The organism is Streptomyces sp. GQFP, from assembly GCF_021545335.1.
GTDB lineage: Bacteria > Actinomycetota > Actinomycetes > Streptomycetales > Streptomycetaceae > Streptomyces.
The window spans coordinates 7,083,139-7,198,481 of record NZ_CP089312.1 but is presented as its reverse complement, the minus strand read 5'-3'; the positions used below and the strand labels follow the sequence as shown (position 1 = coordinate 7,198,481).

The following is a 115,343-nucleotide window of genomic DNA, read 5'->3' as shown; positions in this document are numbered from 1 at the left end:
GGGACGCCGGCCCCGGCGGAGAGAGAGACCCACGGACCGCTCAGGACGACTACCTGCTGGTGGAGCTGCTGTGTGCCGCCTTGGCGAAAATCCGCCTCGAACGACAGCGGGCTGGCGTTCAAGCCCGCGGCACGGATGGGTCGGGACCATTGCCGCGTGCCTGGCGTGACGCACGGGGCCGCTTGTGGTGGAAGGCGCAGTCACTGGGCCTGGATGCGCCCGGCAATGACCTGGAACTGTTCGACTGGTGCCGTCGCCCGCTGGGATCGTGGCCCGTACCGCTGTCCCTCACCGAGGGCGATCTCGAAGCGGTGCTGCTGGAGGGTGATGACCTGTCTGAGTTCGCCGACCAGGCGGCAGACCTGATCCAGCACGCTGACGTCGAGGCGGAGCTCGTTCAGAATCAGGTTTTTGCCGCCTTGATGCTGTGTGCACGGATGAACGGTAAGGACGACGACGCTGTTCAGCGGGTCTACTGTCGCCTGCGGCGCCTGCTGATCGACCATCCGGTGCTCAGCGACCGCGAGGTCCAGGCGCTGGCGCGGGAACTCCCGGCAGCGGACTCCGACCATGACTCGTTCCTCGCGAAGTTCGTCCGCATCGCCTACGTCCACCACCCGGTTCAGGCACCGGGGAAAGTTCGCCTGCGGCGCTGTGCAGACTGCCGGAATCCGGTTGACGACGGGGCCGTTGACTGTGGGGCTGTCGGCTGTACAGGGGTGCCAGAGCGGTACGAGGTGGCGTGTCTGGGCGGGTATTGGACCCAGCACCGGGCAACCCGCCAGTTCTTCCACGACCCGGGACTGCTGGAGGGACGACTGCTGGACCACCTGGGCGAAATCGCCGACGGCACACTGTGCGTCGAGGACTGGCCGTGCCTGGACGCGTGGGATATGGCGTTGACGTTCAAGGCCCGGGAACCGGGTGCAGAGGCGGAGCGCTGGGCCGTCGACGCCAAGGACTGCTCAAGCCCAGCCCTACTCGCCCGGGGCTTTCGCTGCGATCCACGCGTGCCGGCGCGGCGACGCATCATCGTCATCCCCATGCACCGCCTCAGAACTCCCGGCTACGTCGCGGATCTGGAACGCGAACTGCAGGGCCGCGTTTCCGGCGTCGAAGTCCTCGACGAGAAGACGTTCCTGCGGCAGGCCACCATCCGTGCGCGTCAGGCAGGAGGAGCGCGATGAGGGACACCCGCGCCTGGAGCAAGTCACTGGTTAAGGAACTGGCGGACGACAGCGTACGGCCCCTGCTCGGACCCCTCAGGCCGTGGGAGATCTGCGCGTTGGAAGTGGGCCTGTCGTTCCTGGACGACCATCTGCCCGGCCAGGGCGTCGGCGCGCTGTGGCCGGTTCTGTCCGGGTACATGCGCCTGCAGGAGGACCTGGGCCCGCAGCTCCGGACCCTGCGGGAGGTGATGGGCCCGCTTGCCAAGACCGGGACCATGCGGGAGAAGCTCGATCAGTACGTGAAGCTGCCGGTACAGGTGCGGGGCTTCGAACCCTGCGACATGCTTGGCCACAAGCCGGAGTTGTCGACCGTGTTCACCCGGCGGTCCACCCCGTACGCCGCGGCCCGTCATGACCTCTACCGTCAGACGCTGCAGAAGATCGCCCCCTACCAGACGGCGTCCCCGTACCGGCCGGCGCCGCCGGGTTCGGTGTGTTCCTTCGAGCGGGCCGACGGCCGGCGGGAACAGATCCGCGTCCCCGAGACTCTCATCCCGGCGCCGGCGCCCGCTGTGCTGCCCGCAGCGGTCTCCCGAGTGCAGGAGCCCATCCCCCTCACGCAGGATGACTTCCAGTGGGCTGCCGAACAGATCGACAAACTCCTGGAAGCCCATCCGGAGATCGAAAACCGGGACTTCGTCAAACGGTTCAAGCAGATGGAAGCCCTGCTGGCCGACCACACCGAAGGTCATCTCCTCGATCAGCAGTGGCGGATGACCATTGACCGCCTGTGGCACGTGGTCGGCCTGATGAACAGCGGCAAGTCCACCCTGCTGGACCTGATCGCCTTCATCGTCGCCCGCCGCGGCGGCAAGGTCGGGTTCGTCCTCGCCTCCGGCAGCGACGTGTTCGCCAAAGTCAGCTTCCTGCAGGCCCTGGGCATCGATGCCGTGCCCATCTTCGGACGCACCCGGGAAGGCATCCACAAGGACCGGTTCTGGCGCTCGCTCCTCCACGACGGCGAGACGACCTTCCCCACGGATCTGGACCCTGCCGCGGCGTTCGCCGACGACCAGTGCTACCTGGAGGAGCTACGGCTGACCAGCAGGACCGACCGGGCCCCGCTGCCCCGCGAGGAGCGGCCCTGCACAGGCCGGCTCACCGTCGCCGGCGAGAGCGGGCGTCGAGACTGCCCGCTTCTGTCCCGGTGCCCGTCGCATACGGCGGCACGCAAGGTTGCCGAAGCACAGGTGTGGGTGACGACCTCGGCGGGCCTGGCCTCAACGAGGATGCCTCAGTCCCATATTGAGGTCCGCGTCGCCGAAGCGGCACAGCACCACCTGTCTGTCCTGCTCGTCGACGAAGCCGACACCGTGCAGCAGCAATTCGACGACCGGTTCCTGCTGCACGAAATCCTTTCCCAGCCCGGCAGGGGCTGGAGTCACCGGGTAGGCGACCGCATCGGGCAGCGGCTGGAGCACTCCTGGTTCCTCGATCTGCTCGACCCGGAGGTGACGGCCGGCGACAAACACTTCCGTCGGCACGATCAGGCACTGACCGAGCTGTACCGGCTGGTCATCGCCTCTGGTGCGGACGCACTGCACGACGTCATCGCCGAGGGACCGTTCACCGGCTACAGCCTCATGCGGCGCTTGGCCCGCAGCCTTCACGGCCTTGGTGAACGGACTGACTTCACGGACAAGGCGAAGCAGGAAGAAGCCGCCGACTACTACTTCGAAGAGCACTTCGCCTCGCTGCTCTCCGCCCCGTTCCAGGCTCCTGCGACGAACTGGGCCGAGCTGATCGAGGCGATGACGGCAGCCCACGACACTCGTGTCTCGGCCCAGGAGGCCGCAGAGGCATGGATCACGACGCACCAGCCCGCCATCGACGAGGCGAATGTCCGAGGCACGCTGGCGGAGTACGCACAACTGCTGCAGGCCGGGGTATGGGCCGCGCGAATCACGACCTCATTCTTCGAAGTTGCCCAACGGCTGCGCGCCATCGGCTCCTCCCCGATCGGCGACGGAGAGGACTTCTGGAGCCGGCAGCCGCCACGTGACCTGATGCCGTTCGTGCCCGAACAGGCTGCCGGGAACCTGATGGCGCTTCAGTGGCAGCCCAACCCCGGTGGTGACAGCGGATCGTTCAGCATCCTGTGGCTGCGCGGGGTCGGCCGCTGGCTGCTCTACCACCTCCATGATCTCCTGACAGCCGAGGGCATCGAGGGACCGCATGTCGTCCTGGCCTCGGCCACCAGCTGGATGCCCGCCTCGCCCCGCTTCCACCTGGACGTCGCCCCGAACCTGGTACTACGGGAGCCGGCAAAGGCCAGGGCGGCGCTGAAGGAGAGCAAGATGTTCTTCCGGCCGCCGCGCTACGCCGACGGCCGCCCCGTCTTTATCTCGGGTACCGGCGGCGACCCCGCTCGACATGCCCAGGCCCTGTGCACGGCCGCGGACTGGATCTGCAACCCGGCCCCCGGTGCGCGCGATTCCCTGCTCCAGCAGGCCCGTCTGCGGCTGGCCGACGACCGTCAGCAGGTCCTGTTCACCGTGCAGAGCACCCGCGATGCCCAGACGGTCGCCGACTACATCAACCACAAGACGCCCTACACGGCCCTGCACGTCATCCGCGACGACGATCCGCCCACTCGGCACAGCATCCCGAGGCGCCGCCTGCCCACCTTTGCCGCTTCCGGCGCCGACATCCTGGTTGCTGCCGAAGGCGCCGTCCAACGCGGCCACAACATCCTCAACGCCCGCCGCGTCGCAGCCCTCGGCGCGGTGTTCTACCTGGCCCGCATCCACCCACCCGCCGACGATGCCACCTTCCCGCTGTCCCTGCTCAGCCGTGAGGCGATGCGCCGCCTCCGCGACCCGATCGGGCTGGCCGACCCCTCGGTCGATCCCGTCGACCTCGCGCGCAAACTCCGCCACGGCGAACGCCGCCGCTGGCAGCAGCGGGTCGGAGAGCCGGTTCTGTTCTCCCGCCTGGCCGACCCGGTCGAACACGCGGCGTTCGTCGGCAACTTCCTCGTCCCGCTCCACCAGACGATCGGCCGAGGCATCCGCGGCAACGAACCGGTTCTGGTGTACCTCTGCGACGCCGCCTTCGCGCCCCGCACCGCCACGCTCGACGAAACCGCGGCCGACACTCCCCGCACGAGCGTGATCGTCGCCGCCCAGCAACTCCTGCACGGCTGGCTCACCGATCCAGGCCCGACCGCCACCGCGGCACAGCGCCTCGACCATGAACTCGCCCACGCCTGCTGGGGCCTGGCCTCCCATCTCCTCGACAACATCGACTGGGGTCACCGCTGATGCCCGCCTACCGCGCCACCCAGGCCACCGTGCTCACCTTCACCCCCGGGGCCAGCTGGTCCGTCACCGGCTACCGCGCGACCTGCCCACCCGGGATGCTCAACGTCCTCCAGGCCGCCTGGGAGGCCCGCCCCGGCCGCCGAAAGCGCAACGGACCCGACAACCTGCCCACCAAGTCACTGAAGGACTTGATCACCCTCATCGACCCGGAGATCACCTCCGTGCACTGGGACCCTCGCCATCCGGCGTGGCTGCGTGCGCGAACCGAGATCGACCCGGACCTGCTGCTGATCGCGCTGTCGGCATGGGCCTCCGCTCACGTGGCGCCCCACGTGCCGGACACCGACTGGTACTGCCGTCTCGAAGGCGCCGGCCAGTTCGAATGGATCCCCGAAGACCTCGACCTCGCCCAGCACGGCCGCCTCCATCCCAACGGCACCGCCAACCCTCCCGCGCACGTCTTCGACCTCCTGCCCAGCCTCGTCGCCGAACATCTCACCACCACCGACCTTCAGCTCATGGGCCACCACCGTGACCTGCGCCTCGGCCCCACCCGAGCCGACGGCCGCCGCACCCTGCACCTCGGCCAACCGGAGCCTCTCATCGATGAAGACGGCGCAGTCGGAGCCAGCGTGGACGTCCTCACCTTCCACCTGGAAACTGTGCCGGGCGTTCCCGAAGTCCACCTCCACGTCGACCTGGGTATGACCCGCTTCGCGACGAACGCGCTCGACTACATCCCCCGCCGCGGAAACGGCGACCCCACCGCCAGCGTCCTGCTCTCCGCCAAGGAAGGCTTCATCCACCGCCGCGAACGTCCCATGCTCCTGCAGAGCTCCGTCACCATCCGCCGACGCGGACAGGACACCTCCTGGACTTGGCAGCCGGGCGTCACCAGCGTCCTCGCCCGCCTCACCCACCACGAGCCACCCAGCCTCGACGATCTGCGCGCCGCCCCTGGCACCGCGGCGGGACAGCCCTTCGCCGCCCATCTCGTCCACAGCAGCGGCATGACCTACCGCCATCCGGACCAGGACGGCGCCCCGCCGGCTCGTGCCACCCACGACCACCCCGTCGGCCACGGCTACCAGCCCCGCGACCACATGGAGGCCCTCACTCAGGTCGCCCGACAGTTGGAGGACAAGGGGCTGGTCCCCCTGATGCCCAGCCCCAAGGCACGGACCCGTTCGAAGACACGCCTGCCGATGCAGCTGCCCGGCTCCCCCACGTACGAACTCGAAGTCTGGGCCTCCTCCGACCGCACGTGGCAAGGTCTACAGACAGCCGCCGCCGACAAACTCGGCCTGACTCCCGCCACCCCAACAGCGGCGTGCGCCAGCTTCACCGGACCGATCAACCTCACCCTCCACCGCCACGACCCGCAAGACCTGACCGCCGGTCTGCCGCGCTCCACCGAGTCAGACCCGGCAGCCCGGCGGGCCGCCTACGAAGCCAGCGAGGCCGAACGCACGGCGCGAATCACCCGTGCATTCCCCCGCCTCGCCCACCCCACCGCCTGCATCGTGGAGATGGAAGGCGCGGCCTACTTCTCCCGCACACACCAGCGCGACCCCAAAACCCTCTTCAAGAAAGTCCTCCCGAGCCTGCGTCGCAATGTCCAGGGCCTACGCCCCATCCCGCCGGCCAACACCAATCCCAGCAAAGCAGCCCTCGCTAAACGCTTCCCCGGCACCGACTTCGCGACCACCGACATCGAGCGCGCCACGTCCGCCCTCCGGGACGCCCTCCGCCAAGCCGGTCACCTGCCCAAACTCCCCGCCCCACCCGGAGTCGAAGGCCCCTTCGAGCTGATCACCGTCTGGCTCGCCCCCGCCGGCGAGCGGATGCTCGTGCCCATGCTGATCCGTCAGCACACCCACGAGGAGTCCACGGCACAGCTCATGACGACGACCGGCAGCCCCACCGAGCGCCCCATGCCACTGACCACCCTGCCGGAAGCACTCGTGGCCGGCCGCGGACGCGTGCCCCGTACCGCTCGCGCGGCCCTCGCCGAATTCCTCACCAATGCTCTGTCGCTCGACTCCACCGTCAACCGCCTGCTGCTCGTACGCCGCGCCCGGACGAGCGACAAGGACATCTGGCCCTGGCTACAGGACAGCCGGATCACCTTCGACCAGCTCGTGTTGCCGGGCATCGACATCACGGCCCCCAGCGCGGATCCAGACCGCCGTAAGCCCGGCGACCAGCCGGGCCTGCGCATCATCCGGCTACGCGAGCGCAGCGATCGCTCTGCAGTGCCCAGAGCTTTCGGTGTCACCCAGGAAATGGCCAGCGCCGGCGACGACACCGACGAACTGATCCCCGTCACCCGGCACGGGCGATTCTCCGGCCTGGTCGAAGTCGGGGAACGCTCCTTCTGGGGCATCAACCCGCGCCCCGATCAGAACCAGACCCCTCTCACGCTCACCAAGTTCGACCCGGCCCAGACCGCCAACCGGACCTGGACCTGCTCCAACCCCACCTCGCTGGAGATCGTGCCCGCCTTCCTCCAGGACGGCGACAACCCGGCCGACTGGGCCATGTACGTCCACGCCCAACGACGCTTCCACGCCCACACCAACATCGCCACCACCTGGCCCGCCATCGTCCACCTCGCCGAACTGATGGAGGAATACATCGTCTGATCGGCCAGCCCATGCCACTGCTGACTGGTCAGACCCCACGCGCTAGCCGGATGGGTCGGAGGCCAGACCTGAATCTCCGAAGATGTACGCGGGTCGGGTCAGCGCAGGACGATGGGACGCTCGGGCACGCCTTTGGCGAGTACCTCGGTGATGAGGTCGAGGAGACCAACGGGATAGATCGTCTCCGGGGTGTCCCTCAGCTCCTGAAGACTCCACCAGCGATGGGCCTGGATGTTGTCGGGCTGAGTGGCACGGGCGAGGTCGACATCCGTGGGCGCGAGTTGGGCGAGAAAGTACCGCTCGACCTGCCGGACTTCCCGCCCGCCGACTGCATGATCCGTGCTGCGCTCGGCGAGCTGCGTGCCCAGTACGACGTCCTTCTCGTCGACGCCGAGTTCTTCGCTCAGTTCGCGGAGCGCGGCGGCGGCGGCGTGGTCCTCCCCTGCCTCCAGGGAACCGCCGGGGGTGGCCCAGTAGCCTTCTCTGCACCAGTCAAGCCAGCCAGCGTACCGGTGACCTTGGGAGAGCGATGAGAAGCCGTGTCGCGTCCTCTTTGTGCAGGTCAGGGCGGCGAGGTGCGGCGGGGCTGACGACGGCACCGTTCGGAAGAGCGTCGTGACGGGAGCAAGTAGCCCCGCCGACAGGCGCGTCAGGTGTCGTCGCCGGGCTGCTCGTTGTCGTCCGCAGTGAAGATGTGCGGGTGCGTCTTCTGCAAGGCCGAGTACGTCCACTCGATGGTGCGGTTCACCAGGGCTTGCAGCTCGGCCGCGAGCGTCTCCAGGTCGGCCACGGCGAGCGGCCTCGTACGGAATCCGTTCTTCGGCCTGCGGTTCATCGCCAGCAGGTCACCGTCCACCTCACCCCACGCCCCGTGTATGTAGGTGTTCCTGCTCGCCAGGTGGGGCTCCGCATCCTTGACGATCTCGCCGAGATCGGTGAGCTCCCCCGGGGTGATCTCGGTCCGCTGGGCGGCGATCGCCTTGACGGTCGGCAGCAACCTGCCCGCCGTTTGGGACGCGAGTGCATCACGAGTTGCTTGCGCCGTGGCGAGCATCTCGCCCGCGAAACGCATCACCATCTCCAGGGACGCTGCCTGGTAGACCATGCGCCCGAGGGCGGCCTCGATGTCCGTCGTGTCGCGCGGTGCGCTCTGCTCAGCCGTCATGGACACACACTCTCACCAAACACCGGGACCGCCCGCAGCCGCAGGCGCGTCGGGATCCAACTCCCGTACGGCGGCGCCGGTATATAGGGTGTTCCACACCGCCGCGTTCAGCGCCATGCCCAGCGCGCCGAGCTGGCCCTCCATCCCGTCCCGGTAGGCCGGGCCGCAGCTCACCGACCCGCCCGAAGAAGAACCGTCGGGCCAGCGCGTGGCGGCCCTCGCCGATGTTCAGCTGGGCGCCGATCATCCTGCGGTACGCCTCGGAGTCGATGAATTGGGTGTGCAATAACCCGTGGGTTCGGCCGGGCTTCTTTCCTGCGGTACAGCAGGTCAACCGGGCAGGCGGGGCCGACGAGCCCGTGTGGATCATGATGGATCTTCGAAAATCCTGAAACTCCATCATGATCCACGTGCAGACGTGCGGGCCGATACCCGCGGACTACCTGATGAGACCCCGTGTCGAGGCGATGCTCCTACCTCGGACAGGAGACGAGTAGGAGCCGCCTGCTCGCTCGCCTGGTGACCGAACGAGCCCACTCACACCGACTCCTGAGTCAGCGGACGGTACCTGTCGCATCCGTACCCCATGGCCGGGCCACGTTCTATCGTCTGTCAGGTGTCTGAGACCCACGAACATCTCTTCAACTCGGCGCGGCGTTGGGCCGAAACAGCACTCGACTCCTACTCCGAATCCGCCGACCCAGACGACTCCGACTTCGCTATCCATCACATGGCAGTCGCCATCGAACACCTCTGCAAGTCATACCTGGCCTCCGTCGACGAAGCTCTCCTCACGCAGAAGGAACGGCTCACCGACGCCGACCGGCTTGCACTCAGCGACGACAAGACTCTCCACAAGCTGCGCACTGTCAGCGGCAAGATAGCCATGGAGCGCGCAGAGGAGCAGCTCAGCAAGCCATTCCAGAAGCGCGATGACTTGGACTCGCTCCGGGACAACCGCAACGGGCTCACGCATATGGGTTCGGCCACTCCCAGCGACTGTCGGCAGCTGCTGACCGCTGGGATCTTGTGCGTGGAACAGCTCCTTCCCGCGATATCCAGGACTCCTGAGTCCTTCTGGGAACGACACCACGGTCTTAGCAAGCAGATTGTGGAGATGTCAGTCGGAGAGCAGCAGCTCCGCTACGACATGAAGGTCCGAAAAGCCCGGAAGGCGGGGAGCGACTTCACTCACCGCCTCGGCAGCACGCCCGATCGCGAGGCCCTCAAGGCGAGCCTCGCTTCTGCGGAGATCTGGGGACTAAGTCTGCCCATGACCTGCCCCGCTTGCGAAAGCCAAGGCAGCGTCCGCGGCCGGGAGTGGACATCTGGCGACCCGTACGACGGGGAGTGGTTCCTCCCTCGCCAGTTCACCTGTCTGGTCTGTGGGCTTGACCTGTCACGAGACGAACTCGAATTGGCCGGAATGACCATGCAGCGTTTCAGCGACTATGAGGACGACCCTAGCTGGGAACCTGATACAGACCCCTTCGACGGCTAGGTCCCAGGGGCCTATCTCTGACACCCGGCACACAGTGGGCATGTATCCGCTGGTCAGCGGTACGGATGGACTTTGCAATATCCCGTGAGTTCGTCGTGACGCTCATCGCCTCGACACCGGGTCTGATCAGGTAATCCGCGGGTATCGGCCCGCACGTCTGCACGTGGATCATGATGGAGTTTCAGGATTTTCGAAGATCCATCATGATCCACACGGGCTCGTCGGCCCCGCCCGCCCGGTTGACCTGCTGTACCGCAGGAAAGAAGCCCGGCCGAACCCACGGGTTATTGCACACCCGAATTCCACCAGGTGAAGCGTCTTGAAGATACGGCCGTAGGTGGCGAAGGCGTCGCCCAGGCCGGTCATCCGGTCGCCGCAATAGCGCCAAGCTGAGTGATGAGCGCTACCCGGCCAGTTCGATCGGCGTGGTGGGCGGGCCGCTTCGGAGGTAGTCGATGATGAGTTTCGCGAGGCCGAGCGGATAGATCGTCTGAGCCGTCTCCTGCATCTCGTGCAGACTCCACCACTGCCAAGCGCGGATGTCGTCAGGCTGGCTGGCCCAGGCCGGGTCGATCTCTACAGCGTCCACGACGGCCACGAAGTATTTCTCTACCTGCCGGGCCGCCTCGCCTCCGACAAGGTGGTCCTTGGTCCGGACGGCCAACTCGGGCCCGACCTTCACGTCGATCACCCCGAGTTCTTCCTGCAGTTCCCGGTGGGCAGCGCCGAGGTGGGTCCCTCCATGTTCCAAGGACCCACCAGGAACCGCCCAAAAGCCCCCGTTCTCCTCGTATCGGAGGAGAAGGACACGGTCTTCACGATCCAGAACGATGACGCGGGCCACCTTTCGAAGGCGTGGTGTGGTCATGCCTCCAGCTTCACAGAGAGCGCTGCCGGCTGGGGTCAGTCTCGGCGAGCGGCCGCAGGGTTCGGTAGGCCGAGATCGACGTGCTGGCCGAGTCGCTGGGACCGCAGGGCCTCGATCCGTTTCGCCTGTAGAAACGACATGGTCAGATCGATGCCTTCGATCTCGCCGCGCCAGCCTTCGCGTTCGGCCCGCTCGCGACGCTGCTGGAGATCTATTTCTATTTCATCAAGCCGAGGAATCATTTTCGGGCCGATTTGCAACATCGGGCAACAAATACAAGCATGCTCATGCGCACACGGTGTCCCATATGGGCGGCCGCAGGATCCGAGCTCAACCTTTCTCTTGTCGAAATACTCTTCGAACTCGTCCCATTCCTCTCCCGTCGCGACTCGGTACTCTTCTTGAGGCCGAAGGGAACGGCGACGTAGGAGGAATTCCTGATAGTGCCGCACGACATCCTCGTTGAAGACGGTAACGTATCCGCGCGTCGTTTGAAGATTGAGATGTCCGAGTAGAGCCGCGCCGATGTGGATGGGCAGGCCGCTGTTCACGAGTTCCGTCGCGAACAGCCTCCGAAAGTCATGCGGCGTGAAGACCAGCCCTTGGAACCCGACATGCTGCTCAGCCAGGGCTTCGCACCGTCGGCTCAGGAGTTTGAGGACCCGCTGCGGGCTGATGACCGCCGTGGTGCCGCCCCTCTGCCGCTGGAACAGGAAGGGCATGGGCGCGGACCAGGTCTTTTCGTGCTGGTCGTAGCGGCTGAGTAGCGGGATTTTTCTGCCGTGGCGGGTGAGCCGCCGGATAATCGCGGCGATGACATGGAACAGCTCCGCTGACATCGGTATGACGCGTTCGCGATCCGTCTTGGAGGGGGCTATCACCAGGAGTGCGATGACCTCGCCATTAGGCCGTTGGTACTGGCGTACGCTCAATTGCGAGAGTTCGACGAGTTCTTCGATGCGAATCCCTGTATGGCGAAGGACCTCAACCGTCGCCCACTCCCAGAAGAGCGACTCTTCCGAGGCGGTGGCATCGATCAGCTCACTGGACTCGGTGTCGCGCACATGAATGATGGGATCGCCAGCGAAATCGCAAGGTCCCTCAAGCGTTCGGCAGTATTGCCGTCCCTTGTGGACGAAACAAGCACCGGGGGAGGCGGAGGATGCGACGGCCAAGAAGTCCTGAGCATCCTCGAACCGTGTCTCCACATGAGCAACGAGGATCGGCAGCAGGGGTTGGCGCTGCCGGGTCCGGTCATCAGTGCGTTCCTGGAGACGACGACGAGCGCCGAACCCGCGCAGGTCGCCGCGCGAGATGGGGCACGGGGCCGCCCAGGCGGCCCACCGCTCGGGCTCTTCCACCGCCCAACTGTGCAAGTCCAGGTAGAAGGAGCGGACCTGCAACAGGATGTGCTCGGCGTCGGTGCGGGGCTTACCGTTCTCACGGAGGCGCAGCTCGGCCTTCCACTGGGCGTAGACGGCCTGATCGATGTGAAGATCACGCTGGCCCGGGTTGATCGCTTCGATCTTCCGCCAGAAGGTGTGGGCGATGGTCCTGGCGAGGTTCTTCAAGGTGCTGTAGTCGACTTCGCTCGCCCGGCGAGTGAGGTAGTCGATGATCAGTTGCCGTACCGGCCCGCTGCCGATCGGCCGGAACGCCACCAGCTCTTCGATACTGCGCTGGCCAGGCAGGAGGAGCTCCTTCATCCTCGGAGGAGTGCCATCGGGGAAGTGCCCCATCCGGTGCAGCACCTGCCACGCCACTTGGCCCTGGTGGCGGCGTGGATCGCCGATGTTCGCAGTTGTGAGGCCGAGCCGGCGGCACTCCTGGGAGTGATACAGCAGCGCTTCGGGGCTCAGGTCGGCGAAGGAGAGCCCGTGGCAGGTCAGGGCGAAGGCCACGTCGAACAGGGCGTGGTCGCGGTGGACCTGGCTCACCTCGTGCCGGCTCACGGCAGCGACGAACTGGTCCACGAGCGGGTCGCCCTGAGCCGGGAGGAACATGCCCTGGTAGCCCATGAACTTGTTGGAGCGGAATGCTTCCAGCGAGGGCTGGATCAGTCGCAGGGCCAGGACCGTCTTGAGGCCCGTGGTGATGAACGCCCTGCGTTCCTTGGTGCTTTCCCGATCGCGGACTGGGGTCTTGGCGTCGTTCAGGCCGCTGGCCTCCCAGCGTTCTTGCCAGGTTCCACCGGGGAACTGATCGAGGTGGCGCAGCAGCATCCGGACGACCAGCAGCCGTCTCTCCCGGGTGGTCTCTGTGTGAACATCCGGCAGATCGCCGGCGAGCTTGCCGATGAGATCCATGTCCGCCTGCGAAAGATCCCCGAATGGCTGCGGACGTTGCCGAACGAGGGGCGGCTGGAGGATCCGGCCAGGAGGCTCGATCGGTGATTCACCAAGGGAGGCACTGCTGTCGGGGAAGCGACCTGCTCGGGTGGGGTTACTCACCGAAGACCGCCTTCATGTCGTCGGCCGAGTAGCCCGCGGCGTACGTCCGGACGGGCCGAGGGCGCGTGTAGTGCTCTTGGAGACGGTCGAACATATCCTCAATCCGGACAGTGAGGTACACACCGGTCGTGTTGATGTCTGCATGCCGGAGGATCGTCTGGTCCTCAGCCAGGGTCATCGTGCCGCCGTTGGCCATACGCGTCGAAGCCGTATGCCGGAGATCATGAAGAGTCCAGTTCGTCCCGAGCTGCTCATTCGCCCGCTGCAAGACCCGGCGCATGGCCCAGTAGGTCAAGGCCCGGGACTCGCCGCGGCGAGTTCTCCACAGCGGATCGCCGGGTGCGAGCGGCTCACCCTCTGCCAGGTAGGCAGCCAGATATCGGAGGCCCTGCGGCGACATGGGCACCCCCTGCCGAAGCCGGGTGCCCTTGGAGATCACATAGATCAGCTGCTCAGCCCAGCCGACGTCTTCGGCGAGAGCGCCGAGCAGCTCACTCGCCCGCGCACCGCTGGAAACGTAAATCTCCAGCAGCGCACGATCCCTGTCGCACCGCATCGCGGCGAACAACTCGTCCCAAAGGCGATCAGGAATCGCGCGGGGTGCTTGCTGAGGCACCTTCTGGCGAAGCCGGCCTCGACGCACGGTCGGCTTGGTCTCCAGCGGGCTCCGATGACTCAGCGCAGTCCGTTGCTGTCGGGACTCGGGAACCGGATTCACCACCGGTCCGCGGCCACCGATCGCGTGGAAGGCATAGAAGCCGTGGATGACCGTGAGGCAGTGATTGATCGTCCGAGGTGCGTAGCCCGCCTTCAACGAAGGCTTGCCCGTGAGCGGGTTGACGACTCCAGGCCGGGTACCACCTGCTGACCTGCGACGTTGAGGGTTGGGCGCGGACTTCATCCAGCCCACCAGAACATCGAGCTCAGACGGAGTCGCACGATCCCAGGCCACCTCCAGGACCGCCAGAAGACGAAGCCAACGGAGCAGGTCATAGCCATAGCTCCGAGGCGTCAGCACGCTCACGTCGCTGAGCGCGAGATCCTTCAAGTACTCCGTGACCGGTTCGACTTCGGAGCCATCACCCCCGAGGACGACGTAGGGCGGAAACAACCCGCCCGTCCGAGCCAGCCGGCCCGCTCGCGGGAGCTCGGACTTCCCCTCCAACATCCGCTGCCTGAGATCTGTCGCCACACCAAGCCCTCCGGTCAACGAGCCCGCTCGGCTCGTGGATGGATCTACTTGGTGCAGTCAACTGGACTCTGCCCTCGGGGTAGCGCAGCAGGAGGACCCGCTGGGCATCGTCAAGGGTGATGACGCGTGCGGCTTCCCGCAGGGGTGAGGTGGCCATGCCGCCCATTGTGATGGTTCAGGCACGTTCGACGAGGTGGCTCCGACCGAACGGTGTCCTGGTCTTAGGTCGTGTCCCGCTCCGTGGTGTAGGCGACCTTGCTCGACGTGTTCCGGCAAGCCGCGCGTCGGCCACCCCCTGGGACACGGCTCCTGGGTCGCGCGGCGGCTGACCTGCCGTCAGCACCGTGCGCGGCCCCGAACCGCGCCGGCACGGCGATGACCTGCGGATTCCGGCGCCTTGATCCGCTACACCACCTGGCGGCACCTGGCGGGACGCCACCTGGTCTTATGCCTGAGGGTGACGAGTAGGTGGGGTGGGGGTAGTCAGACCGGCCGTATGGCGGATGTCAACGGCCGGCGCCGCCGCACAGACCGAGGCGGCTGCCCATCTCGGGATTCGGCCCCTGCGGCTTGCTACGGTCCCGCATATGACGCTGCCTGTACCTCGTGCTGTTGATCTACGCCGGGAACCGCTTGACGGGGTGCTGGAGCGTGTGGAGCGGTCACTGCAGGTACGTCTCGACCGGGAGACAGTGGTGCGCAAGCGCCGGACTGTCGGGGCACGGACGGACCGCAATACATGGGTTCGCATTGAGCGGCGTGGGTTCGACCGGATCGGCGCCCAGGGGTGGAACGGCCCCGAATCGGCTGCTGTCCTGAGCGGGGTCGTCATGCCGCAGTGGTACACAGGGCTCGCTTGGCGCGAGCCCGGTGAGCCGGTGATGTGGCGGGCGGATGAGATGGAACTGGTCAATGCCGCGCCGGTCGGTCAAGCCGCTCTCGTGATCGAAGACCCTCGTCTCGCGGATGCGTGGTGGTCCTCTCTGAACGCCTCGCTGGACGCGCTCGCTGCCCAGTCGGCACCCCGCGTCGCCACGCCGGACACCGAAACCATCAGGCAGGAGCTGGTGACAGCTACCCTCGGGGAAGTCTTTCCCGAGGTGACCGACACCACGGTGGAGGAGTGGCTGCCGGCCCACGCCGACTTGACGTGGGCGAACGTCACCGGCCCGGAGTTCTGCATGATCGACTGGGAAGACTGGGGCATGGCGCCACGAGGGCTGGACGCGGCCACGCTATGGGGCCATGCCCTAGCTGTCCCTGCCTTGGCGGAACGTGTGTGGAGCGAGCGTCGGCCGGACCTGGAGAGCAGGTCTGGTCGGCTGATGGCACTGTTCATGTGCGCGAAGATCGCCGGTCCACACGCGCACCCCGAGGACCCCCGGCTAGAGACGGCCAGGAAAGAAGCCGCGCGGCTCATTGCTGAGCTTCACAACTTCGGGCGACGGCCCTGCGGCAGGTGCCCGGACTGACCGTCATCCGGCCTCCGGCCAGCCGTCGAACGAAAGGATCGGCCCCCCGTCCAGGTACCGCTTGAAGGCGACCAGGGTGGTGTGTGTGAACGGTTGCGGAAGGTGATCCGGCGGCACCCAGGCGATGGTGTCGTGCTTGTGCGGTTCCGCGTTGCGGGGAGTACCGCTCCACCGGTCGGTGTGGAAGACCAGGGCCATGAACATCCCCGGAACCTCCGCTCCCCAGGCGCCATGCACTACGTGGACGAGGCGCAGGTCTGCCTCGGCAGCCACGATGCCCGTCTCCTCCTTCAGTTCCCTGACGGCGGTCGCGGTGATCGGTTCTCGGGGCTCGCCTTTGCCACTGGGGACGTCCCACTCGCCGGGCGCGAAATCCAAGTGGCTGCTCCGCCGCAGGATGAGGAGTCTGCCGCTGTCTGGATCCGTGACGAGCACAGCGGCGATGAGTCGCGTCGTCATCGGTTCACTCTTCCACCGGGCCAGTGGCTGCTTGGACTCAGTCAATCGCCTTCCTTCCTCCAAACGATCTCGGGGTGCTGGAGCGATACACCCGGCGCAGGGGGATCAGTCAGTCTGCCGCAGAAGCCATTTGGTTCGCCTAGGGTTTTTCACCGCACCCGCGCTGGTCGAACTGGTACACCTTCCCCGGCGCTTGGTGGGGCTGTCAGTTGCGGCACTGGTTCAGCACGCGCACGTCATGCCCGAGCCACGGTCTGCTTCATGATCAGCCCGCCAAGCTGGAGATCCTTTCGCCGCAAGGCGGCACTCCGACTCGGCTTCTTGCCGTACCGCGACCAGAAGGAACCCCCGCCATGATCGACGTCGTCAAGCGCAGCTCCCGCGCCATCCTCCTCGACGGTGACGACCTTGTCCTGATCAAGCGCACCAAGCCAGGCCGTGAGCCGTATTGGGTGACGGTCGGCGGTGGTGTGGAAGCCGACGACAGAACCATCGAGGCGGCCCTGCACCGCGAGGTGTACGAGGAACTCGGCGGCACAGTGGGCCGCGCTGAACTCGTCTACCTGATCACCGACGAACTCGACGACGGCATCGGCATCCAGCACATCTTCGCCGCAAACCTGGTGTCGATGGACCTGACCGCGCGGACCGGCACGGAGTTCAGCAAGCCAGAGCGGGGAGGCTACGAGGTGTTCCGGGTGCCGTTCACAGCGGAAGCCGTCGCCGAACTCAACCTGATGCCACCGCAGTTGGCTGAGTTCATCACCGCCAACGTGGACGCACTCATCTCCGTGCTCGACACGCCGATCCGTGAGGCTTGAGACGGTCCCGTGTCCCCTGGTTTATCACGTCGTGCCGATGGCAAAGTTGATCGCTGAGGAGACGCCGCTGGCAACGTGGGTGGGCCGGTATGAGTCCTCGGGCCACGGCCTGCCGCCCGACACCCACACGCTTCGAAGACCGAGCCCGTTCGCGCCTGCGATGTCGGCATGCGGCGAATCGCCGATCATCCAGGCGCCGGAGAGGGGAACTCCGACGACTTGAGCCGCCGCGTGGAAGATTTCCGGGTCCGGCTTCCTATGACCAACGCGTTCGGAGATCACCCAGCCCTGTACGAGCCGTTCGAGCCCGGTATTGCGGATTTTCGCTTCTTGCTGCAGGGTACGGCCGTTGGTGACAATCACGCAGGTCCAGCCATCGGTGAGCGCCTTCGTGAGCGCCTCGCGGGTGGTCTTGGCCAAGACGACGCGATCAGCGGCGCCACGATCGAGAAGCGTTCGGATAGCGGTCTCAGGAAGCGCCGTCCCGTAGCGGTCCACCATGGCCTCTGCGACAGCCGGTTTGGGTGTGTAGCCGCTCGCGTCGAGGGTCATCAGCCATTCGATGTCGGTTTCGGGCAGTGCATGCTCCGCAAGGAGTGCGGTGGCCGCGGCCCGGAAGGCGGCGTCGCGGTCTACCAATGTGTTGTCGAGATCCAGCATCAGCAACGGCATGACCGGCAGTAGACCACGAGCCATAACCTCCGGGCAGGTGGGTTTCCCGGCCGCGATCCGCGTCATCTCAAGATGAACCAACGTAGGTGGTCGCGCCCGGACTGGCCTTCGAATCGGACCGACGTCAGTGCGAGAGCCGGGCATCCACGAGTTGGCGCACGATGAGCACTCCGTCCCGGGTGCCACTCGACGAGTTTGGCCGGGGCCTGCCTCCGGGCGCTTGGCCCTGCCCCGAGTACGACCTAGTCGACGCACCGTCGACTGACCCGCATCGGTCGGCGCGGTCAGTGACGGCTTCGGTCCCCCGATGGCTCAGGGACGGTGCGGACTGGCATTGCAGGCCGCCCGGCAGCCGAAGCACCGCTGACGAGTGCGGCGAGCTGATGACGGCTCGGGTAGGTGAACGCAGCCTGCTTCGAAGCGGGGCAACATAGCGCGGGATCGCCGGTTGGCCAAACCGGCGATCCCGCGCATCATTGATGGTCCACCGCCACTACCTGTCCCCTACGTCGGAAGGCACGATCGCCACCACATCCACAGCAGCCCCAGTCCCGTACCCGATGACGTCACAGACGCGATGGGCGGTTACGCCGCCGCCCAGCTCGCGCGGAAGAGGTCCACAGCCCGCTCCACGTCCCGCTCGGAGCGCAACTGCACCTCCAGGTCGCCCGTACCGTGGTGGCCGACCTCCGTCACATCCCGGGTGAAACCGGGAATGAGCTCGACCTCTTTGGGGTCGGCCTTGAGGTAGACGAGGAGCTTGGTCTTCTGTGGCGGGCAGACGCAGGCGAAGTTCCGCAGGCGCTGATACGCCCGGTACTGCTTGCGCTGCACCCGGCTGACGCCGTCCCCGAGGCCGAGCAGCACCTCATCGACCGCCTCAGCCAGCTTGGCCGGCGCCCCGCCCTGCGCGCGGACAGGCGGCAGCCCGGCCGCGCCCCGGCGCGGCCGTCTGACGGTCGGCGTCCGGCCGGTGACGGAAGCCACGGTCTCAAGGCCGATCAGGTCCTTGCCGAAGAACCGATAGCGGACCAGGTCGATGCTGCGTCTGTGCTCGCGTACGGCGTGCGCGTCGTAGCGGGTGAAGTCGCCGGCGACACAGACCAACCTCGGTGCGCTCCACAGCACCTGGGACGCGGCCGATACCCCGAGCCGGTCGCGGACCAGGTGCCGGAAGGCGTCCTTGTGCGCCATCAGCCACGCCATGTAATACAAGCCCTGATTGATCACGCCGGCCGCAGTACCGCGCTTGAACTCCACGACCACCGGCGCCCCGTTCTCATCGAGCCCCAGCGAATCGATCCGGCCGCCGTCAGCACAGTCGATGACGTACTCGCTCGCCAGGAACCGCACCCCCAGCATCGTCTCCATGTGCGCCTCGACGAGGCCCTGCACATCCGCCTCGACCTCGGCAAGACGCGGCGCGACCTCCGTCACGCCGCCATTCGTAGTGTGGAACAGCTTCAGGCCCGACACCTTCCCCTCCTCGGCTCAAAGATCGAGAACGCAGGAGAGGGGTAGATCTATTTCCGCGCGGGCGCACCGAACAGGTGAGGAGATGTGAGACGGTGACCACCTGGCACAGTCGGGAACCCCTACATCCCATCCGTCCCAGAGGTGCCCTCATCCCACATACGTCCCACAAAACCCCTGACAGCGTGTCAGCGAGGAAGAAAGTGGCAGGTCAAAGCACCTGCCGACGAGATGAGCCAGGCGCCTTCTAAGCGCTTGGCCGCAGGTTCGAGTCCTGCCGGGGGCGCCACACAGAAGGATGGCTGTGAGGGGTTCCTCTCCGCACTCATGCCTTCCTCCTTGCTCGCGCGGGACCGTCCTCGCCCCGAGTGGGGCAGAAGGTCCGCCATAGCGACTACTGCGGCAATCGTGTCACCGGTCAGCGTGACGCGACAGGCCGCCGTCTCAGCCCGATGGTCGTAGTTGATCTCAAGTCGGAGCACGTCGAAGAGACGCCGCGCGAGCGTCTCAGGCACTGCGGCGAGGTCGACCGGAACTACTGGCAGCTGACAGAGAAGCCCTCGGTTCGGCGTTTCCTGAATTTCGGCTTCCAGTCCGGCGAGCTGCCGTTCCAGATCCAACTGCTGGCCGCGCAGCTCGGCGCGCCGGTCGTTGATGTCGCGAACGAATTCCCGGCCAGGATCGTCGACGAGTTCCAGGTTCCGGATGAGGCGCTTGCTCCTGGTCTCGGCCTCCTCGATCGCCGCCCGCAGCGCCACTCCACGCTCCCGCCGTTCACGCTGCTGGTCCGTGTCCAGCTGGTCCAGACTCTCGGAGAGCAGATCCGACCGGTACTCGCCGAAGACCTGCGCGGCCAGGAATTCGTTGATGCCGTCGAGCAGGCCCGGTTCCGGCACCCAAATGCTCGCCGGATGCTCCGGCGGGCGGTACGCCCTTTTCGGGGCGCAGACGTAGTAGCTAACCCCTTTGCTCGGCTTGCCGTAGAAGCGTCGGCCGCACTGCACACAGAACACGTAGCTGCGCAGCCGGTAGCTGCGCTGCGCCTGCGGATGCCGGCTCAATCCCCCGGAGGTTCGCGAGCGCTCGCGATGGCCAGCGATCTGCTGGGCCTGCACGAACGTCTCCAGGCTCACCAGCGCCTCGTGGGTCGGCTCGGGGGACCACACCCACTCCTCCACCGGGTTGGGGCGGTTGCGACCCGCACCCTTGCGGGCGCGACGGTTCCACACCATGTGGCCGGTGTGCTTCGGGTTGGTCAGGATGTCGCGGACGTTGGAGTACGTCCAGTGCCCGACTGCCGTATCGGCCAGGATGGGCGACGGTGGCGGGTTGGTCACCAGATCCAGGTTGAGCCGATCCGCGATCGCCTCGTAACTCAGGCGCTCCACGACCCGCCACTGGAACACCTTCTGCACGACCAGGCCTTCGACCAGGTGGACTACCAGCAGAGTCTTCTTGACGCCCTTGGCCCTCTTCGCGGGCACGGGATGCGGGATGGGCTGCCCCCGGTACCCGTAACACGCCTTTCCGACGTTGTAGCCGTGCTCGGTGTGCATCTCGAAGCCTGCCCACGACTTCTCCAGCAGCTCAGTGACGTACCACTCGGCCACTCCCTGCTTGACCCGTCGCGTCAGGACCTGGGTGGCCGCCTTGGTCTTCCTGAGATTGCCTCCGAGGTCGATCGGCTCGTCGGAGGCGAGCAGAGGCAGACCGGCCTGCTCCAGCTGATATTCGATCTTGGTGCTGAAGTACGTGTTGCGTGCGATTCTGTCGATCGCCTCGCAGATCACCGCGTCGAATCGGCGGTCCGGACGTTCCGCCTCCTCCAGGAGGTCCTGGATGCCGCCATCCCTCGGGATCGGGATCTCGAATTGTTCGTGCGCGGTGCCACGTCCGCGAGTGTCCAGGGCCATCCGTCCGGACTCCACGTCGTAGAAGTGCGCGACGATCATGGCGTTCTCGGGCAAGGCGATCTGGCTGTGGCGCAGTTGGCGCGGCAACGAGAGCGTGGGGTCCTGCAGATCACGGGTGGAGGTCCTGCCCACCCAGGCCACCCTGATCAGTTGCGGTGCCGTACCTACCGGGGGTTCCGCGGCTCTGGCGCGCTGCTCGATCCAGGATCTGACCGCTGCCGGGCCACCCATTCGACCACCTCCCGTATCACCCGCGCCTGTTCGCGGCGCAGTTGAGCTCCTTCTGGGCCGTCCAGGACCTGGATCTCGAACGTCATCCGGACCTTCTTCTTCGCCCGGAACTGACCACGGCGTTCGTCTGACGTCTCAGCCATGGCGGCGGTATCCGCTCAGACGGTCATCGGCCCCGCGATTGCGGAGTGCAGGACACGGGTGATCGCCGGGAACGCCGTTCAAGGGAAGAGGGACGTCACGGCGGCTCGTTTCCGCCCGACCGTGCTGAGGTCGGCCGTGCTCAGCCTTCACGGCGAGCACCACTCGATTCCGCTGTCCACTACCAAGCTGCTGGACGGGAATACTCAGCGTAACGCCGAAATGGCTTCGGCGGAACCGAAGTCGCATACGAGCCATGTATCCGGATTGCAGTGTCCTCAGAGCGTGCTCCCCATTTCCGGGAGCGGCCGGCTGAAGCTGCTGTTGGGCTCTACGCCCAGGCGGCGCGGGGGGTGGAACCTGGAGATCGAATTGGATGAGAGACGCGGGAAGGGCCGTGCGCATCCACGCGCCGTGAGGACTCACCATGTCGCCGGAATCGTCGCTGTAGGTGACGGAGTCGAGAATTCCGACGGTCCCCGCAAAGACGGCCAAAGGGGCGCCACGAGCCCAGTCGTCTGCGCACGAATCCACGTACGCAAGCACACTGTTGAAGCTGCCTGGGATCTTCACGCCCGAGCTTTCCCGCACGGGAGTCTGTCGTACGTCCGTCTCCGGACCGAGCGATGGTTTCGCCAGTCCGTATGGCGACTCAACCCTCGTGCAATGACCAATGGTTGAAAGGCTCCCGGACGGCACCGACAGGGCCTCCCGGGGCGCGAGGGCCACGTCCCGCCGGTGTGGGTCAACGACGGTCGGTCCGCAGCAGTACCCGAGTCGTCGGGAATCGATCGGTAAGCGAGAGATGGACTCGCCAAGGAGTCCGGGTACCAACTGGGCCGGGAACAGCGGGACGCTCTCATCAACTCGACGGGCCACGTCCGGGGTGGTCCTGAGCACCTCGATCGTGCGGCCGAGTTGGCCTGCGGTCTTGACTGCTTCGATCAAGGCGGGCAACCGACCCTCATCGGGCCGGTCTCGCGAGGGCGGGGCCATGAGCAGCGCGCGGTGGCTGGGGCGAGCGCAGTTGGCGACGACCCGGACGATCGTCTCCATCAGCCGCGGTTCGATCAGTCGGGCGTCAGGGTGGTCGGAGTGTCGGGCGATCACCCACGCAGAGCCCGAGCGGTGGGGGCGCCGGGGCGCCCGGGACCGTTCGCGGCGCGCGGGTCGTCGGTGCGGTCGTGGTGTCATGCCCACTCCCCTGGATGCGATGGGCTATCTGATGCGCTGTCACCGCAAAAGGCCGGGATACGGGGTTGTTTTGGACACCGTGCTGAGGTGTCTGCTGCTTCGTCGAGCTCGCACCGGTCTCGGTCCCCGGCCGGACCGACCAAAGGAAATCCGCTGGCGGCCCTCTGTGGATTTTCCGCCATGACGCGGGATACACGATTAAACCTGCCCTATGGCAGTTCTTTTAGAGCGAGAACCGTGATACCGACAGGTCGCGTGACCGGCTACTGCGACACCAAGAGGCCACTAAATATACAGGTCAGGAGCCACTGAAGCCCTACTAAGACCGAAATTAGCCCACACCAGGCCAGCACGACCACCTCCACAGAAAAGGAGAATAATTAAGGCAGCTTTAGTAGAAAATTAGCTTTCTCAGCGAATCACCCTGTTGCCGTCTTGTCCTTTTCTTGTCGGCCGCCTGGATTCCTTGAGGCGTCATCCTCCCGCCTTGTGAAGGAGTCCTCTGATATGGCCGACAGGCATCATGCCCGACACGCCCGCGCCATCAGCCAGCCGTTGCCGCTGGATACGGCGAGGGAATGCTTCACGCTGTTGGTGACCGGCCCTCAGCCGTTGTCCTTGGACGGGCGACGCTACGCGGGACTACCCAACCGGCTTGTCCCGCTCAATGAGTTGCGGGACCGGATGCTGCGTCGGAGCTGTCCGCGGCGCACCCGGGACGAGATCTGGGCGCACCTGGTGCGGCAGTCGAGGGAGCACGGGGCGACGTGGACGCTGGCGTGCACCGGTATGGCGCTGCCGGCGCTGGCCGGGGTGGCTCGCTGGCTGGCGGCCCGGTTCCCCGATGACGTGTTCGATGTACATGCCGAGGTGCTCTCCGGGTTCCTCGGCGCACTCGCGACGATCGATGTCGACCGGCCGCGTGTCCTGGTGCGACTGCGGTGGGCCGCTTACCGCTCCGGGTTCGCGGCACTGTGTGAGGCGTTGGACGCACCGATGCCCGTGGCCGGTGCGTTCCGGTCGGCGCCTCCGAAGGCGCCGTGGGGTCACCCGGACCTGGTGTTGGCGGAGGCAGTCCGGCAGTCGGTCCTGAACCGGACCGAGGCGGACCTGATCGGTGCCACCCGACTGGAAGAAACCCTCGTCACCGACTGGGCCAGTCGCAATCACATGACCACGGAAGCCGCCTACAAGGCGCGCTGGCGCGCCGAGCGGCGCCTAGTCGCGTTCCTGCGCGAGCAGGCCGACTCCGCCGACCCGGACGACCCTGTCGCTTCCCATGTCGTCAGCAGCCTGACTCCTGCGGCCTCTACCAGCCACAGCCCCTTAAGGTCACGCAGCGTCACTCCTGAGTCCCCGGGCGGCCCGGCTCGACCGGGTCGGAAATCCGCGGCGGCAGTGTCCAAAACGGGCTCCGATTCCGGCCTTCTCGCGTGCGGGGAATCCACACCCGCCCGCACGCCCCATGTGTCTTCGGAGGTGCCAGGATGCGTCTGATCTTTCTACGCTCCGATCGTGCCCGTATGGCCAAAAGCGCAGCAGAACACGAGCCGCGGCAGAGGCCCCACAGTGCTGGGCTGCGTCGAGGGCTGTGGCTGGCTGGCTTGACGGTGCTGGTACTCGCCGTCGTAGTCACCCGGGCGCACGGCGCCGCCGAGACGGTCGAGGTTTTGGCACTGGAGGCATCGGTCAACGCCGTGCTGGAAAACATCCGTGCCTGGATCATGGGAATTCTGGCTGGCCTGGCCACGGTGTTCCTGTCCGTCGGCGGCGTGCGCTACATCATGGCCGGGGACGAACCTGGCGAGGTGGAGAAGGCCAAGACCGCGTTCAAGAGCGCCGGTTGGGGCTACGGGCTGGCCGCCCTGGCCCCGCTGGTGGTCGAGATCCTCAAGGGGATCGTGGGGGCCTGATGACCACCACCGAGGCCACCGCCGCCCTTGACCGCCGGTTCCCCGGAGCAACTGGTGCCTTCCAGTCTGCGGCCGTACGTCCGGCACCATCTCGCCGGTCTCGTGCGGCCGGCCACTCCCGGCGGCGTCGTTGGCATCATGTTGTGGTGCTCGGCCTCGTGGTCTTGGCCGTGCTCGCGTCGGTGTTCTCTGCCTCTGCCGATCCAAGTCCGAGCCCCGGCCCGCAGCCGACCACGACCGCTTCCTCCGCGCCCCTGCCGGCACCGTCCGGTACAGCGTCCCCGTGCTCGGGGGCGGACTGTATCCCTCAGCCCAACACGTCGGCCGAGGCGGTGCCGACGGCGGGCCTCACTCCCCCGGCCCAGGTCTCCGACGGTGGCGGCGTCGGTGGTGTGGCCGGGTGGATCGCCAAGGGGATCAGCAGTGCGATCACGGGCTTTTTCAAGTCGGTGATCAAGTTCGCGCTCAACCCGCTTCTGGATCTGCTCAGCGGCACGCTGCTGGCCACGCCGAGTCTGTCGTCGATGCCGCGGGTCGGGGAATTGTGGGCGAGTTCCTGGCAGATCGCTGTCGCCTGCTACGCGCTGCTCATTGCCCTCGCCGGGATCGTGGTGATGAGCCATGAGACGGTGCAGACCCGCTACTCGGTCAAGGAGATCGCGCCGCGGATTCCCTTGGGATTCCTCGCTGCCGCGCTGTCGCTGTTCTTTGCGGGCAAGGCAGTCGAGCTGGCCAACGGCCTCTCCCGCGCCACTACGGGCGGCGGCGTCAACGCCGACACCGCGGGCCTGGCTCTGCGCGACTTCGTCCTGAGCTCCTTCAACTCCGCCGACGGCAGCATCTTCATGGTCCTGATGTGGCTCGTGGTCGTCGGGGTCCTGGTCGCTCTGCTGCTGACGTACGTCGTCCGCGTAGCTCTGACGGTCATTCTGATCGTCGCAGCTCCCCTGGCTCTGATCTGTCACGCTCTGCCGCAGACCGATGGCATCGCCCGCTGGTGGTGGAAGGTCTTCACCGGCGTGCTGGCCATCCAGGTCGCTCAGTCCCTGGCGCTGATCACTGGGGTGCGGGTGTTTTTGACGCCCGGGGGGTTCGGCCCCGGCGGACTGTTCGGGCTCACTGGTGACGGGCTGGTCAACGTGCTGGTCACGCTGGCGTTGATGTACATCGTCTTCAAGATCCCGTTCTGGATCCTGGGGTCGATCCGCTCCGGGCACGGCCGCTCGTTCGTCGGCAGGGTGGCCCGCGCCTACATCATGTACAAAACCTTCGGGTTGCTACGCGGCGGCGGTGCGCGCCGGACACCTCCCTCCGGAGGCTCCGGCGGGGCAGCCAACTCTCCGCCGCCGTCCGGGCCAGGGCCGTCTGCGGGCGGTCCGAGCCGACGGAGCGGCGGCGGGAGCCCCTCCACCGGCGGGTCAAGCCAGCCGGGCGGCAGCCCGCGTCGGCGGCCGGGACCTCCGTTGTTCCTCCAGCCGATTCCCATGGTCCCCGAGCGGGACCAGCCGATCGGCCCCGCCAGCGGCCCGCCCCCGATGCCCGAATTCCGGGCTCCCGCCGGCCCGGAATCTGGCACATCCCCTGCCCGGCCGACCCCGCGGCCGACTCGCCCTCCCGGCTTGCCGATGTTCCAGGCACCCGGCCGCACTGGCCCCGCCCCTGCGACCAGGGCGACCGGTCGGCCTCCAGTACCAGCCCGGCCACGCTTCCAACAGCCCGCTCCACAGCCCCGCATCCCGCCCCGGCACTCCACCCGGCCGCCCGCAACCGCCGCCTTCCGGCCACCGGTAACCGAGCCCCGAACTCCTGCCATGCGGCACCCGCGCACCAGTGCTCCGCCCCCGGCCGTCTTCAGCTCCCCACCACCCACCAGCGCCCCGCCCGCGAGGCGCACCTCTCCCCCACTTCCGCGCCGTACCGGCGGCACCCGCTCGGGAGGTGACCGGTCATGACCCAGCCCGTGCGTATCCCCTCCGATGTCGACCGCGAGGACACCGTCCTGGCCAACTTGACTGCCCGTCAACTGATGATCCTGGCCGTCACCGGCATCGTGCTGTACGGAGCCTGGTCCATCACGCGCATCTTCGTGCCGCTGCCGGTTTTCCTGATCCCTGCTGTCCCCGTCGCTTTCGCCGCTGCCTTCCTGGTCCTGGGCAAGCACGATGGGTTGGCGCTGGACCGGCTGGTGCTTGCGGCCCTGCGTCAGCGACTGGGCCCCCGCTACCGCGTGAGCGCCCCGGAGGGCATCCACCCCGCGCCGGCCTGGCTGTCCCAGCAGGTCACGGTGGGTGAAGAGGAGGACGCCGCTACGGTCGCTCCGGCCGTACTGCGGCTGCCTGCCCAAGGTGTCACGGAAACCGGCGTGATCGACCTCGGCACTGACGGGGTGGCGGTGGTGGCGGTGTGCAGCACCGTCAACTTCGCGCTGCGCACCCCGGCCGAACAGGACTCCTTGGTCGCCGCGTTCGGCCGGTACCTGCACTCGCTAACCGCCCCCGTCCAGATCCTCATCCGAGCCGAACGCCTGGATCTGTCGGATCAGATCGCCGAGTTGCACGCGCACGCGCCCTCCCTGCCGCACCCAGCGCTGGAGGCCGCTGCCCGCGAGCACGCCGATTACCTCGCCCAGCTCGGCCGCACGACGGATCTGCTCCGCAGCCAAGTGCTCCTTGTCCTGCGCGAACCCCTTGGCAAAGCCGCCCCGGTCGACGGGCTCGGCGGAACCTCGCCCCTGGCCGCGCTCACCCGCCGCAAGGCCGCCCCGCAGCCGACTCCAGACGACGGTACGGCGCGGCGTGCGGCTGAGGCGCGTCTGGTGCGCAGGCTCGGCGAGGCGGTCGAACTCCTGGGCCCCATCGGCGTCTTCGTGACCCCGCTCGATCCTGGGCAGGCCACCGCGGTCCTGGCTGCCGCGTGCGATCCCGACAGTCTGCTGGCACCGTCCTCGGCGCTCGCCGGAGCCGACGACGTCATCACCACGGTCACCGCCGACGAGGAAAACCGGTTCTCGACAAACGCCGGTTCACCGGCGGAGCAGCCCGCCACCCGAGTTCGCGGCTGGACCGATGAAGAGGGTGCAGCGGGCTCTGGGCGCGCTCGCTTCAAAACAGGGGGCGTTGCGTGAAGCGATCCGGAAGCCGCCTGCGGCAGCGGGCACAGGCGGGGGCGGCCCCGGGTGGGGCCGGGGCATTCAGTCCTGATGCCCTGGCTATCACACCCCGGTATCTGCAGGTCGGGAGCGAATGGGTGGCCTCCTTCGCCGTCACCGGCTTTCCCCGTGAGGTGCATCCGGGCTGGCTCCAGCCTCTGCTGGCCTACCCCGGCCGGGTGGACGTCAGCCTGCACATCGAGCCGATCGACCCCATCACCGCCGCCCAACGGCTCAAGCGGCAGCTGGCCAAGATGGAGTCCGGCCGCCGCTACACCCAGGACCACGGACGACTCCCCGATCCGCAAATCGAGGCCGCCACCGAAGACGCCTACGAGCTCTCCGCCCGGGTCGCCCGCGGAGAGGGCAAACTGTTCCGGCTCGGCCTGTACCTGACCGTCCACTCCACCAGCCACGACACCCTGATCGCCGAAACAGCGGCCGTGCGGGCACTGGCCGCCAGCATGCTGCTGGACGCCAAGCCCACCACGTACCGCACTCTCCAAGGCTGGGTGACGTGCCTGCCGATGGGCCTGGACCTGGTGCGGATGCGCCGTACCTTCGACACCGCGGCGCTGTCGGCGGCGTTCCCGTTCACCAGCCCCGACCTGCCCCCGCCGGATCCCACATCGGTCGCCGCCCCCTCGGGCGTGCTGTACGGCTACAACATCGGCTCCCAAGGGCTGGTCCACTGGGACCGTTTCGCCCTGGACAACCACAACAGCGTGATCCTCGGCCGCTCCGGCTCGGGCAAGAGCTACCTGGTCAAGCTGGAGCTGCTGCGCTCCCTCTACCGCGGCGTCGAGATCCACGTCATCGACCCCGAGGACGAGTACACCCGCCTCGCCAACTCCGTCGGCGGCACCTGCATCCGCCTCGGCACCGACGACGCCCACCTCAACCCGTTCGACCTGCCCATCCACACACGCCCCGACGGACGCCGCACCGCGCCCAAAGACGCCCTGATACGCCGCGCACTCTTCCTGCACACAGTCCTGGCCGTGCTCCTCGGTGTCGAACTGGCGCCCACCGAGCGGTCCGTGTTCGACCAAGCGATCGCCACGACCTACCAGCAGGCGGGCATCACCTCAGACGCTCGTACCTGGACGCGGCCCGCACCGCTGCTGGCCGATCTGGTCGCCACCCTCCACCGCTCCAAGGACCGCACGGCCAGCGAACTGGCGGCCCGGCTGCACCCGTTCGTCGACGGCGCGTTCTCCGGCCTGTTCGCCGGACCCACCACCACCCGGCCCGACGGTCACCTCGTGGTGTTCTCGCTGCGCGATCTGGCGGACGAACTCAAGCCCATCGGCACGCTACTGATCCTGGACGCCATCTGGCGCCAGGTGTCCAACCCCACGGTGCGCCGACCACGATTGGTGACCGTCGACGAGGCCTGGTTGCTGATGAACCAAACAGCCGGAGCCGCGTTCCTGTTCCGGATGGCCAAGGCGTCCCGCAAGCACTGGGCCGGTCTGACCGTGGCCACCCAGGACACCGCCGACCTACTCGGCTCCGACCTGGGGAAGGCGGTCGTAACCAACGCCGCCACCCAGATCCTGCTGCGCCAGGCCCCGCAAGTCATCGACGAAATCAGCCGGACGTTCGATCTGTCCGAGGGCGAACGGCAGTTCCTACTGTCGGCCGACCGCGGCCAAGGGCTGCTGTCCACCGGAACCCAACGGGTCGCCTTCCATGCCATCGCCTCGCCCACCGAGCACTACCTGGTGACCACCGACCCGGCCGAACTCGCCGCCTACGCCGAATCGAACGCCTCCACGACGGCCGACGACTCCTTCCTGGATCTGGAAGCCGCCGATCCCGACACGGAGGCGTTCGAGGCCGATTCAGGTGTCCAGATCGATCTGGACACCTGACCGAATCCGCTTCCCAGCCCAGGCGATCCGGGCTCGCTCTCAACACCCGACCTGGATGCCTGGGCTGTCCCGCACCACGTCCGCGTCCCCCATCCGAGGGGAGTCTTCATGTCGTCTCCCGAATCGACGCCCTCCCTCAACGCTCCTCGTCCCGCGCGGTTGCTGACCCAGAACCGTGAGTTGCGCGCGATCGGCGTATGGAACTGGTCCCTGCCCGCGTGGGCGGGCCGGCTTCCCGATGGCCGTACCTACAACACCTGTCCCTCGGCGGGCATCTGTCGGCATGTCTGTTATGCACGCCACGGCACCTACACGTGGCCGGTCGTGCGGGCCAAGCACCAGGCAAACCTGCGGTTCGTGCTCGATGACCTGCCTGGCTGGCAGCGGGCAATGATCGCGGAACTCGGTGCGGACAAGTTCCGCGGTACCTGGATCAGGATTCATGACAGCGGTGACTTCTTCTCCGACGGCTACGTGATCGCCTGGTTGCACGTCATCCGTGCCCGCCCGACAACGAACTTCTACGCGTACACCAAGGAGATCAGCAGGTTCCGCGCCCTGGTGGAGCCCGACGCGCCAACCAACTTCCTGTGGGTCTACAGCTTCGGCGGCACCCAGGACTCCGCGCTCGATGAGGCGATCGACCGGGTGGCGGATGTCTTCCCCGACGAAGAGGCGATCGCCGCCGCTGGATGGCACTCGCAGGAGGCCAACGACCTGCTCGCCGTGCTCGGTCCTCACTTGGTCGGCATCCCGGCCAACCGGATCCCCCACTTCCTCAAACTCCTCGGGGGCCGCACCTTCCGCTCCTGGCAGGCCGAAGTCGACGCCGAACGCCAGGCCGCCCGCCGCAAGCGCGGCGGTTCGCAGGTGGCGGCCAGCCCAGCGCCGGACGCTCCCGGCCGTCCCTCGGCGGGGCAACGCGACCGCGCCGCCTGACGGTTCGGCGCCGTCGTCGGCGTTCCTCTCTACTCACCGGAGGCTCCTCGACATGCTGATCGGCCCTGCCCTCGCCGCATCGCGGTTCTCTGCTCCCGCCAGTCCCGACTCCCCATTGGGGAACTATCTGCGCGACCCGGCAGACGCCGTTCACACCCTCCTCGATCACGCGACGCGCGGGGCCATCACCTGGGGACCGATCGCCGGTCCGGCCGTGGCAATCGCTACCACCGCGCTTGGCTGGGCGCGCTGGTGGTGGCGCCGCCGCTGCCGCCAGACCCTCGCACTGGACGCACGGCTGGTCAGGGTACTGCCCCCGCCCACTGCCGACCCGGCAGGCGCCGAAGCCCTCTGGACGAACCTGCTGGGGCTGCTGCGGCCCGCCTGGCGCCGCCGAGTGACCGGTCAACCGCACCTGGCCTGGGAGTACGTTTTCGACCGCGAGACCGTCCACCTCCGCTTGTGGGTGCCCGGCGTGATCCCGCCCGGGATGGTGGAGCGGGCCGTCGAGGCCGCTTGGCCCGGAGCCCGCACTCGCACCACACCCGCGCCTACCCAGATCGCGGCCCCGAGCCAGGAGATCGAGGCCGCGGGCGGCGACATGCGGCTCGCCCGCAGCGAGGCCCTGCCCCTCCGCACTGTCTTCCCGGCCGACCCGATCCGCGCTCTGCTCGGCGCACCCGTCGGCCTCGGCCCTCACGAGCAGGCCGTCGTGCAGATCATGGCCCGGCCCGTCACCGGACGCCGTGTGAAGAAAGCCCGCCGAGTCGCCCGGCACACCCGTGCCGGCCGCTCCGCCCGTCCCGTCGGCCGCCTGCTCGACCTGATCACCCCCGGTCAGCGCACCCGCTCCCGTGCCCGCCACTCTGCCCCGGTCGTGGACCGGCAGACCGCGCTGACCACCGCCGCCGAAGACAAGGTCATCGTCGCCAAGCAGCGCGGCGCCTCCTACGAGACCCGCGTCCGCTACGTCGTCACCGCGACCGTTCCCGAAACCCTGAACGCCGAACAGCGAGCTGCGACGCGTGACCGGCTGCGCGGACGGGGCCACGCCATCGCCTCGGCGTTCGCGGCCTTCACCGAGCACAACTACTACCGCCGCGCCCGGCTCCGCCGCCCGTTGCCACATTTAGCTGAACGCCGTCTCGACGGCGGCGACTTGCTGTCCATTCCGGAGCTGGCCGCGGTCGCCCATCTGCCGTGGGACGAAGCCATCCCTGCCCTGGAACGGGTCGGCGCCCGCGCCGTGCCGCCCCCGCCCGGGATCGCCACCGTCGGCCCAGCCGTCAGGCCTATCGGCCTGAGCGACTCCGGCCACTCCCGCCCGGTGGGCCTGCGGGTGCCGGATGCCCGCCATCACCTGCACATCCTCGGTGCCACCGGCTCCGGCAAGTCCGAGCTGATGGCCCGCATGATCCTGGCCGACTCCGACGCGGGGCGCGGCCTGGTGGTGGTCGACCCCAAGGGCGACCTGATCACCGATGTCCTGATGCGCCTGCCCGAGGAACTGGGCGAGAAGGTGGTGCTCTTCGATGCCGACAGCAAGAGCCGCCCGCCCGTCCTCAACCCGCTCGAAGGCGCCGACGCTGCCCGGACGGTCGACAATCTGGTGTCGATCTTCTCCCGCGTCTACGCCTCCTCCTGGGGACCGCGCACCGACGACATCCTGCGCGCCGGCCTGCTCACCCTGCGCCATCTCCCTGGTATCCCCGTCCTCACCGACCTGCCCAAGCTGCTATCGGTGCCTGCCTTTCGACAACGCGCCGTCGACCAGATCCACGACGACGTGCTGAAAGGGTTCTGGTCCTGGTACGACGCTCTGTCCGACCCTGCCCGCGCCCAGGTCACCGCCCCGCTGATGAACAAGCTTCGTGGCTTCCTGCTGCGCCCCTTCGTCCGCGCCGCCCTCGCCGGAGGAGCCTCCACCATCGACATGGACCAGGTGCTCAACGGCGGGATCTGCCTGGTCCGTATCGCCAAGGACGCCCTGGGTACCGAGACCGCCCACCTGATGGGCTCCATCGTGGTCGCCCGCACCTGGCAGGCCGCCACCCGCCGCGCCCGCATCCCCCAAGGCCAGCGGCAGGACGCCGGACTGTATCTCGACGAGGCGCACAACTTCCTCAATCTGCCCTACGCGTTGGAGGACATGCTCGCCGAGGCCCGCGGCTACCGGCTGTCGATGACACTGGCCCACCAGTACCTGCGGCAACTGCCCAAGGAACTGGAGGAGGGCATCAGCACCAACGCCCGCACCAAGATCTTCTTCAACGCGTCACCGGAGGACGCCCGCCACCTCGCTCGGCATACCGAACCGCGGCTGACCCCACACGACCTCTCCCACCTCGACGCCTTCCACGCCGCCGTACGACCGGTCGTCAACGGAGCCGAAGCCCCCGCCTTCACCGCAGTCACCGAACAGCTCCCGTCGGCGATCCCAGGCCGGGCCAAGCGGATCCGCGCCGCCGCGCGCCGCAACGCCCGCCCTCAGCCGGTCTCGACCCGCAAGGGGACCGGCGGGCAGACGGCGGATCCGCGCCGCCCCGCCTGAGCGCTCGGGCTCCCGCCCGGCACCCACCATGTGCGGCGGCCAGCCGTATCGCCGCTCCACGCCCCGATCCCCTCTCTCTACGGAGGTGCACCGCCTTGATCACCAATCCCACGCCCCAGCGCTCCCTGCGCGGGCACCAGCCCCAGCGTCCCAGCCAGCGCACCGCCGTCACCAGCGGCTACGTCGCCCAACTCGCCACCCGCATGACCGAGCGGGACCGGTGGCTGGCGCGCGTGCTCTATGAACACCGGGTCCTGACCACCCACCAGATCGTCGAGATGGCCTGGCCGTCCGTTCGGGCGGCCAACATGCGGCTGCTGCGGCTGTACCGGTGGCGGCTGATCGACCGGTTCCAACCCTTCGTCACGTACGGCACCGCCCCCATGCACTACGTACTCGACCTCGCCGGGGCCTCCCTGCTCGCCCGCGAGGACGGTCTAGACCTGCGCGACCTGGACTACCAGCACGACCGGGCGATCGGCGTCGCCTACTCCCTGCACCTGGCCCACACCGTCGGTACCAACGGCTTCTTCAGCGCCCTCGTCGCACATTCCCGCCGCCCGGACACCTCCGGCCGACTCACCACCTGGTGGTCCGAGACACGCTGCGCCAGGCACTTCGGCGACATCGTCCGCCCCGACGCCTATGGCCTCTGGCACGAGCACAGCCCCGTGCCGACGGCGTTCGAGTGGTTCCTGGAGTTCGACTTCGGCACCGAGCGCCCGGACCGCGTCGGCCGCAAACTCGCCGGATACGCCAAGCTGGCCGCCACCACCGGGATCATCACCCCGGTCCTGATCTGGGTGCCAACTGCCCGCCGGGAAGCCCGCGTCCGCCAAGCCCTGGCAGCCGCCTTGGCCGACCTCGATGATCCATCGCTGGTACCCGTGGCCACGTCCAGCGCGGACTTCCTCAGCGGCCACGACAACGACCCCACGGCGGCCCGCTGGCAGCCCCTGGACGTCCGGCAACCCCTCACCCGGCGTCTACGCCTCGCCGAACTGACCCACGCCTGGCCACATCTGCCGCCGTTGAACAGTTCTTCGAGTGACCCTGCACAGGCCAGCGGCGACGTGACCAGCGGCCCCCTGCCGCCCTCCCCAGTGCCGCCCGGCCCGTCGGACCGCCGCCCACAGCGGTGATCGCTCATGGGAAAGATCGCTGCCGCGGCCCTGGGACTGCTGATGCTGGTCGCTGTCCTCGGCGGCGCCGGAGCAGGCGGCATGCTGTCCGGCTTCGGCAGCAGCGGCACCCATCCCAGCGCCAGCGCCCTCACCGACATCCCGTCCGACTACCTCGCCCTGTACATGGGCGCCGCCACCACCTGTCCCGGGCTGGACTGGTCCGTCCTGGCGGCCGTCGGCAAGACCGAGTCCGACCACGGCCGCTCCGCCCTCCCAGGTGTGCACAGCGGCACCAACGACGCCGGCGCCCGCGGCCCCATGCAGTTCCTGCTCCCCACGTTTCAGAGCGTCATCGCCAAACACCCGCCGCCGCAGGGCGGAGCCACTCCGCCCTCGCCGTACAACGCGCACGACGCGATCTACACCGCAGCCGCGTACCTGTGCGACTCCGGCGCCCGCGACGGCCGCAACCTCACCGACGCCATCTACGCCTACAACCACGCCGACTGGTACGTCTCAGACGTCCTCACCCAAGCCCAGGCGTACGCCAGCGGCGCAGGTTTCGGCGCCGACGCCACTCCGACCGCCGCCGCCCTGCAGGCAATCAACTACGCCCAAGGACAGCTCGGACTCCCCTACGAATGGGGCGGCAACGGCCCCAGCACCGGCGACGCGGGATTCGACTGCTCCGGCCTGACCAGAGCCGCCTATACAGCCGCCGGAATCTCCCTGCCCCGTACCGCCCAGGCGCAATACGATGCCGGCCCCCGCATCCCCGCAGGACAGCAACTCAAGCCGGGAGACCTGGTGTTCTACGGCAACCCCGGCGGCGTCATCCACCACGTCGGCCTCTACACCGGAGGCGGACAGATGATCGATGCCCCTCGCCCGGGAAAAACGATCAGGATCGAGCCGTACCGGTACCAGGGAGACGACTACGCGGGTGCCACCAGGCCCTTCAAACTGACCACACGTTCGATTGGTTGAATGTTCGATTCCCGGACCGTATGCGTCGTTCTGCCAGCAAGTATGAGAAAACGCCGACCAAGAACAGGAAGAATTCTCCACGCGAGCAGAGCGGGAAGGGGCCGCATGACGCCGCCGGTGAGTGTGGCGCCTCGGGCGGGCTAACAGGGCCTGGGGCACGCAACCAGACTCACGTCAGGGCTTGCGTTGCGTGGGCAATCCAGGAGCTGCCTCGGTGTGGTCGGTGAGCAGTTGACGCATGGCCTCCTCGGCCGCCGCGCCATTGCCGGTAACGAGGGCATCCACAATTTGAGCGTGGTGCGCCAGCAGGGCCTTGTTGCCAGGGCTGCAGCCGCCGAGCACGTCATCGGGATCTTGGGGAGCCGCTGCCACGATCCTGGAGAGGTGCTCCAGCACGCGGTTGTCCGCGATCTGGACAAGCAGGGCGTGGAACTCCGCATCGGCGCGAGAGAAGGCGATCCCGTCGCCTTGCTCAACGGCGTGCCCCATGCCCGCGACCATGGCCGCGAGTTGAACTTGTTCCTCGTCGGTTCCGTGCCCGGCGGCGAGACGGGCGGCGAGCGGTTCGATCGTCCAGCGCAGCTCGCTCAGCTCGCGGCGCTGATCGTCGCGCTGCGGCCCGAAGGCACGCCACTCGATGATGTCGGGGTCGAGGAGGTTCCAGTCGCTGACGGGACGCACGCGCGTGCCCACGTTCGGCCGGGCGCTCACCAGGCCCTTGGCCTCCAGGACACGGAGCGACTCACGGACGACGGTGCGGGAGACCTCGAAGCGCTGGCCGATCTCCTCGGGCACGAGCAGGCGGTCCGCGCCCAGGTCGCCGGAGACGATCATCTGGCCCAGCTGCTGGACGAGTTGACCGTGCAATCCACGGCCTCGGCGACCGTTGATGCTGGGGGTGCTCACGGCTGGCCCTCCTCGCTCGCGGTCGGTCGCCACGTGTCGTTCTCGCCCTTAATGAACCAGCGCTTGCTCTTCATAGCCACTCCTTGATCTCTCCGAAAAAAATTCCTTCATAGAAATACGGGGCCTGGGACTCCCCGAATACCGATCTTGGGAAGGTGGTCGTCTCGTCCACGCTCGGCACCGGTGGCGCCCACTGACACCTACCGCGAGCACTGGGCGCCCTCAGCGGGGCGCACCCGTCTCATGGACTGTCGTCGCGAGAGCTGCCCTCGCACCGTTCAAAGTCGTCGTCCGCCGGGACGAACACGGAGGTGGCGCCTGCAAGGGATCGATCCTCAAGTGCGGTGCCGCAGTCAGACTCAGCCCGGTATTGACACTGGGACCGACTCGCGGATGACATGGCGGGGCCGCCTTGAGCCGTAGATGGCCGACGGGCGGTGCCCGGCCAGCGACAGCACCCTTACCCATGGCACACCAATGGCGACGCGGACACGAGGAAGTCGACTCGCAACTCGTCGGACGGTCCGCCGGACCAGGTTCTGCGAGGTCGCGAACGAAGAGGTGCCCATCGAGTACTGCGCCCTGCGGCAGGACTACGGTCCCGTAGCAGGGAAGGGCCGAACGACTACAACGTGTCGGTCGGCTCGGTGCCGTCCTCCATGAGGGCACGCAGCAGGGTCCAGCCAGGCGCCTGCTCACGGGGGCGGACAAGGGCTGTGAAGACTTCAGGGTCGGCGAAAATCGGCTCCCCATTTGGCCGGCGGACATACGGCACGAATCCGTAGTCCACCCCGTCGTGGGCGTCGTAACTCATCCAGGCGATAACTTCACGTTCGTCCTCGCGCAGCGGGTGGTTGGACACTGCTCGCGCCTGGACCGTGTCGTCGGTGTCGACCCAGACTTGCGGGACGGCGAAGACGAAGCGGGAGGTGTGGATCTCCCGGGCTCTCTCCGCCGCGCGATGCTCGAACGCCGCGGCAGTGGGCTCGTCGCGCAGATAGTCGTAGTCGGACAGCACGAGAGTACGGTCGCCCTGCAACGCCACCATCGCCGGACAGTCCCGGTCGATGATGGCCCGCTCCAGTCGGCCGGCAACGTCGAACAGCAAGCTCTCGGTGTCCTGGTTCACGTCAGCGATCACCTGCCTGCGGCGGATCGTCCCGGCGCTTGAAGTCGTGGTACACGCCCATAATCTCCACGGAGACGCGGTCACCGAGGTGGGACAGGCGCAGCAGCGTGCGGCTGGTGTGGCTGTTCTGGAGACGTGCCGCGCGGCTCGGCCTATCAATCACTTCCGTCCCGTCCAGCGCTTCAAGCTCTTCGGCCAGTTCTTTGACTGTGGCTCGGGCTTGAGCCAAATCGATCTTCACTGTCCCTACCTCCAGGCTCCCCCGGCAGTCTCCCGCATTCGGGACGCCTGCGGAGCCCGGCGCTGCAGGTCAGTTGCCGCCCCGGTCGATGCCGGCCTCGACGTAGTCCAACACTTGTGGACGAGGAGCTTGGCTGCCTGGACGGCTTCTGCAGGATCGCGACGGCGGCCTCGGTCCCCACCCGGTGAAGATCGGGTTCTCCCAACAGCACCATCACCTCGCTCAGTGTCACGCCGGCAGCCTGAGCAGCTTGACCAGGAGGGACATGCCGTTCTCCTTCCCCGGTTGCCTAAGGTCCCAGGCCATCCCGAGCGGTGAGATGCCGTTGACCCATCAATCACGAGGGCAATCCGGTCGAATCGGATATCTGAACGGTGCATCGAGGCGGGGGGCGTCGTCGGTGAGGAGGTCGCCGACTGCTGCAGCGATGCGCGCGCACGCGACGCGGGCCAGGCGGAGTTCGGCACGATGGACGCGGTCACGGCCTGTGTCATGGCCAGCGCGAGGCTCTGGGGTCGAAGCGGTACGCGGTTTCTTCTTCCAGTTGTCGGGGTCGAATGGGCCGGGGTATGTGGGAAGTTGAGGCCCATACGAACCTCCTGGTGACTTGATCGAGGGTGGTTGCGGCGGGACTCGAACCCGCGACCTCAACGACTTATAAGATCGGCGCTCTACCAACTGAGCTACGCAACCAGGTAGATGGGCCACGCTCCGCGGAACAGGGTTCGGAGCGCGGCCCTGGAAGCGGCCAGAACCGGACATGCGAGTTCGGGCCGCTGGTCTCAGGGGTGCGCTTATTCCGCGGCGCTGGACCCGCGGGGCGACGGGGAAAAAAGGGGGGCGGCGGGTCCGCGTGGGTGGCACCCGAACGTGGCGCACCTCACCCAATTACGTCGCCCGGATCCGGCCGATTCCCGATCATGCAGAGGTTCCCGCCGAGTCCCGTTTGGGCCAGTCCTCGAACTCTCAACTGGCCCACGCGAAGGCCATTCCACGACCACCGCGGTCGAGTTCGATCTCGGGCTTTTCGGCTCTGGTCTGCTTCGCGGAGGCTCCGGGGCCAGGTCTCACGCCGCCGAGGCGCTCTGCAAGGCTTGCTGGCGTTCGCGGAATTCGGTCAGCGTCAGCGGGCGGGACCAGCCGCCGGATCGGTCGCGCAAGATCGCCACGTCGCCCAGTTCAGCTCGTAGCTGTTGCTCTTGGCGTTCGGCTTCCGCGTACCGCTCGGGGAAGACCTCCAGTACGTGTGCCCAGCGCCGGTGACCGCCACGGACGCACAGCGAGCCGCAGTTGTTGTGCCCGAAGCCGAGCTCTGGCGTAGCCACTGCTCACGACTGCTCTTCGCCTACGTGTCGGCTTGGTAGCGAGCCGCACGGAAGTCGATCAGAGCCGCGCCCCAGGCACCGTCGGTCCCGATGACGCCTCCGCCAAGCGGCCCGACCAGCCCTGCAAGTGCTGCGTCCATGAGGGGAATTGTGGCTGCTGGACCGACTTCGATCGTGTCGGGTGTGGGCCGACCCCCGTCGACTTGTCGAACTAAAGTTCTAAAATAGCCGGTTTAGCCGTTTCTGGCCATGCTGGACGGTGCGGCTGCTATTCTCCTGAACCCCGGCCGCATCGGTAGGTATGTATGACAACTGCCGCCACTGCTATGCGCTTTGGGCTCGCCAAAACGTCGGGTGATCATAAAGTGGAACATATGTAACCCGGGGGAAGTGTGCTCACCAAGATCGTCATCAAGAATTATCGGACGTTTCGAGACTTCACTCTCGAATTTGACCCGCAGATGAACATCTTGGTTGGCGACAACGACCGGGGGAAGTCCACACTCCTCGAAGCGATCGGCCTGGCCCTGACGGGTCGGATCCGGGGCCGACTCCTGGCGCAGGAGCTGTCGCCGTACCTGTTCAACAAGGAAGTCGTCGACGAGTACATCGAGGCCTTGCGTGACGGCCTTGAGGCCAAGCCGCCCGAGATCATCATCGACCTGTTCCTCGATGGGAAGGCAGCGCCTGCCACCTTGAAGGGGACGAACAACCTCCTCAAGAGCGACGAATCCGGTGTCCGTATCCGGGCCACGCTGAACCCGGACTACGAGGCGGAATACCGGGAGTTCATCAAGGACCCGTTGCAGGTCCGTCTGGTGCCGACGGAGTACTACAAGGTCGACTGGCTCGACTTCGCGGGCAACGGCATCACCTTCCACCGGATCCCGGCCACGGCATCCCTGATCGACGCCACCAACATCCACCTCCAGAGCGGCGTCGACTACTACCTCAACGGCATCATCAGCTCGCACCTGGAGGCCGGCGAGCGCGTCGAGCTGGCCCGCGCGTACCGCAGCTTGCGGGAGAACTTTGCCGATGATGACTCCATCGTCAAGATCAATCGGAAGTTGCGCGGTGCTCCGCGGGAGGTCAGCGATCGAGAGCTGACCTTGGCCATCGACGTCTCCCAGAAGTCCAACTGGGAGAGCAACATCGTGCCCCACCTCGACGATCTGCCGTTCCAGTTCGTCGGCAAGGGCGAGCAGAGCACCTTGAAGATCCTCTTGGCGCTGAACAAGCAGGTGGAGGACGCGCACATCGTCCTGGTCGAGGAGCCCGAGAACCACCTGTCGTTCCCGAACCTGGGCAAGCTGATCCGCAAGATCAGCACCAAGTGCGAGGACAAGCAGGTCTTCATCACCACCCACAGCTCGTACGTGCTTAACAAGCTGGGTCTGGAGAACCTCGTCCTGCTGTCCGCCCAGCAAGGCTTCCGCCTGAGCAGCCTGCCGGCCGACACCCAGGACTACTTCCGCAAGCTGTCCGGCTACGACACGCTGCGCGTCGTCCTGGCCCGCCGCTCGATTCTTGTTGAGGGCCCCTCCGACGAGCTGGTCATCCAGCGCGCCTACAGTGATGTGCACGGCTGCTTGCCGGTCGAAGACGGTGTCGACGTGATCAACATCCGCGGGCTGTCTTTCAAGCGGTTCCTCGACATCGCGTCGCTGCTGGAGCAGAACCAGGTCTCGGTCGTCACCGACAACGACGGCAAGAATGTCGCGGATGTGAAGGCGCGGTACGCGAGCTTCGGCGGCTTCCTCAACATCTCGGTGCATGTGGGCGAGGACGCGAACTTCCCGACGCTGGAACCGCAGCTGCTCAAGGCGAACGGCCGGGACAAGCTCAACAGCATCTTCGGAACGACCTTCGCCACGGATGATGATCTGCTCGCGTACATGAAGGCGCGCAAGACCACCGTCGCGCTGGCCATCTTCGAGGCCGAGGAGGCCGTGACCATGCCGGGGTACATCGCCGATGCCGTCGTATAACAACCTGGCCGTCCTGGCCGCGGCCGGCTCCCGCAAGACCCAGCACATCGTGGATTGCGTTCTCAGCGACCCGAGCCAACGTGTGCTCGTAACCACCTACACCACCGAGAACATGAACCAGCTGGTTGATCGGCTGAGCGCCGGCACGGGGCTGTTGCCGAAGCACGTCACGGTCATGACCTGGTTCACGTTCCTGCTGAACCAGTGCGCTCGCCCGTACCAGAGCGCCGTGCTCGACGACGTGGGAGTGATGCGCGGACTGAACTTCGTAGGGGAGCGCAACAAGTTCATCCCCAAGACGAACGTCAAGAAGTACTACCTCGACACCAACGGCGACATGTTCCGTGACGCTGTGGCCGCTTTCGCCTACGAGGCCGATCAGCGGAGCGGTGGCAAGGTCGTAGGCCGGCTGACCGAGATCTACGACCAGATCTACATCGACGAGGTCCAGGACCTCGCCGGCTACGACCTCGAAATCCTCGACCTGTTGCTGAAATCGTCTGCCGCGATCACGGTCGTCGGGGACCCGAGACAAGCCACCTTCGCTACGAACAACTCGACCAAGAACAAGCGGTACAAGGGCAGCGGCATCGCGGACTGGCTGGACGAGCGCAAGGACATCTGCGAGATCGAGCACCGGCTTGAAAGCTATCGATGCAACCAGGCGATCTGCGACTTTGCTGACGGCCTCTTCCCGGACCTGCCGCGAACGATCTCCAAAAACACCGAGATCACAGGCCACGACGGTGTCTCTGCGATCACGCCGGCCGAGGTGGAGGGGTACGTCGAGCAGTACGAGCCGGTCGTGCTGAGGTGGGACAAGCGGACCAGGACTCAGGGACTCGATGCCATGAACTTCGGCCAGTCGAAGGGGTGCACCTTCGACCGGGTACTGATCTTCCCGACTCAGCCGATCACCAAGTACTACCGGAACCGGGAGTCCGAGCTGGCTGATGGCGGTCGCTTCAAGCTGTACGTCGCGGTGACACGAGCCCGGTACAGCGTGACCTTCGTGATCCCGTAGAGCCCGCTTACATGGGTTATTTCCTCCGAAGCCTGGAAAAACCGGAGCAGGATAGCCAGCTGATCGTCACACTGGCCGGATGAGCCTGTTCGACGCCGACTACTACGACCCCGACGACATGCTGGCGCACCCGCGGCACCAGGAGATGCAGCCCGTCCTGGCCGCGCTCATCCAGCAGCTGCGGGACTGTACGACGGAGGAGGCTGGCGTTGCCTTCCAGCGGGACCTGTGAGGGGTCTCGCGTTTTCCGGACAGGTGTCTGACCGTCTGTTTCACGCGGTAATTCGCAACTTCTCGTATTCGGCGTGGACTTCGCGCGGAGGGCGGTAACCCACTGCCGAGTGGAGGCGTTTGCGATTGTACCAGAATTCGATGTAGCGAGTGATGTCCTGCCGGGCGGCCTCGCGGGTCAGGTAAGTCACCCTTGATGCACGCTCGTTCTTCAGGGCGCCGAAGAATGATTCGGCCATGGCATTGTCGAAACAGATCCCGGTGCGGCCGGAAGATCTGCGGAGTCCGTACCGGTCGAGCGTCTTCCCGAACTCGGCTGACATGTAGTTGCTTCCGCGGTCGGAGTGAAATATCGCGCCGGCCGAGAGGTTCCTGTTGCGTGCCGCGTTGTGGATCGCCCTGGATATCAGTGGGGTTTGGTAGTGGTCGTCCATTGCGTAACCGATGACTTCCTTCGTGCAGCAGTCGATGACCGTTGCGAGGTACAGCCAGCCTTCCCCGGTCGAGATGTAGGTGATGTCGCCGACGAGTTTTTCGCCGGGCGCATCCGCGGTGAAGTTGCGCCCGACGAGGTCCGGCACCTGGCCGGCCGCGGCCTTGGTGAGGCTGAACCTCTTCGGCTGCGGCTGGCAGGGCTCAAGGCCCAGCTCGCGCATGAGCCGGCGGACGAGCTCCAGTCCCGCGGTGACGCCCCAGCGGTGCAGCTGGGCCTGGATGCGCCGGTGTCCGTAGGTGCCGTCGGACATGTCGAAGGCTTTCTCGACGAGCAGTTTCAATTCTTCGCGCCGCTGGGTCGTCGCGGATTCCGGGCGGGATCGCCAGTCGTAGTAGCCGGATCTAGATACGCCGAGTTGGCCGCACATGAACTCGACGCTGTATGCGTACTCCTCGGTGTCGAGCCGCATCTCGTCGATGAACTCGTACTTGCTTGCTACCGGGGATCCTTCGCGAAGTACGCTGCGGCTTTTTTCAGGAAGGTAACTTCCATCTCCAGCTCGCGGTTGCGTCGTTCGAGTTCCTTCAGGCGCGCCCGCTCGGTTACCGTCAGTTCGGCGTCGGGAGCCGGTTCCTGCTGCTTCTGGTGCTTCTTGACCCAGCCGCGTAGTGTCTCCGGGTTCAGCTCAAGCTCCCGGGCGACTTCGGAGATCGTCTTGCTTGACCTCAACGCGATCTGGACGGCTTCCTCGCGGAACTCCGGCGAGTACTTACTGGGTGGCGCCACTTCTTCCTCGTTTCCTGTTCAGGACAACCCTATTGGGTCCCCGTCCGGAAACTTCGTGGCCCCTCACTGATCACCAGGCTGCTGGAGGTGGAGAAGGCCCGCAGGGAGCTCAAGCGTGCCGCGGACCGGGTGCGTAAGGGGAAGCCGCCCCAGCCGGAGGCCCCCGAGCCGCAGTCAGGTCGCGACTTTGGTGACGTGGCGACCTGGCGGTTCGAGCATGATGTGTACGAGCGGCTGGCTCGCCAACTGCGTTCCGTGGGCGACGGGTTGGCCTGGCGGGCCTTCGGCTTCCACCGCCCGTTCATCCTCGCCTTGTGCCGCAACGACTCACCCGGACCGATGTACGGCAAAGCAGGACTGCAGGCAGAACTCGATCGCGTCGAGAGAGTCTTCAAGGAGAGCGGCTGCTTCGCCCTCCTGCATGACCTGACGAACTGCCTGCGCATCGGCGACATCACGGTGTGGGACCGCGTTCGTCCTCCTCAAACCGAAGAGATCAAGACCAATCCGAAGAACCGCAAGAGCGCCCAGATCCGGCGGATCAACCAGGCCAGGGCCTCGGTGCTGGAGGGCGGTCCGCTGCCGGGTGAGAACACTGCAGAGCTCCTCCACGACCTGAACCTGCCACTGCGCACGCACCTGGACATGTTGCGCTCGGCCTTTGAGCGAGCCGCGGCCGAGGGCGTCTACGCCACCGCCGTACCCGGCAGCCGGGCCCTGTACGTCATTGACCAATTCGGATGTGCCCAGCAGGGTCTTCCCTCCACGCGGTTCAACGAGCGACTTCAGCAGACCATGGGTGCCGCGCTGGAGCGCGCTGGTATCGCGGCGGGCCGCGAGGTTCACAACATCCACTTCACCAGCACGGACAGCACAGCTCGTGATCCGCTGCGGGTACCGTGGGCGAACTATCCCTTGCATCCTGTGGCCTGCGCTCGGCTGATCGGCGACTACGCTGCGATGGTCGTGGAAACCTCTGGGCCTGCGCTGGCCGGTCTTCTCCAGGTGGCCGGCCTGGATGCCCACTGGGTCCTCCCATCGGGGAAGGCAAGCCTGAAGCCAGGCCAGGTCGTCATGGAGATCCACCAGCAGGAACAGTTGCGAGCCGTGCCACTGCCGGGGGGCCTGACGATGACCCCGGGCTGGACTCTGCAAATGGGCCGCTCCGAACTGGACCGCTACATGATCGAACTCGTCCAGCCAGGCTCATGGATCGCAGGCATCAAACATGTGCTCGCCGCACGGCAGGCTGGGAGGCCCTGGCCGCACTACCGCAACGAGCACGAGATCTGGGTCTAGCAGTGGAGCGTAAGGCAGGCCAAGCCCGTGGACCGGGACCGATCCGGCACCCAACGGCCGTTTAACTGGCCTCCCCTGCAGTTGAGTTACCGGCCCTGGCGGAACCGCCCGTCCGGTTACACGTCCCGGACGGGCGCTGCGGTCTGGGTCAGCGCGCCAGGAACAGCAGCTTTCGGTGTGCCTTGGACTTCAGGTCGTCGTTCGTCCCCTCCAGCGACCGCTGGGCGCGCGCCAGGTCCTCGCCGAGGTTGCGGGGCACGACCCCCATCCGGTGGTCCAGGTAGTCGGTGATGGTGCGCTCTGCGGCGTACGCGGTGCGTCCCAGCCTCCGGGCCTCGTCGTGGAACATGCCCTCCAGCTCGTCGTGCCGTTGCTGGGCGAAGGACCTGGCCCGGTCCTTGGCGTCCTCGTCGACCGTCCACAGGCCGTCAATCAGCTTGTGGAAGTCGTCGATCAGCAGGTCGGTGCGGACGAGCGTGTTCTCCTCGGCCTCGAAGGCCTTCGCGTAGTCGAGCGTCAGGCCGAGCGTGCGGCGGGCCTCTTCCAGGGCTGTCAGGCCGCCCTTCGTGTGCCGGATGCCCCAGCGGTGTACGGCGTCCCGGGTCGCGAAACGCTCAGTGTTGCCGCACGCGATCCGCCAGGGCGTGACGACGGACTCGGCCGAGGACGTCCCGTCGTGCGAGTTGATCGCGGCGAGGTAGAGGACGATCTCGTCGTCCAGGCCGCCGCGGTCGATCACGAGCGAGTGGGGGATGCGCATGGTCACGAAGACCTTCCGGCCCTCGCGCAGGGCGCCGGCCGATTCCCAGACCACGTCGTAGCGCTGCGCCAGGTCCTGAAGGAACTCGAAGACACGCCGATTCTGGAAGACCTCGTATCTATCGCCCACAGTGCCGAGGGCGGCGCCTCCGTCGGTGCGGACGGTGACGTAGCGGTCGACGGCGTCGCGGATGCCGCCATCCCACTCGTACAGCACAGGCCGCTTACTGACCTCCCAGTCGATCCGAGCCAGCTTCAGCACCTCGTCGATGTCCGTGATCCCGCCGGGGATCACGGCGCCCAGACCGTGCCAGGCCGGGGTGGTGGTGTAGAGGGCGGCCCCGCCGGTGGTGGTGTCCAGCCCGTGCTGGGCGAGGATCTGCTCGATCCGCCCCTCGGTGTTGCGCTGCACGGAGAAGGTCTCACCCGCGTCCCAGCCGGTGAGGACGCGGTAGCGGTCGTCGCCGATCGGTGCGATCTCGCCCCGGTCGATGCGCTCCTGGAACGCGCGCGCCTCCTCGCGCACGGCTTCGATCTGGTCTTCCTTCTCCTGCGTGAACGCGGCGTTGACGTCAGTCGTCATGGTTCGACTCCTTCGTGATCTGCTTGTGGATGTGGTTTCCGAGGGCCTCCTGAGCGCCGTTCGTCAGACGGATATGGCAAGGGCACGGCACGTGACATCCCACGGGTAGACCAGAAACTGAGATATCCGCAGGCACCGTCAACGCCTCCCGTCTGCCGGGCCGTTGTGCTCCTTGGCCGGGGCCGATGGCAGATCGGTGGGCACTGTGCGGACCTGGTCGGGGAAGGTGGCGGTGCACGCACGTCCGGTCAGCCGGAAGTCCTGGCCGAGGTTGGGTTCGTGGAGCACCCAGGGGCGGGGATCGTGGGTGCTCCGGGGCACATGGCGCACAGGAGTGTTCGAAACGGTTTCTCGGATCATGGCGCCGAGCTGTTGTGCCTCCCGGAGCAGCGCGGTCGCGCTTTTAGCCATGTGTGGTGGCCTCCTCTCCACAGACTCGCAAGGGCCAGGGCGGGCCCGTAGGGCCGCAGACCCGCACGCCTGGCTCCGTCCGATCTGGGGAGAGCACGGGGCAGGCGTGCGGGCGTGGGGCGCTACGGGACAAACGGTCGGCCCCCCTTTCCTGAGCGCGCCCAGCACCCGGGGAAGGGAGGCCGGGATCCCCCGCCCGACCAGGGCGGGAAACCGGCGGCGGGGAATGCAGACCAAGCCGCCGCCGGGTCTTGGCCAAGGCCGCCGTCACCGCGAAGGCCCACCGTGCGAGTGGCGGGTCGACGGGGCCTTGCGTTCGGGGTCGCTTGAATACGGTGACGGAAGTCGCCCGAATACCGACCTTGGGCAAAATTGGTCCGCCCTGCTTTCCGACGCCATCGGGACCGGATTCGGAGCAGAGGTCCGCACCGGTCACAGGGACCCTGACAGATCTGGCTCAGGGTTCCGGATCGGAGCACCGGTCGCGGAGGTCGTCACGCGGCGCGGCGAGAGCTGCGGGTTCCGGTACCTGCGATGCGTTCGGTGTGGGCGACCCAGGTGACTGCCTGGACCGTGCTGGGCAGCTCATCCAGTCGCAGGGCGGCTTCGCGGAAGCAGTGGGCCAGCAGGGCGTAGCGTCCGGCGCTGGACAGGCCGCGGTCGCGGTTCCCGTACGTCTCGCCCACGGCGATGTCGTGCGCGTGGCGGTCGATCACAACGGCGTCCGGGTCGTCCGGGTTGGCGATGAGACGGAAGAACTGCCCGGTCTTCCGTTCCATGGGGAGTACGTCAGCCGGATCTGCTCCGGCCATGATCTGGGCGGCCTTGTGCAGGGCGTCGGTGAAGTGCCCGGAGCTAAGGCCGGTTTCACACGCCTGGCGGGCTAAACGAAGGTTCTCCGGCCAGGACTTGTTCGCCGACAGGGCGGCGATGACGCCGGCACCCGCTCGCGGATTGCCGTCGGTCATCATCGCGGCGAGTTCGTGGGCGGTGCGGTACCAGGTACGCCCGCATTGCTGCTGCTCCGAAGTGGCGGAATGCCATGCGGTGATGATGTTGCGGACGAACTGCTCGCGTGTCTCGGGAGACACGTTTATGGGGATCAAAGCTTCCTCCCTCCGGGAGTTGGGCGGGCATGGCTGGGCCGGTCCCAAGGCGTCCGGCGCTGATCGCCGGTGCTTGGCCCGGGCGCTGGGGTTGCACGGGTGCGGTGCGCCGTACACTCGTGTGGCAGCCGGCGTCGCTCGCTCAGCAGTCGCCTTCGCGGTAGGGGCACTTGGATGTGTGGGCCGGGTCCCGGTCAAACTCATCGGGGTAGCTCCCGGGCAGAATCCCGTTGTCCCGGAGGGGCGCTGGCCCGTTGGCCAGGAAGGCCCCAAGGTCCGCCAGACTGCGGATCTCGGCGAGCGGCACCGTGGCCTCGCAGAGCGGGCACGGGCCGAGCAGGAAGAACGGCTCGTCGTCGTAGAGCGGATCGCGGTAGGAGAAGGTGTAGACCCGCTCCGGGTCATCCGGATCGCTCGCGTGCAGAGTAAGCGGAGTCAGCGGCAACGCCAGGTAGTCCCAGTTGTGGTTCGGCTGCACCTGGGCGGGATCGACGCCCAGCAGCGCGGCCAGGCGAACGACGGTCCGGGCGATGTCAGCGACGCGGTGCTCAGAGATCACCGGATGGGTGGAGTATTGCTGGAGCAGCTCATAGACGGATGCGGCACGGTCAGCGATGCTCATGGCGGAACACCTCCGGGTAGTTGGCGGAATCGGTGAGGGATGGGCGACGTATGACCGCCACACGCCCTGGTTGGCGGCCGACAGGGCGGTGTGCTGACACGGAATCGCCAACCATCGCGGGCTGCACTGGCACCGCGCACGGGTCCTGTTGTCCGGGCATGTGAAGTGAGCGGGGTGCGGAGTGTCGTCGCCGAGTTAGTCCTGACTGCTACTCGCGGCGGAGCTGGACGGAGGTTCGGCGCCGGTGACCCGTGGTCGCGAACGCTCAAGCCGCCATGTCAGGCTGCTGACCAGGTCTATGGCTTCCTCGCCGAAGTCGGCTCGGGTTTCGTCGTACGAGCCGTACTGCTCCGGGTCGATGTCCTCGCCGTCCTCGGCGCGGAAACCGGCGATAGCCGCTTCGTACCGTGCGATCAGGTCCCGGGCCTGCGCGATGGTCCTCTTCATCGCGGCCGACTGACTTTCCGGTCGCAGGTCGTTCCAGTGGTACCCGGCGTCGGCGGGCGGGAGCCCCACGTGCGACTCGGACGCGATCACGTGAGCGTCCAGGGTTTCGTTCTCGCGCATGTGCCAGGTCAGGGCCTGGATCCAGGCCGCTTCCACGGTGTGGTCGCGCACCACGTATGTGTAGGGTTCCTCCCCGTCGAACCTCTCGGGTCCGGCCACGGTGACGGTGAAGTCCCGGGGCTCCTCGGACCACTCCTCCTGCGGCAGCTCGTACAGCGGCGCGTCAAAGCGCTCGGGCGTCAACGGGGCGAACGGGCTCACGGTGAGCACGCCGCCTCAGTGGATGGCAGGAGCTTGACGTCCTCCACATCACGCTCATTCACCGAGAGCGAGCCTCTGCTCGCATCGATCGGCAGGTCGTCGAGCCACAAGTCTTCGTTCTCGGCGAAATAGTCCGTCACGGCCTCCGGGTCGTCGGCTACTTCGGCGGGGATTTCCACGGTGACCGGGAAGTCGTAGGTCACCTCTTCGGTCACTGTCATCTCGACCCTGACCTCGGTCATCTCCTCTGTACTCACAATCTCGTCCTCTCCTTCAGATCACGAGATGGGCCAGGAGCGCCGCGCCGCATGGCGGCACCCCTGGCCTGGCCCCGCACCCCCTCCGGGGTGGGGGGAGTTGAGGGGGTGCGGGAGTCTGTGTCGGGCAGCGCGTCACGCGCGTTGTTCCGGGGCAAGCGGAAGGCGGGTCAGATGCTGCTCACGGCGCGGAAGACATCCGTACGCTGCTGCGGGGACCAGTCGCCGGTGAGTCGTACGGAGGTTTCGGTGACCTTGTTGTCGCCCTCGTACGGGTCCTCGCGCCGGCCGCTGAGCCAGGCGGGCTCGGGTGCGAAATCGCCGACGGGGTAGGCGGACGTTTCGGTCGCCCCGGTCTGGTCGATCTTGTCTACGGCCCAGGCGACCACGTCGCCCTCCCACCATTCCGCGTCGTACTCGTCGTACGTCTCGCAGGTCGTGAACGGAGGCTCGATCGTGTGGGAATCACCGTCCATCCACACACCGCCGTACCGCCCCCTGCCCCCCGTTCGGAGTGACTCCGGCCCGGGTGCGGTAACTCACGACGTGGCGGGTGATTTCGATCGTGTAGCTCATGGTCACGCCGCCTGTTCCACGCCGGACGCGGGACCGACGTCGTACGACGTGGCCCAGCCCTGACGGACGCTGTAGCTCTCGCTGTACTCCATCCGCACCGGCGCGAAGTCCACGTGAACGGGTTCCTCCGGCCGGTCGAGGCGCGAGCTCCAGCCGCGCCCGTTCCGGCCCTCTCCGCCCACGGGGTAGCCGTCGGCGCGTGGCCAGTCCCAGCTTCCGGGCGCCGGAGTGGGCGCGAACGCGGGCTCTCGCGGAGTGTCCTGCGGAAAGGTGTCGCGGGCCTTGTCCAGGGCGTACAGCAGCCCCTGATGACTGCTGGTAGTAGGCGAGTAGCGCACCTGCGGCATGACGACCGTGTCGTCATCCAGCACCCACGCGATGGGGGTGCTGTAGCTGTAGACCTGATAGACGATGCGCCCGGCCTCCGCGTCCGACCTGTACCAGTCGGCCCACGGCTCCGGCAGACGCCCTACGCAGTAACTGCACTCGTCGGTGGCTCGGAAGGCACCGTAGGTGTCGAACGGCTCGCGCGCAGCCAGTGCCCTCCGCACCGACCACGATTGGGTCGCAAGTTTGGGCATGGTCCTTTCCTCTCCAAGACCGGGACGGTGAAGGCCGCCAAGACGCCAGACACCGTGTCCGAGACACGGAAGAAACGGGGTGGCATCCCCGTCGGCGGTACTTGGGGCCCTCATCCAAGGGATGAGCGGCCGGAGGCGGTGCCTCTCGCCTGGCCCGCACCCCCTCCGGGTGGGGGGAGTTGAGGGGGTGCGGGGGTCCGTGTGGGCAGCGCGTCGAACGCGCTGCGTCAGGGTCCGGTGCAAGACGGTTCACCCTGCGGAAGGGGTCCGCCCGCTACTGCGGGGACCGGTCGCCGGTGAGCCACCCTCACGTTTCGGTGACCGTGAAGGAATCCGCAGGCGGGAGCACGGATCATGTCCCCCGGAGTACTGAGCAGCGTGCAGAGGTGGTTCGCCGCTCGCTCACTCTGTAGAGACTTCCGCGATGCCCAGCCGGACCGTAGAGAATGCAACCCGGGGCAGGTCCCGCAGCTCTCGGCTTCCGGTACACCGGGAATCGGGCAGCACGGAACTCTGTCACCGACAAACTCTCATCCACCGTCCGCACTGGCCTACGGCGCGAGCGGCGCCAGTTGGCCCCGGTGAACTTGCCCGCCGCCGCATGCCCTCGACGTGGATCACGCTGTGCCCACCATGGAGCGGGGGCGGGGAGCAGAGCGACGGGCTCAGTGGATGCCGAACAGCCCGGGGGCCACGTTCAGCAGCACAAGACAGCTGAGGGCGAGCCAACCGATCAGGTGCCACGCGCGATCGCGGCTCATGCCCCGGCATCCTCGGCGACCGGTTCGCGCACGATCGCGTCCCACGCACTCTGCCCCTCCGGGCGGTGGGGGTGGAAGGGCGCGTCCTTGTCCGGGCCGACCCGGAAGAATTCACGGCACTCGTGGATCTCCAGATCGATGATCCACTGGAAGATGGCCGTGTACAGATCGTCAGCGATCACGTACTCAGCTGCGTCGATGATCGCCTCGGGCACGAGGAGGATCTTCTCCGGGTAGCCCCTGAGTGCCTGGTCGCGGTCGGAGTTGACGGTCTCGACGAGCGCCTGAACGATCACGAGCGGCGCTCCGTCAGCCATCACGTCTGCCCGGAACTCCCACCCTGGGCGGAAACTGACCTGGTTGATCAGGTCGGCAACTTGCTGGGCTTCCATGGCCTTTCTCCTCGGTCCCTGGGTCACGCATCCGCAACCGGTCCGACCGGCACGGATGTGCTCTCGTCTGTAAGAGCAAGGGGGCGCACTCCGATGGAGCGCGCCCGATACTCCGGCAGATCAGTGACCGCCGAACCCCAAGGCCGACGTGATCGATTCGGCCCATTGGTAGTGCTCGAAGAATGCGAGGGGGACCAGGGCGAACACCCCCGCCATCAGGTAGTCGTCAGCCTTGGTCCACGCATGCCGTACCGTATTGCGGATGTTCTGGCGCCACGTGATGTCCACCGCGATCTCGCAGCCGAACAGGACCGGGTGGTACTGCCCCGGCACACGCCCCAACTTCCCGCTGGCACGCGTGACGTGCACGTGGTGACTGCCGTCCGGCCGCTCGACGATGTGCTCAAAGCGCCACGCCCGTCCCGCCGTTGGGCCGGACTGCATGTGTAGCGTCGCGCCGGGGGTTATCTCCTGGCCGGTGGTGCATGAGACAAGTTTCATGATCGCCTCCCCAGATCGGTTCTGGTCCTGCCCGCGAACAGCGGCCCCTGCAAGGACCGTTGATCACGGGCAGGCTCAGAGCCTGATCTCTTCGGAGGCGGACAGGTCATAGATCGCGATCTGATTCCGCAGACGGCCGAGGGACTCCGCCTTGGACCGGTCGTCGATGATCTCGACCGGGTCCAGGTACAACCACTGGCCGTCCACCCATCCCCCAACGGCGTTCGCGGTGGGGTATAGGGTGCGCAGCCGTTCAACGACCGATGCGAAGTCCGCAAACGGTACGTCGACCGGGACAGACCGTCGTTCGTCAGTCGCGGACACGGCAAACCCGGTTGCCGCCGGGGTTATAGTTCCGTCCGCGTTGAGCCGGACCGTGAAGCCGCCGCACAGAAGCGCAGCGTCATACAGGTTGATTAAGTCGCTGGTAACCAGCGTGCTGTCACTCATGATCAGCTCCCCACCTGACCAGAAATAGGGACACTTGATCGAGTTGCGCAGCGACCGCCACCCTTTCGCCGTGGCGAGTCACGGTTCCTCGATCATGCGACTACAGCAGGCAGGTGACAGCCCGGGCAGGAGCCGGACTGTCACCCATACCACGCAGTAATTCACTTCGACCCGAACACCAATGCGAGCAGCATTCCGCCGAGATAAGCGAAGAACGGCAAGCTCCTGCCGACGAAATAGCCGATCTTGGTTCGTGTACGCGTAGCGCCATCAAACAAAATCACGCTTTCCTCCGTCCATGAAAGCGCAATACGCTCTCACTCAAATACGACTCCCCAGACGGCCCAATTACCGCTCAAGCGAGAATTTCCGCAAGATTCTTTACCGTCCGGAAAATCAGAGGCGAACGGATGCGCCACCTGTAGGCTGCGGCGCCCGTATCGCATGCACACTTAAATACAGATCCCCAAACCCCCAATTACCGATCAAGGGGATTGGTCATCGAAGATCTTTTTGGGCATGCGAAGGCGCACCCAATTGCATCCAGGCACACGCATTGGCTGCCCGGCCGGCCGAGAACCATTAACGTCTACCGATTCCCGTCCAGCAATGGACAGGAAACGGCAGACTGGCATTCACGCGTTCGACTGCTGCCGTTACGCGCTCTCACCTATATACGGGGCGTCGGACCGTCCAAATACCGATCATTGAAAATGATTTCAAGAATCTTCCGGCGCGCAAAGATACGGCCGAACAGCTGATTCTGCCGCGCGTCCGGCATTCAAGGAATCACGCGAGTGTTGCGGCGATCGGTTGCTGCCATAGGTCGTTCCCACCCATGCCCGGGACCGCCAAACGCCATCGAATCCCGCCCATGGTGCAGACGCATACATCGCCGCTTGGGACAACGCGAAGGGTCCCTGGGATTCAACCTCAGGGACCCTTACAGCTGCCCGTTATCAGGCCGTGTGCGGCGGCTCGGTGCTGCGGTAGACCAGTTCGTCGCGCACAGAGTCAAGGGACGCGGTCAACGCTCGCCATTCCTTGACCGCAGCGTCACGCGTGCGCTGTACTTTGGATGACGAGTGACGCGGTCCGCCGTACAGATCTTGCGCGGTCCGTCCGAGCACACTGGTACGACCGAGATCATCCGCCTGCTTCGCGATGTCCAGGATCGTGCTCAAAACCGGGAATTCGCGTCCGTCGCCCCAGGCAGACCGAAAAATCGTTTCGCTCTGCCCCGACAGATACGGCGTTACCGCCAGGGTGGACAGTTTGTCCGCGTGCGGGATTCCGCGCGTGATCTGTGCGCCCGGAATAACGTCCATTGGCTCCGGTTTGACGTCCAGTCGGTACCCGTTGCGTGCGGCAGCATCTCGCACCGCCCAATAATGGAGCTTTCCACGGGTCACGATGATCGTTTCCCCGTCCCTGCGAATGTACTGCCATGCGCACACTTCGCGGGTTTCCACCCAAACCGCCGAAACCTCGCAGGTTGCGATGACTTCGCGCAGCCGCTTCGTGAAGATCAAAACGGCATCCTGAGTGACGTCGTCGCTCACGTCATCCGTCCCGTACCGTGCGGACCCACTACGCACCACGGTCGCGCTTCCGTCCATCCGCTTACGGGACCGCGTGGAATCGACCGTGCGGCAGTATCCGCGCGCGATCCTTTGCAGTTCCGTAAAGTCCTCCGACGTCACTCGTTTCATGTCCTCTGCCGTGACTTCTCCCACAGGCTTATTCGCCTGTATCCCATTTGCGGGAAGATCGCTCACGATCCTCTCCGATCATTCGTGACGCGTACCCTCTGTACAGCGTCCCTTCCCTTCCATTCTCGCGCTTTCTCGCTTTAATTCAAGAGCCGCCACCAACATTTCCCTATTCTTTACAGAAATACAGAACCAACAGATAAGTCAGCATCACCAAAAAAGGTGACCCTTGAAGGCGAATGGCAGCACGGTCGGAAATTCAATTCAAAGCAAGCAAAGGAGGAGGGTGCGGAATCGAATCAAGCATTTTAAAGACGCCAAAGCGGAATCAATCCAAAAACCGAAAATAAAACAACACCATTCACATATCACCCATCTCAACCCCGCCCCGTCTGTTGATGCGCCTACCGGCACCACAGTTGCGCACAGCCTTGGAAGTGGCCGTGGCGGCAACCACCTGCGCCAAGGATTGCCACGGAGGCTGCCGACCTAGCAGGCAGACGCATTGGAAGATGAATTAGCATCGAAATTGGAATCCTTGCTGGCAGACCACTGTTCATTTTCCGCGAGGCGTAACTAACCTGCGAATTTTCCAGGCGCAGAGAGGTCGATAAATCCGCGGCGCTTGCGGGTGGTCACCGTGAGGTGTTCCTCGTGGCCGGTTGCCCAGGTGCCGATGGGTGAAAGGGCTCCGAGGAGAGAGTAGCCACGCGCTGTCAGGGTGCATTGTGCAGTTGAAGCGAACTGACCGGCTCGCGGTTGATGGTTGACAAGTCCAGCATCGATCAGTCGATGCAGGGTGTCCCAGAGGACCTTTGCCGACAGGGTACGGTTTCCCATAATGTCGCGGTTCTTATCGACTCTGGCGTTGATCGCGGCAGCTACTCCGGTGGGGTGCTGAGGTCCATGACTGAGTTGATGGATTACTGAGAAGCTCCACCGCAAACGCAGGATTGTCAACGCAACTCCAATACTCCGCCAGGAGCTCTTTTCCGGTGTCAGCGAAGATGGTCCTGCGACTCCAGAGTTTGCAAGGCTTGGGTTTCTCTGTAAAGGTTCTTCATGCTCCCGCACAGTGATGGTGAGTTGATCGCGGTAGTCACTGGCCCACTCCGCCATGCGATGCATAGAGATCAGCAGTTCCCGGCTCATGGAGGTCAACTCCCGTTGAGTGGCGCTTCCGGGTCTGCCTGCTATGTTCTTACGGGCGATGAGCCCTTGCGACTCCATCCGGCGCAGTGTCGCGAAGAGTGTTTTCTCGTGGAGGGTTCGCGTGCTCGCCAAGTCCACATAGCTCGCGTTTTCCTTGTTGATCCGTGCGATCAATTGTGCAGGGTGGAGCGGTTCACTGCTGAGCGCGGTCAGGACAGGGTACGTCCAGCGATTTCTGAATAGGTCGAGGGCCATATCAATCCCTCGTAGCCGTCGTGAGTCCTCGTCCATCAACTGGCTCACGATCCGCCTTCCCGAAATTGGTGTTTCATTCAGAACAAGCCGATGGAAGCGGAGGCCGACTCCGGCGTCGGGTCGAGCTGGAGCGGGAAGGGGTATCACGACCCGGCAAGCTCGATCTGATCGCTGATCAACAGGCCTTCGTCAGTCGAGGGCAGGACCACCCGGGGCACACGACGCAACGCACGCAGGCATGACGCGCAGCCAAGTGACCCTGTTCGGTGGGATGTTGGGCACGTCGACCCCCAAGGCTCTTTCACTCTTGTCCCTCGGCCATCGGAAGCGTCGCCCAGACGACTCGGCCCACCCCCCAGCGTTCGGTCATGCTCTTGACAAGCATCAGTCCGCGGCCCCCCTCGTCACGGAGGCCGGCCTTCTGGAAGTTGGGGGCGGAGTGACCGCTGCCGTCGTCGAGGACCTGGATCAGCAGTTGGTCTGACGTGGCTCCCAGGCTGCACGTGACGGTCTTGCTGCTCGTGTGGATCACGGCGTTGGTGAACAACTCACTCACGACGAGGACAGCCGTGTCGCAGCCGTCGGAACCGATACCCCAGCTTCTGAGGTGTGCCAGGGCGAGGTGACGGGCCTCTCCGACGGCCTGGCCGTCAGCGGGGAGGTCGAAGACAACTCGGTGTGCGGTGCCCTCAAGTGCAGGAGGTGGGGCTCCCGTTGTGGTGGCGTCGGACAAGGCCACGACTGATTCCTAACGTGGGGCGGATGCCTGGCGAGACCATGCGCTGCGAGGACCGTGACGGCCTCGCGGTCCCGGGGAAGTCAATGAGGGCCACCAGCCTGCGAGTTCGGGCTTGTGACGCGATCCCCCGCCATGAGTCTTGCGGGCAGGGGGACATGGTGCATCTGAGGCGCACGGTGCACAGCATCCAGGGCGGGCCACCCGCGGCGCGGTGCACCGCTTACGCGCGGTCGGCACCTGCCGTTGGACACGGGTGAACTTGGTCACCTCGTCACTATGCTCGCCTCGCAAGTAACTTGGCAACCCATCAGTCTGCACAGTGCACATCTCATGTGTGCACCCTGTCCCGTGCCGTGTGTGGCGTGGCACACTGCTGACGACCGGGCGTCAAGGAGGCATACGGCGTGAGCGCACCGCGTTCTGCCCCGACCGTTCTGCAGATGGTCCTGGGCAGACGGCTACAGGAGTTGCGGCGGACAACAGGCCTTTCCGCACAGGACGTCGGCGGGAGACTGCACGTTGCCCACACGACGGTCACCAGGATGGAACAGGCCAGAGTCACCCTGAAGTGGGCGACGGTCAAGGCGATGCTGGAGCTTTACGAGGTTAGCCAAGCCGAGATGGAAGAGTTCCTCACCCTCACGGTGAAAGCCAACGAGCACGGCTGGTGGCAGAGTTACCGTGATGCCCTTCCGAGCTGGTTTGCGGTCCACGTCAGTCTGGAGACCTCGGCCACCCAAATCCGGGGCTACGAACCCCACGTCGTTCCGGGCCTCCTCCAGACCGAGGGCTACGCCCGCGATGTTCTGCGGCTGAACCGTCCCCGCCCGACGCCGGACGAACTGAAACGGCGCGTAGCGCTTCGCATGGAGCGCCAGGCACTGCTCACCCGTCAGGATCCGCCTCCGCCCCAGTTGTGGATCATCATGGACGAGACCGTGTTGCGGCGTCCGGCCGGCGAGCCTGAGGTCATGAAGGCCCAAGTCGATCATCTGATCGAGGTGATGGACCTTCCGCACGTGACACTTCAGGTGCTGGCGTTCGCGGCCGGGCTGCACCCAGGCGCGTTCGGGCCTTTCACTCTTTTCCGTCTCCCGATGCCGGATTTCCCGGACATCGTCGGTACGGACAACCTCAGCAGCGCCCGGTACAGCGAGGAGCGGGAGGAAGTTGCGCTGCACCGTGAGGTGTTCGACCGGATGAGTACCCAAGCAATGTCCAAGGGACGTACCAAGGGATTCCTCTCGGACGTCCGCAAGGAGCTAGAACGATGAAGCACGCCATGAACGCCGCAAGGGATTTGGGGACTGAAGGGTGGCAGAAGCCGTGGAGCGGCAGTAACAACGGCAACTGTGTCGAAGCGAAAAAACTTGACGGTGGGCACGTGGCGATCAGGCAGTCGACAGACCCGGAGGGCCCAGCTCTCATCTGGACCTCCTCTGCGATTTCCGCCTTCGTTGGGGCAGCCAAATCCGGAATGGCGGACTTCCTTGTCGCTTGAGGCAGCAGCTCGCAAGAACATCGTCCAGCCACAAATAACCGAAACCTTAGAATCACACCGATGCAGCATCGGAGGATCGAAGTGACAGATTCAGGAATCAGTGCGGATGCTATCGATACGAGCAAACCCCACTCGGCCCGCATGTACGACTACTACCTCGGTGGCAAAGACAACTATCCCGTCGACTGGGAAGCCGCAGAAAAGGTGAAATCCCACTTCCCCGCCATCGAAGAGGGCGCACGAGTCAACCGCGACTTCATGCACCGGGCCTCCCGATTACTGGCCGAACGAGGAATCCGTCAATTCCTCGATATCGGTACCGGAATACCGACCGAGCCGAACCTGCATCAGGTCGTCCAAGCAATCGCGCCCAGCACCCGCGTGGTCTACGCAGACAACGACCCGATCGTCCTCAGGCATGCCGAGGCACTTCTTCACAGCACGCCAGAGGGACGTACTGCATACATTCATGCCGATGTGAAGGATCCGGGAAGGATCCTCGCAGCGGCAAAGGAGGTTCTGGACTTCGAGCAGCCGATCGCTCTCTCGTTGGTTGCCCTCCTGCACTTCGTGACCGACGAGGATGATCCCTACCGAATCGTAGGTGAGCTGCTAAAGCCACTGGCGCCTGGGAGCTATTTGGCGCTCTCCCACACGACAGGAGATTTTGATCCCGAGACCTGGGAACGCGTTGTCGAGGTCTACCGTAAGGGAGGAACTCCCGCGCAAGTACGGTCGCGCAGTGAATTTGCGAGGTTCTTTGAGGGCCTTGAGCTTGTCGACCCTGGCATAGAGCTCGCCACCCTCTGGCACCCGGGGCCAGGGGAACAGCACAGCGAGGGTGAGCAGATCCCGTTGTATGTGGGGGTTGCCCGCAAACGGTGATGCCTGGGCTGGCGTTGCGGACTTGAGCGTCGTGTCTGCTTCAAACGAAAGGTACCCGTTCACGGCCAACGCCTCTGCACTGCAGCTCCGCGCACTGACCTTGAAGTTACGTCAGTGCCTTGGTGTATGCCAGAGGCAGCAACTGTTATCCCCCGGCCCACCGCCGTGCCTACTACCCATCAGCCGGCCAGCGGCACCACCGCTCCGCCGACCGGGAACCAGGCCCGGGGCCTTCCTTCGCACAAGAGGAGCTTTTCGTGACAGGGTCTCGGCACCCGCCATCGCCGGGCACGTCTACCGCTAGTGCCCGATGCACAGGCTGATCGTCCGTGTGGCAGGTGTCGCCTTCCAAGACTCCTATGCGGTGTTCTGTCTCATCCCCGCGGGCGGCGCCCTCGCCTCCTGCCTTCGAAACGAAATGAAGAGGCACAGTGACGACCGGTTCGGCAAGATCGCGTTACGGCTATCCCAGAGGGAGGATTTCGTGCCCGATCGCATAGGCCGCTGGCGGAGACGCGGCTCAGACGGCGATCAAGGACGGCAGCGTGACGGAAGCAGCGAGTATCTTCAGCGAAACCCGGAGAAATTCCCGACGGCAGATAGCGATCGATTTCTGCAGGGAATTCACGACGTCCGGCATCTGATAAGTGGCGAATGGACGTGGGACGTCCTCGTGACTCTTCATGGCGGACCCCTGCACTACACGATTCTTCTCGATGCCATTCAGTCGAAGCAGAACGGCAGTGGCTGGCCCGGTAAAAAGCACAACTACCTTCGCGACGGCACGTTGAACCGGACCCTTCGACGCCTGGAACAGGGCGACCTCGTCAAGCATAACCGGGAAACCGAATTCCCTTACCGTTCAGCGTACGAGTTGACTCCTCCGGCAAAAGAGTTACTCACCGCGATGGTGCCAGTTGTCGTATGGGCGGAGTCGAACGCAGATCTCGTGGAACATGCTCGGCAGCGGCGACGCGCTGAGAAATCAGGGGGCGACTGAGCACAGTGTCGGGGTTGTTCGGCATCGAGCGCTGTCTTGCTGATTCGCGCTGTGCGATTCTGCACCGACCGCTACGGCATCACGAGCAGCGTGCCCGCATCGAAGCTGTGAGGAGGCGGCTCAGGTCGTCGGAATCGTCAGCCGGCTGTTCTGCCGCCCGTAATGCGTTTGGCCGACCGGGAACGCTGGAGGAAGTCGCACAGGTCCACGGTTTCCTGACTCGGCGCGTCATCGATTTCGGCGAGCGTTGTGGTGAGCAGGGTGAGGGTGCGGGGAATCGCTTCTTGCTGGCCGAGGTGAGCCTGGAACCGCGCGATGTCGCGGTAGATGGCTTCGTTGTAGCGATCCAGGGTGCGAGCCCTTTCCAGGAGGGCCAGTGCCTGCTCGGGCTCGTCGTCGCGCAGGATGCGAACCAGAGCGCTGACAGCGTCCAGCACATCGCGTCTGAGAGCTTCGCGGGGAGCTTCGATCCATTCCGCGGACAGATCGCCGGCAAGGTCGCCGCCGTAGAGCTCGACAACGTGTTCCAGGGCAGTGCGGTGGTAGTGCTCGCTGGTGTTGTGTCGGCTGTTCTCCAGAGCGTCCTGCAGGTGCCACAGGTCAACCGTGACCTGGTCGCGGTCCAGGCCGTAGTGACCGTCGGAATGGACGGTGACGTCGCTGAGCACGTCGTGGGTCGCGGTGCGCAGTGCCCGCCGTAGCTGGCTCAGCGTCGCGTGGAAGCTGTTGTAGGGGCGGTCTCGCGGCGCATCCGGCCATATAGCGGTGGTCAGGGCCTCACGGCGGGTTCCGTCGCGGTGGAGCGCAAGGTAGGCGAGGACTTCACGCTGCTTGGGGGCGAGAGCGGGGCTCAGATCGGCGTGTTCGTCACCGCCGGGTTGATAATGCGTCAGCCGTATGCGGCCGAGGACGGCCAGCTGCAGCGGCCGTGGGGCCGAGGGAGCTCGCTCGGTATGGCGGCCTTCGGCGGTCAGCCGCGTGTAAAGGCCGGATCCGTCGTCAGTCTTACGAAACGTGTGTTCACGGTCTGGTACGTGGACAGCCGAGGATCTTACGTTTGCTGGTGGTGGATCGCCATAACATGTTGTCGCGGATGCTTCTTCCCGTTGCGCATCGTCAGGGCCAACTGGGTGCCCGCGATCCTCCGAGGGCGGCGGTTGCTGGGCCCGGGGGCGAGAAGCAGGTCCGTAGGCGAGGCCACGGCGGGGCCTCGCAGGCGCAGGCCGGGGAGTGTGCGCTTCGGTATCGAGGTCGTGCCGGTCGGATGCAAGTGGTGGCATGGGCGGGGCGGCCGGAGGCCGCTGGGCTTTGGGGTGTTGCGCTGGTTGCGCATCGTGGAGGAGATCGAGCAGTGCTTGGGCGTCGTTGGTGGGCAGAGTGAATAACCGGGCGCCTGTGAGTAGGTCGGCGACGGAGGAGCTGGTTGCGGCGACGGTGCCGTCGGGCCGGATGCGGGCGGTGCCTCCGGGGCGCCATTGTCCGTAGAGAACGCCAGCCAGCCCGAGTGTGGATCCGTTGTCGAGGACGGCTTGCAGACGGCGGTCGGCGTGCGGAGCCGGGGTAGCGACGAGCACGAGGTCTCCGACGGGCGGGCCGGCCTCGTCTGGGACGGTGCCGGGGCCAGCGTCCGTGGGCGTGCGGGCGAGGAGTTCGGCCTCCATCGTGTCCAGCGCCGCGTCGAGGTCGTCGACAACGCGTAGTCGGGCAAGGTGGCTGGGGTGTTCGCCGAGAAGCGTGCGAGCGTCGGAGGCTGGGATGAGGATCTCGACAGCGCTGGTAGTGGAGCAACGGGGTTCGGCGAGCAGGGCAACGAGCAGGGCGCGGATGGCGTCGAGGGCTCCTGGGCCGATGAGGCCGAGTCCGCGGGCTCGGGCAATGTTCCACGCGACTGCCTGACCGTCGTTGACTCCGATGACCCGTTCGTTCGTAGGTAGGGGCGCGGCCGGCACAACGTTCTCGTCGGTCGGTTGCGGGGTCCGGGGAAGGGCTTGGCGGGGATGTGCGGGCCGGTCGGCGTCGGCAGGTGCGTCGTCGGGGTCGTCGGTGCGGGTTGAGTCGTCGTGGGCGAGGCGCAGGGCGCGTACGACGGGGGCGATGGTCAGGTCGTCGCGTTCGCCGCTGCCGGGACGGTAGCGCACCCGGTGGCGGCGTCGGACAGTGAGCAGGACGGCGGTGATCAGCGCGGCGAGGCCGATGCCGACGAACGCTCCCGTGGGCAGGCTGATGCCGGGCTGTCGGGGGGACTCATGAGAAGGCAGGGGCGGCAATGAGTCGTTGGGGGCAGAGGGCGGTGCCGAAGGTGTGGCGCCGGGTGGCTCTGTGCTGGTGGGCGGCGAGGTGTCCGGTGATTCTGCGGGGTTCGGTGTGGTGGGGGCACTGGTGTGCGGTGGGCGGGGAGATTCCGGTGCCGGGGTGGCAGACTCTCGGTGTCCGGGATCGCGGGTGCCGGGGGCGCGCGGATGGTCGGGCAGGCGCAGTATCCAGCCGGGGCGGATCAGGTTCGGGGTGGTCAGGGTACGTCCGTCAGGCTGGGGGCGGCCGCGGTTGAGTGCGTAGATCTGGGGCCAGCGGTTCCCGTCGCCGAGGGCTCGGTCGGCGATGCGCCACAGGCTGTCGTAGATGCCGGCGTGGGGCGACTCGACTTCGACAGTCCCGGTGGCGTGGCTGCGGCCTTGCGTCTGTGCGGTGACGGGCCGGGCGATGGCAACCAGCCTGGTCGGCAGGAGCGTTGAGCTGCTCTCCGTGATGACGGTGCTCGTCGCGGCAGAGGCTGGAGCGGCGGCTGCGGGGGTGGTGGGCCGCTGGGGGAGCATAGCCATGATGATGGTTCCGACGAGCACGGTGGCCAGGGCGTTCAGCGGGCCAGCGTGCGATATGGCGGGGCGGGGAAGGTACCGGATCTCGTCGGCGGTTGCGCGGGCGACGTCGAAGACGAATGCGCTCCAGACCGGCCAGAGAATGCATGCCAGGGTGCGGAGAAGGAAGTTTGTGCTCATCGGGGCGAGCAGGGCCGCTTCGAACTCGGGCCAGGTGGGGACGTGGTGCGGGAGCGGCCAGCCGATGTAGCAGGCCAGGCCCCAGGGAATCCCGGCGGCGAGGGCGGTGAGTACCCCGGTGGCGAGCAGGCCGCGCAGCAGGTGGGCGCTGCGCCACACCAGGTCGGCGCCGCGTCGGGCTGGCCCGGGGCGGGGAGGGTGTCGGCGTGCGGGCATGGCCGGGCCTCGTCAGGGTTCGGGGGTGGTGATACCGCGGGCTGGGTGGGCGGAGCCGGTGCCGGTCACAGTGAGGGAGTCAAGGCCGAGCAGGCCGAGGAGTTGGGTGTTCTGGTGGGCGGTGACGGTCACCGTGACCGTGTCCCCGGCGACGGTGACCGTTCCGGTGTCGCCGGTGGTAGCGAGGTAGGTCTGGGCCAGGGTGCGGGCCTGGCCGGGGACGAGGCGCACGGTGCTGGAGTCGCGGTACGCGGCCAGGTCCAGTGCCTGGGCGCCGGAGCGGGCGGCTTCCTGGGCTTCGCCCATAGCTCGGACCTTGGCGGCCAGGGCGAGGCCGCCGTCCAGGACGAGGCCGGCGAACATCACGATCGCGAGCGCGAGGATGACGACGAACGGGGTTACCTGGCCGTTCTCGTCATGGGCAAGGCCTCGCAGGCGGGGCGACAGACCGTACGGCGTTCTCACGATGTGCCGCCTCCTGCGGTCGTCGTGGTCGAGCGGTAGACGTCGACCGGTGATGCGAACTCGGCAGTGAGCGTGGTGGTGCCCGGTACCTGGAGCAGAGCCAAGTCGTGCAAGCCGACGGTGCACGAGACAGTGACGGTGGCGGTGGACCCGGCTTGAAGGGTTCCTCGGGTGGTGACGGACAGGCTCTGGCACGTGACGCCAGCGTCACTCAAGGCGGAGGCCGCGGTCGAGCGGGCGTCGGCCGCGGCGGCTGACCGGGTGCGGTCCAGGGTGGCAGCGCGGGCGGCCTGGTGGGCGGCGTCCTCGATCTGCAGCCGGGTGTCGGACAACCTCCCGCAGTAGACCAGGAACCACAGCATCAGCAGCAGGACGGGGATGGTCAGTACCAGTTCGACCGTCACCGATCCGCGCGCGTCATGCTGCACTCGGGCGCCTCGGCCGTCGGCGTGCTGCCACCGGCGCTCGACCGCGCCTGGATCAGCGGTGCGCGGAGGGCGTCTCACGGCGCCCCCTGGGCAGGCGGGCGGAACTGTTCGACGGGGCCGGACGCATGAGTGCGCACCGGCAGGTGCAGGAACGGAACGACACTGGTGGCGATTCCAGTGACCTGGACCTCGGCACGGTCGGTTGTCCGGGTAACGGTGACGTCCGTGCCCTGCAGCGGTCCGTGGCCGAGCTGGTCGAGGACCCGCCGGGCCTCGACCTGGCCGTCGGCGGCGGTGCCGTCCTGAACGCGGGTGACGGCCAGGGCGTGGGCGGAGGTGGCCTGGGCGATGTGGACGGCGTGCCACCAGACAGTGGCCTGCGCGAGCAGCAGCACCATGGTGAGCAGTGCCGGCATGATGATCACCATCTCGGTGGTGACCGCTCCCCGCTCGTCCCGCAGGAGTCCCGTGCGACGGCAAGTTCCGGCGCAGGCTGCTCGACAGCCACGCTGTTGCTGTCCGGGTTCAGTGAACAACTTCATGTCAGCACGGCCTACTTGAACACCACGTTCTTCGCCGCGGCGGTGATCTCCGGGCCGAAGATGCCGACGATGGTGAGGGCGAGAGCGGAGAGGCCCGCGATCCAGATGACGTGCTCCGTGGTGACCCCGCGGTCGTCGTCGGCAAGGCGATGGATCAGGGATCGGGTGTGGGCTGCGAGCGAATGTGGCAGGGACATCAGTGCTTCCCTTCGGGCGGTCGGCGGCTGGTCACAGTGAGTTCGTGATCTGAGTCAGGGCGGGATAGAAGACGAAGAGGATGAAGCCGAAGGCCATGAGGATGCCGGGCAGGGCCATCCGCTCGGTGGCGGCGTTGGCTTTACCTTCGGCCTCGGCGCCGCTGCGTTGGCGCATGGCAGCGGCCTTGGCGGCCAGTGAGGCGCGTACTTTGGCGCCCTCGGTGCCCGCCAGGGACAGTGCGGCGGCGAGTTCGGTCAGTTCGCTGATCTGGAGCTCCTCGCCGAGTTGCCCGAGCGTCACCCAGGGGGAAGTGCGGGTGAGGCGGGCGGTGTTCAGGGCGCGGCGCAGTTGCCGAAAGGACCAGTCGTGTCCGATGCCGGCCGCATCGGTGAGGGCGCCGTCGACTCCGGCGCCTCCCGCGAGCAGGATGTGGATGAGGTTCAGGTAGGCGCCCAGGGCGTGGCGGAAGGCTTCCCGGCGCCGTTCAGCCTCGGCGCGTACCGTCGCGTCCGGCAGGAGGAAGCCGCCGGCCGCCAGGGCCAGTGAGCCGGCCAGCGGGATGGGCCAGGGCAGCGGGCGGCCTCCCAGAGTCAGCAGCACGCCGACCGTGGCGGGCAGCAGGAGCCCGGTCAGGGCGAGTGCGGCCTTCTCCGCCAGATGCGTTTCGGGGGAGCGTTCGGCGATGGCGAGGTCCTGGCTGACCGTGTGGCCGGGCAGGCCGACGGCGCGCAGCAGGCTGGTGAACGGGCTGCCAAGCCGTACGGCCCAGCCACCGCTGTCGGCGGTGAGGATCGGCGGAGGCTCGGGCGTGGTGTTCAGCCGGGTGAGCAGCGCGGCCAGGGGCGGTCGGGGCGGGACGAGCCACACCATCAGCGACCACAGGCCCAGACCAACGCCGGCGGCCAGCAGCACAAGGACGGTCATTCAGATCACCTCCTGCTGCGCGGTCGCACCAGCATCGGATGCCGGGCTGGTGGGTTCGAGCCCGGCGAAGAACCGTTCCGGCTCCTCGATGCGGGCCATGCGGCGCAGCCAGACGAAGGCGATGGTGAACAGGCCGCCGATCAGAAGCAGGATCAATTGCCCGGCCACGGAGTCGTAGGGGGTGAGGAATTGGGGGTTGAAGAGGATGAGGGCGCCCGCGAAGGTCAGGGTGGTGATCACGACTACGCGCTGGGTGGTGCGGGTACGGGTGCGGCTGGCCTCGACCCGATGGCGCATCTCCACCTGCGCGCGGGCCGTGGCCGCGAGTTCGCCCAGCAGCGCCGCGAGTTGCCTCGACTGGTGCTCCGAGGCCAAGGTCAGCGCGGCGATCACGAGGTCGGCGGTCGGGTCGGCCAGGTCGTCCGCCAGGTGTCGCAGGGCGGTGCTCAGACTCTCCCCGCGCTCCAGCCGGGTGGCCAGGTCCGCGATCTGGGGTCGGATGGCCTTTGGTACGGCGGGGGCGGTGGCCAGAATGGTCTGTTCCAGTCCGGCTGCGGCGGCGAGGGTGTCGCGGAGCATTTCCGTCCATCCGGCGATGCCTTCGATCCGGGCGGTCTGATCGCGTTCGGCCGGGCTGGAACCGAGGATCCGTGGCAGGCTCCAGGCGCCCATCGCCGCCAGCAATGCGCCGACCACCCAGCCGGTGACGGCCCCGACCAGCAGCCCCGCTCCGGCTGCGGCTGCCAGCCAGCGCCCAGCGTGACGCCGTGGCTCGCGCCGCCGCGGGCGAGCCGGACCGGCAGCCGTGGCGGGTTCCCGCCACACACGGATCAGGAGCACGAGGCCGCCACCGGCGCCGAGTCCCAGCAGGCCCATCACGAGCACGTAGCCGTTCACGATGGCCGCCGCTGCCACTCGGGCCGGCTGGTCGCCTCGGGGTTGAAGCCGACGGCGACCAGGTCCTCCAGGGTCTCGGTGCGCAGCGGTGCGCCCGGTACGGCCCGCAGATCGGGGCCGGGGCGGAAAACTTCGTTGGAGACGATCTGCTTGTCGTCGGCGTCGACGATCTCCCGGATGGAGGACACCACGCGCCGTCCATCGTGGCCGCGAGGTTTGTCCAGGTGGACGACGAAGTCGAGCGCGTTGGCCACCAGGAGGTTGGTGGCCTCCAGCGGCAGCCGCTCCGGGCCCTGGACGGCGTAGGCGGCCAGCTTGGTGAACGCCCCCCGGCTGGTGGAGGAGTGCAAGGTGCCCATGGAGCCGTCGTTGCCCTGGGACATCGCGTTGCACATCGGGATGACCTCGGGCCCGCGGACCTCACCGACGATCACCCGATCCGGGGACATCCGCAGCGCCCAGCGCACCAACTCGGCCTGGCTCACCGCGCCCTGACCCTCAATGTTCGCTTCACGCGACTGCATGGCCACCACATCCGGGTGGGCCTGAGCATCGGCGTCCAGGCCGAGTTCGAAGACGTCCTCGATGGTGACCAGCCGCTCCCAGGACGGGATCTCGGCGGCCAGGGCGCGCAGCATCGTGGTCTTCCCGATCGCGGTCCCGCCGGTGATCAGGATGTTCTTGCGCGCGCGGACCATCGCCGCCAGCAAGGACTCCAGACCCCGGTCCACGGTGCCACCGGCACGCAACTGGGCCAGGGTCGCGTGCTGGAAGCGGTGCCGGCGGATCGACAGCGACGGCCGGGCGGTGACCGCCATCACGGCGAACGCCCGCTCCCCTCCGGGCAGTTGGAAGTTCACGCCGGGGCTGCCCCGGTCGAAGCGGCGTTCCTCCAGCCCGCTGCGGGCCGCCAGGTCCCGGATGAGCTGCACCAACTCCCTGTCCGATCCGACGACCGGCGGCAGGCGGTCGCGGCGGCCGTCGGCGTACCGGACGAAGACGCGGTCACCGGTGACGTTGATGTTCTCGATCTGCGGGTCGTTGAGCAGCGGCTCCAGGCCGGCCAGGCCGAACACCTCGTTCAGGACGGTGGTGATGACCATCTGCTCGACGTCCGGCGCCACCACCTCCCCTCCGCCGGACAGCATCCTCTGGGTGTATTCCTCGGCGGCGTCGTTAAGGATCTTCCCCGCCAGGGCCAGGCGGTCGGCATCGCTCATCGTGGGCCGGCCGGCCGCGTCGTCGTCGCGGATCTGCTGCGACATCCGCACCGAGAGCTGCTGCCGCAAGTGGATGCGCAGCCGCTCGGCAGGCGGCCCGACCTGCACCCGGCGCGCCCCAAGGCCGCTCACCATTGCCGGGCGGGTGGGCGGCTGCCCAGGTCCGTCCGGCGACGGGGTCCCTCCCCCGTACGGCAAGGCCACGTACGTCTTGTCCGGTCCGGTCATCTCGGCGCCTCACTCCCTGCCTGCCTCCAGTCGTCGGCCTGGCGTTTCAGCGTGTCGACGGACTGTCGCCGGGGGTCGAGGCCAGCAGCCTGCGCCCGCTGGACCCAGGCGGGAGGGGTAAAGGCGCGGGACTCGGTCAACGCAGCGAGGCGGGCCATGGCCTGACCCAGTGGCGAACGGGCCGGTGCCGCGCGCCGCCCGGGTTGTCCGCCCAGTGCGGCAGCGCCTTTCGAGTCGTCAGGGATGCGAGCCATCACCTCGACGTCCAGCTCCCGCGCGATCTCGTCGGTCGGATAGCCATCGCCGACCAGCACGAAACAGGGGCGCTGTGACCAGCGTTCCGCCGTGTGCCACTGCGTGGCCACATGGGCCAGGGCGTCGTCACGGGCACGGGCCAGCAGTAGCGTGACGTCGGCCTCGCGCACCACCTCCAGCGCCGGAGAGTCCGGAGCGAGGCGCCCGCAGTCGGCGATCACCACCGTGCCGGCGCGGTCAGCGGCCCGCCGCAGCACCCTCGTTCCACTCTGGACGAGCTGGGCGAGCGACGCACCCGCCTGGATCGCACCGGTCGGGCCCACGATCACCGGCAGTCCGCCCGGCAGCCGCTGGGTGTGCTGCCAGATCAGCCCCGTCTCCGTGCTGTGCCGGGCGGCCGCCGCCAGGCTCATCAGCCCCGGAGCCGTCTCCAGCCGGAAACGGGCCACCAGATCGCCGCCCGCCGGATCGCACTCGACAACCACCGGCTGCCCGGCGGACGGCCACCCCGCTGCCAATCCCAGAGCACTCGTCGTCACGCCCGGGGAGCCCTTCAGACTGCACAACGCCACCAGCATCACGGGGCGCCTCCAGGCACCACGACCACGCTGATCTGGCCCGCCGGTGCCGCGGCCAGGCGGCGGGCATCCTCCTGGGCCATCTGCAGCGAGATCACCGTCGTCTGATCCGCGCTGTCACCGCGCACGTCGGTCACCGAAGCACCCCACACCGACGTCGGCGGCGAGGCCGAGCCGGCAGTGCTATCACCAGAGGGAGCCACCACCACCGCCACGCGATTGCCGGGCTGTACACCCGGCGGGAACTGACCCGCCTTCAACCCCACGGCGGCCACCGCCCGCCCGGCCGGTGGGACACGGGCCTCCCCCAGCACGTTCTCAGTCAGCGGGGTTCCCGCCGGCAGGCTGTAGGCGACAGGCCGTCCCTCCACCCTGGCCCGCGACCGCGCCGGGACGAACGCCACCCCGCTGTCGGCCGACAGGCTCTCCTCCCGCAAGTCCTGCTCGGACAGCGCCTGCCCGACCGCGACCGCGCGGGCCAGCACCAGCACCGGTTCCTGATGGCCGGCTCTCATCGCCACCACGACACCGCCTGCCGTGCACCCCAGGACCAGCAGTACTCCCACCAACAGGTACGGAAGCCGACGCGGCCTCGGCACACCAGCCATCCGCGCCGGAGGCTTCCCACTACCGCGACCTGCCCAACCCGCGGGAGACGTGCTCCCCGGACTGGACGAATCCGAATACGTAGACGTACGGGTACTCACCAACTGCCACCTTCCGGCACAGGACTTCACCTCACCGCGCCGCCGACGCGGTGAACAAGATCACGAATAGGGGTTGTCGCTCCCCGCCGTCAGCCGACAGGGCGGAGGCTCAATTCGGCGTCAGCCGCCGTTGTTCAGGGCCTGGCTCTCCGCGACGCGGAAGTCCGCGTCCGACGTGGTCGTCATACCGGGAAAGACGCCGCTCTGACCGGCACCAGCCCAGGTCACCGTCCAGTGCACAGTCGCCGAGACCGCGAAGGCGCTGTCCGGCCGACCCGCGGAAGTGGTGCGGTAGGTGTAACCGCAGTCCGGGGACGGGCTCTTCGGACTCGCGCTCGCCCCGTACGGCGTCCCAGGTCCGGTGCATGTCACCGAGTGGCCGTCGCCCATCGTCCAGTCCACGGATGTCGGCCGCGCCACGGCCGTCACCGACACCCCGGGCACCGACGCCGTCGCCGACACCGCTCCCCAGCCGCCGCGCTCCAGCCACAACCAGGTCGGCAGGTTCACCAACTGCTCATCCGCCGGACTCGCCTGGATCCGCGGAGACGGCAACCGCAACTGCTCGCGTGCCGCCTGCGCCAACTGTGCCGGCGTCGGCAGTGGATCCCCGCCGCCCTCCTGAGGGGCATCCGGAATCCAGACCGGCGGCCGGTACACCGCATCGCGTACCCCGCCCGCCTCGCACCGGTACACGTACCACGCCCCCGACTCCCCCGGCTTCGGGTCAGCCACCGGCACCACTGCGGACGGCGTGGCCGGGGAGTACGCCGCGGACACCGCCACCACCGCCCCACCACCGCCCGACCCGACCTCGTACGCGGCCAGGGCCACCCCGGGCGGAGGCTCGTAGTCACTGCGCTGGTACGAACAATCGGCCAAGTTCAAATCCGGGTTCGAGAACTCCGGCTCCTCCTGGCCACCGGATCCGCTGTTCCCTCCGACACTGGATGTACCTCCCGAGCCGGAGGAACCTTCGCGGGCCTGTGGAGGCGCGCCGTCCGGGCCGCCCGATCCCGCACCGAGCTCACATCCGGGATGCGGGTTCTGGTCACACTCCACCGAACCCCACCCGCTGTCGCCGAACGCGGGCGCCACAGCGGCCATCACGACGATCAGGGACAGGCCCGCGGCGAAAGCTGCTCGCCTCAACACGAGCCCACCGCCTCGACCGCAAAGCGCGTGACCTTCCAGGCGCCGTTGACGTTCTTCACCTCGGCCGTGATCGCCTGTCGCCCACCGGGCTTGCCGTCCGCGAGCTTGCCGTTGTCCTTCCGGTACTTCAGCCAGCGCGTCGAATCACCACAGTCGGAGATCATGACCGTCGTCGGGTTCGCTGCGGGCGCCGACGAACTCACCTTCGGATCGTTCTTCGGTACACCCTTCGTCACCAAGCCATTGAGGTGATCTGCGTACATCCCGCGCGAGATCGCCGACAGCGCGGTACCTGTCGCGTACTGCGCCAGCTTCGGCGAGTTCCAGTCTGACGTCGTCCCCGCCTGCGCCATGTCCCGCCACATCCCCAAGTACGCCGCCTTCGCCTGCGAGCGCGCGATCGCCACGGAGGAGGCTGAAGGCGAGGACCCGGACGCCGACTCGTTCGCCGAGCCAGCGGGCGTCCTGTTCCCTCCCTGCGATTTCGGACCAGTCGACCCCGTCGCACTACAGCCAGCGATCAGCAACGTCAGGACCGCCGTGCCCAACCTCCGGGCGATCAGCCCGGCAACCGTACGTACTCCTAAGACATCCACAGTCACATCACCCCGCGAACGATGCAGATCCCGTCATCCGGCACATGAACAGCTTCCACATCTATCGCTTTGCCCCGTTCCCACTGCAAGGTGCGAACGCCGCCTCACGTGCTCCAACTTCAAAGCGGGAACGGATCACTGGCGAATTCTTTACCTTATCGGGAAGCGCGCATTGCGATTTGATCGACAGAAGGGCAGGCAACTTCAGCCTCACCGGCACGCAGCGCCACGTTGCTGCAGGAACTTCAGACGACCGCTCACCATCCTCCCTTTGCGCCACTTTGCCAGGTTGATGCGCTATTTCCGGTTCAGGATTAACACAGAGCTTCGGGATCGCTCCCAGGTGCTCCGGGCCCATCGCGGTCGCGAGTCGGGGGTTTCCCAGGCGTCACACCTCTTGCTGGCGGAATTGAGCAGGCTGTGGAACCGACGATTGTGAGAGGGCCATGCGGAGCAGCGCGTGGGCGTATTGCTCGACAGGCATGTTCGCGGCTGCGGCGTTCGCGGTCAGGGTGCGGTGTTCCTGTGGGTCCAAGAGGACGAGCAGACTACGAGCTGGGCCGATGCCGAGGCTCTGTTCTTGAAGGCTGCCTCGGCGTAGGCGTGGCCGTCGGTGTGCTGGCCGGTCAGGGCGAGGAACAGTGAACCGGGCACAGCGTCGCGGGAGTCGAACCCAGCGGGCTGCGTGACCAGGGCGTCGGGGTCGAAGACATCGGCGAGCCGGCCGCCGACGACGTTGGCGATATGGGTCAAGGACATCGGGTACAACGTGGTTCTCCCTGCTCAGGTGGTTGATCGGGACGCTACCGGGCCGGACACAGAGGTCCGGGCAGGCGGGTTCTGTACGGTGCGGCGGACATCGAGCGAGATGCCGCGGCCTGCGAAGAAGTCGCCGAAGCGGTCCATGGGCATGACCGGGGCCAGGGCCTGGGGGGTGTGTCCGCTCGGGTTCCGGAAGACGATCTGGCCCTGCGTGCGGCCGATGGCCAGGACGAGGTGTCCTCCGCGCCGCTCGGGGTCGTGCTCGGGCCGGCGGATCTCCTTGGAGACAGAGGCCATCACCATGTGCCCGTCGTCCAGGAGCGCGGCGAGGCCGTCGAGGTCCAGCTCAGGGTGGACGGCGGCCGGGATGCGGTACGTGTGCTCCACGTACTCGGCGAACGGCCGGTAGATCAGGCCCTTGATCCCGTCGGTCTCCCGGACGTAGGCGCCGAAGTGGCGGGCCCCGGCGAGGAGTTCGAACAGATCGGGGGCGTGGCCGTCGCGGTGCAGGAGCGCAGGCAGGCCATGCCGCACATGTTCCGACACCATCGGCCGTAGATGGTCCGGGACGGTGCTCCGGTGCTCTGCCAGGCGGGGTCGTGCCCGTCGTACGCGATGGGGCCGCATCCGCACCGGGCTCCACTACACGGCCCACCCCCGTCTCGTCGCCGGACGGCGCTTCGCCCGCGCCAGACCCAGCGCCTTCTTGGCCAGAAGGAAGAACTGCTCCAGTTCCCCGGGGCGGCTCGGTGGCGAACCGGCCCTAGCGGGCCTCTTACTCGGCAGACAGGTACTCAACAGGCATGCCGAGGACCGTAGAGCCCGAACCGGAATGGAGATCGTCACGCTACCCCTAATTCCCGATACTCACCCGGGGCTTACAGCCGCAGGACGGTGCCCTTGCGGGACGACGGCCCGCCAGCCTGTGCTTCCTGGGCGCCACCCGCGTCGGCTCCGCCGCCTGATCCCGGAGGCGCGGCGAGCAATTGGCTCAGGGCCTTCTTCAGCTTGCCGTTGGCCTCGTCGGTGAGATCCCTGCCGTCCGCGGTCACCACGCGGATCGGGTCGGTTCCGGCGGGTTTGGCACCCTTGCGGCCGTGTCGCCGCTGGGTCTCGAAAACCATGTGCACGGTTGCGTTCGGGGAGGCCATCACGAGTATGTACCTGCCCTTGTCGTCCTGACCGACGTGGACGGCTACGTCACTTCTCCCGCACAGGCGTTGGCGGAGGAGGGCAAGGCTGTGCTGAATCTCTGTCGGGAACTCGTCCTCGCCGAGCGGGGGCAGGACGGGGAGTTGGGCGGGCCCGTCGGCGGTCGGTGGCAAACTCTCCGCCAATTCGTTGTATCTGGCCCAGACGTCCATGCACTCCTGAGGTTTCCCGTCCTTGAGGAGTCGGCCGCCGGACTGTTGCCATCCTCGGCTGCCCCGTCGGAATGCGACCTCGACCCGTAGCCGGCCGTTCGTGTGGCTGACATGGATGACGCTTGTCGACTTGTGCTCGATGAAGGGCTCGGCGCCGGTGCGCTCGGCCATGGCGGCGGCTTCGCGCTGCACCGGTATCGGGACGAACTCGTGTGCCCCGGAGGGGACTTCGAGTACAGACGGGGCCACGCGGTATTTCCCTTTTCGTTGCGGTGTTCGGAGGTGGACGGGGCGGGTGTTCGGCAGGTGCGCTGTGTGGCAGGGCAGTAATCTTGCACCTAGATCACCGACAGATATGGAAAGTGACGAACTGTGACCACTGCTGCTGTGGCCCCCGCCAAGGTCTCGGATTTCTACTGCCACCAGGCCATTCCCGGCCTCGTGGAGATCGAGCGGGTTATGGAGACGGACCGGGTGCTGGCGTTTCACCACACCCGGCCGTCACACCCGGTGCACATCGTGGTGGTGCCCAAGGAGCACATTCCGTCGCTGGTGGACCTTGGGGACGGCGGCCCGGAGCTGCTGGCGGAGGTCATGGACGTGGCGGCCAAGGTGGCGGCTCAGGTCACCGAGCAGCACGGTGCCGCCTCGGTGATCACGAACGTGGGCAAGTACCAGGAGTCCAAGCACCTGCATGTGCACGTCGTCCACCGTGGCGAGACCGACGAGGAGATCCTCGGGATGTACGGCCACGGCGACGACTGACGCCTACAGACCGGGGCGTTGGCGCCGCGGACGCGCGGCGGCGAGGGTCTCTTGCGCGATGCGGCCAGCCGCCTCGTGGGTCGCGTTCGGATCCGGCCGGCGGGACTCCACAGGGGCGTCGGCCAGGTGGAATACGGCGTCGGTGAGCACGGCGCCGCCGGTCAGTGCCTGGTCGTCGTGGACGACGAGACACCTCCCTTCCTGACGGCGTGCGTACGCCTCGACGTTGACGAGTTGGTCGCCGCGGCTGACGCTCGCCGGCAGAGGGATGAGGACGGCGCGTGTGCCGAGCGTCTCTAGTTCGGCCAGGGTCGTTGCCCCGGCCCTGCCGATGACCAGGTCGGCCAGCCACAGTGCGTCGGGCATCTCCTCGTGCAGGTACTCGAACTGCCAGTAGCCGGACGCATTGTCGAGGGACGGGTCGCGTTTGCCCTGGCCGCATAGGTGAATCACTGCGAACCGGCTGCGGAGCTTGTCCAGTTGGCTGCGTACGGCGTCGTTGATGCGGTCGGAGCCGCTGCTGCCGCCGAAGACCAGCAGCACCTCTGCGCCGGCCGCGATCCCGAGCCGGCTGCGCAGCCGGTCCGGGTTGCCCTCGGCGAGGTCGTGCCGCAGAGGCAGGCCGGTGACGACCGTCTTCCTGGCGAGCCAGCGCGGCGTCGTCTGGCCGGCCGGTTCGGAGAGACAGACACGGGTCGCCATGCGTGCGAGGATCCGGTTCGCGAGTCCGAGTGAGTGGTCGGACTCGTGGATCACGACAGGGACCCGGCGCAGCCAGGCGGCGATGCCCACAGGGACGGTGACGTAGCCGCCCTTGGAGAACACCACGTCGGGGCGCTCGCGCCCCATGGCCCGCCATGCGGCGCCGATGCCGCGCAGGACGGTAAAGGGCATCCGCAGGTTGCCCAACGAGCGGTAGCGCGTCAATCCGGCGGACGGCACGGAACAGAAACGGATATGGGCCTTGTCCGCGTACTCGTTCTCGATGCTTCCCTTGCGCCCGAAGTACACGAGTTCGTTCGCGCCCTGTGCGGTGAGCTGGGCGGCGACGGAAAGAGCGGGAACGACGTGACCGGCGCTGCCGCCGCCGGTGATTGCAATTATCATCAATACCGTTTCCGGGTTTGCGTGATCTTGTTGTGCTGGCGGTCGGTGTTTTCTTCAGTGCTATCGCGTGCCCGGTGCCTGTCGAGGATCGCATCGGGCGCGGAGCGGCGACTGGGCTGGTCGGGTCGGCCGGACTTGAACCAGGCTCCTTGGCAATGCTTTTGCCGTGCTCCACCGTTGAGCTACGACCCGTTTGCTGTGATGGGTATCAAGCTAGGGGTCGCCGCGTCGGGGCGTCAACCGATCGCCGGAATCTCGTCAGGGTTTTCGCCATCGCTCACTTGCTTGAATTGGCGGGCGAGTCTCTGCGTGCGAGCATGCCGAATAGCGCCGCCAAGACGGGGTATTCCGACGACGCTATTTCCAGATGACTGGTTGCGGGCTCCTGGTCTTATCCGCCGGTGATGATCGGGGGAATGTGGCTGGATTCAGTAACGGTGGTAGTGCGTCCAGTCCAGCGGCTGATGACCTCGATCTCCTGGGCGGGGCGGTCGGGGGAGAGCACGGCGGTGTACGGCAGCCCCAGCAGGCGGGCGTAGCGGAGCTTCTCTCCGGCGTGCAGGGGCCGGTCGTCGACGAAGCAACTCAGGCCCCGGGTTGCGAGGTCTTTCACGAGCCGGTCGGCATGTTCGCGCATGTGCGGCTGGTCGGCGCGGAGCACGGCGAGGTGGATGTCGGCCGGCCCGGTTCCGTGCTTCCAGCGCAGGCCGTGCTGGTCTCGGTGCAGGTCGGCGACGGTCTGCATGCAGCGTGTGATGCCGATGCCGGAGCAGGCCATCCACGGGGTGGCGTGGTGTCCGGTGCGGTCGGTGAAGGTGAGTTTCAGGGGCTGGGAGTACTGGGTGCCCAGCTCGAAGACATGGGCGACTTCGACGGCGCGTACGGCGCGGTGAGTGCCGGGGCACAGGGTGCATCGGCTGCCGTCCGCGGCGTCGGCGAGATCGTGGCCGAGGGGCTGCAGGGCGCGCAAGTGCTGATCTCCTCCCCAGTTCATGCCCGTACGCAGACCCTCGGCTCCGTCCGAGATCGCGAACTCGTCCAGGTCGGCGGCGGAGTGGTCGAACAGCAGGAAGGTGTCGGGACTGGCGGCATCCCACGGGGTGAGGGTTCCGGCCTCCTTGCCGAAGAAGCCGGGAAGGTCCTGCGGCTTGAGAAGGACGACGCGCGAGGCGCCGGTGGCGGCGGCGACTTTGCGGGCACTGACCTGAAGGTCGGAGCGGACGGCTACGGCGGCCGGCTGGATGCGGCCGTCGGGGAAGGTGAGGATGAAGCCGATGACGTTGACGACCGGAGCAGCAGGGGCCGGCGCGGGACGCGCGGGCGTGACGGCTCCGTCGCCGCGGTTGCCACAGTGGTTGCAGGCCACGATGGTGCTCTGCCCGGCACCGGACAGGACGAGGTGTTCGGTGCTGGGCCCGGCGGAGATGGCGCCTCCGTCGGCCGGCGCCTGGAACACGCCGCTCAGTCCCATGCCGGTCAGGGCGGCGGTGCAGGCGTTGTTGAGGAAGTCCACCGACTCGCGCATCGTGTCGGCTGACGTGTCGACCGTGTAGGCGTCGGCCATGGTGAACTCGCGGCCTCGCATGAGTCCGCCGCGGGGGGCGAGTTCGTCCCGGAATTTTCTCGTGTTCAGGAAGAGCCGTACGGGCAGGTCCCGGAAGGAGCGCAGGTGCTCGCGGACCGTAGCGGCCGTGATCTCCTCCGAGGTCGGCGCGAGGCACATTTCCTCGCCGCTGGAGCTGCGCACGGTCAGCAGGGCGCCTTCTCGCTGGTAGGCGTCCCACCGTCCGGTCTCCTCCCACAACCGACGGCTCTGCAGGGTGGGGGCGGCGAAGGTGTGCGCGCCGAGGTCCTCGAAAGCCTGCCGGGTGATCGCCGACAGCCGGTCGTGGACGCGCAGCCCGAGCGGCAGGAGGGTGTGGACGCCTGTCGCGCCGGTGCGGGCCATCAGGCCCAGGCCGTACATCAGGTCAAGCGTTCCAGCAGTGCCGTCGATGGCCCGGGGTCGGACCGGGGGCCAGATTCGGCTGGCATACAGGGCAGTGATGGTCATCGGCGCCCCTCGATCACGGAACGGGACAGGCGGGTCAGCTCTGCGACGGTGTTGGCGAGGTCGTGCCGACGGGCGTTGGCCGCAGCCGCGCTGTGCAGGTCCTGGCGCAGCGCCTCGTCGGCTGCCACGCGGTCGATGAGTGCGGCGAGCGCCGGTGCGTCGCCGGGTTGGTAGGCCATGCCGCCGTCGCCGAGGGTGTGGTCCAGGCCGGGCAGGTCGCCGTAGAGGACGGGCAGTCCGTGAGCCTGGGCTTCGACGGCGACCAGTCCGAAGGCCTCCAGCTGGCGAGTGGTGAACACGAACGCGTCGAATCCGGCGAACCTCTCCCACAGCTCCTCGCGCGGCAGGAACGGCTCGAAGGTGACCCGCTCGCCCAGGCGGAGGGTGCGGGTGCGGTTTTGCAGTCCGGGCAGCTCGCTGCCGCTGCCGATCACGGTGAGGTGATGCCGTTCTCGGGTGAGGGCGAGGGCCTCGATCCCGATGGCGGTGGCTTTGTTGGCGTCGAGACGGCCGGCGTGGAGCAGGTTCAGCCGGTGCCCCGATGTCGGTGCTGCGGTGGGCGCGGGCGGGAGCGGGACACCCCAGGGGACGATTGTCAGCCGGTCGGTGTAGGCGTGGCGGGTGAGCCGGTCCACCTCGAAGCCCATGGCCGTGGTCGGGACGATCACCTTAGTGCTGGCGGCCACGACCTCGGTGAACACGTCGAGGGCCTGCGCGCTTTCGGCGGCGGCGATGACGTCGGTGCCGTGCGCGACGGACACCACCGGGGTGGTGCCGGCCGCGCGGGCGAAGGCGAGTGCGAGGCCGAACCCGAGGTGCTGGGCGTGGATGAGGTCCGGCCGGTGGGCGCCGATCAGGTCGGCGACCTCGTCGGTCAGCTGGGCCGCGTAGGCGTCGAAGGCCGGGCCGTAGGGCTGTTTGCCGGCGGCGAGCAGGGCGGTCTCGAGGAAGTGGTGCTTCCAGGTGCCGCTGCCGGGCAGGCCCAGGTACAGCACCCGGAAGTCGGCGGTGAGCCGCTGGTAGACGTCGCTGCACCAGATGGTCGACCCGCACGAGGGCTCTAACGGCAGGTCGATCCCGGTCATGATCAGCGGACGGTTCATGCCGCGCTTCCCTTCTCGGCGTGCGGGAGGTAGGCCTCGAACGAGGTGCGCAACAGCGCGGCGGTGCCTGCCCACCCCAGGGCGCACACCGCGTCGATGACGGACAGGCCCGGCACGAACCCCTGGCGGGGCCACGCTTGGACGTACTGCGGGTGCCGGTCGGCGAACTCGTTCCACCGCACAGACACCCGGTGGCGTCCCAGCTCGCCTGTGTCGAGGTAGCCGCGGGTGCCGGATCCGGCCCACAGCACGCGCTCCCCGGCAACCGCGCAGATCTGGGCCAGCCGCTCGGTCTTGCCGTCGGCGGTGACCTTCATCTGGGACGTGCGCAGCAGACGCGCCGGGGAGCCGAGCGCGGTGGCAAGGGCAGTGATCAAGTCGATGTTCAGGTCCGCCAGGTACTCATGGCCAGCCGTCAGCGCCGGCCGCAGCACGTTCAGAGCCTCCTCGACGTGGGCGGTGCGGGCGTAGGCGAGGCGGATCTGGCGCAGCAGCCAGTCGGGGTCGAAGGCGGGCGCGATCCGGGTGTCCTTGATGAGCTGGCCCGTCTCCCGGACGACCGGCACGGTCAACCAGGTAATCTTGTCGGCGGTCTTGATGCGGTTGCGGTTCTGCCACCCGCCCCGGGTGTACTGCACGTCGTCGTAGAAGGCGACCGTGTCGCAGCCGAGCAGGGCCTCGCAGAACCCCAACCACGGGGCGAACGGCGGCTGTTCGATGTAGATCAAGGCCGGGCGTCCTCTCGCGAGGGAGCGAAGGTGAGGGTGAGCAGGGTGGTTTCGAAAGCCTCGAAGGCGCGCCCTGCAGCCGCGGCTGAGGGGCGGAGTGACCATCCGGCCTGGGCGGCGCGGTGGCGGGTGTACTCCTCGGTCAGGTACCAGCGCCCGCCCTGGCTGTGGTGCGCGTTCAGGGCACAGACCTTGTCGTCGACGACGTCGGTGATGTCGACGAGGACGGTGGGGCTGAAGCCGGAGCGGGGGGCGTGGGGTTCGCCGTGGAGCACGGTGTGACAGGTCGGCACGCGGGCGCCGGCGTTCGCGGCGGCTGTGGCGACGGCAAGGTGATCCTGATGGTCGTTGGCCGCTCGCGGGCTGTGGGTGATAAGGAGCGTGCACTGAAGCCGGTTCAACTCGGCCTCCACCAGGGAGATCAGGTGGAGGTCGGCGACCAGCGTGCCATCGGTGAGGTGGAGGAAGACCACGTCGACGCCGGTGTCGTGCCAGGCGGCGGTGACCTCCTTCTCCCGCTCGTCCTCGGTGAGTTGACGTCCGGTGACGGCGTCGGCGACCGATACGCCGTTCACGCCGTGGGTGACGACGACGACTGACACCTCTGCACCGGCCTCGCGGGCCGTGCGTAGCGTGCCGTAGCACAGCAACTCGGCGTCGTCCGGGTGGGCGACCACGGCGACCACCCGCTCCGCCGAGGCGCTGGAGGAGGTAGTGGACACGGGCGTCACCGGGCCTCGAAGTCGCGATGGACCAGTGACGGCCGCGGCCCCTCGGACCCTTGGTACTTCCCGTCGTAGAGGACGATCTCCCCTAGAGGGACCCAGAAGGTCACCTGTCCGATGAGAAGCCCCGGGTAGATCTTTACGCGCTGCACGGCGTGCAGTTGCAGGGTGAGCTGCCCGTAGGAGCCGATGTCGATGAGGTCGGCGGTGCAGTGCACGAAAAGACCCAGTCTCGCGACCGACGAGCGGGCGCGGATGATCGGCACATAGGAGTCGCTGCCGATCTCCTCGCGGGTGGAGGCCAGGTAGATGCGGTCCGGCTCCAGCACCATGCCCTCGCCGGGGATGGTGTGCGCCTCGAACGGGTTCTCGCGGGCGCAGTCGAGGACCTCGCAGGTGTACCAGCCGATGCGCTCGCCCAGGTGGAAGTTGTAGGAGTTCGGCTGGAGCAGCCCGGCGTCGAAGGGATTGATGCGGATGGCCTCGGTCTTCACCTGTGCCTCGATCTCGGGACCGGTGAGGATCATGCAGCCACCTCCTGCCGCACCAGTGCCGCGCCGACCCCGGCCGCCACGGCCGGGGAACACGGGGCGGGCTCGCTGATGTGGGCGTAGTGCCCGGTGTAGAGCAGACGGCCCCCGACCGGCGCCCAGAAGCTGACTTGCCCGATCCTCATCTCCGGGTAGACCCGCAGCGGCTGAACCACCTTGATCTCCAGCGTCCACCGGTGAGCGGGGCCAAGCTGACCGAGGTCGGCGGAGATCTGCAAGAACATGCCCAGCCGACCGAGCGAGGAACGGCCGATCAGGCTCGTCACAAACTCGGCACTGCCGAGGGTTTCAACAGTCGCGCCCAGGTACACGACGCCCGGACGCAGGACATACCCCTCTTCGGGCAGCTCGATGACGGCCGTCTCGGCCGGGCGCGTCGGGTCGGTCGGATCGCTGATGATCTGCTTGAGCGTCCTGCCGAGGCGGTAGTTGTAGCTGTTGGGGTTCAGCAGATCCGCGTCGAACGGGGCGATCGTGATGCGCCCGGCCTCGACCGACTCGCGGATCGCGGGGCCTGTGAGGATCATCGCGTGCCTCCGACTGCTCCCGCACCGACGTACGTCTGCCGCAGCAGCCTCCGCTCGTCGGCGCCATAGCGGTCCTGGCCGTCGCCGAGCGGCATCCGGCCGTGCGCGTAGCGGTGCTGGTCGACGACGAGCAGGTCGCCCGGCTGCAGACGGATGGTCGAGCGGCAGGCATAGACGGTGTCGACGAACCGGCCGAACGCGGCTGCGACCGCTTGGGGCTCCTCGGCGTCGAGGAGTTCGCCGAGATCGAGGTGCGGGCCCATTTTGGCGGTGAACCGGATTGGCTCATTGCCGTCGATCCGGGGCGGCAGGACGGGGAACCGGTCCAGGCTCTCGCCGACGCCGTGCACGTCAGCGTCGGCATAGTAAGAGAAGGCCGACTCGGTCAGGAGCGCACGGTCGGCGTTCGACAGCGCGTCGGCGGCCTGCCAGAGGTCGGCGAGCGCCGATGCCCCGCCACCCAGCGGGTCGGCGCGGACGCAATACAGGGCGATGTAGCGAGGGAGCCGGTCACGGTCGACGAGGTCGACGTGCAGCCGGTTCTCCCCGATGCCATGCGTGCGCCCGGGGTCGGCGGCCAGGCTGACCGCCAGGTCGCTCCAGCAGCCGTCGCCCGGATACACGGACACGACGGGGCCGAGGCTGGAGAGCAGACTCAAGCTGAGCTCCAGGTTCAGCGGGTGGTCCCGTCCCTCGAACTGGACCAGGGCTCGGCCCGCGCCCGGACCGGTGACGGCGTCGGCGAATTGGCCAGGTGCGTGCGGGCCGCTGGTCAGTTCGCGGCCTTTCAAGGTCAGCACATCACTCATGAGGACTCCGAACGAGATCGGTGAGGGTGTCGCGCAGGGTGCGCGGGGGATGGACAGGGTGGGCGGGCAAGCCGAGGCGGTCGGCGACATAGCCGGTGGTCACGACCGGGCTCGGACCTTGAGCAGAGTCGGAGGTGGCGGTGAGGAGTTCTTCGCCGACGGCGTGAGAACGGGCCGTCAGGACGTCGAGCGGGCATGGGGCGTCCAGGACGACGAGGTCACTGTCGAATGGGGCGCAGGCCATCAGGTCCCGGCGCGTCACGGTCTGCGGCAGACCGCTGCGTAGGGTGTAGAGGTTGAGCACGAACGTCTGCGCACCGAGGATGCGGCGGGCATGGTCGGCGAGACGGCGGGCGACGTCGCGGCGGTCCGCCAGCGGTGCCTCCAGAGTGCCGAGAAGTTCTTGACCCCACGCCTCGTACGCCTCCAGGTCGGCCTCCAGGCCGTCGCCGGACGACGCGGAGGGAGGGCAGGTCTCCTGGGTGACCCGGTGGGAACCGGACGGACTGAGGACCATGCGCAGCAGGCCCGTTCCGGCGGCCGGGGGCTTCGCGACGTGCCGGCCGGTCTCCGTCCAGTGCGACCACGGCGAGTGGCAGTGGGAAGCCACCACCACAGGCAGCGGCCAGCCGGTCTCCTGGTCGGCGACGTCGGCGAGGAAACCCGTGTGGCTGACCCCGATGACGATGTCGGCGCCGGCCTCCCGCAGCCGGGCCGCCTCCGCGCCGATCAGCTCTGCGGTCGGGTCGCAGTACGTGAAATCGGCCCGCTCATGGGCGGGGATCGTCTCGAAGGCCTGCCGCCCCAGATAGCCGACGACGCCCAGACGATGCGCGCCACGCTCCAGCATCAGGCCGCTGACCCAGCGGCCCGCAAACGCGGGCGGAGGGCGGAGGTTGGCACAGACCACCGGCGGGAAGCGATCCGGATCCCGCAGCCGCATCAGATCGGGAAGATCATGATTGCCGGGCACGACGGCGTCGTACAGCTCCGACAGGAGGCGCTCCTCGACCCGCCCCTGGGAGAAGGTGTGGAAGGCGCTGCCGGAGAAGAAGTCCCCGGCGTCGACGACCACAGCGCCCTTCGCCTTCGCCGACCGGACGGCGGCGAACGCGGAGCGGCCGTCGGGGAGAGCGGAGTGGAAGCAGCCGGTGGCGATCACTTCGAGCATGGCCGGGTCCTCTCAATGGCCACCACGCGCAGGACCGACGGCGCCGGAGGGTAGAAGTTCGCCCGCGCGATGCCGTCCACCTCCTCGACCCGCAGGCCGACACCCCCGTCGGCCGCCAGCTGCTCGGCGCCCAGGATCGGCATCACCACCAGGCCCCGCACCAGCCGCTGAGAGCCGAACACATGGCGGACCAGAGCGGCCGCCAACTCCGGGGCGAACGGCATGATCGACACCAGCGTGCTCCCCGCCTCCAACCCCTGGTCGAGATCAACGTGACGGACGTCGTCGATCGTGACCCGGGCGCTGTCGCCGAACTCGCCGAGCTGCCGCTCCAGTTGGCGCTTCAGCCGGTGGTCCTTCTCCACCGCCCAGATGCGGTAGCCCGCCGCGGCGATCGTCGCGGACAACGTGCCCAGGCCCGCGCCAACCTCGAGGACTTGGGCTCCGCTCGGTATCTCCGCCCGTTCCAGGAGCCGGAGAGCGGATTCGGGTGAACGCAGGAAATGCTGCCCCAGGTCCACGCGTACCTGGAACCCGCTGGCCGCGAAGTCGTCAGCGGGGGCCGGGACTGTGCCGATGAGCGGTGACTGCTGCATCACTGAGTTCCCTTCACGATGCATGCACGCGACGCCGGAGTCCGGCGTACTGGTGATGGAGACAAGGCCCTCGGCCCATGGGTGCTGGCCGAGACCGCCTTGGGGGCCAGCTCCTGGTCGCTGGAGTGATCGAGTGTCGGGCAACTGCGCGTGCCGTAAAAGGAGTTGACGGTCATCCCCCGGTAATCCCGACGCGCTCGCGGCTACGCTCAGCGCAGGCACCGGTGATTGGATGACAGCGTGGCCGAGAAGACGCACCCGCTGGCGCAGGCCCGGATCGCGCGCGGGATGACAGGAGTTGATCTCGCCCGGGAGATCCGCGGCGCTGCCGAACGCCGCGGTCTGCGATCGGGTGCGACCAAGCAACGCGTCTACAAGTGGGAGGCAGAGGGCGTCACGCCCGATGCCGACTCGCAGGCCTACATCGCCGAGGTACTCCAGGTCCCTGCCGGAGCAGTTGATCCTCGCTCGTGGCCCAACTGGCTGCCGGGAGTTGGCGGCATGGTGATCCCGCTCGGTCCAGCCAGTTCGGTCACCGCACTCCGAGAGGCATTGCGAACGACCATGGAACGCTCTTCCCGCTCCCGCCGTACCTTCCTGACCGCAATCTCCGGCAGTGCCCTGGTCACTCTGGCCACCACCTGGGCATCGCCCGATATCTGGGCCGTGACAAGCGATCCGGCACACGGTACGAAACCTGTTGGGGAGGAACTGGTCTCCCTGCTCGAAGAGACCAGCGCCCGCCTGACCGTCCAGGCGCCTGAACAGCGACAGCACACCGCGCCCTTGGTTGACGCGCTCCTGACCACGGTCACGGACATCATCGAAGGCAGCCGGTACAACCGGCCGGTCCAGCTGCGCCTTCACGCACTCGCCGCAAGCCTGAGCCAGACGGTGGGCTGGCATCGGTTCGACTACGGGTTGCACGCCGAGGCGAGCCAGTACTGGATCGCCGGCCTGCACAGCGCCCATACGGGAGGCGACCGCGACATGGGCGCGGCGCTGCTGGGCGACCTCGCCTACCAGGCCTCCTGGCGGGACGATCCGCGCACGGCCGCCGGCATTCTCGAACGCGCCCTTTCCGGGACCCGGCACCCCGCTGCCCGGTCCCTGCTCCACCTCCGGCTCGCCCGGGCGCTGGCGGCACAAGGCGAGCAGCGCGCCACCCTGCGGGCCCTGACTGCAGCCGAGCGCCTTCTCGATGCCTCGTCCGGGGAACCCGTACCGGCGTGGTGCGCGTGGATGTCCAGCGCCGATCTGGCCGTCGACTCGGGCCAGGCCCTGCTCGACCTGGGCGACACCCACCGCGCCCACCAGCTCATCCGCGAGGGCCGGAAGCTGCTGCCACCCAGCCGCGACAAGACCCGTGGCGTCTTCCGCGCCTACGAAGCCCGCAGTCACCTCGACTTGGGAGAACCCGAACGCGCGGCCTCGGCCGCGCTGGAAGCACTTCAGGTCGCCCAGCGCATCGGTGCCCCGCGGTGCGTCAGCCTCGTGCGTGATCTCGTTCCGGCGTTCGAGGCGTACCCGCACGCTGAGGGGGTCCGCGAACTGCTGGACCAAGTCGCCGCGTAACCCATCGGCAGAACCCCGCCAGTTCGGACCGCACACGGGTCCGTGCAGTACCTGATGATGCGATCCGCTTCGAGGAAACGGTGCGACCTCTTCAAGAGCCGTGATCAAATCGGCAATTGTTGGATTCAGGGTGCGACGCATGGCTTGTTGCGCATCCTGAGTTCCCCCTTTTTTAGCGCCTCGGTCAGCAAGCCGAGGGCCGAGGAGTGGACGAACGTCCCCTCCTGCCGGGTGCCGCTGAGGATTCCAAGTCTCTTCAGCGGTCTGAGGGCGGACTTGAGCGTGCCGTCGGTGGTGCCGAATTCCTCGGTGAGCGCCTTGGTGCCGGGGATCCTGCTGCCTTCCGGATAGGTGCCGTCCTTGATCCGCCCCGTGATCACATCCCGGATGCGTGGGGATTCGGTACTCGGCAGGGTCCAGGTCTGTATCTGCCCCGATCGCTTGCGTACCTGGAGGGTGGATCCGGGGGGCGGGGTGTCGGGGTCCATGACCACAGTGCCGAGAGCGGGGATGCCGAGGGTGAGTCCGGCATGGACCAGTCGGGCCAGAGCCCGTCGCACGGAGTCGTTGAGGACACCGAGTTCTACGCACAGCCGTTCCCGTGAGGGGAGCACGTCACCGACCTGGTAGGTGCCGTCGGCGATGCGGGACCGCAGGACCGTTTCCACCCGATGGGCCTCGCTCGCTTCGTCGAAGCCTTTCCCAAGGTCGACGAGCCGGTGCACAAGTGCGAAGGGGCAGCCCAGGAAGGCGGCGATGCCGAGCATGGATCCTCCCGCGCGGTGGGCGGCGGTGACCGCGTACGCGTACCGCGCACGGTCGTCGTGGGTGAGCCGTACGCCTGGTGTGTAGACGGGCAGTTCTTTGAGGTGCTGGTGCCAGGGCGGGGCGTCGCTCGCGTGTGTGCGTCGGCGCTCTTCGGCGTGGGCACCGGTGCCCATCTGATTGACGGGTTCGGTGTAGGGTTCGCCGCTGGTCACGGTGGTCTCCATCGGATGGGTGCTGGATTGGTGAGTACCGGATCCTGTGTCGCTGTGCCCCAACACGGCGACACAGGACCGGAAGCCGGCCCTTCGTTCCCTGAATCACCGACGGTCCGGGGAACGAAGCGCCCGCGTCCCGTCGGCGAGCGGGGAGTCAGAACATCGCTCGATGACGAGGGGTTGAACCAGCGCGCGGCACAAGGGATTCGTCTCGGCGACGCCTGAATTCTGACCCTCTGACGGCGGATCAAAAGTGACCCTCGCGGTGGTCTTCGCCTGAACCTGATCTTGATCGGAAGGTCAGGAGGGAAGGGTGATCCGCGTGGAGGACTGGGCAGAGATCCGCAGGCTGCACCGGGCCGAGCAGATGCCGATCCGGGCGATCGCCCGGCATCTGGGCATCTCGAAGAACACGGTGAAACGTGCACTGGCGAGTGACCGGCCGCCGAAGTACGAGCGGCCGGCCAAAGGCTCGGTGGTCGACGCGGTCGAGGTGCAGATCCGTGAGCTGCTCAGGGAGACCCCGACGATGCCCGCCACCGTGATCGCCGAGCGGATCGGATGGGAGCGCGGGATGACGGTCCTCAAGGAGCGGGTGCGGGAACTGCGGCCCGCCTACGTTCCCGTCGATCCGGTCTCCCGCACGACCTATCAGCCGGGCGAGCTGGCCCAGTGCGACCTGTGGTTCCCCGACGCGGACATCCCGCTCGGCTACGGGCAGACGGGGCGACCGCCGGTGCTGGTCATGGTGTCCGGCTACTCGCGGGTGATCGCCGCACGGATGCTGCCCTCCCGCACGACCGGCGACCTGATCGACGGGCACTGGCGGCTGCTGAACGGGTGGGGCGCCGTGCCCAAAACGCTGGTCTGGGACAACGAGGCCGGGGTCGGCCGCGGCAAGCTCACCGCAGAGTTCGCCGCGTTCGCCGGCCTGCTCGCCACCAAGATCTACCTCTGCAGGCCCCGTGACCCCGAGGCGAAAGGGCTGGTCGAACGCGCGAACGGTTATCTCGAGACCTCGTTCCTGCCCGGCCGCACGTTCAGCGGCCCCAGCGACTTCAACACCCAGCTGACCACCTGGCTGGCGGTCGCCAACCGGCGCCTGCACCGCACCCTGCAGGCCCGTCCCACCGACCGCTGGGAGACCGACCGGGCCGGGATGCTCACCCTGCCGCCCGTCGACCCGCCCGCCTGGTGGCGGATGCAGACCCGCATCGGGCGTGACCACTACGTCCGCGTCGATACCAACGACTACTCCGTGCACCCCGAGGCGATCGGACGCACCGTCACCGTGCTCACCGACAACGACGAAGTCATCGCGCTGGCGCCCGGCGGCGTGATCGTCGCCCGCCACCCCCGCTGCTGGGCCCGCCACCAGACCCTCACCGATCCCGATCACGCCGCTGCGGGCCAGACGATGCGCGGGCAAGCCCGCCATCAGCAGGCCGCCCGGGTCGAGGCCGGTCCGCTCGTCGAGGTCGAGCAACGCGAACTCGGCGCCTATGACCGGCTGTTCACCGTCATCGAAGGCGGCGGCGACAGGGAGGCCGGCTGATGCCTCGCACCACCAGTGCCCCGGCCGAAAGCACCGGAGCGGGCCGTAGGACCGGCTCCCAGACCATCGCCGACCTCGCTTTCCTCGCCCGCGCGATGAAGGCCCCGGCCCTGCTGGACGCCGCCGACCGGCTCGCCGAACGCGCCCGCAAGGAGTCCTGGACCCACGCCGAATACCTCGTCGCCTGCCTCCAACGCGAGGTCTCCGCCCGCGAATCACACGGCGGCGAGGCGAGAGTACGTGCCGCCCGCTTCCCCGCGATCAAGACGATCGAGGAGCTCGACGTCACCCATCTGCGCGGCCTGACGCGACAACAGCTCGCGCATCTGGGCACGTTGGACTTCATCGCCGGCAAGGAGAACGCCGTCTTTCTGGGCCCGCCGGGCACTGGGAAGACACACCTGGCGATCGGCCTCGCCGTCCGCGCCTGCCAGGCCGGACACCGCGTCGCCTTCGCCACCGCCGCCGAGTGGGTCGACCGCCTGGCCGCCGCCCACCACTCCGGACGGCTCCAGGCCGAGCTCACCAAGCTGAGCCGCTACCCGCTGATCGTGGTGGACGAGGTCGGCTACATCCCCTTCGAAGCCGAGGCCGCGAACTTGTTCTTCCAGCTCATCTCGAACCGATACGAACGCGCGTCCGTGATCGTCACCAGCAACAAACCCTTCGGACGCTGGGGAGAGGTCTTCGGCGACGAGACCGTCGCCGCCGCCATGATCGACCGCCTCGTCCACCACGCCGAGGTCCACTCCCTCAAAGGCGACTCATTCCGCATGCGAGGACGCGAACTCGGACGCGTCCCCGCCACTACCGACAACGACTGAAACGACCGAACCGAAGACACCCGGGTCAGATTTCACCTGTCCAGACTGGGTCCAGGTTCAGCCGCCGCCGACAATTCGCGGGGCTGCCGCGCGCGGGAGCTTCAGACGGCCGAGGATCTTGTCCGATCCTGCGCGTGCGGAACGCCTGCGGTGGATACGGCCACCTCGGCGGAAGGCGACTTGCGCATGGTGTTCTTCCTCGAAGCGAATGGGTCCGGGGTGGTGCGGAATCCCGACACGGAGTGCTGACCTGCCTCTGTGGCAAGGGGCGGCTGGGGCCGTGCTCCCTCCGCGCCGGGGGTCTCACAGACCGGTCCGTCCGGGTTGCGTGTTCAGCCGCGCCCGCGCAACTTCACACCGGCGTCCAAAGGCCTGCGACGGACGGCTCCGAACGAGCGGTTCGTGTGGCCGGAGATGTCGCGGATCGAGCCGCCTACGCGGGCTCGGGTACGTGCGCCTCGTTGGACGACTCAGACATGCCTTCTCCAGATCAAGGAAGCGTGGTTGGCGAGGGCGCAGCCAGCTCGTGGGCGGCGAATGGGCTTCGGTAGCGGCGGCAGTCATCAGCCGGTGGCTGATCCAGATGAATACGGCCCAGACAAGAAGCACCAGCACGAGCCGGTACACGTAGTCGAGGTCCAGCAGTGGAAGATCGCCGCCTTTGACATCGAAGACGGCATGGGCGGCCATGAGGGGCAGCAGACTCCGATAACGCCGGTACAGCCAGACGCGGCCGACAGCGAAGAGGACCGCCATGATCGCAGGGAGCCCGGTGTAGGCGTGCATGAGGACTTCGATGACGCTTGCAAGGGTGTAGACCTCCCATGCGGGACGGCGTGCGGCCGTCAGCAGTGCGGTCGTGGCCGCAACTACCACTACGTCCTCGATCGCCACCGTCCTCACGAGGGCGAGGGCAAATTTCCCGGGACTGTCGATACCGAGGACGGACAGTTGATCGCCCTGCATGACGGGTATGCCTTCGATCCCGGCCCAGCGGATGAGGCTGTCCATCAGGGCAGCCGCCGCTCCTGATACGACACAGACGACGAAGGCCATCCAGCCGATCTTCCAGTCGCGCAGCCGCTGGGCGGGCGTGGCAGGGAGCTTGCCGCCGAGGGAGACTCCGTGGGCTCGGGTCACCTCGACGGTCAGCCACACGAGTACACAGGCGAAGATCATCTGTCCCGCAAAACGTGCGAGCGTACTGGAGGTGGGAATTGCCGAGTACATGGCTGCTATGCCGCAGGCGGCAGCGGCCGAACGCTGGAGCAGGCGCGATCGGTTGGAGACCCGAGGGCTAAGACCGGTCCGGGCGATGACCATCCACATGAGCCAGAAGAACAGGACCATGGAGGCACCGACCTGGCCAAGGCCGATCCGGAGGACATCCTGCGCCGACCACTGCACGCCGTACATGGCACCGACGGCCATCACACCCCTGGCCAATGACCAGTAGCAGCCAAGCAGCAGCAGCCCGACCACGTGCACGACAACGCGGCGTGCCGGCCGGTCCGGTAACGGAGCGGCCATGGCGTCGTCGGGGCGGAGTTGGGGCGTGGAAGGGGCACCGGCGGGCTGGACGAGCTCTGGTGCGGGAATCGTGGAAGTCATACGCCCGCTCCCACTTCCACATCGAGCACGACGGGACGGTGATCGGACAGGCGCCCGGTGTCCGGGGTGCGGTAGTCGTGCACCGGCAGGCCATGCACGAGGATGTGGTCCAAGCGCAGCGGAACCGGTTCGTTGGCGTAGTAGTAGCCGACGGTCTCGGATCGGGGCCTGCCGGTGAGCATCTCGGGGTCCTGCCAGCCGGAGGACAGGAGCACCTGAATGGCCCGGGTGTCGGCGTCCCCGAACGTCCCGTCGTCCCGTCGTCCCGTCGTCCCGCACGATCAAGTAGCGTGATCGCAGATTCTTCGGAACTTGGGTCCAGTCAGCGTGGTCGAACATCGGGCTGGGGCAGTTCATGTCGCCCATGAGCAGTGCCCGGGGTGGCACGCCAGGGAAATCTCCGGCGTAGTCGGTCATCCAGCGGGCTTCCCTCAGTCGGGTCTCGCCGTCGGTCCAGCTCAGGTGAGTGCCGAAGGCCAGGAACTCGCTGCGCTCGTCCTCCGCCTCGTCGACGGGACGGAACCGAGCCCGGATCAGTGCATGGTGGAAGATGCCTTCGGCCAGCTGCCGCCAACCCATCAGACGGAATTTCGAAGGCCGGTAGAGCATCGTGGTGAAGTTGCGGCCATCACCGACATGGGAGGGCGCCATGTCAACCGGTGCCAGGCCCAGTGCGTAGGCCATCGACGCCAGCCGGCTCCGCTCGTCCTCGTCCCACCGCCTGCACTCCTGCAAGGTGAGCATGTCCACTTCGAGGCTCGCGAGGACCTTCGCCTGTTGGCTGAGGCTTTTCCCCGAGACGCCGTTAATATTCCAGGTCGCGGCGCGCGCTCTCATGCCGACCCCTCAACGGTGAAGGACGCGAAGGCGTCGGCGTTGCCTGCCGCTGCAGAACTCTGGCGAACCCGAGCGCCGGCAGTCTCGGAGGACAGGACACGGCGCAGAGCGGAGAAGCTGAACGTGGCGAGCACCGGGGGGTGGTCGGAGGCCGCGATCACGTCATCATTGACCACGACCCGCAGACTGGTCAGGCAGCCCGCGACCTGCGGTGTCGCAAGTACCCAGTCGATCCGCTGGCGTGATCCCTGGTTGGTTTTCCATAGCGACGCCGTCGGGTTGAGGGCTGTCTCCTGACCGAGTTCGGTCGCGGCGTAGTACGCCAGGTCGACGAAGACGGGTGGGTGCCCCTCGTGCTCACCGCAGAGGATCTCGTGTGCAACGGTGTCGGAGATCCGCTTGCCGTCCCGGACGATCGTGCGGTGCTCGTAGTGGCTGCGGTCCTCGACCTTCGACCAATCCGGCAGCGGAGTACGGTCGTTCAGCCTGTGTGGGTAGGAGTTCCCGTCGCCTCCGATGATCGCTGCCATGCCCGGTTTGCCCAGCGTGGTCAGCCGTTTCGCCTCCGTCGCACGTGTTGCCGGGTCCCATGAACAGAGGTGGAACGATCCGAGGCTCAACGCCTGCGTGGCGCCCTTGAGCAGGGCAACCGGGTTGCACACCGGGTGCCACAGCTTGGTGCCGTGCTCATAGTGGTTGGTCGGCTGGCACACCTCGTAGTCCAGGTACACGCCGGTCGGGTTGGCGGATTCCGGGGTGGCGGTAGCAAGGAACGGGAAGTGGTGGCCGAGCCGGCGTGCCTCGTTCCAGACCATGCTCTGGCCGTCCCGATCGGCACGTGTCAGTTCCTGCCGGAGCAGTACATGCGGCTGGATGGCGTCCAGGACGTCCATGGCCAGGTCCCAGCGCGCGGTGGAGCCGTCCTTGTCCACCCCGTTGTGCTCGATATTCCACGAGAGGACACGGAACTCGTCCTTGGGACTGCTCAATTTTTCTCCCTGTTCAGTTCGGGCCCCTTTCTGCCCCCGGCACCGTCATGCCGAGGAGAGAAAGAGGGTTTGTGTGATGGCGCAGGCTCAGCGGTGCGTTTGGTCGGTGGCGGTAAACGGAGCGAAGGCCTCGGCGTCGTAGCTGGGGAGCTGGCCCCAAGGACAGATATGGGTGTTGAAGCGGGCGGCCAACTGGGTCAACCCGAACAACAACTCCAGGACGACCTGGTCGATGCGCTCTTCTCTGGCGGGGAGGCTGTTCATTCGGCCCCCTTCCCTTCTGTTTTGCGGCCCTGTTCTCGTGCGCGCTTTCTCCGTGCGGGCGCATGGTTGGAGTACTCCGAGATCGGGGTGTTTATGGAGGCGGCCCTGATTTCTGACGGCGGCCGTGGCAAAGTCCAGATGTGCGGCCAGCCGAGTCCAGGCTGATGGCCACCGGAATTCCAGGTGGATGGCCGTCTGACCAGTGGTGTTCCTGATCACTTCCTTAACTGGAGGAGACCCCTCCGACCGTTTGCTGGTGTTTGCACGCATCAGCTACCGGCCGGAGAGGTCCTGTGACGAAGTCTGACACGGAGATTATGGAAATCCTTGAGGCGTACGACCTGACGGGGACGGTCTGGTCGGCGGCGGCCCTGGCGGGGCACGACCCGAAGACGGTCAAGCGGTATGTCGAGGCCCGCAACGGCGGGCGCAATCCCTATGAGCGAGAGCCGCGGCCGAAGATGATCGATGCGTTCCTGGAGAAGGTCGAGGAGTGGGTCGAGCAGTCGAAGGCGACGATCCGCGCCGATGTGGTCCACGAGAAGCTCGTGAAGATGGGCTACCGGGGCAGCGCACGCTCGACGAGACGGGCGGTGAACGCGGCGAAACTGGCGTGGAAGGCGGGCAAGCGCCGAACGTACCGCCCGTGGATACCCGAGCCGGGCCGGTGGCTGCAGTTCGACTGGGGCGAGGGGCCGCGCATCGGCAGCCGACGGACCTGGCTGTTCTGCGCATGGCTGTCCTGGTCGCGGTTCAGGGTCGTGATCCCGGTCTGGGACTGCACGTTGGGCACGCTGGTGGCCTGCCTGGACACCACGCTCAGGCGGATCGGCGGGGCGCCGACGTATGTACTGACCGACAACGCGAAGACGGTCACCGTCGAGCACATCGCCGGGATCCCGGTACGTCATCCGCAGATGGTCGCCGCGGGCCGGCATTACGGCTGCCAGGTGGTCAGCTGCGTGCCCTACGACCCCGAATCGAAGGGCGGTGCGGAGGCCACGGTCCGTATCGCGAAGGCCGACCTGGTGCCCACAGATGCGAACCTGCTGGCCGCCTACGACACCTTCGCCGAGCTCGCCGATGCCTGCCTGACCTGGTGCGATGCGGTGAACTCGCGCCGTCACCGGGCGACCGGGCAGATACCCGCGAGCCGTCTGGACGTCGAACGCACCACACTGCATGTCCTGCCCATCGAGCCGCTCGCGCTCGCGCTGGGCGAGGAGAGGCTGGTCGGCTCGGACCGCACGATCAGCTTCAACTCGGTGCGCTACTCGACCCCGCCGGGCTATACCGGGGCCAAGGTGTGGTGCCGGGTGGTCGGCGAGGAACTCTCCATCACCGCCCGCACCAACTCCGGTGATCTGTCGGAGATTTGGCGCCACCAGCTTTCCACCCCGGGTGTTCCGCAGATCATCGATGAGCACTACCCCGACCATCCCGACGGCCGCAGCATCCACCAGCCGAGGCTGCGGCCCCGCTCGGAAGCGGAGATCGCGTTCGTGGGCATCGGCCCCGGAGCCGGGCGCTGGCTCAAGGAGGCCGGACCCGCCGGCGCGGTCCGCATCCGCGCCAAGATGGCCCGCGCGGTCGAGCTGGCCACCGTCCTGGGCAACGACCACGTCGACCAGGCCCTCGGCCTTGCGGCCACGGCCGGGCGATTCGCCGACGACGACCTGCTCTCGATCCTGGGACACATCGCCGACAGCAAGCCCGCCGGCGAGGTCGTCCGCGCGGACGAGTCCCACTCCGTCCAGAACGGAACCATCGGCTGGCAGGCCCTGGGCCGCTGAGCCAACACGCCGCCCGCCACCGCATTCTGACCGCACATCACCCAAGAGAACGGCACCTCCATGTCTTTTCCCAGCCCGCCCGCGATCCCCGAGGAACTCGACAAGCTCATGCGCCGCATGCGCCTGCCCTATATGCGCAAAGCAGCCCCCGACGTGCTGGCCACCGCCCGCGCACAACGCTGGGACCCCGCCGAGGTGTTGCGGCTGCTGATAGCCGAGGAGGTCACCGGCCGGGACGCGGCCACCCGGCGGCTTCGCCGCCACTCGGCGAACTTCCCCACCGGCAAGACCCTTGGCTCCTGGCGGGCCGAGGACTCCACGATCCCCGAACCCACCCAGAACTCCCTGATCACGCTGGAGTGGATCGGTCGCGCCGAGAATCTGGTGATCGCCGGCCCGTCGGGGACGGGCAAGAGCCACTTCACCGAGGGCCTGGCCCAGGCCGCGATCGAGAACGACCTGCGGGTGTCCTGGTTCACCCTGGAGACGCTCAGCGCCGCGATCGGGAAGTCGAAGGTCGACGGGTCCACCGCTCGGACCGTCGCCCGGATCTGCCGGGCTGATCTGATCGTCATCGACGACATCGGCCTGCTGCCGGTCGGTGAGGACGCCGCCGAGGCGTTCTACCGCATCATCGACGCCGCCTACGAACGCCGGTCCATCGCGGTGACCAGCAACATCCACCCCTCAGGCTTCGACACGATCATGCCGAAGACTCTCGCGGGCGCGAGCACCGACCGCCTCATGCACCACGCTCACCTCGTGACCACCACCGGCGACTCGCATCGCCTCGCCGAGGCCCTCGCCGGGAAGGGAGTGGTCCCCTTGAACTGACCCCCACCCCCAGGAACACCACTGGCCACACACCTGGGTTTCTGATGGCCACCAGCCTGGACACCCAACGGCCACCCACCTGGGCATCTCAATGACCGTTGACAATTTCAAAAGCCTGTCCCTCAGGTATCGACTTCATCAGCCCCTTTGCTCCCCGGCCACCGTCAAGGCTCGGGGAACGAAGGGTGTCTGCGGTGTGTTCCTCCCTGTCGCCGGACGGGCGTTGGGGCAGCGGGCCCGGCAACGGGGAGGGGGAACCGCGCGCGGCAGTGGACTTCAACGGGGCTGCCATGCGCGGGAGTTTTCAGGCGACCGGAACTCTTGTGCCGTCCGGCACGGGCGGAGCGGCCACGGACCGCCGGCAGGTCATGCGGATCTCAGGAATACGAATCGGGCCAGCCAGGCAGCTGGGTCGTCCTTCTCGTCAGTGGTGGGCACCAGGTCCGGGCTCGCCCAGACCTGGTTGAAGTTGTCGAGACCGTGTTCGGCGATGATGTCGCCGACGCTGCTCGTCGCTCGGTCGAGGAACTCGCGCGTTCCTGAGCCCCGGAGGGAATCCTGGAGGGCTCGGAAGCGCGAGCTGGCGTGCGGGCTGAGACCATCCGTAGGTGCCGGGGCGCCGAGGATCTTGGTGGTGACCTGGTGGTCCGCCCAGTGGGCGTGGCCCTCCACCAGGAACTGGTAGTCGCGGTCCGCCGTACCGCGTAGGTGTGGGAACAGGGTGTCCTGTGCCGCCCACATCTTTCCCTCCGACGCCGCGTACTGCGCCAGGTGGGTTGCCTCGTGCGCGACGGTCTTGAACAGGAAGGACTCGCTGTCGAGGACTCCGCCCTCCCGGAGTGACTGTGGCAGGACGATCATCTCCGGCTCATCCGGTGTGAGCGCCGCGCACAGGGCTCCGATCAGAGGCCATGTCCGGCGGCGTTCCTTGTTCCCGGCCTTGAGGGCGGCGGAAATCCCGGCCAGGTCCCTCCAGGGGATGGAGAACTCGGCGCTTTCGGCCATCAGGAGCTGCCGCCTCATGCGGGCGTGGGCCGAGCACCAGGCGCGGGGACGCATCAGCCGGATGACCACGGGGTCAGGCAGCGGCAGCCCGGTGACGCTCTCGACCAGCGGTAACGTCTCGTCTGCGATGGTCTTCAAGCGGTCCGCGAGCGGCGCGAACCGGCGGCCGGCTTGGTTGCGTATGACAACAGGGGGCATCGTGCTGCTCTCCAGGGAAATATTCTCGTTTGCTTCTGTCTGGGCTCCTTGCTGCCTGGCCGGGGAGGTGAGGCCCGGCAACAAGGAGCGGAACCCGCGCGCGGCAGCGGACTGCGACGGGGCTGCCGCGCGCGGGAGTCACACGGAGTCCTGGCTGGGAAGGACTCCAGAGGGCGGCTGTTCGGATACGGGAGCCGCGAACAGGGCCTTGTGTGAAACGTGGCTGAAGATGAGGCGCTGCTTCTTGAGCTGCCTGAATGCGTTCTGAACAGCACTTACGCTCACGCCGAACTCTTCAGCGAGTGCCCTTCGGGTAGGCAACCGCCCTCCAGGCGGGTACATTCCGTTGGACAGCCTCTGTGTCACGACTTCCCTGATGTGCGCCGCAGGTGTGACACCAGGCCGGGGAATGACCCAGTCCTCCTCGCGACCGTCCCCCACGTTCACGCGATGGACAGGCCCGGCCGTCGGGGCGCGCGGATCCGTCACGACGGTGCCCCGCCCGAACACGATCATGACGAGTCGCGCATCGGCCAGCCGTCGGACGGCCTGGCGGACTTTCCACTCAGGGACGCCGAGTTCCTTGCCCAGTCGTGTGAGGGCGGGGATCTTCTTGCCCACCGGGTAGGTGCCATTCGCTATCCGGGCCCGCAGTACCTTCTCGACCCGGTCCCGCCCGGTCACATCTGGTCCGATTCGCTCTGGCCGGCTGGCAGGGTCGGCGGGATCGAGGACGTAAGTACCCACAGAGGACACCGAGCCGATGACTTTGTCAGCGATCAGTCGGCTGATCACGGTGGGAGCCGCGGTGCGCTGGGCGGTCAGTTGCTTGGACCGGGCAGCGAGATCAGGCACGGAGGAACCCCCGTTCGCGGTCGATGTCCGTGACCTGACCGCGCTCTGCGGCGATCTCAATCTCGGCGGCACGGGCGTAGTGGTCGAGCACTTCCTCGCCGAACGCGTGCCGGGCGATGTGGTTCTCCCGGAAATCGGTCAGTGCCTCGTCGAGGGTGCGGGGCACCGGGAGCGAGTCGACGTCGGTGTACGCGTCACCGATGACCGGCTCCGGCAGCTTCGGGTGCCCGGTCAGGCCGTGGCTGATCGCCGCGACCACGGCGGCGAGGGCGAGGTACGGATTGGCATCGGCGCCCGCCAGCCGTACTTCCAGCCGTGTGTTCTCGCGGTGGACCGCGACCCGTACGGCGCAGGTGCGGTTGTCTACTCCCCAGGTGAAGTTCGTGGGGGCGAAGGAGCGGGCGGCGTACCTCTTGTACGAGTTGGTGGTGGGCGCGTACAGCGGTGCGAGGTGCGGCAGGGCGCCGAGCAGCCCTGCAACGGAATGGTGGAGGAGGTCGGGCAGTTCGCCATGGGATCGCGGGGTGAACACCGGTACGCCGTCGCGCCACAGGGATACGTGCAGGTGCAGGCCGGAGCCGACACCGGTCTGCGGGGCCGCCATGAACGTGGACGTCATGCCGTGGTGGGCGGCGATGTGGCGGACCGCGTGCTTGTGGACGGCGTAGGCGTCACAGGCCCGGACCGGGTCCCCGTACGGCCAGGTCACCTCGACCTGACCGGCCGCTCCCTCGGTCTTGACCGCCTCGACCGGGGAGCCGGCCTGGGCCAGGGCGTCCCGGAGGTCGTGGAAGAACGCGCGTAAGACCGTCGGGTGCTCCAGTGCGTAGTCGAGGTTGTGCGGCGAGGCGGGCGTCATCCCCTGGTACCCGGCGTCGCGGATCTGGGCCTCGGTGCCCTGGTACAGCACGAACTCGCTCTCGACACCGACCCGCACCTCCACCTGGTGGCGAGCGAGGAGGACCCTCAGCTGCTCGCGGAGCATCCGTCGCGGGGCGACGTCGACGGCAGTGCCGTCGGGATTCTCGACGTCACCGAGCACGAGGACGGTGCCGGGCAGATAGCTCAGCCGTCGGATGGCCTTCTGGTCGGGGACGACGTGGAGGTCGCCGTACCCGGTGTGCCAGCCCGCGAGGCCGAAGCCGCCCGCTGTGTTCATGTCCACGTCCGAGGCGAGGACGTACGCGCACATCGCCGGGCCGGCTGGGAGTTGGGCCAGGAAGTGCACGGAGTCCAGGATCTTGCCCTTGAGGCGGCCCATCATGTCCGGGACGCCGACCATCACCGCAGTGATCTCCCCACCGGTCACGAGGGTGGTGAGTTCGTCGACGGAGAGCAGTCCCGCGGACTGTGCCGTCAGGTCGGGCTGGGGATTCTGGCTGGTCATCAGACCATGCCTCCTGCGATCTTGGAGTCTTCAGCAGTAGAGGCTGGCAGAGGCATGGAGTAGTTCTTTCTGCCTGTGGTCATCCATGAGATCCATGCGAGCAGGAGCACGACGGCCAGGGTGACCGGCGCGTAGTTGAAGGACTGTGTGGTGAGGGGATAGGCCTGCGGCAGGCAGAAGAAGACGGTGAGCACGACCACGTAGGTGACCGCGATCACGCCCAGGGGCTTGCTGAACCGTCCCAGGTTCCACTGGCCTTGCTTGAACCTGTCGCCGGCCTTCAGCCGCAGGAAGACCGGGATCGCGTAGGCGGGGGTGATGCCCAGTACGTTGATCGCGGTGACCGCGGCGTACGCGGTCGGCGAGTACAGGCTCGGCAGCGCCAGGGCCAGCGCAATGCCCACGCACAGCCACACCGCGGGCGTGGGGTTCGCGGTGCGGGCGTTGACCCGGCTCCACAGTCTCCAGCCCCACAGCGCCTGGTTGCGGGAGAAGGCGTAGGCCATCCGGCTGGCGGCGGCGGTCTCCGCGTTGCCGCAGAAGAGCTGAGCCACGATGACGACCACGAGCAGGGACTTGGCCATGCCGGTGCCCAGGACGTCGATGAAGATCTGCGCGGGCGGGACGCCCGTGGCTGTGCCGAGCGTGCCGGTGTAGCTCTCCATGGCGAACAGCATTCCGACGATCAGCACGAAGCCCGCGACGCCCGACCAGACGATGGCGTGGACCATGCCCCACGGAGCCGCCTTCTGCGCCTCGGTGGTCTCCTCGGCCATGTGGGCGGAGGCGTCGTATCCGCAGAACGTGTACGCGGCCATGAGGCAGCCGACTCCGGCCCCGTACAGCGGGTTGCTGATGCCCGAGTCGTTGTAGTACTCGGTGAAGACGAAGGCCGGGGACTGCCGTTCGCCGGGGGCCAGCAGGAGCGCGCCGACGATGAGGGTGACGCCGCTGAACTGCCACCACACGGATATCTTGCTCAGCACGTCAACCAGGCCCACCCCGAAGGAATTCAGCAGGCCGTGCAGGAAGAGAACACACACGAAGATCGCCATGGTGTTCTCCGGCGTGGGCTCGAAGCCCCACTGAAGACTGGCGAACGCGCCGATGAAGGACGCCGCGCCGTAGTCGATGCCGGCGATGGCGCCGACGAGCCCGAGCAGGTTGAGCCAGCCGGTCACCCACGCCCAGCCGGGCCCTCCGAGGCGGTGAGCCATGTGGTAGAGGGCGCCGGACGTGGGGTATACCGACGTCACCTCTCCCAGGCAGGCGCCTAGGACCAGGGTCATGGCGAAGATGCCGACCCAGCCCCACACCATCACGGCCGGGCCACCGTTGTGCAGACCGAACCCGAACAGGGTCATTCCGCCGGCCAGGATGCAGATGACGGAGAAGGAAACGGAATAGTTCCCGAACCCGCCCATCTTGCGGACCAGCGTGGGTGTGATGCCTTCAGCGATCAGCACGGCGTCATCGTCGAGCAGGGCTGCGGTTCTTCTTCGAGACAAGGGGATATGTCCTCGTGGTGTCGTAGGGGAGAGGTGGTATGGCCTGGAACGCCTGTTCAGTGACTGACGGGCTCTTGATTGAGGGCGTAGTCACGGGCCTTGAAGAAGCGGTCGGCCCAGTTGGGCCGGGGATCGAGGGTCTGCCACGGCATAGCGGTGGCGTACGGGCCGATGGCCCGGAAGACGGGGCCGGCGCCTTTCATCCCGCTCACGGTGAGCGCGTATGCCAACAGGTTGAGGTCGATCGAAAGGGCTGGTGAGCTGCACGTCTCGGCATCGAGGTACTTGAACCAGCCGTCTCTCGCTCGCTTCACGTAATGCCGCACCCGCTGGTCCGCCCAGTACGTGAAGTCGCTGGCCTGTTGGCTGTTCCGCCGGTGCCGGAAGTCCTCGGCGTATGCGTACAACGGCAGCATCAGCAGGCTCGAACACTCACCCGCCCGCATCGCCGTCCACTGCGCGAAAACGTGCGCTCCGGCACCGCGGGCGTAGAAGAACTGGAGCATGCGCTGGTAGGCCTCACGGTTTTCCGGATCGCGCTGGCGCACCGCCCAGAACAGGGGCCACGGCCCTTCCGGCAGGGCATCCTCGGTCTGCGAGGGTGCCCAGTGCTCCGCTTTCTGCTGGTATCTCGGGTCGGCGTCGAACTGCGCCAGTGCCAGCAGATCCACCCGTGGCACCGGATCCTGCGGACAGGCCCGTATGGCAACGTGGCAGGCACGGCGGGCGTGATGGGCCGCGTTGATCACCCTGGGGTCGTTCGCGGAGTGCTGGAGTTGGAACATGCGTTGCGTGACAACGCGGGCCCACATCATCAGTGCGTCCGGGTTGCGGGGTTCTTCCTGGTGCCAGTAGTCGATGGCCCGGGTCTGGGCGGCGTACAGGGCGATGACCTGGCTGCGGAACGTGCGTAGCTGCCAGTTGTGGCCTGTCTCGGCAAGTACTTCTTTCACGACCCGGTAGCGGCCGAGCTTGAGCTCCTCGAAGACGGGATACAGCGCGATGTCGCCGCCCGCGGGGTGATCCGTCAAGGACCTGTCATCGACAGGCATCGGCGCACCCCCGTATCGAACGAAACGGGGTGGCCAGAGGGATGCACTGGCCCTGTGTGCGTAAGAGGGACATGAGGGGTGAAGTCCTCAAAGCAAAGGGGGTGGAGCCGCCGAACGGCAGCCAACTTGGTTCCCGGTCCGTGTGCTGGAGCCAGAGCCTGATGACTGCGACCCGGCGGCCGATCAGGGGGAATCGGCGAGCAGGGAGGAGCGTGGCCTGAGTCGGACCTGGACGATCTTCTTGTCCCCGTCGGGGGAAGGGCTCCAGGTGGTCGCGCCGCCAAGCTCCCGTACGCGGGGAAGTCCCGTGCTCTTCTGCGCGGAGACGGCCTCGATGAATCCGGGGAACTCCGGATTCTGGTCCGTCACGGCGATCAGGAGTGTCTCGTCTTCGGTGACGGTCAGATCCAGCACGACGTCGCCTGCGGGGTGCTGCGGCCCGACGTGTTCAACGGCGTTCTTCACCAGCTCCGAGACGACTTCGGTTGCGTCCTCTTGGTCTCCCGGCCAGCTCATCATCGTGAATCGCGTACGGGCGTATGTACGTGCGGCCGGTACAGCATCCGGCTGGGTGGAGAAACAGCCGCTCCAGGTCTGCGGACGTACAGGCCGGAGCGGAGCATCCGGGAAGTGTTCGCGCGCGCCTGAAGCCACGGCGTGTTCCATGTCATCGTCCTTCGCGCAAAGGGTCGTTGGTGACGGAGCGGGCGAGGAAGAAGCCTCAGCCGTCCTCGTCATTGGGGGAGTCTCCGAGTCGGCGGTCATCGTGAGGACGCCGGGAGTGGTGCGGGGCCCACTCGTGCCGGCGTGAGCGGTACCTCGCACCAAGTGGTGGTGCCGTCCTTGGAGGAACCCCAGGTACCGCCCAGCTCAGTGACGAACGCCTGGACCAGAAACAGGCCCCGGCCGCCCTCGGCATCCAAGCCGGGAGCCTTGTTGAGCCGCGGCTCCTTCGGTGAGCCGTCCTCCACACTCAGGCGGATGGCCTTCGGGGTAGAGGACAGACGGAGACACACGGACTCGCCCTCTCCGTACCACAGTACCGGTAGGCCACTGGCGAGGTTTCCGCTGTGCGGGTCCTTTTCCAGTGGCCTCCGGCCCGAACCCGCCGTGCACCCTTTCGGTGCAGCGGGCTCTCCAGTGACTACTGCGTGTTCGTCACCCGGGTCATGCATGGATGCTTCCGTGACAAGGCGGGCAGACCACGAGCGTTCTGCGCCGCTTCTTGAGCATCAGTAGCGTCCAGGCTGGCTGTTCTCTCTGGCCGTGTAGCTCCGCGAGGGAACGAACTTGGTGTACTTGCACCTCAGTTCGCCTCTCGCAGAGTTCACACCGTCCGCGTTGGAGCCGATCGATGAGTTGGCTGCCGCGCGGGCGGCTGCGCGGGGTGAACATAGTGGACGGAAGGTCGTCGAGGACGGCCGTCCGTTTCCGGGTGAGGGGAATTCCACCGAACCGTGCGACCAGTGGTTTCCTGCCTTCTCGTTCGATTCTGGCCTCGAAGCACCTGCGCGGTCCTTGGGGTGTCTTGATAGTCGTCTTGTAGCGGTTGGCCATCGAGGTCACCCTTGACCGGTGCTTGGCGGCCAGGGTCTTGAGCAGGGAGGTCAGCATGACCCCCTTGAGCCGGTCGAGTTTCCAGACGTCGCCGGCCAGCAGGTAGTACTGGACGATGCCCCGGTACTGGGCTCCGTAGAGACTGACGATGTCGAAGGGTGTGCATCCAGTCAGCGGGTCCAGGTGCGCGGGTTTGCCGCGCTTGAGGAACGGGGCGCATTTGGCCTTGATCACGTCCTTGGGCACGCGGAGCGACACCTTCCCGTTGATGGAGCGCATGCCGCGATTGACACGGCCGCCCCGGGAGACCTTGGCGTCGGCGTGCTGAACGGTGATGTCGTAGCCGAGGAAGCGGGCCGCCTGGGTGCGGCCGTGGGTGACCAGCGTCTTGCCCTGGTTGAGCTCCAGCTTGAGATCGTCACGCAGGAACGCGGCCAGGCGCTGTTTGACCGTCTCGGCTTCGGCCTTGGGACCGGTGAACCCGAGGAGGTGATCGTCCGCGTAGCGGATGTAGCGCAGCCGCCGGTAGCCGGGATCATGCGGATCACCGACCGGATGACGGCGCAACTCCTTGCGCCACTGGCGGACTTGAGCGGACTCGGTGTGCTCCTTTCTCTTGGCGAGCCGCTGCCGGGTGTTCCAGATCGCGTTTTCCAGCTTCTGGTACTCCGGATTCTTCCTCCGGGTGGTCCCTCGGGTGTATTCCGGGATGAGAACTGTTTCGACGAAGGTGTCCAGCCGGTCCATATAGATGTTGGACAGGAGTGGAGAGAGGACACCTCCCTGCGGGGAACCCGACAGGGTGGCGTGCCATTTCCAGTCCTCCAGGTATCCCGCCTTGAGCATCTGTTGGATGAGGCGGAGGAACCGGTTGTCGCGGATTTTCTCCGACAGGATGGCCAGCAGGACCTCATGGTCGAGCGAGCCGAAGCAGTCGGAGATGTCTCCCTCGATGAACCAGGTTGTCCCGGTCCATTTGTGTGCCACCTCGGACAGTGCCGTGTGGCAGCCCCGGCCGGGACGGAAACCGTGGGAGCGGCCGGAGAACCGCGGCTCATAATATGCCTCCAGCAGGAGACGCATTACTTCGCCGACAAGTTTGTCCGACCAGGACGGCAGGCCGAGGGGGCGCGTCTTTCCGTTGGATTTTGGAATGTGGACGCGCCGTACCGGACGGAAGCGGTAGCGCTCGTGGCGCATGGCTTCGGTGATGTGCCCGATCTTGGCTTCGGACATGCCGTCTGCGGTTTCCCCGCAGGCCCCGGGGGTCATCGCGCCATGGTTGGCGTAGACGCGCCCGTAGGCCAGCAGATACAGGTTCGGGTTGAACAGCTGTCGATACAGCTCATCGCACGGCAGGCCGCGCCTGCCGCGTTCACGCAGGACATCAAGTACCGCTTCGGCGCTCTGCATTACGCATACCTCCCAGCATCGTGATGTCCGAATCACCTGGCCCCCTTCGCCCTGTAGACGGCTTTCCCGTCCTCCTTGGCAGGTCGTTACTCCTGCGACTACTACGGGGCCTCCGTCACCTTGGGATTCGCATCCTTTAGGTGATCCCATGTTCGTCTCTGTTGTACGTGTCTAGCGCGACTTAGGCGCCCCACTCATCTCCTTGAATTCCCTCATTGGGAATCATTCCGCTATCCGAAGGGTGCGGTGGATACGCATTTACTCCACCGCAGGATGCGGCGCCGGTGGCAAGTGCAGGTTTCCGGCGGATGCGACACATTTCATCCTTTGGAGATTGGGGTTCAGGCAATCCAGCTTTCGCCATATCGCGCGGGCCCCCCAGCGCATCGCTTCCACACTTGAACACGATCGCTGGTTTCCTGACATGCTGCGGTCCCCTTCCCCTTTCGAGTCCAGGTAAGTCATCAGGCCCAAGAACCTCCCTTCAGTTCCTCCCGGCTCAACCGGGGATACAACAGAGCGCCTCATGGCGCACGTGCGTTCGTCACCAACTCACTTACGATCAGCTGGAAGTCATCGGCAAGGTGGTCGAGTCGCCAGAACCGGAGTCTTTCTGCCACGATCCGCCGCATCTGGCCGACCCGGCGCTCGTCTGCACTCGACAGGGAGCGTCCCTCGACACGTCTCTCCTGCCCGAAGGTCACGGCCAGGAAGTCGGGATCGGCGAGGGTCGCGCCGGGCACCAGGCGGACGGCCGTCAACGTAAGCGTCACCAGAGGTCACCCCTGGCCAGTTCGGGTCGTGCTGTCGGAGGCATTACGCCGACACCTTCTCCGTATCGTCGTGAAGCAGTGGCTCGTACAGCCCCGCAGCGTGAAAGTCCTGCTCCCACGCTGCGGAAGTTCCGAGCATGAACTGGGCCGAACCCGAGCGCGGATCTTCCTGGAGCTGCTCACCAGCCCCACCACACGAAGGCGCTCGCCGAGCACTCCGGCCTGAGCGTGACTTCCTAACCGGTGCGCCCAACTACAGTGGCGCGTGCGCAGGTTCATACGCAATCGAATGTGTACTGCATACGCACTGGCGCGTGGATTGGTATATGCCGGACGATGCAGTTGGGGCTGCACAGAGGGAACTCGGAGTGCGAGACTCTGAGCTCTGGTGGCAAGATCGGCAGCTCCCGTGCGTACACAGGAGACTTGAGACGCTGGAGGATGCAGTTATGGCCAAGCCGATCGGAACGACGGCACCACGGGTGGATCTCGGCATCCAGATGCGTGAGCTTCGCAAGCGAGCTGGCTTGACCATCGAGGATGCCGCGAAGACGGTCGGCGGGCTCACCTACGACAAGCTCCGACGCATCGAACTCGGCCAGAGCACGTTCCGAATGGTCGGTGACCTTCGCAAGTTGCTAGGCGCCTACGGCGTCGGAGACGACCTCGACCTGGTGCAGTCGCTTGAGGATCTCTACAAGACCCCGGCGAGTCAGGACTGGACAACCCAGTTCGGCACGGTCCTCACCGCCACCAGGACGTTTGCAGGGATCGAGTCCGTGGCCCATGCGGTCAGCGTCTACCACCCGAACGTGATTCCAGGGCAGTTGCAGACCGAGGAGTACGCGCACGCTCAGTTCACTGAGGTGCAGCCGGTCGAAGAGACGACGAGCGAGTTCGTCGTCAGCAATGTCGCGCTTCGCATGAAACGGCGCGAGCCATACCTCCGCGACGAGGAGCCTCGGAAGCTGTGGGCGATCCTCGGAGAAAGCGCGTTGCGGCACCCCATCGGTGGTGCTTCCGTGATGCGAGGCCAGTACGACGAGATTCTTCGCATGGCCGCTCTGCCCAATGTGACGATCCAGGTGCTCCTGACGGATGCCCCGGTCAAGCGTCTCTGGAGCAACTTCATGATCCTTGACCTTGGCAGAGACCGCCCTACCACCGTGCAGGTCGACAGCGGCCTGGGGAGCGCCGTGTCCATGTCCGACAGGCCTGCCACCGTTGCCCGGTTCACCCGTTGGTTCAACACCATGATCGCCTCGGCGCAACCGCCCGAGGAAACCCCCGGATTCGTTGAGAAACTGAAGCGAGAGAAGACATGATCCATAAGCACGCCGTCTCCACCGAGCTCGCCCCCGAGGGAGCCTGGTTCAAGTCCTCCTACAGCTCTGGCGAGGGGGGCGCTTGCGTCGAAATCGCTGGCCTGACCGGACAGGTCGGCGTCCGTGACTCGAAGATCGAGGCGGGCCCGGCCCTCCTCGTCTCCAGTAGGGCGTTCAACGCGTTCATCGGCGGCATCACGGCCTGACCTACTGTGGGCAATACGAAGCGGTGGTCCTCCTCTGGACAGTAGAGGAGGACCACCGCGTCTTGTGGGGCGTCGATAGCCCCTCGGTACGTGCAGGTGTGGCTCTAGGCTGCCCCTCGTCGTACGGCACGGAACACGCTTGTGACGATGGGCGGTTCGTGTGCGCCTTCTCGCACAGCCGTACCCATGGAGCGGAGGGAGAGTAGCCCGCGTGATCGTCAGCGGGGAAGACGCCGCTCCACGGGTCGGTCCGATGGCTGTAGGTGGTCTACCCACCGCGTCTGCGGAACGTCACACTGATCACCGGTACCCGAACAAACGGAGGATCCCGGTGACGACGCTCGCTGCCAGGCCGTGGGGTTTGACTCGGATGAGGCCGTTTCCGGAAACGGCTGTGGCGGCTGCGGCTACGGTCGAGCTGGATCCGGAGAGCCAGACCGGCCGGTGGATCGGTGCGGACGGCTTGGCGCTGCCGAGCCTGGAACGGCACAAGCGCAGCGAAACGTCTTCGGAGACAAAGACCAAAACCTCCGCGGACGGCAACATCGACGAGGGCAGCGACCAGCAGGGGGACAGCGATTGACCAGACCGTCACCCGTTCTGGTCGTCACGCAGTTGGACGATGCGGCGGCCGACCTTGTCATCGAGGAACTGGGGCGGCGCGGGCTACCGGTCGTACGCCTCGATCCGGCGGACTTTCCGGCCACGGTCATCGTGAAGGCGCACCTCGACGGCTTCGGGCTCGCCGGCGAGCTGCGTACGGCGACTCGTGTTGCTGCGCTGGATGACGTGCGGTCCGTGTACTGGCGTCGGCCGCGCCCATACGCCGCGCCCGATGGTCTTCCTGAGCAGGATGCCCAATGGTGCGCAGACCAGGCCCGCTACGGACTCGGCGGAATACTTGCCTCGCTCCCGGGCGCGCACTACGTGAACCACCCATGGCGCAATCGGGCCGCCGAGTACAAGCCGGCCCAGTTGGCAGCCGCTGCGCAGCGCGGGTTGCACGTCCCGCCGACGCTCCTGACGAACGACGTCGCGGAAGCACGACGCTTCGCGGCCGAGCACGGGCCCGTGGTCTACAAGCCGCTGTACAACAGTGACTTCCTCGACCCACAGGGGCACGGCCTGACCGTCTGGGTCGAGGAAGTCACCCCGAAGGAACTGGACGCCGGGGTCGGCCAGACGATGCACCTGTTCCAGCAGCGTGTGGACAAGATCGCGGACATCCGGCTCACCGCAGTCGGCAGCCGGCTCTTCGCGGTACGGATCGACGGATCACCCGGCCTGGACTGGCGCCGCCACTATGACGACCTCACGTACACCCTCGTCGACACGCCGCCCGACGTGGCAAAGGGCGTGCACGAATACCTCGCCGCGTTCGGATTGACGTACGGTGCCTTCGACTTCGGGCTCGATGCCGCCGGTGTGTGGCACTACTACGAGTGCAACCCGAACGGCCAGTTCGCCTGGTTTCCGGAGTACATCACCAGCCGGATCACCGCCGCCATCGCCGACCAGCTCCAGCACCCTGATCGGGACAGACAATGACCAGCAGCGCCTCTCTTCGCCACGGCCTTGTACAGGAACTCACGGGCAGGGGCCAACTCACCGACCCCGCTTGGCGATCCGCTGTGGAAGCTGTACCCCGGGAGTTCTTCCTCGGCGACACCTTCTTCCGCGTCAACGGCACCCAGTGGGACCCCGTACGCCGCGAGCAGCTGGGTGAAGACGAATGGCTCCGCCTCGTCTACTCGGACACCACATGGGTAACACAGGTCGACGGCATCAGCCCCGTGGACGCCGTCGGTTCGCTGGCCGGCCGACCCACCTCCTCAAGCACCTTGCCGTCTCTGGTCATGCGGATGGTCGAACTCGCCGACATCCGCGACGGAGACAAGGTGCTGGAGATCGGCACGGGAACCGGCTACTCCACCGCGATCCTGTGCCACCGGCTCGGCGACGAACTCGTGTATTCCGTCGAGTACGACGAGACCCTGGCCCAGGCCGCCGCACAGCATCTCCGCACCGCCGGCCACACCCCGAACCTTGTACTCGGCGACGGCTTGCGTGGGCACCAAGATGGCGCTGAGTACGAGGCGATCATCGCCACCTGCGCTGTGCGGAACATCCCGCCGTCGTGGCTCTGGCAACTCAGCGACGGCGGCAGCATCACCACGACGATCAGCGGCTGGATGCTCGCCTCCGGCCTGATCCGCCTCGTTCTCGACGACGAGGGAATCGCCCGGGGACGCTTCGCCGGCGACACCGTGTCGTTCATGCCTGCCCGCCCACACGAACGCCCGCCCCGCCCCACGTTCTACCAGCACCCCGGCAAGACCCGCCGCACACGGGTGAGCCCCGACCTCCTGGACGACTGGACCGCCCACTTCGTTGCGCAACTGGCCGCCCCCTCAGCAGAGTTGGCGCACACCGCCGATGGCGTGGCTCTTGTCGACGCGGCCACTGGCTCGCAGGCATGGACCGAACCCGACGGCAGCGGCTGGACAGTCCATCAGGACGGCCCACTGCACCTGTGGGACCAGGTCGAGGACGCACTCACGGTGTGGCAGAAGGCGGGCTCGCCCCCTCAGGCGGACTTCGGAATGACCGTCACAGAGTGGGACCAAGTCGTATGGCTCGGCGATCCGAGCGGCCCTCGCTGGCGCCTACCAACCTGACGGCCAGACCCCGCGCCACCAGGAGCCCGAAGTCGCTGGCTGCAGCAGAATCACATGATCACAGGGACGGGCGCCATGGCCACAGCTTCTTGGCAATACCGTCCAGGCCCACGGCCCGCGATGGATCGGCTGGCCAACTGCCAGCCGACCCACCGGTACGAGATTGGGACTGTCGGGGGCTACGGGGCGCGGATTGACCGGTACAGCCGGCTTCATCGGCACTCACCTCGCCCGAGCCCTGCTTCAGAACGGCACCACAGTGATCGGCATCGACCGGCGTCCGCCCCGCCCGCTAGATGAGTCATTCCGATGTGATCAGTGGTCGTAGGCGATCAGGGATCGCAGGACGGGCTGGCCGGTCTTGTGGTTGTGCCAGATCGCGGCGGCCATCGCGAGGATGCGCTGGGCGACGCGGACTGCGACACCTTCGAAGGTCCGGCCGCCGTGCTGTTCCAGGTCGAGCTGGCCTTTGAGGGTGTCGTTGACCGACTCGATCAGCTGCCGCACCGACTTCAGCAGGGACTCGCCCCTGCGCTTCTTCTCGCGGCGGAAAGAAGGCCGCAGCAACTGCGCGCCCCGGAAGGCCAGATCGGCCTCGAACTCCCTGGAGGCGAAGCCCTTGTCCGCGATGACCAGCAGGCCCGGCCGGTCCGTGGCCAGGTGCGGTTCGCGATCCAGCATCGCCGACAGCACCTCCCGCTCGTCCAGTTTCGGGTTCGCCAGTGCCCACAGGACAGGCATCCCGGCCGGAGTGCACACCAGGAACAGGCGCAGGCCCCAGAAGAACCGGGAGTGCGAGGCGCAGTACCCGTATCCGGCCCAGCCCGCCATGTCCGACCGCTTCACCGTCGGACGCGAGCGGCCGCACTCCACCGGCGTGGAGTCCACGATCCAGTGGTTGTCGAACCAGAAGTCCGTATCGACGGCAAGCAGCCGTATTACCTTCTTGACCAGCGACAACGCTGCCCGCAGCCGCTTGTTCCAGCCCGGCTGCCTGGGCACGTACGGGAACATCTGGCCCAGCCGGGAGTCCACGAACCGCAGCCACCGCGACTCTGAAGTGAAGCCCAGCAGCGCCTGCGCGACAGCCAGGCAGACAAGCTCGGAATCCGTCAGCCGCGGCGGCCGGCCAAGCCACCGGGAACCCCCGATCTCGTCGTCAATCTTCACGTACAGTGCGGTCAGCAGGGCGTCCAGGTTGTTCGTCACACAACGATCTTGGACGCCCTGTCTGCGTTCCCCGACACACCGCCACCATTCGGAATGACTCGTCTAGACCGCGCACTGAAGAAGATCGCCCGAACGGGTGACGGAGTCCGTACTGCTGGACGGCTCCCTGATCCGCACCCGGCGCCGCACCGGAACAGCGAGCAGGTAGAACTATTCCGACAAGCACAAACACCATGGCCTGCTGGTGATCGCACTCACCGACGACAAGGGCCGGCCGATCTGGGTCTCCACCGCGCGCCCCGGACGCACCTCGAGATCACCGCCTCCCGTCACGACAAGCTCACCGCCCACCTGCGGCCGCCGGGCTCGGTGCGATCGCCGACCTGGGGTTCGTCCGCCTCGACGACAGCGGTCCGGACGCCGACCCAGCGGTGATCACTGGCTACAAGGCAGCCCGGAACCGGCCCCTGACCCGCGGTCAGAAGCTGTCCAACAAGGCACTGGCCGCGGTCCGCGCCCCGGTCGAGCACGGCTTCGCCCATCTGAAGAACGGGAGGGTCCTGAGCAAGGTCCGCACGGATCCGAGATGGGCGACCGCGCTGGTGCGGGCCCTGCTGGTGCTGACAAACCAGGAAGTCGCCGGCTGATGACCGGTGATCTTGTCGATGGACTACCGCCCCGGACCTGGCCGAGCTTCCCGACGCCTACGCACACCAGACCATCTGACGTGTACTTCTCACGATGCACACTGTTCAGTGCTCCGGGGACAGGATCAGTAACAGGGCCAAACCGGCGAGTAGCGAGTAGACCCGGCACGTTGGGCTCTCTGTAGTGCGGATCGTCACAGTCCTTGAAGTGCCGGAGGAGTCATCCCCGGCCCAGGACCGCATCCTTGCCTGCGCTGGCCATGAACACACCGTCGTTCATGTTCCGGACTCTGGAAGCCGCTCGTAGTGGCGCGGCCGAGGCTTTCGCAACCGGCACTGGGCGAGCGGTTCCTGGTGGGCTCGGAAGCACGCGAGACCAGGTCCGTTGGGTTCAGCCGACGCGGCGGGGTCGATCGGCTGGGCTGTGGGGCACGCCGAGGTGTTCGAGCAGTAGTCCTTCCCGGGTGGACCAGGGGCAGATCTCGACGTTCTTGGCCCCGCAAGCTTCCATGAGCGCCTGTGCGACCAGGGCTCCGGCCAGGGACTGCTCGGCGCGGTGCTGGGAGATGCCCGGCAGCTTGGCACGGCGGGACGGTCCCGCCTCGGCCAGCACGGAGACCGACGTACGCAGTTGGGGCAGCGCCAGCTGCCGTCCGGATCGCGGTGTCCTGCCCTGGGTGGCGGCGAGCCGGGCGAGCTGTTCGAAGGTTTTGGAGCAGGCCAGTACCCGCCCGCCCGGTTCGGCCTGTGGCAGGCCGGGGACGGCTTCCAGGGACCGGCTCAGGTGCTGCCGGATCTCGGCCAGCCGGCGTTGCGATGGCGCGGTGCCGCCAGGAAGCCAGTCCCGGGTGATCCTTCGGGCGCCCAGCGGCAGCGAGTGGACGGTACCGGGCTGTTCTCGGGTGCCGGAGGCGATCTCCACGGTGCCGCCTCCGATGTCCAGGACCAGCAGCTGCCCGACCGTGGGGCCTGCCCACTGGCGGGCGGCGACGTAGGCCAGCCGGGCCTCCTCCTCGCCGGTGAGCACGCGCAGGCGGGTTCCCGTGGTGCGTGCCACGCGCGCGATGATCTCGTCGCGGTTGGGCGCGTCCCGGATGACGGAGGTCGCGAACGCGAACACGTCCCGTCCGCGCAGACGGGGGTCGGCGGCGACGGCGACGGCCACTGCCCGCTCGACGCTCTTCATGCCGGCCTTGTCCAGCCGCCCCTTACGGTCGAGGGTCTCGTGCAGTCTCAGCCGCACCTTGCGGGAGAACACCGGCTCCAGCACCGTACCCGGGCGGCGGCGCACCACCGTCAGCAGAGCGCTGTGGCACCCGACATCGAGCACCCCTGCCTGCCGCATCCCCTCGCCCTTCCCTGGCCCCGCACCCGACCGGACCGGCTCCTTCCCCCGGGCCTCCGACAGTCCAGACGGCGGCGCAACGGGGATTCCGACCCACTACGTGAGCTTACCGTCACGACCCTTACACCCTCCGCCCCCGGCCCACAGCGGTAGAGCCATGGACGATCTTCGCGTCGCCGACCTGTCCTCCGTGGACAGTCGGCCGGGTGTGAGAAGGGCCGTGCGGGAGTCACCGGTCGGTTTGAGCCCCGGCCTCGGAGGATCACTATCCGGGTACCGGGCGGGGCGGCACCAGCCAGGCCCTCCCTTCCAGGGAGTGGCGAGGCAACTGCTCGATTCGCATCGGGAGCCGTCGAAGCCCTGAGACCCGGCGGCCAGAACTCACGGGACAAGACCGTGAGAGGGAGTATCCACTTCGCGATGGCCGACGGAGCATGCATGAACGGCATGGACGTGCCGTACGCCTCAGTAGGCTTGTGCGTCGGACAAAGGAGCGCTGCGCATGAGCTTTCGCCTGAAGGCGATCACCCGTGAGGATCATCTGGACTTCGTCCGGGCCCGGCCCGCGGTGAGCCACATGCAGGTCCCCTCGTGGGGGGATGTGAAGCCGGACTGGCGGGCGGAGAGCCTGGGATGGTTCGACGAGAGCGGCCGTCTCGTCGGCGTCGGGCTGGTGCTGTTGCGGCCGCTGCCGAAGCTGAAGCGGTATCTCGCCTACATGCCCGAGGGCCCGGTCATCGACTGGGCTGCGCCAGATCTGGAGCGGTGGCTGGAGCCGATGCTCGCCTATCTGAAGGGGCGGGGTGCGTTCTCGGTGAAGATGGGGCCGCCCGTCGTCGCCCGCCGCTGGGGTGCCGAGGCGGTCAAGGCCGCCATCGCCGACCCCCGGGCCCGGCGACTGCGCGACGCGGAGGCCACCGCGCACGAGCCGCGGGCGTTCGACATCGCGGACCGGCTGCGCCGGATGGGCTGGCAGCAGAGTGAGCCGGGCGGGGAGGACGGGTTCGCCGCCGGGCAGCCGCGCTACGTGTTCCAGGTACCCTTCGCCGGGCGGTCCCTGGACGAGGTCCAGCAGGGCCTCAACCAGCAGTGGCGACGCAACATCAAGAAGGCCGAGAAGGCGGGCGTGAAGGTCGTCCAGGGCGGCTACGAAGGTCTGCCCGCCTTCTACGACATCTACGTCGAGACCGCGGAACGGGACCGGTTCATCCCGCGTCCGCTGACCTACTTCCAGCGCATGTGGACCGCGCTGAGAGCCGAACACCCTGACCGCATGCGCCTCTACCTCGCCCACCACGAGGGCGAAGTGCTCGCGGCGGCGACGATGCTCACCGTCGGCGAGCACGTCTGGTATTCCTACGGCGCCTCCACCAGCCGCAAGCGCGAGGTCCAGCCGAACAACGCGATCCAGTGGCGGATGATGGCCGACGCCCACGGCCTCGGAGCAGCGGTCTACGACCTGCGCGGCATCACCGACACCCTGGAGGAGAACAACCACCTGCTGGGACTGCTCCGGTTCAAGGTCGGCACCGGCGGCGAGGCCGTCGAATACCTCGGCGAATGGGACTACCCGCTCAGCAAGGCCCTCCACAAAGCCCTGGACCTCTACATCTCCCGGCGCTGAGCCAGCAGAGAGACCTCCCGAGGCTCCCCGCCGGCAGCGGCCGACCGTGGCCGTTGTCGTCCGTCGGGGCACACGCTCACGGCGGATATTCTGGCGGGGTGATCGAGAAGCCTCCTCCCTGCCCGAAGTGCTCCTGTGAGTACACGTACGAGATGAACGCCCTGGTGGTGTGCCCGGAGTGCGCCCACGAATGGGACCCGGTCCAGAGCGACACCGGCACCGGCTCCGTCCCGGGTGAGCGGGTCGTCAAGGACGCCGTCGGCAATGTGCTCCAGGACGGGGACACCGTGGTCGTCGTCAAGGCGCTCAAGGTCAAGGGCAGCCCCTCGGGGATCAAGGCGGGCACCAAGGTGCGGGGCATCCGGCTGGTCGACGGGGTTGACGGCCACGACATCGACTGCAAGGTCGACGGGTTCGGGGCGATGCAGCTCAAATCGAGCGTGGTCAAGAAGGGCTGACCCGCCCGCCCCGCCCACCGGGGCGACCCGGCAGCAATAGGATGCTGAATTGCAAAATTTCGCAATTGGTTAGATGCTGTGCTGGCTGTACCCGCAGGTGTCGCGGGTACAGCCTTCGCTTGCCCCGGGTGGGGGCGCTGTCGGGGAAATGAGGGGCCGTCGTGTCCGTTCCGCTGTACCAGGCCAAGGCCGAGTTCTTCCGGATGCTGGGGCATCCGGTGCGGATCCGGGTGCTGGAGCTGCTACAGGACGGGCCGATGCCAGTACGGGAGCTGCTGGCCGCGATCGAGGTGGAGCCCTCCAGCCTGTCTCAGCAGCTCGCGGTGTTGCGCCGCTCGGGCATCGTCACCTCGACGCGGGAGGGCTCGACCGTTGTCTACGCGTTGGCCGGCGGGGATGTCGCGGACCTGATGAAGGCCGCGCGCCGGATCCTGACCGAGATGCTGGCCGGGCAGGGCGAGTTGCTGGCCGAGCTGCAGGAAGGCGAGGTCACCGCGCGATGACGTCCGTCTTCGCCCGGCTGTGGGGCCGGTTCGCCGCGCTGCTGCCCGGCCGCAGCGATCTCGTAGAGATACGCCGTGACCCGCGCCGGGATCTCCTCGCCGGGCTGACGGTGGCGGTCGTGGCGCTGCCGCTCGCGCTCGGCTTCGGTGTCTCCTCCGGGCTGGGTGCCGAGGCGGGCCTGGCGACCGCAGTGATCGCCGGTGCGCTCGCCGCGGTGTTCGGCGGTTCGAATCTGCAGGTGTCCGGGCCGACGGGCGCGATGACGGTGGTGCTGGTGCCGATCGTCGCGGAGCACGGGCCGTCCGGGGTGCTGACGGTGGGGCTGATGGCGGGCATGATGCTCCTCGCGCTCGCCCTGCTCAGGGCCGGGAAGTACATGCGGTACGTGCCCGCGCCCGTCGTGGAGGGCTTCACCCTCGGGATCGCCTGTGTGATCGGCCTGCAGCAGATCCCCAACGCCCTCGGCGCGCCCAAGCCGGAGGGCGACCGGGTCCTCGTGGTGACCTGGCACGCCCTTCAGGAGTTCGCGAACGACCCGAACTGGACCGCGATCGCGTTCGCCCTGGCGGTCGCCGCTGTCATGCTGCTCGGCGCCCGCTGGCGGCCGACCATCCCCTTCTCCATCCTCGCGGTGATCGCGGCCACCGTCGTGGCCCAGGTCGCCGGGCTGGACGCGGCGACGCCGATCGGCGACCTGCCGTCCGGTCTGCCCGCGCCGTCCCTCGCCTTTCTCGACCTGGGCTCACTCGGCTCGCTGCTCGCCCCGGCCGTCGCGGTGGCGGCGCTGGCCGCCCTGGAGTCGCTGCTGTCGGCGTCGGTCGCCGACGGGATGACGGTCGGCCAGCAGCACGATCCGGACCGCGAGCTGTTCGGCCAGGGCCTGGCCAACATCGCCGTCCCGCTGTTCGGCGGGGTGCCCGCGACCGGCGCGATCGCGCGGACCGCGGTCAACATCCGCACCGGCGCGAGTTCCCGGCTCGCCGCACTCGTCCACGCCGCGATCCTCGCCGTCATCGTCTTCGCCGCCGCGCCGCTGGTCTCCAGGATTCCGCTCGCCGCGCTGGCCGGCGTGCTGCTGGCCACCGCGATCCGCATGGTCG

The 115,343-nt window shown here is 67.1% G+C and carries 109 protein-coding genes, 3 tRNA genes and 3 pseudogenes (2 of these 115 only partly in view); 42 read left to right on the top strand and 73 right to left on the bottom strand.

Annotated elements, in window-relative coordinates:
* The 3 genes in view from LUX31_RS32510 to LUX31_RS32500 are tightly spaced (each overlapping or abutting the next) and all read left to right on the top strand, a layout consistent with a single transcriptional unit that may run on beyond the window.
* A protein-coding gene (locus tag LUX31_RS32510; RefSeq protein WP_235478881.1) for a restriction endonuclease-related protein crosses the window boundary here: on the top strand, window positions 1-1,187 show its 3' portion. It extends 112 nt beyond the left edge of the window; only the last 1,187 of its 1,299 coding nucleotides appear in the window; the start codon falls outside the window, past its left edge; the stop codon is at window positions 1,185-1,187.
* The gene (locus tag LUX31_RS32505) at window positions 1,184-4,492 is read left to right on the top strand and encodes a hypothetical protein (protein WP_235478880.1); all 3,309 of its coding nucleotides are present in this window, start codon (window positions 1,184-1,186) and stop codon (window positions 4,490-4,492) included. The genes LUX31_RS32510 and LUX31_RS32505 overlap by 4 nt, the downstream gene beginning before the upstream one ends.
* The gene (locus tag LUX31_RS32500; protein WP_235478879.1) at window positions 4,492-7,137 is read left to right on the top strand and encodes a pPIWI_RE module domain-containing protein; all 2,646 of its coding nucleotides are present in this window, start codon (window positions 4,492-4,494) and stop codon (window positions 7,135-7,137) included. Before LUX31_RS32505 ends, LUX31_RS32500 begins: the two co-directional genes overlap by 1 nt.
* 98 nt (window positions 7,138-7,235) lie before the next feature.
* On the opposite strand, the gene LUX31_RS32495 is transcribed toward LUX31_RS32500, so the two are convergent.
* The 4 genes and pseudogenes from LUX31_RS32495 to LUX31_RS38025 all read right to left on the bottom strand — a co-directional run.
* Window positions 7,236-7,736, bottom strand: a complete 501-nt coding sequence (locus LUX31_RS32495; RefSeq protein ID WP_235478878.1) for an NUDIX domain-containing protein — start codon at window positions 7,734-7,736, stop codon at window positions 7,236-7,238.
* Window positions 7,737-7,786: 50 nt separating this feature from the next.
* Entirely contained in the window at window positions 7,787-8,302 is a 516-nt protein-coding gene (locus tag LUX31_RS32490; RefSeq protein ID WP_235478877.1) for a hypothetical protein, read from the bottom strand.
* A gap of 12 nt (window positions 8,303-8,314) precedes the next feature.
* The gene (locus LUX31_RS38030; RefSeq protein ID WP_443046093.1) at window positions 8,315-8,446 is read right to left on the bottom strand and encodes a hypothetical protein; all 132 of its coding nucleotides are present in this window, start codon (window positions 8,444-8,446) and stop codon (window positions 8,315-8,317) included.
* A gap of 31 nt (window positions 8,447-8,477) precedes the next feature.
* Window positions 8,478-8,672, bottom strand: a pseudogene (locus LUX31_RS38025) (Tn3 family transposase); the annotation flags it as partial.
* Between the two features lie 246 nt (window positions 8,673-8,918).
* Here LUX31_RS38025 and LUX31_RS32480 point away from each other — a divergent pair.
* Window positions 8,919-9,803, top strand: coding sequence for a hypothetical protein (locus tag LUX31_RS32480; protein WP_235478876.1), 885 nt, complete (start codon window positions 8,919-8,921; stop codon window positions 9,801-9,803).
* 403 nt (window positions 9,804-10,206) lie between these two features.
* Here the strand turns inward: LUX31_RS32480 and LUX31_RS32475 are convergent, their stop codons facing one another.
* The 3 genes from LUX31_RS32475 to LUX31_RS32465 all read right to left on the bottom strand — a co-directional run bounded on the left by LUX31_RS32475 (window position 10,207) and on the right by LUX31_RS32465 (window position 14,169).
* Window positions 10,207-10,671, bottom strand: a complete 465-nt coding sequence (locus LUX31_RS32475; RefSeq protein WP_235478875.1) for an NUDIX hydrolase — start codon at window positions 10,669-10,671, stop codon at window positions 10,207-10,209.
* A gap of 35 nt (window positions 10,672-10,706) precedes the next feature.
* A complete protein-coding gene (locus LUX31_RS32470; RefSeq protein WP_235478874.1) occupies window positions 10,707-12,977 on the bottom strand; it encodes a tyrosine-type recombinase/integrase in 2,271 nt (756 codons plus the stop codon).
* Window positions 12,978-13,113: 136 nt separating this feature from the next.
* Window positions 13,114-14,169, bottom strand: coding sequence for a tyrosine-type recombinase/integrase (locus LUX31_RS32465; protein ID WP_235478873.1), 1,056 nt, complete (start codon window positions 14,167-14,169; stop codon window positions 13,114-13,116).
* A 731-nt stretch (window positions 14,170-14,900) separates the two neighbouring features.
* Here LUX31_RS32465 and LUX31_RS32460 point away from each other — a divergent pair.
* Window positions 14,901-15,785 carry a hypothetical protein gene (locus LUX31_RS32460; RefSeq protein ID WP_235478872.1) on the top strand — a complete coding sequence of 295 codons (885 nt, stop codon included), beginning with the start codon at window positions 14,901-14,903 and terminating at the stop codon, window positions 15,783-15,785.
* A gap of 3 nt (window positions 15,786-15,788) precedes the next feature.
* Here the strand turns inward: LUX31_RS32460 and LUX31_RS32455 are convergent, their stop codons facing one another.
* The gene (locus LUX31_RS32455; RefSeq protein ID WP_235478871.1) at window positions 15,789-16,244 is read right to left on the bottom strand and encodes an NUDIX domain-containing protein; all 456 of its coding nucleotides are present in this window, start codon (window positions 16,242-16,244) and stop codon (window positions 15,789-15,791) included.
* Window positions 16,245-16,597: 353 nt separating this feature from the next.
* Here LUX31_RS32455 and LUX31_RS32450 point away from each other — a divergent pair, with 353 nt between their 5' ends.
* Window positions 16,598-17,065: an NUDIX hydrolase gene (locus LUX31_RS32450; RefSeq protein WP_235478870.1), complete on the top strand. Its 468-nt coding sequence runs from the start codon at window positions 16,598-16,600 to the stop codon at window positions 17,063-17,065.
* A gap of 24 nt (window positions 17,066-17,089) precedes the next feature.
* On the opposite strand, the gene LUX31_RS32445 is transcribed toward LUX31_RS32450, so the two are convergent.
* A complete protein-coding gene (locus tag LUX31_RS32445; protein WP_235478869.1) occupies window positions 17,090-17,737 on the bottom strand; it encodes an HAD family hydrolase in 648 nt (215 codons plus the stop codon).
* A 585-nt stretch (window positions 17,738-18,322) separates the two neighbouring features.
* The gene (locus LUX31_RS32440; RefSeq protein ID WP_235478868.1) at window positions 18,323-19,213 is read right to left on the bottom strand and encodes a DUF5655 domain-containing protein; all 891 of its coding nucleotides are present in this window, start codon (window positions 19,211-19,213) and stop codon (window positions 18,323-18,325) included.
* A 213-nt stretch (window positions 19,214-19,426) separates the two neighbouring features.
* On the opposite strand from LUX31_RS32440, the gene LUX31_RS32435 reads away from it, so the two are divergent.
* Window positions 19,427-19,499 (top strand) — tRNA-Arg (locus LUX31_RS32435).
* 868 nt (window positions 19,500-20,367) lie between these two features.
* Here LUX31_RS32435 and LUX31_RS38020 read toward each other — a convergent pair.
* A pseudogene (locus LUX31_RS38020) lies at window positions 20,368-20,766 on the bottom strand (recombinase family protein); the annotation flags it as partial.
* A gap of 2,430 nt (window positions 20,767-23,196) precedes the next feature.
* On the opposite strand from LUX31_RS38020, the gene LUX31_RS32425 reads away from it, so the two are divergent.
* The 9 genes from LUX31_RS32425 to LUX31_RS32385 all read left to right on the top strand — a co-directional run bounded on the left by LUX31_RS32425 (window position 23,197) and on the right by LUX31_RS32385 (window position 35,228).
* Complete coding sequence (locus LUX31_RS32425) at window positions 23,197-24,186, top strand: hypothetical protein (RefSeq protein ID WP_235478866.1); 990 nt, start codon at window positions 23,197-23,199, stop codon at window positions 24,184-24,186.
* 113 nt (window positions 24,187-24,299) lie between these two features.
* A complete protein-coding gene (locus tag LUX31_RS32420; RefSeq protein WP_235480134.1) occupies window positions 24,300-24,602 on the top strand; it encodes a pilin in 303 nt (100 codons plus the stop codon).
* Between the two features lie 332 nt (window positions 24,603-24,934).
* Window positions 24,935-26,554 (top strand): hypothetical protein, encoded by a 1,620-nt coding sequence (locus LUX31_RS32415; protein ID WP_235478865.1) that lies wholly within the window; start codon window positions 24,935-24,937, stop codon window positions 26,552-26,554.
* Complete coding sequence (locus LUX31_RS32410; RefSeq protein WP_235478864.1) at window positions 26,551-27,726, top strand: PrgI family protein; 1,176 nt, start codon at window positions 26,551-26,553, stop codon at window positions 27,724-27,726. Before LUX31_RS32415 ends, LUX31_RS32410 begins: the two co-directional genes overlap by 4 nt.
* Window positions 27,727-27,848: 122 nt before the next feature.
* Window positions 27,849-29,627, top strand: a complete 1,779-nt coding sequence (locus LUX31_RS32405) for a VirB4 family type IV secretion system protein (protein WP_235478863.1) — start codon at window positions 27,849-27,851, stop codon at window positions 29,625-29,627.
* A 108-nt stretch (window positions 29,628-29,735) separates the two neighbouring features.
* Window positions 29,736-30,566 (top strand): GP88 family protein, encoded by an 831-nt coding sequence (locus LUX31_RS32400; protein ID WP_235478862.1) that lies wholly within the window; start codon window positions 29,736-29,738, stop codon window positions 30,564-30,566.
* Between the two features lie 52 nt (window positions 30,567-30,618).
* Complete coding sequence (locus LUX31_RS32395; RefSeq protein WP_235478861.1) at window positions 30,619-33,117, top strand: helicase HerA domain-containing protein; 2,499 nt, start codon at window positions 30,619-30,621, stop codon at window positions 33,115-33,117.
* A gap of 95 nt (window positions 33,118-33,212) precedes the next feature.
* Window positions 33,213-34,259: a replication-relaxation family protein gene (locus LUX31_RS32390; protein ID WP_235478860.1), complete on the top strand. Its 1,047-nt coding sequence runs from the start codon at window positions 33,213-33,215 to the stop codon at window positions 34,257-34,259.
* Between the two features lie 6 nt (window positions 34,260-34,265).
* A complete protein-coding gene (locus LUX31_RS32385) occupies window positions 34,266-35,228 on the top strand; it encodes a C40 family peptidase (protein ID WP_235478859.1) in 963 nt (320 codons plus the stop codon).
* Between the two features lie 174 nt (window positions 35,229-35,402).
* Here the strand turns inward: LUX31_RS32385 and LUX31_RS32380 are convergent, their stop codons facing one another.
* The 5 genes from LUX31_RS32380 to LUX31_RS32360 form a co-directional block, all read right to left on the bottom strand.
* The gene (locus LUX31_RS32380) at window positions 35,403-36,134 is read right to left on the bottom strand and encodes a FadR/GntR family transcriptional regulator (RefSeq protein ID WP_328285711.1); all 732 of its coding nucleotides are present in this window, start codon (window positions 36,132-36,134) and stop codon (window positions 35,403-35,405) included.
* A 625-nt stretch (window positions 36,135-36,759) separates the two neighbouring features.
* Window positions 36,760-37,263 carry a hypothetical protein gene (locus LUX31_RS32375; protein ID WP_235478858.1) on the bottom strand — a complete coding sequence of 168 codons (504 nt, stop codon included), beginning with the start codon at window positions 37,261-37,263 and terminating at the stop codon, window positions 36,760-36,762.
* Window position 37,264: 1 nt separating this feature from the next.
* Entirely contained in the window at window positions 37,265-37,504 is a 240-nt protein-coding gene (locus tag LUX31_RS32370; RefSeq protein ID WP_235478857.1) for a hypothetical protein, read from the bottom strand.
* A 618-nt stretch (window positions 37,505-38,122) separates the two neighbouring features.
* Window positions 38,123-38,197 (bottom strand) — tRNA-Ile (locus LUX31_RS32365).
* A 374-nt stretch (window positions 38,198-38,571) separates the two neighbouring features.
* Window positions 38,572-38,829 (bottom strand): hypothetical protein, encoded by a 258-nt coding sequence (locus tag LUX31_RS32360; protein ID WP_235478856.1) that lies wholly within the window; start codon window positions 38,827-38,829, stop codon window positions 38,572-38,574.
* A 392-nt stretch (window positions 38,830-39,221) separates the two neighbouring features.
* On the opposite strand from LUX31_RS32360, the gene LUX31_RS32355 reads away from it, so the two are divergent.
* From LUX31_RS32355 to LUX31_RS32345, 3 genes are all read left to right on the top strand, one after another.
* Complete coding sequence (locus tag LUX31_RS32355; protein ID WP_235478855.1) at window positions 39,222-40,820, top strand: ATP-dependent nuclease; 1,599 nt, start codon at window positions 39,222-39,224, stop codon at window positions 40,818-40,820.
* On the top strand, window positions 40,807-41,844 hold the full coding sequence (locus tag LUX31_RS32350) for a UvrD-helicase domain-containing protein (protein WP_235478854.1): 1,038 nt from the start codon (window positions 40,807-40,809) through the stop codon (window positions 41,842-41,844). The genes LUX31_RS32355 and LUX31_RS32350 overlap by 14 nt, the downstream gene beginning before the upstream one ends.
* 79 nt (window positions 41,845-41,923) lie before the next feature.
* On the top strand, window positions 41,924-42,076 hold the full coding sequence (locus LUX31_RS32345) for a hypothetical protein (RefSeq protein WP_235478853.1): 153 nt from the start codon (window positions 41,924-41,926) through the stop codon (window positions 42,074-42,076).
* A gap of 40 nt (window positions 42,077-42,116) precedes the next feature.
* Here the strand turns inward: LUX31_RS32345 and LUX31_RS32340 are convergent.
* Window positions 42,117-43,297, bottom strand: a protein-coding gene (locus LUX31_RS32340; protein WP_235478852.1) for an IS3 family transposase whose coding sequence is annotated in 2 segments (ribosomal slippage) — window positions 42,117-43,033 and window positions 43,033-43,297 — 1,182 coding nt in all. Because the reading frame shifts where the segments join, the coding sequence is not laid out codon by codon here.
* 87 nt (window positions 43,298-43,384) lie between these two features.
* On the opposite strand from LUX31_RS32340, the gene LUX31_RS32335 reads away from it, so the two are divergent.
* Window positions 43,385-44,596, top strand: coding sequence for a hypothetical protein (locus tag LUX31_RS32335; RefSeq protein WP_235478851.1), 1,212 nt, complete (start codon window positions 43,385-43,387; stop codon window positions 44,594-44,596).
* Window positions 44,597-44,744: 148 nt separating this feature from the next.
* On the opposite strand, the gene LUX31_RS32330 is transcribed toward LUX31_RS32335, so the two are convergent.
* The 14 genes from LUX31_RS32330 to LUX31_RS32265 all read right to left on the bottom strand — a co-directional run bounded on the left by LUX31_RS32330 (window position 44,745) and on the right by LUX31_RS32265 (window position 56,221).
* Window positions 44,745-45,938, bottom strand: a complete 1,194-nt coding sequence (locus LUX31_RS32330) for a DUF932 domain-containing protein (RefSeq protein ID WP_235478850.1) — start codon at window positions 45,936-45,938, stop codon at window positions 44,745-44,747.
* 138 nt (window positions 45,939-46,076) lie between these two features.
* Window positions 46,077-46,349 (bottom strand): hypothetical protein, encoded by a 273-nt coding sequence (locus LUX31_RS32325; protein WP_235478849.1) that lies wholly within the window; start codon window positions 46,347-46,349, stop codon window positions 46,077-46,079.
* Between the two features lie 494 nt (window positions 46,350-46,843).
* On the bottom strand, window positions 46,844-47,440 hold the full coding sequence (locus LUX31_RS32320) for a DUF7178 family protein (RefSeq protein ID WP_235478848.1): 597 nt from the start codon (window positions 47,438-47,440) through the stop codon (window positions 46,844-46,846).
* 157 nt (window positions 47,441-47,597) lie between these two features.
* Window positions 47,598-48,077 carry a hypothetical protein gene (locus tag LUX31_RS32315; protein ID WP_235478847.1) on the bottom strand — a complete coding sequence of 160 codons (480 nt, stop codon included), beginning with the start codon at window positions 48,075-48,077 and terminating at the stop codon, window positions 47,598-47,600.
* A 195-nt stretch (window positions 48,078-48,272) separates the two neighbouring features.
* Complete coding sequence (locus LUX31_RS32310) at window positions 48,273-48,845, bottom strand: hypothetical protein (RefSeq protein ID WP_235478846.1); 573 nt, start codon at window positions 48,843-48,845, stop codon at window positions 48,273-48,275.
* A complete protein-coding gene (locus LUX31_RS32305) occupies window positions 48,842-49,102 on the bottom strand; it encodes a hypothetical protein (protein WP_235478845.1) in 261 nt (86 codons plus the stop codon). Before LUX31_RS32305 ends, LUX31_RS32310 begins: the two co-directional genes overlap by 4 nt.
* A 170-nt stretch (window positions 49,103-49,272) precedes the next feature.
* Entirely contained in the window at window positions 49,273-49,578 is a 306-nt protein-coding gene (locus LUX31_RS32300; RefSeq protein WP_235478844.1) for a hypothetical protein, read from the bottom strand.
* 102 nt (window positions 49,579-49,680) lie between these two features.
* Window positions 49,681-50,259, bottom strand: a complete 579-nt coding sequence (locus tag LUX31_RS32295) for a hypothetical protein (RefSeq protein WP_235478843.1) — start codon at window positions 50,257-50,259, stop codon at window positions 49,681-49,683.
* Window positions 50,260-51,016: 757 nt separating this feature from the next.
* Window positions 51,017-51,412 (bottom strand): hypothetical protein, encoded by a 396-nt coding sequence (locus LUX31_RS32290; protein WP_235478842.1) that lies wholly within the window; start codon window positions 51,410-51,412, stop codon window positions 51,017-51,019.
* A 120-nt stretch (window positions 51,413-51,532) separates the two neighbouring features.
* On the bottom strand, window positions 51,533-51,913 hold the full coding sequence (locus LUX31_RS32285; protein WP_235478841.1) for a hypothetical protein: 381 nt from the start codon (window positions 51,911-51,913) through the stop codon (window positions 51,533-51,535).
* Window positions 51,914-51,988: 75 nt separating this feature from the next.
* Window positions 51,989-52,363 (bottom strand): hypothetical protein, encoded by a 375-nt coding sequence (locus LUX31_RS32280; RefSeq protein WP_235478840.1) that lies wholly within the window; start codon window positions 52,361-52,363, stop codon window positions 51,989-51,991.
* A 959-nt stretch (window positions 52,364-53,322) separates the two neighbouring features.
* Window positions 53,323-53,925: a hypothetical protein gene (locus tag LUX31_RS32275; protein ID WP_235478839.1), complete on the bottom strand. Its 603-nt coding sequence runs from the start codon at window positions 53,923-53,925 to the stop codon at window positions 53,323-53,325.
* A 726-nt stretch (window positions 53,926-54,651) separates the two neighbouring features.
* On the bottom strand, window positions 54,652-55,530 hold the full coding sequence (locus LUX31_RS32270; protein ID WP_235478838.1) for a winged helix-turn-helix transcriptional regulator: 879 nt from the start codon (window positions 55,528-55,530) through the stop codon (window positions 54,652-54,654).
* Between the two features lie 253 nt (window positions 55,531-55,783).
* Window positions 55,784-56,221 (bottom strand): ATP-binding protein, encoded by a 438-nt coding sequence (locus LUX31_RS32265; protein ID WP_235478837.1) that lies wholly within the window; start codon window positions 56,219-56,221, stop codon window positions 55,784-55,786.
* A gap of 440 nt (window positions 56,222-56,661) precedes the next feature.
* Here LUX31_RS32265 and LUX31_RS32260 point away from each other — a divergent pair, with 440 nt between their 5' ends.
* The 4 genes from LUX31_RS32260 to LUX31_RS32245 all read left to right on the top strand — a co-directional run bounded on the left by LUX31_RS32260 (window position 56,662) and on the right by LUX31_RS32245 (window position 59,607).
* Entirely contained in the window at window positions 56,662-57,495 is an 834-nt protein-coding gene (locus LUX31_RS32260) for a helix-turn-helix domain-containing protein (protein ID WP_443046086.1), read from the top strand.
* Entirely contained in the window at window positions 57,492-57,722 is a 231-nt protein-coding gene (locus LUX31_RS32255) for a DUF397 domain-containing protein (protein WP_235478835.1), read from the top strand. The genes LUX31_RS32260 and LUX31_RS32255 overlap by 4 nt, the downstream gene beginning before the upstream one ends.
* Before the next feature lie 81 nt (window positions 57,723-57,803).
* A complete protein-coding gene (locus LUX31_RS32250; protein ID WP_268828272.1) occupies window positions 57,804-58,607 on the top strand; it encodes an SAM-dependent methyltransferase in 804 nt (267 codons plus the stop codon).
* Between the two features lie 310 nt (window positions 58,608-58,917).
* Complete coding sequence (locus LUX31_RS32245) at window positions 58,918-59,607, top strand: winged helix-turn-helix transcriptional regulator (RefSeq protein ID WP_235478833.1); 690 nt, start codon at window positions 58,918-58,920, stop codon at window positions 59,605-59,607.
* Window positions 59,608-59,744: 137 nt separating this feature from the next.
* Here LUX31_RS32245 and LUX31_RS32240 read toward each other — a convergent pair whose 3' ends face one another.
* The 12 genes from LUX31_RS32240 to LUX31_RS32185 all read right to left on the bottom strand — a co-directional run bounded on the left by LUX31_RS32240 (window position 59,745) and on the right by LUX31_RS32185 (window position 70,823).
* Window positions 59,745-62,762, bottom strand: a complete 3,018-nt coding sequence (locus tag LUX31_RS32240; RefSeq protein WP_235478832.1) for a LysM peptidoglycan-binding domain-containing protein — start codon at window positions 62,760-62,762, stop codon at window positions 59,745-59,747.
* 69 nt (window positions 62,763-62,831) lie between these two features.
* Complete coding sequence (locus tag LUX31_RS32235; protein WP_235478831.1) at window positions 62,832-63,284, bottom strand: pilus assembly protein TadG-related protein; 453 nt, start codon at window positions 63,282-63,284, stop codon at window positions 62,832-62,834.
* Window positions 63,281-63,790 (bottom strand): TadE family protein, encoded by a 510-nt coding sequence (locus tag LUX31_RS32230; protein ID WP_235478830.1) that lies wholly within the window; start codon window positions 63,788-63,790, stop codon window positions 63,281-63,283. Before LUX31_RS32230 ends, LUX31_RS32235 begins: the two co-directional genes overlap by 4 nt.
* Window positions 63,787-64,254 (bottom strand): TadE/TadG family type IV pilus assembly protein, encoded by a 468-nt coding sequence (locus LUX31_RS32225; RefSeq protein ID WP_328285710.1) that lies wholly within the window; start codon window positions 64,252-64,254, stop codon window positions 63,787-63,789. Before LUX31_RS32225 ends, LUX31_RS32230 begins: the two co-directional genes overlap by 4 nt.
* Window positions 64,255-64,265: 11 nt before the next feature.
* Window positions 64,266-64,451, bottom strand: coding sequence for a hypothetical protein (locus tag LUX31_RS32220; protein WP_235478828.1), 186 nt, complete (start codon window positions 64,449-64,451; stop codon window positions 64,266-64,268).
* Between the two features lie 31 nt (window positions 64,452-64,482).
* Window positions 64,483-65,376: a type II secretion system F family protein gene (locus LUX31_RS32215; RefSeq protein WP_235478827.1), complete on the bottom strand. Its 894-nt coding sequence runs from the start codon at window positions 65,374-65,376 to the stop codon at window positions 64,483-64,485.
* The gene (locus LUX31_RS32210) at window positions 65,377-66,291 is read right to left on the bottom strand and encodes a type II secretion system F family protein (RefSeq protein ID WP_235478826.1); all 915 of its coding nucleotides are present in this window, start codon (window positions 66,289-66,291) and stop codon (window positions 65,377-65,379) included.
* The gene (locus LUX31_RS32205) at window positions 66,270-67,721 is read right to left on the bottom strand and encodes a CpaF family protein (RefSeq protein WP_328285709.1); all 1,452 of its coding nucleotides are present in this window, start codon (window positions 67,719-67,721) and stop codon (window positions 66,270-66,272) included. Before LUX31_RS32205 ends, LUX31_RS32210 begins: the two co-directional genes overlap by 22 nt.
* Complete coding sequence (locus LUX31_RS32200) at window positions 67,718-68,515, bottom strand: MinD/ParA family ATP-binding protein (protein WP_235478825.1); 798 nt, start codon at window positions 68,513-68,515, stop codon at window positions 67,718-67,720. The genes LUX31_RS32205 and LUX31_RS32200 overlap by 4 nt, the downstream gene beginning before the upstream one ends.
* A gap of 38 nt (window positions 68,516-68,553) precedes the next feature.
* Window positions 68,554-69,120, bottom strand: a complete 567-nt coding sequence (locus tag LUX31_RS32195; RefSeq protein WP_235478824.1) for an SAF domain-containing protein — start codon at window positions 69,118-69,120, stop codon at window positions 68,554-68,556.
* 261 nt (window positions 69,121-69,381) lie between these two features.
* Window positions 69,382-70,143 (bottom strand): hypothetical protein, encoded by a 762-nt coding sequence (locus LUX31_RS32190; protein ID WP_235478823.1) that lies wholly within the window; start codon window positions 70,141-70,143, stop codon window positions 69,382-69,384.
* Window positions 70,144-70,409: 266 nt separating this feature from the next.
* Complete coding sequence (locus LUX31_RS32185) at window positions 70,410-70,823, bottom strand: hypothetical protein (RefSeq protein ID WP_235478822.1); 414 nt, start codon at window positions 70,821-70,823, stop codon at window positions 70,410-70,412.
* 233 nt (window positions 70,824-71,056) lie between these two features.
* On the opposite strand from LUX31_RS32185, the gene LUX31_RS32180 reads away from it, so the two are divergent.
* Complete coding sequence (locus LUX31_RS32180) at window positions 71,057-71,305, top strand: hypothetical protein (protein ID WP_235478821.1); 249 nt, start codon at window positions 71,057-71,059, stop codon at window positions 71,303-71,305.
* A 214-nt stretch (window positions 71,306-71,519) separates the two neighbouring features.
* Here the strand turns inward: LUX31_RS32180 and LUX31_RS32175 are convergent, their stop codons facing one another.
* The 3 genes from LUX31_RS32175 to LUX31_RS32165 all read right to left on the bottom strand — a co-directional run bounded on the left by LUX31_RS32175 (window position 71,520) and on the right by LUX31_RS32165 (window position 73,387).
* Window positions 71,520-71,771 carry a Mur ligase domain-containing protein gene (locus LUX31_RS32175; protein ID WP_235478820.1) on the bottom strand — a complete coding sequence of 84 codons (252 nt, stop codon included), beginning with the start codon at window positions 71,769-71,771 and terminating at the stop codon, window positions 71,520-71,522.
* Between the two features lie 24 nt (window positions 71,772-71,795).
* Window positions 71,796-72,323 carry a peptidase gene (locus tag LUX31_RS32170; RefSeq protein WP_235478819.1) on the bottom strand — a complete coding sequence of 176 codons (528 nt, stop codon included), beginning with the start codon at window positions 72,321-72,323 and terminating at the stop codon, window positions 71,796-71,798.
* A gap of 329 nt (window positions 72,324-72,652) precedes the next feature.
* Complete coding sequence (locus LUX31_RS32165) at window positions 72,653-73,387, bottom strand: hypothetical protein (protein WP_235478818.1); 735 nt, start codon at window positions 73,385-73,387, stop codon at window positions 72,653-72,655.
* A gap of 123 nt (window positions 73,388-73,510) precedes the next feature.
* On the opposite strand from LUX31_RS32165, the gene LUX31_RS32160 reads away from it, so the two are divergent.
* The gene (locus LUX31_RS32160; protein WP_235478817.1) at window positions 73,511-73,903 is read left to right on the top strand and encodes an HIT domain-containing protein; all 393 of its coding nucleotides are present in this window, start codon (window positions 73,511-73,513) and stop codon (window positions 73,901-73,903) included.
* Between the two features lie 3 nt (window positions 73,904-73,906).
* On the opposite strand, the gene LUX31_RS32155 is transcribed toward LUX31_RS32160, so the two are convergent.
* From LUX31_RS32155 to LUX31_RS32105, 11 genes are all read right to left on the bottom strand, one after another.
* Complete coding sequence (locus LUX31_RS32155) at window positions 73,907-75,010, bottom strand: UDP-N-acetylglucosamine--N-acetylmuramyl-(pentapeptide) pyrophosphoryl-undecaprenol N-acetylglucosamine transferase (protein ID WP_235478816.1); 1,104 nt, start codon at window positions 75,008-75,010, stop codon at window positions 73,907-73,909.
* 117 nt (window positions 75,011-75,127) lie between these two features.
* Window positions 75,128-75,202 (bottom strand) — tRNA-Ala (locus LUX31_RS32150).
* A gap of 199 nt (window positions 75,203-75,401) precedes the next feature.
* The gene (locus LUX31_RS32145; RefSeq protein ID WP_235478815.1) at window positions 75,402-77,063 is read right to left on the bottom strand and encodes a proline--tRNA ligase; all 1,662 of its coding nucleotides are present in this window, start codon (window positions 77,061-77,063) and stop codon (window positions 75,402-75,404) included.
* Window positions 77,060-78,166, bottom strand: coding sequence for a glycosyltransferase family 4 protein (locus LUX31_RS32140; protein WP_235478814.1), 1,107 nt, complete (start codon window positions 78,164-78,166; stop codon window positions 77,060-77,062). Before LUX31_RS32140 ends, LUX31_RS32145 begins: the two co-directional genes overlap by 4 nt.
* Window positions 78,163-78,894, bottom strand: a complete 732-nt coding sequence (locus tag LUX31_RS32135; protein WP_235478813.1) for a WbqC family protein — start codon at window positions 78,892-78,894, stop codon at window positions 78,163-78,165. The genes LUX31_RS32140 and LUX31_RS32135 overlap by 4 nt, the downstream gene beginning before the upstream one ends.
* The gene (locus LUX31_RS32130; protein WP_235478812.1) at window positions 78,891-79,616 is read right to left on the bottom strand and encodes a PIG-L deacetylase family protein; all 726 of its coding nucleotides are present in this window, start codon (window positions 79,614-79,616) and stop codon (window positions 78,891-78,893) included. The genes LUX31_RS32135 and LUX31_RS32130 overlap by 4 nt, the downstream gene beginning before the upstream one ends.
* A gap of 5 nt (window positions 79,617-79,621) precedes the next feature.
* Window positions 79,622-80,146, bottom strand: a complete 525-nt coding sequence (locus tag LUX31_RS32125) for a dCTP deaminase (protein WP_235478811.1) — start codon at window positions 80,144-80,146, stop codon at window positions 79,622-79,624.
* Window positions 80,143-80,697: a dCTP deaminase gene (locus LUX31_RS32120; RefSeq protein ID WP_235478810.1), complete on the bottom strand. Its 555-nt coding sequence runs from the start codon at window positions 80,695-80,697 to the stop codon at window positions 80,143-80,145. Before LUX31_RS32120 ends, LUX31_RS32125 begins: the two co-directional genes overlap by 4 nt.
* A complete protein-coding gene (locus LUX31_RS32115; RefSeq protein ID WP_235478809.1) occupies window positions 80,694-81,506 on the bottom strand; it encodes a TauD/TfdA family dioxygenase in 813 nt (270 codons plus the stop codon). The genes LUX31_RS32120 and LUX31_RS32115 overlap by 4 nt, the downstream gene beginning before the upstream one ends.
* Window positions 81,499-82,677: a bifunctional metallophosphatase/5'-nucleotidase gene (locus LUX31_RS32110; protein WP_235478808.1), complete on the bottom strand. Its 1,179-nt coding sequence runs from the start codon at window positions 82,675-82,677 to the stop codon at window positions 81,499-81,501. The genes LUX31_RS32115 and LUX31_RS32110 overlap by 8 nt, the downstream gene beginning before the upstream one ends.
* Window positions 82,665-83,273, bottom strand: a complete 609-nt coding sequence (locus LUX31_RS32105) for an rRNA adenine N-6-methyltransferase family protein (RefSeq protein ID WP_235478807.1) — start codon at window positions 83,271-83,273, stop codon at window positions 82,665-82,667. Before LUX31_RS32105 ends, LUX31_RS32110 begins: the two co-directional genes overlap by 13 nt.
* Before the next feature lie 240 nt (window positions 83,274-83,513).
* On the opposite strand from LUX31_RS32105, the gene LUX31_RS32100 reads away from it, so the two are divergent.
* On the top strand, window positions 83,514-84,848 hold the full coding sequence (locus tag LUX31_RS32100; RefSeq protein ID WP_235478806.1) for a helix-turn-helix domain-containing protein: 1,335 nt from the start codon (window positions 83,514-83,516) through the stop codon (window positions 84,846-84,848).
* Window positions 84,849-84,973: 125 nt separating this feature from the next.
* Here LUX31_RS32100 and LUX31_RS32095 read toward each other — a convergent pair whose 3' ends face one another.
* Window positions 84,974-85,828, bottom strand: coding sequence for a GntR family transcriptional regulator (locus tag LUX31_RS32095; RefSeq protein WP_235478805.1), 855 nt, complete (start codon window positions 85,826-85,828; stop codon window positions 84,974-84,976).
* A 316-nt stretch (window positions 85,829-86,144) separates the two neighbouring features.
* Between LUX31_RS32095 and istA (LUX31_RS32090) the strand changes: the two genes are divergently transcribed.
* Window positions 86,145-87,386, top strand: a complete 1,242-nt coding sequence (istA, locus tag LUX31_RS32090; RefSeq protein ID WP_235478804.1) for an IS21 family transposase — start codon at window positions 86,145-86,147, stop codon at window positions 87,384-87,386.
* On the top strand, window positions 87,386-88,210 hold the full coding sequence (gene istB / locus LUX31_RS32085) for an IS21-like element helper ATPase IstB (RefSeq protein WP_235478803.1): 825 nt from the start codon (window positions 87,386-87,388) through the stop codon (window positions 88,208-88,210). Before istA (LUX31_RS32090) ends, istB (LUX31_RS32085) begins: the two co-directional genes overlap by 1 nt.
* A 303-nt stretch (window positions 88,211-88,513) precedes the next feature.
* On the opposite strand, the gene LUX31_RS32080 is transcribed toward istB (LUX31_RS32085), so the two are convergent.
* The 5 genes and pseudogenes from LUX31_RS32080 to LUX31_RS32065 form a co-directional block, all read right to left on the bottom strand.
* Window positions 88,514-89,821, bottom strand: a complete 1,308-nt coding sequence (locus LUX31_RS32080) for a CPBP family intramembrane glutamic endopeptidase (RefSeq protein WP_235478802.1) — start codon at window positions 89,819-89,821, stop codon at window positions 88,514-88,516.
* The gene (locus LUX31_RS32075) at window positions 89,818-90,036 is read right to left on the bottom strand and encodes a hypothetical protein (protein ID WP_235478801.1); all 219 of its coding nucleotides are present in this window, start codon (window positions 90,034-90,036) and stop codon (window positions 89,818-89,820) included. Before LUX31_RS32075 ends, LUX31_RS32080 begins: the two co-directional genes overlap by 4 nt.
* A 70-nt stretch (window positions 90,037-90,106) precedes the next feature.
* Window positions 90,107-90,658: pseudogene (locus LUX31_RS37735) on the bottom strand (endonuclease/exonuclease/phosphatase family protein); the annotation flags it as partial.
* A complete protein-coding gene (locus tag LUX31_RS32070) occupies window positions 90,655-91,647 on the bottom strand; it encodes an endonuclease/exonuclease/phosphatase family protein (protein WP_235478800.1) in 993 nt (330 codons plus the stop codon). The gene LUX31_RS32070 and the pseudogene LUX31_RS37735, both read right to left, overlap by 4 nt.
* An 87-nt stretch (window positions 91,648-91,734) precedes the next feature.
* Entirely contained in the window at window positions 91,735-91,911 is a 177-nt protein-coding gene (locus LUX31_RS32065) for a hypothetical protein (RefSeq protein WP_235478799.1), read from the bottom strand.
* 317 nt (window positions 91,912-92,228) lie between these two features.
* Here LUX31_RS32065 and istA (LUX31_RS32060) point away from each other — a divergent pair, with 317 nt between their 5' ends.
* Window positions 92,229-93,704, top strand: a complete 1,476-nt coding sequence (gene istA, locus LUX31_RS32060; protein WP_443046085.1) for an IS21 family transposase — start codon at window positions 92,229-92,231, stop codon at window positions 93,702-93,704.
* 60 nt (window positions 93,705-93,764) lie between these two features.
* On the top strand, window positions 93,765-94,538 hold the full coding sequence (istB, locus tag LUX31_RS32055) for an IS21-like element helper ATPase IstB (protein WP_235478797.1): 774 nt from the start codon (window positions 93,765-93,767) through the stop codon (window positions 94,536-94,538).
* A gap of 366 nt (window positions 94,539-94,904) precedes the next feature.
* Here istB (LUX31_RS32055) and LUX31_RS32050 read toward each other — a convergent pair whose 3' ends face one another.
* From LUX31_RS32050 to LUX31_RS32015, 8 genes are all read right to left on the bottom strand, one after another.
* Window positions 94,905-95,681, bottom strand: coding sequence for a zinc-dependent metalloprotease (locus tag LUX31_RS32050; RefSeq protein WP_235478796.1), 777 nt, complete (start codon window positions 95,679-95,681; stop codon window positions 94,905-94,907).
* Window positions 95,682-95,879: 198 nt separating this feature from the next.
* Window positions 95,880-96,596: a GntR family transcriptional regulator gene (locus tag LUX31_RS32045; RefSeq protein ID WP_235478795.1), complete on the bottom strand. Its 717-nt coding sequence runs from the start codon at window positions 96,594-96,596 to the stop codon at window positions 95,880-95,882.
* Window positions 96,589-97,983, bottom strand: coding sequence for a glutamine synthetase family protein (locus tag LUX31_RS32040; RefSeq protein WP_235478794.1), 1,395 nt, complete (start codon window positions 97,981-97,983; stop codon window positions 96,589-96,591). The genes LUX31_RS32045 and LUX31_RS32040 overlap by 8 nt, the downstream gene beginning before the upstream one ends.
* Window positions 97,983-99,491, bottom strand: coding sequence for an amino acid permease (locus LUX31_RS32035; protein WP_443046018.1), 1,509 nt, complete (start codon window positions 99,489-99,491; stop codon window positions 97,983-97,985). The genes LUX31_RS32040 and LUX31_RS32035 overlap by 1 nt, the downstream gene beginning before the upstream one ends.
* A 56-nt stretch (window positions 99,492-99,547) precedes the next feature.
* Window positions 99,548-100,522 carry a hypothetical protein gene (locus tag LUX31_RS32030; protein WP_235478793.1) on the bottom strand — a complete coding sequence of 325 codons (975 nt, stop codon included), beginning with the start codon at window positions 100,520-100,522 and terminating at the stop codon, window positions 99,548-99,550.
* Window positions 100,523-100,726: 204 nt separating this feature from the next.
* Window positions 100,727-101,008, bottom strand: coding sequence for a hypothetical protein (locus LUX31_RS32025; RefSeq protein WP_235478792.1), 282 nt, complete (start codon window positions 101,006-101,008; stop codon window positions 100,727-100,729).
* 702 nt (window positions 101,009-101,710) lie between these two features.
* Window positions 101,711-103,513, bottom strand: coding sequence for a reverse transcriptase/maturase family protein (locus tag LUX31_RS32020; RefSeq protein ID WP_235474615.1), 1,803 nt, complete (start codon window positions 103,511-103,513; stop codon window positions 101,711-101,713).
* A gap of 524 nt (window positions 103,514-104,037) precedes the next feature.
* Entirely contained in the window at window positions 104,038-104,286 is a 249-nt protein-coding gene (locus LUX31_RS32015) for a hypothetical protein (RefSeq protein WP_235478791.1), read from the bottom strand.
* Window positions 104,287-104,735: 449 nt separating this feature from the next.
* Here LUX31_RS32015 and LUX31_RS32010 point away from each other — a divergent pair, with 449 nt between their 5' ends.
* The 6 genes from LUX31_RS32010 (at window position 104,736) to LUX31_RS38015 (ending at window position 108,823) form a co-directional block, all read left to right on the top strand.
* Window positions 104,736-105,611, top strand: a complete 876-nt coding sequence (locus LUX31_RS32010; RefSeq protein ID WP_235478790.1) for a helix-turn-helix domain-containing protein — start codon at window positions 104,736-104,738, stop codon at window positions 105,609-105,611.
* Entirely contained in the window at window positions 105,608-105,817 is a 210-nt protein-coding gene (locus LUX31_RS32005; protein WP_235478789.1) for a DUF397 domain-containing protein, read from the top strand. The genes LUX31_RS32010 and LUX31_RS32005 overlap by 4 nt, the downstream gene beginning before the upstream one ends.
* A 331-nt stretch (window positions 105,818-106,148) precedes the next feature.
* Complete coding sequence (gene tgmA / locus LUX31_RS32000; protein WP_328285708.1) at window positions 106,149-106,400, top strand: putative ATP-grasp-modified RiPP; 252 nt, start codon at window positions 106,149-106,151, stop codon at window positions 106,398-106,400.
* Entirely contained in the window at window positions 106,397-107,365 is a 969-nt protein-coding gene (gene tgmB, locus LUX31_RS31995) for an ATP-grasp ribosomal peptide maturase (protein ID WP_235478788.1), read from the top strand. The genes tgmA and tgmB overlap by 4 nt, the downstream gene beginning before the upstream one ends.
* Window positions 107,362-108,495 (top strand): ATP-grasp peptide maturase system methyltransferase, encoded by a 1,134-nt coding sequence (gene tgmC, locus LUX31_RS31990; RefSeq protein WP_235478787.1) that lies wholly within the window; start codon window positions 107,362-107,364, stop codon window positions 108,493-108,495. The genes tgmB and tgmC overlap by 4 nt, the downstream gene beginning before the upstream one ends.
* A 163-nt stretch (window positions 108,496-108,658) precedes the next feature.
* A complete protein-coding gene (locus LUX31_RS38015) occupies window positions 108,659-108,823 on the top strand; it encodes an NAD-dependent epimerase/dehydratase family protein (RefSeq protein ID WP_443046017.1) in 165 nt (54 codons plus the stop codon).
* Here the strand turns inward: LUX31_RS38015 and LUX31_RS31980 are convergent.
* A complete protein-coding gene (locus tag LUX31_RS31980) occupies window positions 108,811-109,704 on the bottom strand; it encodes an IS982 family transposase (RefSeq protein WP_235478785.1) in 894 nt (297 codons plus the stop codon). The genes LUX31_RS38015 and LUX31_RS31980 overlap by 13 nt on opposite strands.
* A 392-nt stretch (window positions 109,705-110,096) precedes the next feature.
* Between LUX31_RS31980 and LUX31_RS31975 the strand changes: the two genes are divergently transcribed.
* On the top strand, window positions 110,097-110,312 hold the full coding sequence (locus LUX31_RS31975; protein ID WP_235478784.1) for a transposase family protein: 216 nt from the start codon (window positions 110,097-110,099) through the stop codon (window positions 110,310-110,312).
* A gap of 391 nt (window positions 110,313-110,703) precedes the next feature.
* Here the strand turns inward: LUX31_RS31975 and LUX31_RS31970 are convergent, their stop codons facing one another.
* A complete protein-coding gene (locus LUX31_RS31970) occupies window positions 110,704-111,657 on the bottom strand; it encodes a Ppx/GppA phosphatase family protein (RefSeq protein ID WP_235478783.1) in 954 nt (317 codons plus the stop codon).
* Between the two features lie 502 nt (window positions 111,658-112,159).
* Here LUX31_RS31970 and LUX31_RS31965 point away from each other — a divergent pair.
* The 4 genes from LUX31_RS31965 to LUX31_RS31950 all read left to right on the top strand — a co-directional run.
* Window positions 112,160-113,281 (top strand): lipid II:glycine glycyltransferase FemX, encoded by a 1,122-nt coding sequence (locus tag LUX31_RS31965; protein ID WP_235478782.1) that lies wholly within the window; start codon window positions 112,160-112,162, stop codon window positions 113,279-113,281.
* A 98-nt stretch (window positions 113,282-113,379) separates the two neighbouring features.
* Entirely contained in the window at window positions 113,380-113,739 is a 360-nt protein-coding gene (locus tag LUX31_RS31960; RefSeq protein ID WP_328285707.1) for a zinc ribbon domain-containing protein YjdM, read from the top strand.
* 161 nt (window positions 113,740-113,900) lie between these two features.
* Window positions 113,901-114,242, top strand: a complete 342-nt coding sequence (locus LUX31_RS31955) for an ArsR/SmtB family transcription factor (protein ID WP_235478781.1) — start codon at window positions 113,901-113,903, stop codon at window positions 114,240-114,242.
* On the top strand, window positions 114,239-115,343 hold the 5' portion of the coding sequence (locus LUX31_RS31950) for a SulP family inorganic anion transporter (protein WP_235478780.1). 629 nt of this gene lie beyond the right edge of the window; the window shows 1,105 of its 1,734 coding nt (coding positions 1-1,105); the start codon lies at window positions 114,239-114,241; the stop codon falls past the right edge of the window. The genes LUX31_RS31955 and LUX31_RS31950 overlap by 4 nt, the downstream gene beginning before the upstream one ends.

Bases quoted from the DNA above. Each gene is read 5' to 3' on its own strand.
- LUX31_RS32505 (WP_235478880.1), top strand. From the start codon at position 1,184: ATGAGGGACACCCGCGCCTGGAGCAAGTCACTGGTTAAGGAACTGGCG.
- LUX31_RS32500 (WP_235478879.1), top strand. From the start codon at position 4,492: ATGCCCGCCTACCGCGCCACCCAGGCCACCGTGCTCACCTTCACCCCC.
- LUX31_RS32490 (WP_235478877.1), bottom strand. From the start codon at position 8,302: ATGACGGCTGAGCAGAGCGCACCGCGCGACACGACGGACATCGAGGCC.
- LUX31_RS38030 (WP_443046093.1), bottom strand. From the start codon at position 8,446: ATGGAGGGCCAGCTCGGCGCGCTGGGCATGGCGCTGAACGCGGCGGTG.
- LUX31_RS32475 (WP_235478875.1), bottom strand. From the start codon at position 10,671: ATGACCACACCACGCCTTCGAAAGGTGGCCCGCGTCATCGTTCTGGAT.
- LUX31_RS32470 (WP_235478874.1), bottom strand. From the start codon at position 12,977: ATGGATCTCATCGGCAAGCTCGCCGGCGATCTGCCGGATGTTCACACA.
- LUX31_RS32460 (WP_235478872.1), top strand. From the start codon at position 14,901: ATGACGCTGCCTGTACCTCGTGCTGTTGATCTACGCCGGGAACCGCTT.
- LUX31_RS32455 (WP_235478871.1), bottom strand. From the start codon at position 16,244: ATGACGACGCGACTCATCGCCGCTGTGCTCGTCACGGATCCAGACAGC.
- LUX31_RS32450 (WP_235478870.1), top strand. From the start codon at position 16,598: ATGATCGACGTCGTCAAGCGCAGCTCCCGCGCCATCCTCCTCGACGGT.
- LUX31_RS32445 (WP_235478869.1), bottom strand. From the start codon at position 17,737: ATGCCGTTGCTGATGCTGGATCTCGACAACACATTGGTAGACCGCGAC.
- LUX31_RS32425 (WP_235478866.1), top strand. From the start codon at position 23,197: ATGGCCGACAGGCATCATGCCCGACACGCCCGCGCCATCAGCCAGCCG.
- LUX31_RS32410 (WP_235478864.1), top strand. From the start codon at position 26,551: ATGACCCAGCCCGTGCGTATCCCCTCCGATGTCGACCGCGAGGACACC.
- LUX31_RS32400 (WP_235478862.1), top strand. From the start codon at position 29,736: ATGTCGTCTCCCGAATCGACGCCCTCCCTCAACGCTCCTCGTCCCGCG.
- LUX31_RS32395 (WP_235478861.1), top strand. From the start codon at position 30,619: ATGCTGATCGGCCCTGCCCTCGCCGCATCGCGGTTCTCTGCTCCCGCC.
- LUX31_RS32385 (WP_235478859.1), top strand. From the start codon at position 34,266: ATGGGAAAGATCGCTGCCGCGGCCCTGGGACTGCTGATGCTGGTCGCT.
- LUX31_RS32350 (WP_235478854.1), top strand. From the start codon at position 40,807: ATGCCGTCGTATAACAACCTGGCCGTCCTGGCCGCGGCCGGCTCCCGC.
- LUX31_RS32345 (WP_235478853.1), top strand. From the start codon at position 41,924: ATGAGCCTGTTCGACGCCGACTACTACGACCCCGACGACATGCTGGCG.
- LUX31_RS32330 (WP_235478850.1), bottom strand. From the start codon at position 45,938: ATGACGACTGACGTCAACGCCGCGTTCACGCAGGAGAAGGAAGACCAG.
- LUX31_RS32325 (WP_235478849.1), bottom strand. From the start codon at position 46,349: ATGGCTAAAAGCGCGACCGCGCTGCTCCGGGAGGCACAACAGCTCGGC.
- LUX31_RS32315 (WP_235478847.1), bottom strand. From the start codon at position 48,077: ATGAGCATCGCTGACCGTGCCGCATCCGTCTATGAGCTGCTCCAGCAA.
- LUX31_RS32300 (WP_235478844.1), bottom strand. From the start codon at position 49,578: ATGGACGGTGATTCCCACACGATCGAGCCTCCGTTCACGACCTGCGAG.
- LUX31_RS32295 (WP_235478843.1), bottom strand. From the start codon at position 50,259: ATGCCCAAACTTGCGACCCAATCGTGGTCGGTGCGGAGGGCACTGGCT.
- LUX31_RS32290 (WP_235478842.1), bottom strand. From the start codon at position 51,412: ATGGAAGCCCAGCAAGTTGCCGACCTGATCAACCAGGTCAGTTTCCGC.
- LUX31_RS32285 (WP_235478841.1), bottom strand. From the start codon at position 51,913: ATGAAACTTGTCTCATGCACCACCGGCCAGGAGATAACCCCCGGCGCG.
- LUX31_RS32280 (WP_235478840.1), bottom strand. From the start codon at position 52,363: ATGAGTGACAGCACGCTGGTTACCAGCGACTTAATCAACCTGTATGAC.
- LUX31_RS32260 (WP_443046086.1), top strand. From the start codon at position 56,662: ATGGTCCTGGGCAGACGGCTACAGGAGTTGCGGCGGACAACAGGCCTT.
- LUX31_RS32255 (WP_235478835.1), top strand. From the start codon at position 57,492: ATGAAGCACGCCATGAACGCCGCAAGGGATTTGGGGACTGAAGGGTGG.
- LUX31_RS32245 (WP_235478833.1), top strand. From the start codon at position 58,918: ATGCACAGGCTGATCGTCCGTGTGGCAGGTGTCGCCTTCCAAGACTCC.
- LUX31_RS32225 (WP_328285710.1), bottom strand. From the start codon at position 64,254: ATGAAGTTGTTCACTGAACCCGGACAGCAACAGCGTGGCTGTCGAGCA.
- LUX31_RS32220 (WP_235478828.1), bottom strand. From the start codon at position 64,451: ATGTCCCTGCCACATTCGCTCGCAGCCCACACCCGATCCCTGATCCAT.
- LUX31_RS32215 (WP_235478827.1), bottom strand. From the start codon at position 65,376: ATGACCGTCCTTGTGCTGCTGGCCGCCGGCGTTGGTCTGGGCCTGTGG.
- LUX31_RS32205 (WP_328285709.1), bottom strand. From the start codon at position 67,721: ATGACCGGACCGGACAAGACGTACGTGGCCTTGCCGTACGGGGGAGGG.
- LUX31_RS32180 (WP_235478821.1), top strand. From the start codon at position 71,057: ATGAACAGCTTCCACATCTATCGCTTTGCCCCGTTCCCACTGCAAGGT.
- LUX31_RS32175 (WP_235478820.1), bottom strand. From the start codon at position 71,771: ATGTCCTTGACCCATATCGCCAACGTCGTCGGCGGCCGGCTCGCCGAT.
- LUX31_RS32170 (WP_235478819.1), bottom strand. From the start codon at position 72,323: ATGGTGTCGGAACATGTGCGGCATGGCCTGCCTGCGCTCCTGCACCGC.
- LUX31_RS32155 (WP_235478816.1), bottom strand. From the start codon at position 75,010: ATGATAATTGCAATCACCGGCGGCGGCAGCGCCGGTCACGTCGTTCCC.
- LUX31_RS32145 (WP_235478815.1), bottom strand. From the start codon at position 77,063: ATGACCATCACTGCCCTGTATGCCAGCCGAATCTGGCCCCCGGTCCGA.
- LUX31_RS32140 (WP_235478814.1), bottom strand. From the start codon at position 78,166: ATGAACCGTCCGCTGATCATGACCGGGATCGACCTGCCGTTAGAGCCC.
- LUX31_RS32125 (WP_235478811.1), bottom strand. From the start codon at position 80,146: ATGATCCTCACCGGTCCCGAGATCGAGGCACAGGTGAAGACCGAGGCC.
- LUX31_RS32120 (WP_235478810.1), bottom strand. From the start codon at position 80,697: ATGATCCTCACAGGCCCCGCGATCCGCGAGTCGGTCGAGGCCGGGCGC.
- LUX31_RS32115 (WP_235478809.1), bottom strand. From the start codon at position 81,506: ATGAGTGATGTGCTGACCTTGAAAGGCCGCGAACTGACCAGCGGCCCG.
- LUX31_RS32110 (WP_235478808.1), bottom strand. From the start codon at position 82,677: ATGCTCGAAGTGATCGCCACCGGCTGCTTCCACTCCGCTCTCCCCGAC.
- LUX31_RS32105 (WP_235478807.1), bottom strand. From the start codon at position 83,273: ATGCAGCAGTCACCGCTCATCGGCACAGTCCCGGCCCCCGCTGACGAC.
- istB (WP_235478803.1), top strand. From the start codon at position 87,386: ATGCCTCGCACCACCAGTGCCCCGGCCGAAAGCACCGGAGCGGGCCGT.
- LUX31_RS32080 (WP_235478802.1), bottom strand. From the start codon at position 89,821: ATGACTTCCACGATTCCCGCACCAGAGCTCGTCCAGCCCGCCGGTGCC.
- LUX31_RS32065 (WP_235478799.1), bottom strand. From the start codon at position 91,911: ATGAACAGCCTCCCCGCCAGAGAAGAGCGCATCGACCAGGTCGTCCTG.
- istA (WP_443046085.1), top strand. From the start codon at position 92,229: ATGGAAATCCTTGAGGCGTACGACCTGACGGGGACGGTCTGGTCGGCG.
- istB (WP_235478797.1), top strand. From the start codon at position 93,765: ATGTCTTTTCCCAGCCCGCCCGCGATCCCCGAGGAACTCGACAAGCTC.
- LUX31_RS32040 (WP_235478794.1), bottom strand. From the start codon at position 97,983: ATGACCAGCCAGAATCCCCAGCCCGACCTGACGGCACAGTCCGCGGGA.
- LUX31_RS32020 (WP_235474615.1), bottom strand. From the start codon at position 103,513: ATGCAGAGCGCCGAAGCGGTACTTGATGTCCTGCGTGAACGCGGCAGG.
- LUX31_RS32010 (WP_235478790.1), top strand. From the start codon at position 104,736: ATGGCCAAGCCGATCGGAACGACGGCACCACGGGTGGATCTCGGCATC.
- LUX31_RS32005 (WP_235478789.1), top strand. From the start codon at position 105,608: ATGATCCATAAGCACGCCGTCTCCACCGAGCTCGCCCCCGAGGGAGCC.
- tgmC (WP_235478787.1), top strand. From the start codon at position 107,362: ATGACCAGCAGCGCCTCTCTTCGCCACGGCCTTGTACAGGAACTCACG.
- LUX31_RS31970 (WP_235478783.1), bottom strand. From the start codon at position 111,657: ATGCGGCAGGCAGGGGTGCTCGATGTCGGGTGCCACAGCGCTCTGCTG.
- LUX31_RS31965 (WP_235478782.1), top strand. From the start codon at position 112,160: ATGAGCTTTCGCCTGAAGGCGATCACCCGTGAGGATCATCTGGACTTC.